The organism is Litchfieldella anticariensis FP35 = DSM 16096 (assembly GCF_000409775.1).
In the GTDB taxonomy this organism is placed as follows: Bacteria; Pseudomonadota; Gammaproteobacteria; order Pseudomonadales; family Halomonadaceae; genus Litchfieldella; species Litchfieldella anticariensis.
This window is the reverse complement of the sequence record NZ_KE332393.1, coordinates 239,185-347,288: the sequence shown is the minus strand read 5'-3', so window position 1 is coordinate 347,288 and position 108,104 is coordinate 239,185. Positions and strand designations below refer to the sequence as shown.

The 108,104-nt window shown below is 57.6% G+C and carries 78 protein-coding genes and 1 tRNA gene; 49 read left to right on the top strand and 30 right to left on the bottom strand.

The window, feature by feature from the left end:
• Both L861_RS19910 and L861_RS19905 read right to left on the bottom strand, forming a co-directional pair.
• Positions 1-4,492: two-partner secretion domain-containing protein (locus tag L861_RS19910; RefSeq protein WP_016418456.1), on the bottom strand; the 4,492-nt coding region annotated here is incomplete at its 3' end.
• A 63-nt stretch (positions 4,493-4,555) separates the two neighbouring features.
• Positions 4,556-6,205, bottom strand: coding sequence for a ShlB/FhaC/HecB family hemolysin secretion/activation protein (locus L861_RS19905; protein ID WP_016418455.1), 1,650 nt, complete (start codon positions 6,203-6,205; stop codon positions 4,556-4,558).
• Between the two features lie 468 nt (positions 6,206-6,673).
• On the opposite strand from L861_RS19905, the gene L861_RS19900 reads away from it, so the two are divergent.
• Both L861_RS19900 and L861_RS19895 read left to right on the top strand, forming a co-directional pair.
• Positions 6,674-8,323, top strand: a complete 1,650-nt coding sequence (locus tag L861_RS19900; protein WP_016418454.1) for an MFS transporter — start codon at positions 6,674-6,676, stop codon at positions 8,321-8,323.
• A 22-nt stretch (positions 8,324-8,345) separates the two neighbouring features.
• Positions 8,346-9,629 (top strand): MFS transporter, encoded by a 1,284-nt coding sequence (locus L861_RS19895; RefSeq protein ID WP_016418453.1) that lies wholly within the window; start codon positions 8,346-8,348, stop codon positions 9,627-9,629.
• An 81-nt stretch (positions 9,630-9,710) separates the two neighbouring features.
• On the opposite strand, the gene L861_RS19890 is transcribed toward L861_RS19895, so the two are convergent.
• From L861_RS19890 to hmpA, 6 genes are all read right to left on the bottom strand, one after another.
• Positions 9,711-10,031: a carboxymuconolactone decarboxylase family protein gene (locus L861_RS19890; protein ID WP_236617181.1), complete on the bottom strand. Its 321-nt coding sequence runs from the start codon at positions 10,029-10,031 to the stop codon at positions 9,711-9,713.
• A 36-nt stretch (positions 10,032-10,067) separates the two neighbouring features.
• On the bottom strand, positions 10,068-10,466 hold the full coding sequence (locus L861_RS19885) for a SirB2 family protein (RefSeq protein ID WP_016418451.1): 399 nt from the start codon (positions 10,464-10,466) through the stop codon (positions 10,068-10,070).
• 43 nt (positions 10,467-10,509) lie between these two features.
• Entirely contained in the window at positions 10,510-11,901 is a 1,392-nt protein-coding gene (locus L861_RS19880; RefSeq protein ID WP_016418450.1) for a PepSY-associated TM helix domain-containing protein, read from the bottom strand.
• 63 nt (positions 11,902-11,964) lie between these two features.
• On the bottom strand, positions 11,965-12,390 hold the full coding sequence (locus tag L861_RS19875; RefSeq protein WP_016418449.1) for a DUF2946 domain-containing protein: 426 nt from the start codon (positions 12,388-12,390) through the stop codon (positions 11,965-11,967).
• Positions 12,391-12,549: 159 nt separating this feature from the next.
• Positions 12,550-13,758: an NnrS family protein gene (locus tag L861_RS19870; protein ID WP_016418448.1), complete on the bottom strand. Its 1,209-nt coding sequence runs from the start codon at positions 13,756-13,758 to the stop codon at positions 12,550-12,552.
• A gap of 10 nt (positions 13,759-13,768) precedes the next feature.
• The gene (gene hmpA, locus L861_RS19865) at positions 13,769-14,950 is read right to left on the bottom strand and encodes an NO-inducible flavohemoprotein (protein ID WP_016418447.1); all 1,182 of its coding nucleotides are present in this window, start codon (positions 14,948-14,950) and stop codon (positions 13,769-13,771) included.
• A 169-nt stretch (positions 14,951-15,119) separates the two neighbouring features.
• On the opposite strand from hmpA, the gene L861_RS19860 reads away from it, so the two are divergent.
• A complete protein-coding gene (locus tag L861_RS19860) occupies positions 15,120-15,656 on the top strand; it encodes an HPP family protein (RefSeq protein WP_016418446.1) in 537 nt (178 codons plus the stop codon).
• 23 nt (positions 15,657-15,679) lie between these two features.
• Here L861_RS19860 and L861_RS19855 read toward each other — a convergent pair whose 3' ends face one another.
• The 3 genes from L861_RS19855 to L861_RS19845 form a co-directional block, all read right to left on the bottom strand.
• Entirely contained in the window at positions 15,680-16,102 is a 423-nt protein-coding gene (locus L861_RS19855; protein WP_016418445.1) for a globin, read from the bottom strand.
• A 172-nt stretch (positions 16,103-16,274) separates the two neighbouring features.
• On the bottom strand, positions 16,275-17,318 hold the full coding sequence (locus L861_RS19850; protein WP_016418444.1) for an LLM class flavin-dependent oxidoreductase: 1,044 nt from the start codon (positions 17,316-17,318) through the stop codon (positions 16,275-16,277).
• A 15-nt stretch (positions 17,319-17,333) separates the two neighbouring features.
• On the bottom strand, positions 17,334-18,917 hold the full coding sequence (locus L861_RS19845; RefSeq protein ID WP_016418443.1) for a BCCT family transporter: 1,584 nt from the start codon (positions 18,915-18,917) through the stop codon (positions 17,334-17,336).
• A 381-nt stretch (positions 18,918-19,298) separates the two neighbouring features.
• Here L861_RS19845 and L861_RS19840 point away from each other — a divergent pair, with 381 nt between their 5' ends.
• The 7 genes from L861_RS19840 to L861_RS19810 all read left to right on the top strand — a co-directional run bounded on the left by L861_RS19840 (position 19,299) and on the right by L861_RS19810 (position 24,634).
• Complete coding sequence (locus tag L861_RS19840) at positions 19,299-19,901, top strand: amino acid synthesis family protein (RefSeq protein WP_016418442.1); 603 nt, start codon at positions 19,299-19,301, stop codon at positions 19,899-19,901.
• A gap of 18 nt (positions 19,902-19,919) precedes the next feature.
• On the top strand, positions 19,920-20,750 hold the full coding sequence (locus L861_RS19835) for an alpha/beta fold hydrolase (protein WP_016418441.1): 831 nt from the start codon (positions 19,920-19,922) through the stop codon (positions 20,748-20,750).
• Positions 20,747-22,225, top strand: coding sequence for an aldehyde dehydrogenase (locus tag L861_RS19830; protein ID WP_016418440.1), 1,479 nt, complete (start codon positions 20,747-20,749; stop codon positions 22,223-22,225). Before L861_RS19835 ends, L861_RS19830 begins: the two co-directional genes overlap by 4 nt.
• 158 nt (positions 22,226-22,383) lie before the next feature.
• Entirely contained in the window at positions 22,384-22,890 is a 507-nt protein-coding gene (locus tag L861_RS19825) for a flavin reductase family protein (RefSeq protein ID WP_016418439.1), read from the top strand.
• Positions 22,891-22,914: 24 nt separating this feature from the next.
• The gene (gene pcaC, locus L861_RS19820) at positions 22,915-23,295 is read left to right on the top strand and encodes a 4-carboxymuconolactone decarboxylase (RefSeq protein ID WP_016418438.1); all 381 of its coding nucleotides are present in this window, start codon (positions 22,915-22,917) and stop codon (positions 23,293-23,295) included.
• 33 nt (positions 23,296-23,328) lie between these two features.
• Complete coding sequence (locus L861_RS19815; RefSeq protein WP_016418437.1) at positions 23,329-24,066, top strand: GntR family transcriptional regulator; 738 nt, start codon at positions 23,329-23,331, stop codon at positions 24,064-24,066.
• A 10-nt stretch (positions 24,067-24,076) separates the two neighbouring features.
• Complete coding sequence (locus L861_RS19810; RefSeq protein WP_016418436.1) at positions 24,077-24,634, top strand: NUDIX hydrolase; 558 nt, start codon at positions 24,077-24,079, stop codon at positions 24,632-24,634.
• 72 nt (positions 24,635-24,706) lie between these two features.
• Here the strand turns inward: L861_RS19810 and gcvA are convergent, their stop codons facing one another.
• Positions 24,707-25,621 (bottom strand): transcriptional regulator GcvA, encoded by a 915-nt coding sequence (gcvA, locus tag L861_RS19805; protein ID WP_016418435.1) that lies wholly within the window; start codon positions 25,619-25,621, stop codon positions 24,707-24,709.
• 191 nt (positions 25,622-25,812) lie between these two features.
• Here gcvA and L861_RS19800 point away from each other — a divergent pair, with 191 nt between their 5' ends.
• Complete coding sequence (locus L861_RS19800) at positions 25,813-26,586, top strand: SDR family NAD(P)-dependent oxidoreductase (protein WP_016418434.1); 774 nt, start codon at positions 25,813-25,815, stop codon at positions 26,584-26,586.
• Positions 26,587-26,796: 210 nt separating this feature from the next.
• Here the strand turns inward: L861_RS19800 and ribBA are convergent, their stop codons facing one another.
• Positions 26,797-27,894, bottom strand: coding sequence for a bifunctional 3,4-dihydroxy-2-butanone-4-phosphate synthase/GTP cyclohydrolase II (ribBA, locus tag L861_RS19795; RefSeq protein WP_016418433.1), 1,098 nt, complete (start codon positions 27,892-27,894; stop codon positions 26,797-26,799).
• 102 nt (positions 27,895-27,996) lie between these two features.
• Between ribBA and L861_RS19790 the strand changes: the two genes are divergently transcribed.
• Positions 27,997-28,287 (top strand): DUF1330 domain-containing protein, encoded by a 291-nt coding sequence (locus L861_RS19790; RefSeq protein WP_016418432.1) that lies wholly within the window; start codon positions 27,997-27,999, stop codon positions 28,285-28,287.
• A 71-nt stretch (positions 28,288-28,358) separates the two neighbouring features.
• Positions 28,359-29,114, top strand: coding sequence for a glutathione S-transferase family protein (locus tag L861_RS19785; RefSeq protein WP_016418431.1), 756 nt, complete (start codon positions 28,359-28,361; stop codon positions 29,112-29,114).
• 19 nt (positions 29,115-29,133) lie between these two features.
• Here the strand turns inward: L861_RS19785 and L861_RS19780 are convergent, their stop codons facing one another.
• The 3 genes from L861_RS19780 to L861_RS24605 form a co-directional block, all read right to left on the bottom strand.
• Entirely contained in the window at positions 29,134-29,877 is a 744-nt protein-coding gene (locus L861_RS19780; protein WP_016418430.1) for a hypothetical protein, read from the bottom strand.
• Positions 29,878-29,930: 53 nt separating this feature from the next.
• Positions 29,931-33,173, bottom strand: coding sequence for a ribonucleotide reductase barrel domain-containing protein (locus L861_RS19775; RefSeq protein ID WP_016418429.1), 3,243 nt, complete (start codon positions 33,171-33,173; stop codon positions 29,931-29,933).
• Positions 33,174-33,266: 93 nt separating this feature from the next.
• Entirely contained in the window at positions 33,267-33,458 is a 192-nt protein-coding gene (locus L861_RS24605; RefSeq protein ID WP_144063079.1) for a hypothetical protein, read from the bottom strand.
• Positions 33,459-33,670: 212 nt separating this feature from the next.
• On the opposite strand from L861_RS24605, the gene L861_RS19770 reads away from it, so the two are divergent.
• Positions 33,671-34,030, top strand: a complete 360-nt coding sequence (locus L861_RS19770) for a DUF488 domain-containing protein (RefSeq protein WP_016418427.1) — start codon at positions 33,671-33,673, stop codon at positions 34,028-34,030.
• Between the two features lie 76 nt (positions 34,031-34,106).
• Here the strand turns inward: L861_RS19770 and hemN are convergent, their stop codons facing one another.
• Complete coding sequence (gene hemN, locus L861_RS19765) at positions 34,107-35,492, bottom strand: oxygen-independent coproporphyrinogen III oxidase (protein ID WP_016418426.1); 1,386 nt, start codon at positions 35,490-35,492, stop codon at positions 34,107-34,109.
• Positions 35,493-35,963: 471 nt separating this feature from the next.
• On the opposite strand from hemN, the gene L861_RS19760 reads away from it, so the two are divergent.
• Positions 35,964-36,449 carry an Rrf2 family transcriptional regulator gene (locus L861_RS19760; protein ID WP_016418424.1) on the top strand — a complete coding sequence of 162 codons (486 nt, stop codon included), beginning with the start codon at positions 35,964-35,966 and terminating at the stop codon, positions 36,447-36,449.
• 40 nt (positions 36,450-36,489) lie between these two features.
• Here L861_RS19760 and L861_RS19755 read toward each other — a convergent pair whose 3' ends face one another.
• Both L861_RS19755 and L861_RS19750 read right to left on the bottom strand, forming a co-directional pair.
• Entirely contained in the window at positions 36,490-37,893 is a 1,404-nt protein-coding gene (locus tag L861_RS19755; protein WP_016418423.1) for an arylsulfotransferase family protein, read from the bottom strand.
• A 496-nt stretch (positions 37,894-38,389) separates the two neighbouring features.
• A complete protein-coding gene (locus tag L861_RS19750) occupies positions 38,390-39,064 on the bottom strand; it encodes an FMN-dependent NADH-azoreductase (protein WP_016418422.1) in 675 nt (224 codons plus the stop codon).
• A 309-nt stretch (positions 39,065-39,373) separates the two neighbouring features.
• On the opposite strand from L861_RS19750, the gene L861_RS19745 reads away from it, so the two are divergent.
• From L861_RS19745 to L861_RS23760, 11 genes are all read left to right on the top strand, one after another.
• Positions 39,374-40,240, top strand: a complete 867-nt coding sequence (locus L861_RS19745) for a LysR family transcriptional regulator (protein WP_016418421.1) — start codon at positions 39,374-39,376, stop codon at positions 40,238-40,240.
• 314 nt (positions 40,241-40,554) lie between these two features.
• Complete coding sequence (locus tag L861_RS19740) at positions 40,555-52,026, top strand: scabin-related ADP-ribosyltransferase (RefSeq protein ID WP_161629049.1); 11,472 nt, start codon at positions 40,555-40,557, stop codon at positions 52,024-52,026.
• A 329-nt stretch (positions 52,027-52,355) separates the two neighbouring features.
• Entirely contained in the window at positions 52,356-58,874 is a 6,519-nt protein-coding gene (locus L861_RS19735; protein ID WP_016418419.1) for an SH3 domain-containing protein, read from the top strand.
• Positions 58,875-59,168: 294 nt separating this feature from the next.
• Positions 59,169-68,006, top strand: coding sequence for a hypothetical protein (locus L861_RS19730; protein ID WP_016418418.1), 8,838 nt, complete (start codon positions 59,169-59,171; stop codon positions 68,004-68,006).
• A 385-nt stretch (positions 68,007-68,391) separates the two neighbouring features.
• Complete coding sequence (locus L861_RS19725; protein WP_016418417.1) at positions 68,392-68,583, top strand: hypothetical protein; 192 nt, start codon at positions 68,392-68,394, stop codon at positions 68,581-68,583.
• A gap of 239 nt (positions 68,584-68,822) precedes the next feature.
• Entirely contained in the window at positions 68,823-69,947 is a 1,125-nt protein-coding gene (locus tag L861_RS23770; protein ID WP_021029240.1) for a SctD/MshK family protein, read from the top strand.
• A 19-nt stretch (positions 69,948-69,966) separates the two neighbouring features.
• Positions 69,967-70,368, top strand: a complete 402-nt coding sequence (locus L861_RS23765; RefSeq protein WP_016418415.1) for a hypothetical protein — start codon at positions 69,967-69,969, stop codon at positions 70,366-70,368.
• A complete protein-coding gene (locus L861_RS19705) occupies positions 70,365-70,700 on the top strand; it encodes a tetratricopeptide repeat protein (protein ID WP_016418414.1) in 336 nt (111 codons plus the stop codon). The genes L861_RS23765 and L861_RS19705 overlap by 4 nt, the downstream gene beginning before the upstream one ends.
• Complete coding sequence (gene sctV / locus L861_RS19700; RefSeq protein WP_016418413.1) at positions 70,697-72,874, top strand: type III secretion system export apparatus subunit SctV; 2,178 nt, start codon at positions 70,697-70,699, stop codon at positions 72,872-72,874. Before L861_RS19705 ends, sctV begins: the two co-directional genes overlap by 4 nt.
• 107 nt (positions 72,875-72,981) lie before the next feature.
• Entirely contained in the window at positions 72,982-74,277 is a 1,296-nt protein-coding gene (locus L861_RS19695) for a type II and III secretion system protein family protein (protein WP_016418412.1), read from the top strand.
• A gap of 17 nt (positions 74,278-74,294) precedes the next feature.
• On the top strand, positions 74,295-74,720 hold the full coding sequence (locus L861_RS23760; RefSeq protein ID WP_016418411.1) for a hypothetical protein: 426 nt from the start codon (positions 74,295-74,297) through the stop codon (positions 74,718-74,720).
• Between the two features lie 8 nt (positions 74,721-74,728).
• On the opposite strand, the gene L861_RS19685 is transcribed toward L861_RS23760, so the two are convergent.
• Positions 74,729-75,505 (bottom strand): tetratricopeptide repeat protein, encoded by a 777-nt coding sequence (locus L861_RS19685; protein ID WP_016418410.1) that lies wholly within the window; start codon positions 75,503-75,505, stop codon positions 74,729-74,731.
• A 295-nt stretch (positions 75,506-75,800) separates the two neighbouring features.
• On the opposite strand from L861_RS19685, the gene L861_RS19680 reads away from it, so the two are divergent.
• The 13 genes from L861_RS19680 to L861_RS19620 are packed head-to-tail and all read left to right on the top strand — an operon-like array spanning position 75,801 to position 84,928.
• Complete coding sequence (locus L861_RS19680; protein WP_144063077.1) at positions 75,801-76,367, top strand: type III secretion protein; 567 nt, start codon at positions 75,801-75,803, stop codon at positions 76,365-76,367.
• 24 nt (positions 76,368-76,391) lie between these two features.
• On the top strand, positions 76,392-76,577 hold the full coding sequence (locus L861_RS19675; RefSeq protein WP_016418408.1) for a hypothetical protein: 186 nt from the start codon (positions 76,392-76,394) through the stop codon (positions 76,575-76,577).
• 59 nt (positions 76,578-76,636) lie between these two features.
• Complete coding sequence (locus tag L861_RS19670; protein WP_144063076.1) at positions 76,637-77,107, top strand: hypothetical protein; 471 nt, start codon at positions 76,637-76,639, stop codon at positions 77,105-77,107.
• 57 nt (positions 77,108-77,164) lie between these two features.
• Entirely contained in the window at positions 77,165-77,914 is a 750-nt protein-coding gene (sctJ, locus tag L861_RS19665) for a type III secretion system inner membrane ring lipoprotein SctJ (RefSeq protein ID WP_016418406.1), read from the top strand.
• Positions 77,911-78,576, top strand: coding sequence for a hypothetical protein (locus tag L861_RS23755; protein WP_016418405.1), 666 nt, complete (start codon positions 77,911-77,913; stop codon positions 78,574-78,576). The genes sctJ and L861_RS23755 overlap by 4 nt, the downstream gene beginning before the upstream one ends.
• Positions 78,573-79,166, top strand: a complete 594-nt coding sequence (sctL, locus tag L861_RS19655) for a type III secretion system stator protein SctL (RefSeq protein ID WP_016418404.1) — start codon at positions 78,573-78,575, stop codon at positions 79,164-79,166. Before L861_RS23755 ends, sctL begins: the two co-directional genes overlap by 4 nt.
• On the top strand, positions 79,163-80,512 hold the full coding sequence (locus tag L861_RS19650; protein ID WP_016418403.1) for a FliI/YscN family ATPase: 1,350 nt from the start codon (positions 79,163-79,165) through the stop codon (positions 80,510-80,512). The genes sctL and L861_RS19650 overlap by 4 nt, the downstream gene beginning before the upstream one ends.
• On the top strand, positions 80,509-80,985 hold the full coding sequence (locus tag L861_RS19645; protein WP_016418402.1) for a hypothetical protein: 477 nt from the start codon (positions 80,509-80,511) through the stop codon (positions 80,983-80,985). The genes L861_RS19650 and L861_RS19645 overlap by 4 nt, the downstream gene beginning before the upstream one ends.
• On the top strand, positions 80,985-82,082 hold the full coding sequence (sctQ, locus tag L861_RS23750) for a type III secretion system cytoplasmic ring protein SctQ (protein WP_016418401.1): 1,098 nt from the start codon (positions 80,985-80,987) through the stop codon (positions 82,080-82,082). The genes L861_RS19645 and sctQ overlap by 1 nt, the downstream gene beginning before the upstream one ends.
• Positions 82,075-82,731: a type III secretion system export apparatus subunit SctR gene (gene sctR / locus L861_RS19635; protein WP_016418400.1), complete on the top strand. Its 657-nt coding sequence runs from the start codon at positions 82,075-82,077 to the stop codon at positions 82,729-82,731. The genes sctQ and sctR overlap by 8 nt, the downstream gene beginning before the upstream one ends.
• Before the next feature lie 5 nt (positions 82,732-82,736).
• Complete coding sequence (sctS, locus tag L861_RS19630; protein ID WP_016418399.1) at positions 82,737-83,006, top strand: type III secretion system export apparatus subunit SctS; 270 nt, start codon at positions 82,737-82,739, stop codon at positions 83,004-83,006.
• A 12-nt stretch (positions 83,007-83,018) separates the two neighbouring features.
• The gene (gene sctT / locus L861_RS19625) at positions 83,019-83,834 is read left to right on the top strand and encodes a type III secretion system export apparatus subunit SctT (RefSeq protein ID WP_016418398.1); all 816 of its coding nucleotides are present in this window, start codon (positions 83,019-83,021) and stop codon (positions 83,832-83,834) included.
• 44 nt (positions 83,835-83,878) lie between these two features.
• The gene (locus tag L861_RS19620; protein ID WP_021029238.1) at positions 83,879-84,928 is read left to right on the top strand and encodes an EscU/YscU/HrcU family type III secretion system export apparatus switch protein; all 1,050 of its coding nucleotides are present in this window, start codon (positions 83,879-83,881) and stop codon (positions 84,926-84,928) included.
• A gap of 109 nt (positions 84,929-85,037) precedes the next feature.
• Here the strand turns inward: L861_RS19620 and L861_RS19615 are convergent, their stop codons facing one another.
• The 4 genes from L861_RS19615 to dsr1 form a co-directional block, all read right to left on the bottom strand.
• A complete protein-coding gene (locus tag L861_RS19615; RefSeq protein WP_201766442.1) occupies positions 85,038-85,640 on the bottom strand; it encodes a metal-independent carbonic anhydrase family protein in 603 nt (200 codons plus the stop codon).
• Positions 85,641-85,836: 196 nt separating this feature from the next.
• Complete coding sequence (locus L861_RS19610) at positions 85,837-86,172, bottom strand: hypothetical protein (RefSeq protein ID WP_016418395.1); 336 nt, start codon at positions 86,170-86,172, stop codon at positions 85,837-85,839.
• 243 nt (positions 86,173-86,415) lie between these two features.
• Positions 86,416-87,195: a TSUP family transporter gene (locus L861_RS19605; protein ID WP_016418394.1), complete on the bottom strand. Its 780-nt coding sequence runs from the start codon at positions 87,193-87,195 to the stop codon at positions 86,416-86,418.
• Between the two features lie 502 nt (positions 87,196-87,697).
• Entirely contained in the window at positions 87,698-91,522 is a 3,825-nt protein-coding gene (gene dsr1 / locus L861_RS19600; protein WP_016418393.1) for an anti-phage defense-associated sirtuin Dsr1, read from the bottom strand.
• A 566-nt stretch (positions 91,523-92,088) separates the two neighbouring features.
• Here dsr1 and L861_RS19595 point away from each other — a divergent pair.
• On the top strand, positions 92,089-93,201 hold the full coding sequence (locus L861_RS19595) for a PAAR domain-containing protein (protein WP_016418392.1): 1,113 nt from the start codon (positions 92,089-92,091) through the stop codon (positions 93,199-93,201).
• Positions 93,202-93,236: 35 nt separating this feature from the next.
• Positions 93,237-93,644: a DUF1240 domain-containing protein gene (locus L861_RS25375; protein ID WP_503487566.1), complete on the top strand. Its 408-nt coding sequence runs from the start codon at positions 93,237-93,239 to the stop codon at positions 93,642-93,644.
• A gap of 46 nt (positions 93,645-93,690) precedes the next feature.
• Here the strand turns inward: L861_RS25375 and L861_RS19585 are convergent.
• Positions 93,691-93,767: transfer RNA gene (locus L861_RS19585), tRNA-Arg, on the bottom strand.
• A 268-nt stretch (positions 93,768-94,035) separates the two neighbouring features.
• On the opposite strand from L861_RS19585, the gene L861_RS19580 reads away from it, so the two are divergent.
• Positions 94,036-94,812 carry a c-type cytochrome gene (locus tag L861_RS19580; RefSeq protein WP_016418390.1) on the top strand — a complete coding sequence of 259 codons (777 nt, stop codon included), beginning with the start codon at positions 94,036-94,038 and terminating at the stop codon, positions 94,810-94,812.
• 51 nt (positions 94,813-94,863) lie between these two features.
• On the opposite strand, the gene rep is transcribed toward L861_RS19580, so the two are convergent.
• From rep to pyrE, 3 genes are all read right to left on the bottom strand, one after another.
• Entirely contained in the window at positions 94,864-96,915 is a 2,052-nt protein-coding gene (gene rep / locus L861_RS19575) for a DNA helicase Rep (protein WP_016418389.1), read from the bottom strand.
• Between the two features lie 3 nt (positions 96,916-96,918).
• The gene (gene trmL, locus L861_RS19570; protein WP_016418388.1) at positions 96,919-97,410 is read right to left on the bottom strand and encodes a tRNA (uridine(34)/cytosine(34)/5-carboxymethylaminomethyluridine(34)-2'-O)-methyltransferase TrmL; all 492 of its coding nucleotides are present in this window, start codon (positions 97,408-97,410) and stop codon (positions 96,919-96,921) included.
• 77 nt (positions 97,411-97,487) lie between these two features.
• Entirely contained in the window at positions 97,488-98,144 is a 657-nt protein-coding gene (pyrE, locus tag L861_RS19565) for an orotate phosphoribosyltransferase (protein WP_016418387.1), read from the bottom strand.
• 119 nt (positions 98,145-98,263) lie between these two features.
• Between pyrE and L861_RS19560 the strand changes: the two genes are divergently transcribed.
• Entirely contained in the window at positions 98,264-99,031 is a 768-nt protein-coding gene (locus tag L861_RS19560; RefSeq protein ID WP_016418386.1) for an exodeoxyribonuclease III, read from the top strand.
• Between the two features lie 76 nt (positions 99,032-99,107).
• Here the strand turns inward: L861_RS19560 and rph are convergent, their stop codons facing one another.
• The gene (rph, locus tag L861_RS19555) at positions 99,108-99,830 is read right to left on the bottom strand and encodes a ribonuclease PH (RefSeq protein WP_016418385.1); all 723 of its coding nucleotides are present in this window, start codon (positions 99,828-99,830) and stop codon (positions 99,108-99,110) included.
• Positions 99,831-99,998: 168 nt separating this feature from the next.
• Between rph and L861_RS19550 the strand changes: the two genes are divergently transcribed.
• Positions 99,999-100,862 (top strand): YicC/YloC family endoribonuclease, encoded by an 864-nt coding sequence (locus tag L861_RS19550; RefSeq protein ID WP_016418384.1) that lies wholly within the window; start codon positions 99,999-100,001, stop codon positions 100,860-100,862.
• A 203-nt stretch (positions 100,863-101,065) separates the two neighbouring features.
• Here the strand turns inward: L861_RS19550 and L861_RS19545 are convergent, their stop codons facing one another.
• A complete protein-coding gene (locus L861_RS19545) occupies positions 101,066-102,268 on the bottom strand; it encodes an MFS transporter (protein WP_027947599.1) in 1,203 nt (400 codons plus the stop codon).
• A gap of 167 nt (positions 102,269-102,435) precedes the next feature.
• Between L861_RS19545 and L861_RS19540 the strand changes: the two genes are divergently transcribed.
• The 5 genes from L861_RS19540 (at position 102,436) to L861_RS19520 (ending at position 108,011) form a co-directional block, all read left to right on the top strand.
• Positions 102,436-103,329 (top strand): LysR family transcriptional regulator, encoded by an 894-nt coding sequence (locus L861_RS19540; RefSeq protein ID WP_016418382.1) that lies wholly within the window; start codon positions 102,436-102,438, stop codon positions 103,327-103,329.
• Between the two features lie 164 nt (positions 103,330-103,493).
• Positions 103,494-103,961, top strand: coding sequence for a (2Fe-2S)-binding protein (locus tag L861_RS19535; RefSeq protein ID WP_016418381.1), 468 nt, complete (start codon positions 103,494-103,496; stop codon positions 103,959-103,961).
• Complete coding sequence (locus tag L861_RS19530; protein ID WP_016418380.1) at positions 103,958-106,297, top strand: xanthine dehydrogenase family protein molybdopterin-binding subunit; 2,340 nt, start codon at positions 103,958-103,960, stop codon at positions 106,295-106,297. The genes L861_RS19535 and L861_RS19530 overlap by 4 nt, the downstream gene beginning before the upstream one ends.
• Before the next feature lie 224 nt (positions 106,298-106,521).
• On the top strand, positions 106,522-106,905 hold the full coding sequence (locus L861_RS19525) for a cyclophilin-like fold protein (protein WP_201766441.1): 384 nt from the start codon (positions 106,522-106,524) through the stop codon (positions 106,903-106,905).
• Positions 106,906-107,042: 137 nt separating this feature from the next.
• Positions 107,043-108,011 (top strand): alpha/beta hydrolase, encoded by a 969-nt coding sequence (locus L861_RS19520; protein ID WP_201766440.1) that lies wholly within the window; start codon positions 107,043-107,045, stop codon positions 108,009-108,011.
• Positions 108,012-108,104 lie beyond the last annotated feature (93 nt).

Sequence of the window (108,104 nt, the reverse complement as noted above, 5' to 3'; positions counted from 1 at the left end):
GGCCGGCGCCACTGTCGATCTCGCTGGCGGTCAGGCGTACGTCGCGCCCGGCGCTGAGGCGGGTGTCGTCGACGCTCGTCAGTTGGCTGCCGACCTGGGTGGTAGTCCGCTGATCGACGCGCGCTCTGAGTGGCATGTTCACCCCCCAGTCATGGGCGGTGTCCTCGCCGGCCTCGAGGCGAATGTCGCGGCCCGCCTCCACGGCCAATGCCGCTTCCGAGGCAATGTCGCTGGCCGTGACCACCACATCGCGACCGGCCTCCAGGGTGGCATCGCCCCCGGCGGTGAGACTGGCACCGAGTTGCGTGGTGCGTGTGCTGCCCTGCCTAATGCCATACTCACTGGCCTTGTGCCGGGCATCGGTCACGGCCTCGGTGACGATATCGCGCCCCGCCTGAAGATCGGCATCGCCCTGGCTGACGATCTCGGCGCGGTTGACGATATCGCGCCCGGCGCTCAGCGCCAGACCGTCGCGGGCGCTGATCAGTCCGCCCTCACCCAGGTAGGTCTCATAGGATTTGTCGTAGCCAGCAGTGATCGCGCTGCGGTCGTTGACGATGTCGCCCTCGGTGGCCGTCAGGCTGACCTGGCCGCCGCGAATCTCGCCGGCCAGGGCGTTGCGGATCGAATCCTGGGCACTCAAGTCCAGGCGCTCGCCGGCGTCGATCAGGCCACCCTGGAGGATCGAGCCGCCAGTGCTCGCGGTAAGATCGTTGTCGGCGCGGATGGTGCCGACGTTGACCAGGTCGCCACCGGCGATCAGGTCGATGTCGCGGCCCTGGATGAGGCTGGCACCGCGCACGTTGCGCTCGTCGACCTGGGCCAGATAGAGCACCGGGGCGAGTACCGTCTGGCCGTCGACCTGCTGTTCTTCCAGCCACACGATGTCGTGGGTGAGCGCGGCGGTCTGCGCCGGGGTCAGGCCGACGCCGACGCTGAGCCGCAGGGCGTCCTTGGCCGCCACGGCGTTGTCCATCAGTTGGCGGTACTGGGCGTAGTCGTCGTCCAGCGAGTCGTTGAGGAAACGCTGCCCGGTGTTGGCCAGCACCGCGTCGCGGATCAACCGCGATTCGTAGCGCCCGTCGCCGAGCAGTTGGTAGGCGCCGTCGGCGGTATAGTCCAGCTTGTCGAGCAGGTAGTCGGAGCCCATCAGCTGGTCGGCACTGGTGAACTCGGGGTTGGTCTCAATCAGGTAGCGGCTCTGCGGCGAGGTATTGCGCACGAACAGCCCATAGCGGCCTTGTGGCAGGCGGAACGAGGAGAGCTGGGTCGGCGAGACACGCTCAAAGGGCACGTCGTGATAGGCACCCGTTCCATCCGGCGGGGATGATGGGGTAGCGTCAGTGGAGCGACGGTTGAGGGTGATATCGAGTGAATTGACAGGGCCACCCGTGACGCTATTGCCTAGATTGCCATTGATCTGGGTACGGGTGTTGTTCCTGATCGCCCCGTTCTGAAGGCTATTACTGGCATTGATAGTCACTTGTTTTCCTGCCTGAATCATGGCATGCGATAACGTCCCGGTGGTTTCATATGCCTGCGTATCACTTTTCAACGCCATATCGGCGAAGAAACTGGGAAGTGGCGCACTGGATCCGCTCGGTTGGTTCCATGACTCGGTGTCTGTATATAACAGCCAGGGCACTGAATAGCCATTTCCTGAATCATACCGCTGGTCTGTTATCAAATATGATGAGCCGGGGCTCAATGGGCCCTCTTTCTCCATCTGCTCCAGCATTCTTCGAGCTGCCTCTTTAGGATTATTTTCATATATCCCATTTATAATATCTTCCAGCTTCGCAATATCCGCTGCATATCCACTCTTAAGGTCGGACACTTGATAAACCTGAACTCCATCTAGAAATTCTATGTCCCTTCCATACTGGCGCACACGAGTTGTTATCGTTGAACTACTTCCCCTATTATGGAAATGATCGGATTCGATCTCCACATTACCATTTGCGGCCATCAGGCTATTGCCATTTAGAAAATCAGCCGACTTAATCAGCAAGTTTTCCCCAGCAACTATCTGGCTCCCAGGAGAATCTACTACCACTTTATTTTTCAAGATGTCCGTGACGGAGAAATCTTGAAATACCATGCGGGACACAAGCACCCATACATCGGGGATGGATCCATTATTGTTATTTCTCCCAAGCCAATGGCGATACCGCTTTGCCACATAGTTTTCTGTCGCTATTTCCCTATCGGCAAGCTCGAATACCTCTTCATAGGCATCCTTGACATTGAGGAACTCCAGAGCCGACAAGGTGATGTTTCCCTCGGCCTCGATCGTCCCCGAGCGGTTCTCGAGGCGCTCCGCCATGGCATGGTCGTCGTTACGCGCGAAGTCGAGATTGCCGCGGCTGTAGATCTCGCCGTAGCGGTTGAACAGGTGCGTGCCGAACAGGGTCATGTCACCGCCGGCGAACAGCAGGCTGTCGGAGCGGTTGTCGATGCGGCCGCTGCTGTCGATGTTGAGGTTGCCCTGGCTGCCGAGAGTGCCGTGGTTGTCGAGGTGGGCGGTGGTGATGGTGATGTCACCGATGCCGGTGAGGAAGCCCTGGTTGTCGAGTTTGCCGTCGAGGTGGTAGGTGGAGGTGCCGCCGCTGGCCAGGCGCCCGTCGAGCTGGGTGAGGTGACGGGCGGTGACGTCGAGGTCGCCCCGGGTGGAGATCAGGCCGTGGTTGGTGATGTCGCCGCTGGCGTGAATGGCGAGAGCGTCGTTGGCGAGCAGTTCGCCACGGTTGTCGAGGCTGGCCATTTTTAGGTTCAGACTCGTGGCGCTGGTAATGGTGTCGCCGGCAACGAGGGTGAGGCCCTGGTCGAGGGTGAAGCCGAGCGCGTCGTTGAACTTCCACTCGCCGACATCGTCGAGCCGGTCCAGCGTCACCTCGCCGCTGCCGGTGCCGTGCACCTGGCCGCCGGTGTTGGTGACGCTATCGGCGTCGAGGCGTAGCAGCCCACTGCCGGTATGCGTGAGTTGCCCTTGGTCGTTGAGCAAGGTACCGGCGTCGAGCGTGGCGTTGTCGCTGGCGACTTCGAGCCGGCCGTTGTGGTTGTCGAGGGTGCCGGTGATGGTGAGGCGGCTGGTGTCACCGCCCAGGGCGCGCAGGTCGCCGTTGGTATTGGTCAGTTTATTGGCGTCGACCGTCAGGGTGTCGGTGGCTTCGATGGTGGCGCCGCTGTTGTCGACGCTGTCCGCGTCGATCTCGATGGTGCCGGCGGCGATCAGGCCGTCGGGGTGGTTGTCGAGGGTGGCGGTATCGACGGCGATTTCGCTGGCCAGCAGCCGGCCGTGGTTGTGGGTGGCGGCGGTGGTGGTCACCGTGAGCGTCTGGGTAGCAGCGAGGTGGCCATGGTTGTCGAGTTGCTCGGTGCGGACGGTGAGGTCGGCGCCGGGCTGGAAGGTGTCGTTCTCGATGCCGGCGATGACGGTGCCCTGGTGGTCGATCGTCTGTCCGGCGTTCAGTGTGATATTGCCGGCGCTGGTCAGGCGGCTGTCGACGTCGATGTCGAGGTCATCGCGGGTGCGCACGGTGACGGCCTGGCTGCCATGGACGTTGCCGCTGAGCGTGGCGTAGGTGGCTTTGGCCTGGATCGTCCCGCTGCTGGAGGCGTTGGCCAGACGCAGCTGGCCATTGGCATCGATCTGGATGTCGCCGTCGCTGGCGGCCATGTCGCCGGCCAGTTTGACGCCCACGCCGCTTTCGGTGCCGACCAGGCGGATGCTGCCGGCGTACATGCCGCCCAGGGCCGAGGAGTCGATGGCCAGTGCCGGGGCCTCGCCCGTGCCCTGGCGCGCGCTGGTCGCCAAGGTCTCGGCGTCGACGTCGTTGGCGCCGGTGATGACGTTGAGGTGCTTGGCGTGGATGGCGGCGTTGATCTCGGCGGCGCGGGTGATGATGTCGAACTGGTCGACCTGGGTGGCGTCGAGCCCCAGGCCTTCGATCGCCACCCGCCCCTGGTCGACGGCGAAGCGCTCCAGATCGCCGTCCTCGATGATGGGCTGGCCAGTGGAGAGCGTGACCCGCGGGCTGTTGATGAAGCCGCAGCCGTTGCAGGTGATGCCGTAAGGGTTGGCCACCACCACGTTGGCCGCGCTGCCGGCGACTTCGGTGTAGCCTTCGAGCTGACTGGGCCGGCCGCCGTTGACTTCGTTGATGATCAGCCGCGCCGCCTGGCCGCGCAGGTTGGGGTTGCCGACGATCAGCCCACCGAGTTCGGTGGATTGCAGCTTGCGGGTGGCGTTGTTGAGGATGACGCCGCGGCGGCCGACGTTGTAGTCGGTGAATGTGTTGTGCGATAGCCCGCGCCCGTTGGGGGTGGCGATATCAACCACCGGCACGCCGTTGCCGGCCCGGTCCAGGGAGGTATTGCCGCTGCCGGGGGCGACGACGATGCCGTCGGCGAGCACGATGACCGGGTGCCAGAACAGGGCACTGATGAGGAGGATGGCAACATACCGGCTCAAGGGGCTACGGATGTTCATGGTGGTGGCTTCCCTGCATCACTGTCTTCGTTTTGTTCGTGCGTGCATTGCCGATGTCGCCGCCTATAAGAAGGCGGTGACACTGAAATACACCGGCGTTTCCCGCTGTGGCAGCGCGTCGGGGCGTTCGAGCGAGTGGGCGACGCTGAGATTGGCGGCGAGGTGCTTACCGCGCAGGCCGAGGCCCAGGGCATAGCCACTGAGACGACCGTGGAGTTCGGGGTTGTACTGGCCGTGATGGATCACGCCCACGTCGTAGGCCAGCGAGGCTTCGACGGTATCGAACACCGGTCGGGCAACATCGAGCGGGCGTTGCCAGGTGAGCTGGTTTCGCCAGTACCCACCGCTGTCTCCACTCAGGGACTGCTCCTTGAAACCACGTACCGAACTCTGGCCGCCAAGGCTCAGACGTTGCGGGCTGTAGAGGACGTCATCGCTCCACTGGCCATGCAGCAAGCTCGAAACGCTCAGTGACTGCTGGAACAGGGAAAAGGGCTGGAGATAGCTCAGCGTCAGGGTGGTCTTTTCGAACTGCGCCCTCGGTGTGCCGGGGATATCGGTGCTGTCTCCCTGGGCGCCGAGAATGGTCAGGCCCCGGTGCCAGCCGAGGTCGGCATTGAGCAATGCTTTACCGAGACGGCGACCGTGGTTGAGGCCGAGGCTCAGTTCGCTCAGGCGCTGGCTGCTGACCTCGATACGCGCGCCATCGATGTAGTTGCGCGTCGACAGGCGACTGAGGCCGACACTGGCTGCCGTCTTGCTGACGCTGTCGCGCCACAACAGACGCTCGGCCTGTAGCCGGTGCCGTTCGCTCGTGCCGTCGAGGGTGAAGATGAAGCCGTTGGCTTCGGCAACGGTGAGGTAATCGCTATCGGTGTAGCTATAGGAGAACGTCCAATCGCCATATGGCAGGCTGTAACCGAGATAGCGACTGCTGGAACCGATATCGGATTGGCGTGTGACGTCATGGCCCCACTGGGCGACGAACTGGTCGGCGAGCCCCAGCGGGCTATCCCACTCGACACTCGCGCTCCACTGCTGTTCGCCGGTCCCGCTGCTGCCGTCATTGTTGCGCCCCAGTGAGACCCGTAGCGGCTGCCCGATCTCGCTGGTGACCTGGACACGGCTGCCGCCCACCGTCTCGCCCGGCACCAGTTCCATGGTGGACTGACGCGATGGCAGGCGATTCAACTGGTCGATCAGTTGTTCGAGATCGCGGAGGTTGAGGGGATCGCCCACCTCGGCCGGTGAGGCCATGGCCAGTTCGCGGGGCGTCGGCGTGTCACCCGCGCTTTCCAGCGCCTCGATATGGCCCTCGACGACGACCACCCGCAACTGCCGCCGGGACAGGTCCTGCTGTGGCAGGTAGGCGCGCGAGGTGACGAAACCGCGCTCGGTGTAGGCCTGGGTGATCTGTCGCAGCAGTTCGTTGAGGTCATCCACCGCCAGGCAGCGCCCGGCAAAGGGGTCACTCAATTCGTGTTGGCGGCGGTCGCTGAGCAGGGCGACACCGTCCAGCTCGATGGTATCGATCGCAAAGCATTGGGCTTGGGGTTGTTCAGGCGGCGCTGGAGGTGCTTCGCGCTTGCCCGGCAGGCGTTGCAATTGCTGCAACTTGCGCTGCTGCTCGTCCAACAGGCGCTGCTGGTCGTCACGAATGAAATTCTCGTTGGCCGTTCCGGCACTCACGTCAGGCGGTGAATCGACCGCCATGGCTGTGGTACTCCACAGACAGAGCGTGATCCATCCCCACCAGCCCGGTAATCGGCGTCTATTCACTACGCATTCCCTGCTATGAACTTACTCCTCAGGGCAATAACGGCAGCGGAGAGAGAAACTTTAAAGAAAGCTTATCCAGATTGCGCTACTGCAAACCATTTCTGGTCTACCAGGCCGACATATCCCCACCGATACTCTCGGGAATTTTTATGGATACCTCCAAAAAAATCCCGGAACCAACTTCTCGTCACCCCATTTTGACCTGCCCGACATACTTGTTACAAATCAACTGGTTAACGTCATACCTCTCATATCTCCAAAGTGGTATTCCCATTATTTTCAGCGATTTTAGCCACATTTATTCGCCCGCTTTCACGACATATCTTTGTCCTCATCAATGATATCCAGCGCCAGTGTAATTCATGGCTGGCGGTGAGGAATCACGCAAGCGAGGGGACGGATATGTCCAATACCAATGTCAACTTACAGGCCCTAGAAAAGCCTCGGCTCAATGGCGACCTGCATGTGTGGGACGTCGAGGACGAAAGCTTCTGGGAACGCCAGGGCAAGCGCATCGCCAACCGCAACTTGTGGATATCGATTCCCTGCCTGCTGGTGGCATTCGGCTACTGGCAGATGTGGGGCATGTTGACGGTGCAGATGAACAACCTCGGCTTCCCCTTTTCCGAGGCGCAGCTCTTCACTCTGGTCGGCATCGCCGGCCTTGCCGGCGCCACCCTGCGCATTCCGGCATCGTTCATGATCCGTATCGCCGGTGGGCGCAATACCATCTTCCTGACCACCGCGTTGATGATCATTCCCTGCCTGGGCGCCTATTTCGCCCTGCAGAGTCAACACACGCCACTGTGGGTCTTCCAGCTCCTGGCGCTGGTCTCCGGTGTCGGTGGCGGCAACTTCGCCTGTTCGATGAGCAACATCAGCACCTTCTTCCCCAAGAAGCAGCAAGGCTACGCGCTGGGCATGAACGCCGGCCTCGGTAACCTCGGCGTCACCGGTATGCAGATCCTGATTCCGCTGTCGATGACCGCCGCCGTGTTCGGGGTGTTCTCGGGCGAGCCCATGGAACTGGTACGCGCCAGCGGCACCCTGATCGGTCGCATTCCAGAGGGCACCCCCACCTGGCTGCACAATCCGGCCCTGCTCGGCGTGGTGGTGCTGGTGCCGCTGTGCATCGCAGCCTGGTTCGGCATGAACAACCTGCGCACCATTACCCCCAACCCCGGCTCGCCGCTGGCGGCCTTCGGCAAGATCCTCGGTCTCTACAATCTGGGCCTGGTCACCTCGGCCATCGGCATCTACCTGATGCTGCCCCCGCCGGTGGGCTTGGGGCTACTCAATATGTGGCTGGCCCTGCCGCTGACCATCGTGCTGACGCTGGGGCTGATGCGTCTGATTCCGGGCGAGATCAAGCCCAACATCCAGAAGCAGTTCACCATCTTCAGCGACAAGCACACCTGGTCGATGACGGTGCTCTACATCGCCACCTTCGGTTCGTTCATCGGCTTCTCGGCGGCCCTGCCACTCTCCATCGAGGTAATCTTCGGCTCGATGATGGAGCGGGCCGCCGACGGCAGCCTGGAACGGGTAGCCAACCCCAATGCTCCGAGCGCCATGACCTGGGCGTGGATGGGACCGTTCGTGGGCGCGGCGATCCGGCCGATCGGCGGCTGGATCGCCGACAAGATCGGCGGCTCGATCGTCACCCAGATCATCTCGGCGGTCATGGTCGCAGCCTCCCTCGGCGCCGGATACGTGATGATGCTGGCCTACAACTCCAGCGATCCCAACGTCTACTTCTGGGCATTCCTTGGCCTGTTCATCGTGTTGTTCGCCGCCAGCGGCATCGGTAACGGCTCCACCTTCCGCAGCATCGGCGTGATCTTCGATCAGCAGCGTAAAGGGCCGGTACTTGGCTGGACCTCGGCAGTGGCCGCCTATGGCGCCTTCATCGCCCCGCGGGTGATGGGTGAGCAGATCCAGGCCGGCACCCCGGAACTCGCCATGTACGGCTTCGCGGCGTTCTACGCGATCTGCCTGGTCGTCAACTGGTGGTTTTACCTGCGCAAGAGCGCCTACGTGAAGAATCCGTGATGACGGCAAGGAGCGACTGAACATGGCATCCTCTCGTTTCAAGCAATTCTCGGTGCTGACCGCCAACACCTTCGCCTTCACCATGTGTTTCATGGTGTGGACGATGTTCGGCGAGATCGGCGTACCCATCGCCGAGACGCTGGGCCTCAGCGATACCCAGTTTGGGGTTCTGGCGGCGCTGCCGATCCTCACCGGCTCGCTGGTGCGACTGCCGTTGGGTGCCCTGACCGACCGCTATGGCGGCCGCCCGGTGTTCATGCTGCTGATGCTGGCCACTGTCCCCGCCATCTGGGCCGTGCAGTTCGCCACCCAGTACTGGCAACTCCTGGTACTGGGCACCGTCGTCGGCCTGGCCGGCGGCGGGTTCTCGGTCGGGATCACCCATACCGCCAAGTGGTTCGAGCGCGATCGCCAGGGCCTGGCGATGGGTATCTTCGGCGCCGGTAACGCCGGGGCGGCGGTCACCAAGTATATTGCCCCCACGGTGATCATCGTGCTCGGCTGGCAGGCGGTACCCAACCTGTATGCCGCAATCATGCTGATCACGGCGCTGATATTCTGGTTCTTCACCTTCACCAACCCGGTGCACCGCCAGCAGGAGCGCCCGGCCCTGCGCGATCAGCTTCGGGTGCTCAACGACCCCAGGGTCTGGAAGTACTGCCAGTATTACTCGGTGGTGTTCGGTGGCTACGTAGGCGTGTCGCTGTGGCTGACCCGCTATTACATGCAGGAATACGGCATGGGCATCCAGCTGGCCGCGCTGGTCGCCACCATTTTCGTGCTGCCCTCGGGGGTGATCCGCGCCTTCGGTGGTTGGCTTTCCGATCGCTTCGGCGCCCACGCCGTGACCTGGAGTTGCATGTGGGCCAGCCTCGTGGCGTTGTTCGTGATGTCCTATCCGCATACCCACTACGCCATCCAGACGGTGGACGGTTCACGGATGGAGTTCAGCTTCGGGGTGCCGATCTGGCTGTTCACGTTGGCGCTGTTCGTGGTCGGCATCGCCTGGGGGATCGGCAAGGCCTCGGTGTTCAAGTACCTGTCCAACGAGTACGACCACAACCTGGGGCTGGTGTCAGGGATCGTCGGCCTGGCCGGCGGCATGGGCGGTTTCCTGCTGCCGATCATGTTCGGCGCCCTGGTGGATATCACCGGCATCGCGACCAGCGTGTGGATGCTGTGCTTCGGGGTGACCCTGGTATCGATCGTCTGGATGTGGTGGAGCGAACGTCGTGTCCCGTTGCTGACCCGGGACCGCTATCACCAACCTGCTGTCATCGACACGCCGGCACCGCAACAGGCATGACAAGTCTAGTGCTCGCCACATGGCACCGCAACAGGCTGTGGGTACGGGCGCGCTGTCTGAGGATGACAAGCCGGGCTTCACTCAGTCGCCGACAATGTCCTCGATCCAGGTCAGCGCGGCGACAGCGGTCGGGAAGCCGGCAGTCGGAATCGACAGCAGCGCCACCTGCTTAAGCTCCTCGGCACCAATGCCCTCCTCCACAGCACGCCGCACATGCGAGTGCACGGCACCTTCGGAACGCGAGCCCACGGCCAGCGCCAGCTTGACCAAGCGCCGGGTGCGTTCGTCCAGCGGGCCGGCCTGGGCACAGGCCTCTCCGAGTGCGGCATAGGCATTCCATACGTCGGGATAGCGTTCGGCGACCTTGCCGGCGCCGGAGGGCAGATCATGATTGGACATCATCGGACTCCTTCCTTTGTGGCTTTGCGTGTCATGGGCTCAGACTAGTCCAAGTGAGAGCCATGAGAGAGGGTGGTGTTGAACCGCCGCGCCGATGATATACACAAATACCAGCACGGCCGCGATGGCCGCCAACCCACGCTGCCTGGGCGTACGGCCGCGTTTGATGGCGACGGTCCCCACCACGATGTAAACCACCAGGCCGATCAGCTTGGCTGCCAGCCAAGGGTGCTGATGCGGCCAGAAACGCAGCATCACCATCAGCCACACACCAAGCAAAAGCAACGCGGTATCGATCAGGTGCGGCACTACCCGCACCCACATCCGCTGTAACCGCGGCGACTCGCGCACCGACCACCAGGCACGCAGCACGAACAGCGCCAGGCTCGCGCCGGCGGCGGTCATGTGTAGGTGCTTGATCAGGGAATAATGCTCCATGGGCCTCCCTGCCTACGTTTTGCTGGATACTGCCTACACTCGATCATAACGTCTGCGATGTCACCTTGGCGTGCCGCTGTGCCAAAACCCAGCGCAATACATCGATCACCACCAACAGCGCCAGGCTGCCGCCCATGACCGGTAGCGCCAGCCCCAATGCTACGGCAACTGCCAATATGACGAACCGGGGTAGCCACGACAGACGCACGAACAGCATCGTCAGCGTCTGGGCCTGACCATTGGCAACTGCATACGATCGACGCCGCCACCACATCGTATAGCCCCAGCAAACCAGTGTGGCGAGGCCGCTGGCGAAGGCGGCCAGTGCCAACTGGTTGGGCAGGCCGAACAAGGTACCCATATGCAGATCGATTCCCCAGCGCGTCAGCTTCGCGGCGAGGGGGAACGTGACAAAGTCGGCGCGGTCGGTCACGGCCATGCTATGCGGATCGAGAGCCACCTGATCCACCTGGGTGGGCCAGCTACGATCGATTTCGCGAATCTTCCAGGCACGCTGTGGGCCGGAGGGCGGTATCAATTCAATGGCATCGGCATCGATGCCTGCCTGGCGGGCTGCCGTATAGGCACGATCGAAATCCGTCAGCGTCAGTTGAAAGTCTTGTGCATGAGCCGTGCTGCCACCACTGCCGTGGTTGGCATGGGCGTCGGGTGAATCAGGGGCAGTAGCCGTCAGGTCGGTCGAGACACTAGGCGTTCCCCAGCCCCAGGCATGGCGCAGTTCGGCGATATTGCCACCCGCCCATTGCGACCAGGTCAACCCGGTGGCGGAGAAGAACAGCAGACCGATGAAGGCTATCGCTCCCAGGGTCGCGTGGCGGCGGCGTAGCGCTCCGGACCCAACCTGCGCCCGCAGGACAACCCGGCTCCGCGCCCACAGCACCAACCCGCCAAGGGCCACGAGCCACAGCCAGGAAGCGGCAAGCTCGCTGTACAATCGTCCCACATCACCCAGCAATAGGCTGCGATGGAACTGGTCGATCAAGGTACGCAGGGGTAACACGCCGCTGGTGCCGTAGACCGCCATGTCACCCTTGATAGCCAAAGTGACGGGGTCGACGAACAGCGCGCGATGCTCCGATGAGCCGTACTCTTCACCGCTGAACATGACGCGGGTCGTGCCACCTGGGGGTGCCGGACGCACGGCGGCTGGAGTATTGAGCTGCCCCGACGCTTGTTGCGCGACTTCGATCTGTCGCGAAAGCGGCTGTGATGTGCCATCGCTTTCCGCCGTCAGCGCATCATGGTAGAGCCAGCTTTCGAGCTGTGGCGTCAATGCGTAGGCAATGCCGGAAAGCGCGGCAATCAAGAGAAAGGGCCCGATGAACAGACCGATATAAAAGTGCAATCGGGTAATGAGGGCGAATAGCAACTTGCCCGTACGGCGATTGTCCGCCGACGTGGTTGAAGAGGGCATGAATGAATGCTCCGAGCCGGAAAATCGTGAACGCCGGTAGCGCGACGCTACCCGAATCCAGGCTCAGGCCGAACGCGCAAACGACAATGGTGAAAACGGCAGGCTCGACATACGTGGTGGTGCGCGACCGATGTAGAACGGGTAGTGCTGCTCCGGTGGCGGCGGCGAGGGCGATACGCTTTCGACCCGCCCCTCTTGCGACGGCCCGATGTCAGGCAATGCCAACGGCGGTGCGATGCCCGGCATGTGCAGGAACAGCGTGCAGTAATCGCAGGCCGTCACCTCCCCATAGTGGGAGGGCATGGCGTCGGCCGCTGCCGAGTAATGGGCCATCGCTTCGCCATGCGCGTGCGACGACATGGCAGCAGTCGTCGGCATCTCCAGCAATCGCTGGAACTGGCTGATCAGCGGCCCTGCGAACATCAATAGCAGGGCGCATAGACCAAGCCAGGTCAGAAGGCGATGCCAACGATGCACGAAGCGTGACATGAGGAATCCGCTCAAGATAACGACATTTGCCGATGAGAGTCGTTGACTCTAGGTGAAAACCGCTACGAGTCCAAGCTCACCCAGAGGACTGCGATGATTTGCCGCAATCGCAAATGCCATGCATAGGATGAGGCGACTTTTCAGACACACCGTGGCAGTTCAGCCATCCTGGCCATCGACCCGTGCTGTCAACAGCGACAAGGCATAACGCCCTATGAAAATGGAAAACGCCAGTAGCCAGCACAGGATGCTCAGGCTCAGTGTCCAGTGAGAGACCTGCGGCCATAGCGCCGGCACAAGTGCGCGCAACACAGCGGCCAAAACCATCAGCCCCAGCGCCAACCCCATGCCTGGCAGGGTTTCGATCGGCCGTCCGGTATGGCCTAGCGAGACACGTGCCATCATCGCCAGCATCATGGTGCCGATGCCGCCCACAGTGATGGTATGCAATGCCAGTGAGGTATTGACCAAGTCCAGCGCCGCCAGGCCCCACATGGCTAGCCCCAGGCAAACGAAGGCGTAGCTGGCATGCAAGCCCCACAGCAGCGGTTCGCGCAGGCAGTAGAGGCCTTCCCAGCGGCTCAGCCGCAGGGCATTGAGCACCGCCGCCAACAGCGCCACGCCGGCCCATACTCCGCTGGGTAGGTAGACACCGAGGCTCGCCAGTTGCATGACCACCAGCGCCATGACCGTACCCATGGAGGCCAGTTCCAACCACTTCAGCCGTACCGGCTGAGGCTGTCCCAGTCGCCGGGAAGTGAAGAACGGAATTACCCGCCCCCCGAGTACCACCATCAGCAGCGAAATCAGCAGGATGGCCAAGTGCGCGGCGATATGAATCGTCAAGCTATCGCCCTGGAGCCACCCCATATGCATCAGCACATTGGCCAGGAACAACAACCCAAGTACGGGTAAAAAAATCAGGTTACGCCACTGGCGTACGCGAATTACTGAGCGTGCCAACACCAGTGCCGCCAACGGCAGGAAGGCGAGATCCACCAACGCTGCCCAGATCTCCACTCCGGGAGGGAAAGCCAGTAGCACGCGCCCCGCGAGCCACAGCGCCACCAGCCCCACCAGCGGCAAGCCATGCAGACCACGCTGGCCGGTCCAGTTCTGCACCGCGGTGAGCAGAAAGCCCACCACGATAGCTGCGCCAAAGCCGAACAGCATCTCGTGCTGGTGCCACCACAGCATGCCGCCATATGGCCGGAGCAATACATCGCCGTGCCAGAAAGCCCCCCATACCAGCATCGCCACCAGGCTGAACAGCGCCCCCAGCAAGAAGAAGGGGCGGAAGGCCAGCCGCCATAGCGGCATGGCCCGGGCAAGGGTGGCGGATACAGAGAGGAGGGAATCTGTGGCCATGGTCGTTACCTCATGCGGTCTCTAGCGGACGCGATGGACCGAAGTGTTCGTAATGGCGGCGTTCATCGACCACACCCAACTCGGCCAGTGCACTGTCGACGGAAGTCATGAAGCCCTGCGGCCCCACGAAGTAGCAGCGCGGCTGGCCCTCGGGCAGATAGCGCGCCAATAGATCTCGGTCGATACGGCCGACGTGATCGGCGCTTGCGTCCTCGCTGGCCGACTCGTAGAGGGTCACGGTCTGCAGACGTTCGGGATGTTCGGCGGCCAGCGCCGCCACCTCATCACCAAAAGCATGATGTTCGTCGTTCTGTGTCGCGTGCAGGTAGACCACTTGCCGGCCCTGTGCCAGCGCTTGGCGTGCCAGTGGCAGCATGGGTGTCTGGCCGACACCGCCGCTGAGCAGCATCAGCGGCTCATCGCCATCGGCCAGGGTCAGATCTCCTGCGGGGGGCAGCAGCTCGATGGTGTCACCTACTCTCAGCTTGTCGTGCAAGTGACGGCTGGCGCGGCCGTCCGCTTCGCGCTTGACCGATATGCGGTAGCTGCGTCCATTGGGCAGGGCCGAGAGGCTGTAATGACGATAGACCGGCTCACCATCGATGCTGAGGCGTACGCCGATATATTGGCCGGGTGCGAAATCGGCCACGGGCCCGCCATCCTCGGGTTCCAGAATGAAAGAGCGGATTACGGCGCTTTCCTGGCGGGTATCGGCGATGCGGAATATCCGCGTGCCTTGCCATCCCCCTTCACGACTGGCGAACTCATGGTAGCGGTGCGCTTCGAGTTCGATCAGCAGCCCGGCCAGTTCCTCGTAGAGCGCGCCCCATGCCGCGGCGATCTCGGCGGTGACCGCATCGCCCAGCACCTCACCGATGGCTGCCATTAAGCACTCGCCGACAATGGGATACTGATCGGGCTGAATGTTCAACGACACATGCTTGCTGATCGCCGTGGCCAGCACTTCCCTGGCGCGCTGCGGGTCGCGGCGCAGTTGTACGTAAGCCAGTACCGCCCCGGCCAGGGCGCGCGGCTGACTACCACTGGCCTGGTGGGCATCGTTGAACAGCGGCTTGACCTCGGGGTAACGCTGGAACATCAGCGGATAAAAGCGCTGGGTGATGGCATCGAGGTGGTCGGCCACAACGGGGGCGGTAGCTTCGATCAGTCGTTCCTGGTCATTCGTCAGCATGGGAGATCCTTGGGTTGATAAGATGTATCTGAAAAGAATCTTATCACCACCCATCAAAATGCCCACCTTTCTCACCGCGGCGGAATGTCGCGGAAACACTCTAGAAAGCCATTTCTAATAGCAGGCGACTTTGGCAAGATAGGCCGCTTTTGATTCGATCAAGCGAACAATGGTCAGAACATATCTCAACAAGATGAAGGGGGCGCCCGCCGAGCGGACGCCGCCATGCTGGCGTGATGCCCTATGGTCCTGGTTCGGCGCCTTTCTGGGCATGACAGGAGTCGGCTGGCTGAGCGAACTCACCTTGCCGTCACAAGCTCTGCTGATGATCGGTTCCTTCGGCGCAACGTCAGTACTGCTGTATGCCGCACCAGAGAGCCCCCTGGCACAGCCGCGCAACGTGTTGGGCGGCAATGTGCTTTCGGCGCTGGTGGGCGTATTCAGTTGGCAGTGGCTGGGTGACACCTGGCTGGCAGCCGCAGTGGCCGTGTCGACGGCCATCCTCGTCATGCAGTTGACCCATACCCTGCATCCCCCCGGTGGAGCGACCGCCCTGATCGCGGTGATCGGCTCGAACGAGTTGCATTCACTGAGTTGGAGTTATGCCCTGATGCCGGTCGCTATCGCCTGCATCCTGATGCTGTCAGTGGCCATACTCGTCAACAACCTGGCTCGGCATCGCCGCTACCCCCAGCACTGGTGGTAACACTCCAGCACCACGGGGCGGAATCACGGCCCATGACGGTCGTAATGGAACTTCATGTAGACGATGCCCGGCGCCATCACCAGGCGCCAGGCGAGTTCGATCTGATCGTCGAAATGGTCGTCGTATCTTCGTGCCGTATCGATCAGGGTTTCGAGCCAGAGATCGTATAGCGCCGGACGGATGTCCAGATGCCCCCGGCTGTGGCTAACCGCCACTTGATCCAGGTAATAATCGGCATTGCTCGACCCATAGAACGCCAGCAAGTGATAGAACGACTTCTTGAGCATGGCCTGCTGGCGAGGCATGTCAGTGTGGCGGAACTTGTGCGCGACTTTCGGAGAACTAGCGGTGAAAGCGTCGTAGAAAGCGGCAAAGAACGCCTGGCCATCGATCTCGCGGTTCAGCACCCGCTCGAAGCTTGTATCGAAGAGCTGTTCGACATCCATGGCCTTGATCCGCTTGTGGCCACCTATTCTCTTCAGACTAGCCCTCCGGCAATACACCCTCCCGCCAATCTCTCCTGACCATGACCGAGATCAAGGAATTGACTGCGGCACTCGCCGAGTATCGCGTCATAAAGTGGGGCACCGACTGGCTCCCGGTGCCCCTACCTGGCAATCAGCGAAAGTGCGGCATGACGTCGCGAATGAAGAGCTCGAGCGAGCGCTTCTTGTCCTCGAAAGACAGAGTGTTATCGGTCCAGAAGCTGTATTCGGTGATGCCCATGGCTTCGTAGCCCTTGAGCCGTTCGACCAGTTCCAAAGGCGTTCCGATCATCATGTTGCGATGCAGGCTATCAAGCGAGAACTCGGGGTTGTCGGCCACCGACTCCTCCGTTACGGGTTCGAAGAAGCCGTTGACCGCCTGCTGGTCATTCTTGAACCAGGCCAGGAAGTAGCGATAGAAGCGGTTGATCGCCTCAGCCCCTCTTTGCCAGCCATCCGGATCGCCCTCCTCATGCACATAGGTATGGCGTAGCAGCATCAGCTCGGGGCGGGACACCTCGGGGTGGTTGGCACAAGCGGTATCGAACTTGTGCGCGAGATCGGCCACCTCCTCGTCGCCCTTCATCAATGCCGTGACCATCACGTTGCAGCCGTTCTTGACCGCGAAATCATGGGAGTTGGGATCTCGAGCGGCGATCCACATCGGCGGCAACGGTGACTGCACCGGCTTGGGAACGCTGGTGGTGGTTGGGAAACGATAGACCTCACCGTGATGTGCATAGTCGCCCTGCCACAGCCCCCGCATCGCCGGCACCATTTCACGCAATGACTGGCCGCCATCGGCCGCCGACATGCCATCAGCGAGACGGTCGAACTCGTATTGATAGGCACCGCGGGCAATACCGAACTCGAGGCGACCGCCACTGATCAGGTCGAGCATGGCGGCTTCTCCCGCCAGGCGAATCGGGTCCCAGAAAGGGGCGACGAAGGTACCGGCGCCCAGACGGATGCGCTCGGTCTTGGCCGCCAGGTATGCCAACTGTGCAAGCGGGCTCGGCGATGAGGTGAACTGCATGCCGTGATGCTCACCGATCCAGGCGGTACGAAAGCCTCCGGCCTCAGCGATCTTCACCAATTCGCAGAGTTCCTCGAACAACTGCCGATGACTTTCGTGCTCGTGATAGCGTTCCATATGAAGGAATAGCGAAAACTGCATCTCTCAACACTCCTTTCAAAGTGCGTTAGGGTCGGCCAGCCTGGCGGCAATCGTGGCATCGCGGCCTTCCTCACTCAGTGCCTTGATCATGCAATAGGCCATGATCAGCAGCGCCAAGGAGAACGGGAATGCCGCCGCGATGGCAGCCGTTTGCAGGGCTTCCAGGCCACCGGCCAACAGCAACACGGCCGAGGTGGCACCAAGACCCAGGCCCCAGATCACCCGATAGAGCTGTGGCGGATGGGGATTGCCTTTGGCCAGGATGGTGGAAATGACGAGGGTGCCCGAGTCGGCAGACGTCACGAACCAGGTAATGATCATCAGTGTCGCCATGGCGATCATGAAGGTGGTGGCCCAAGGCACATCCAGGGCGGCGATGGTCTGAAACAGCACCTTGGTCACGTCGTCGTTCGCCACTGTGGCCAAATCGACGCCACCGAACAGCTGCAGGTGCAAGGCGGTACCGCCGAAGATCACGATCCACACCATCGCTCCGAGAGTCGCGGCCAGCATACCGCCGAACAGCACTTCTCGAATGGTACGACCGCGAGAGATGCGTGCGATGAACATCCCCACGTAGGGGCCCCAGGACAGCCACCAGCCCCAGTAGAAGAGCGTCCACCAGCCCTGCCATTGGCTCTCGGGATCGGGGTTGGTCCAGAAGCCCATGCCGACGATATTGGTCAAATAATCGCCAACGCTGGTGGTAAAGAGGGTCAACAGGAAGATGGTGGGGCCGGCCAATATGAAGAACGCGAACAGGATCATGCTGAGATAGATGTTCCATTCGCTAAGCAACCGGATGCCCTTCCTCAATCCGGACACCGCCGAGAGAGTCGCCACCACGGTGACACCCAGTATTAGCAGGACCTGATTGGTACTGGTAATTTCCATGCCGAACAGGCTGTTGAGGCCGGCGTTCATCTGCGACACCCCAAGCCCCAGGGTGGTGGCGGTGCCGAACAAGGTGGCAAAGATCGCCAGCAGGTCGATGCCGTGGCCGATCGATCCATGAATGCGCTCGCCTAGCAAGGGATAGAACGCCGAGCGAATGGTCAGCGGCAAGCCGCGGCGATAGGCGAAGTAGGCCAGGATGGTGCCGACCAGGATGTAGATCGCCCAACCATGCAGCCCCCAATGGAAAATGGTGATACGCAAGGCCGTCTGCGCCGCTTCCATGGTATTGGGCTCCACTCCCGCCATGGCGATGAAAGGGTTGCCTTGCAGGTGACTCAGCGGCTCGGCAATGCTCCAGAACAGCAAGCCGGTACCCACTGCCGCACTGAAAAGCATGGCGAACCAGGTGAAGTTGGAAAACTCGGGACGTTCATTGTCGCGGCCCAGACGTAGCTTGCCATAGGGGCTGACGATGATGCCGATAACCACGATCAACACCACGTTGACCGTGAGTATGTAATACCAACCGAGTTCCTGTTCGATGAACTGCTTCACACCTTGGTAGATGCTGTTGGCCAGGGTCGGTTGCAGCACGGAGAAGAGCACGAAAGCGACCACCATCGTCAGCGAAGCGATCGCCATCGTCCTATCCACACCGGCAAACACACCGAGCCTTGAAGTGCCCTGTCGAGAGTCTTGCATGGGGAAGCTCTCCTTGGATGTCTCTTGTCGTTGTCGTGACGGCATCTATCACACCGCACGGATCCAAAGTTTTTATTGAGCCATTCGTTGCCGTCCTTCCCTGGCGTAGGAAGCGATGGCTCGTCTCGCAGTTTGGTATACCGTATTACGATATGCAAAGACTTTTTCCTTCGCGCCTTAGCGAACGCATTCAACAGTCAAGATAAAATTGTTCAAATACAATTGATTAAAAAATTTACCAACTGAGGTATCGGGACAACTCGGCGTCTCATGAGCAAGTGTTTCTTGCTGGTTTTTAGATTACGTATTACGGTATACCAAAAATCAGGACGGTCTACGGCCGCACGACTCCCTGCGTATGCCGAACCAATGGAGACGACGATGAGTTTTGAAATCCGCAAGATCGCGACTTACCGCGAAACGACCTACATCGAGGGTGGCAAGCGCGGCGAGCGCCCGGTGACCATGCTTGGCGTGGCAGCGGTGATCGCCAATCCCTGGCATGGCCGCGGCTTCGTCGAGGACCTGGCACCGGAAATCCGCGACGGCTGCTCCGCTCTCGGCAAGCAAATCGTCGAACTGGTGCTGAAGGAAATCGATGGAGAGGCCATCGAGGCATACGGCAAGGCAGCGGTGGTCGGCGCCGACGGGGAGATCGAGCACGCTTCGGCGATCATTCACACCCTGCGCTTCGGCAATCATTATCGTGAAGCCGTGGACGCCAAGAGTTACCTGAGCTTCACCAACAAACGCGGCGGGCCGGGCACCTCGATTCAGATCCCGATGATGCACAAGCACGACGAGGGATTTCGCTCGCACTACATCACGCTGGAGATGCGCATCGAGGACGCTCCCCGCCAGGACGAGATCGTCGTGGCCTTGGGTGCCGCCGATGGCGGGCGGGTGCATCCGCGTATCGGCAATCGCTATCAGGATCTGCAGGAACTGGCCGCCGAGGCCGCTCGAGACGGCAACGACGACTAGGGTTCTCAAGGAGGCAGCATGGAACTCACCAAAGCCCACAAGGCTCCCGACGGCACGCGCTACTGGCGCCAGGGGCAGGGCACGCCGGTGGTACTCATCCACGGTGTGGGCCTCGACGCCACCATGTGGCAAGCACAAGTCGGCGCCCTGTCGCAGCACCATGAGGTCATCGCCTACGACATGCTGGGACACGGCGACAGCACTCTGCCTCGGGAAAACGCCAGGCTGGATGACTATGCGGACCAGTTGGTGGCGCTGCTCGATCACTTGAGCTTCGACCGGGTCGCCGTGGTGGGCTTCTCGATGGGCGGCTTGGTGGCACGCGCCTTCGCCCTGCGCTATCCGCAGCGTCTGGCGGCGATGGTGGTGCTATCCAGTGTCTTCGAGCGCGATGCGAGCCAACGCGCCGGGGTGCAACAGCGTCTGGCCCAGACTCGCGAGCAAGGCCCCGCTGCCAATGTCGACGAAGCCTTGAAGCGCTGGTTCAGTCCGGCGTTCCGCGATGCTCACCCAGGGCGGATTGCCAAGATCCACGCCACCGTCAGCAACAATCATCCGCAAGGGTATTATCGCAGCTACGCCCTGTTTGGTACCCAGGACGACTTCGGTACCGAGCGGCTGCAGACGATTCGCGTGCCGGTGCTGGTCGCCACCGGCGAGCTGGACCCGGGCTCCACTCCGTGCATGGCGCGGGCCCTGGCCGAGCGTCTGCCCAACGCCGAAGTGCATATCCTGCCCGGCCAGCGGCATATGGCACCCATGGAAGCTCACGAAGCCGTCAATGCCATGTTGCTGCGATTTCTCGCCAAAGTCTTTGCCCACGACTCATTCAAGGAGGCACTCCGATGAGCCTGGATACGCTACGCATGTATATTGATGGGGAGTGGGTTGCCGCCCACTCTGGCGCCACCTTCGACAGTTACGATCCTGCCACCGGCGAAGCGTGGTGCCGCCTGCCGGATGCCGACGCCCAGGATGTCGATGCCGCCGTGCAAGCCGCCCAGCGCGCCTTCGAAGCTCCTGCCTGGGCCGGACTCACGGCCACCGCCCGGGGCAAGTTGCTGCACCGGCTCGGCGAGCTGATCGCCGAGCACGGTGAGGAACTCGCCCAGTTGGAGAGCCGCGACAACGGTAAACTGATTCGCGAGACGCGCGGCCAGGTCGGCTACCTCCCCGAATTCTTCCATTACAACGCCGGGCTGGCGGACAAGGTCGTCGGCGAAACCCTGCCACTGGACAAGGCGGACATGTTCGGCGCCACCGTGCGTGTTCCGCTCGGAGTGGTGGCGGCGATCATTCCGTGGAACAGCCCGCTGTACCTGACCGCCATCAAGCTCGCTCCCGCACTGGCTGCCGGCAATACCGTGGTCATCAAGCCCTCGGAACACGCCTCCGCCAGCCTGATCAGGCTAATGCGCCTGGTCGAACAAGCCGGTTTCCCTCCAGGAGTGGTCAACCTGGTCACCGGCTTCGGCCCGACCACCGGCGCGGCGCTTACCAGCCATCCGATGGTACGCAAGATCGCCTTCACCGGCGGCGCCTCGGCTGCTCGCCATGTGGTGCGCAACAGCGCCGAGAACTTCGCCAGGCTGTCACTGGAGTTGGGTGGCAAGTCGCCCAACATCTTGTTCGAGGACGCCGATCTGGACAGCGCCGTCAATGGCGTGGTGGCCGGGGTGTTCGCCGCCTCCGGGCAGAGTTGCGTGGCCGGTTCACGCCTGCTGGTCCAGCGCGGCATCTACGACGAGGTCGTCGAACGCCTCTGCGAGCGGGCACGCACCATCCGCATCGGCGACCCGGCCGATACCGAGACCGAAATGGGCCCCATGGCAACCCAAGCCCAGTTGGAAACCGTCGAGCGCATGGTCGCGCAGGCGCAAGCCGACGGCGCACGGCTGCTGTATGGCGGTGCGCGGCCGGCCATCGAGCGGGGCTGGTACTACACCCCGACGATCCTGGCCTGCGGGTCGCATGACATGCCGATCATGCAGGAAGAAGTCTTCGGCCCGGTGGTGGCGGTGATCCCCTTCGACGACGAGGCCGAGGCATTGCGGCTGGCCAACGACACCGAATATGGCCTTGCCGCCGGTATCTGGACGCGGGATCTCGGACGCGCCCATCGCCTCGGCCGTGACATCCGTGCCGGCATTCTGTGGGTCAATACCTACCGTGCGGTCTCGGCCATGGCACCGATTGGCGGCTTCGGCGCCAGCGGCTACGGCCGCGAGTGCGGCATCGACGCGGTGCGCGATTACACCGAGCTCAAGACCCTGTGGATCAACTTGTCCACGCAACCGATGCCCGACCCTTTCATCATGCGTTGAGAGGATGTTCACAAACTACTGCGCTCGGCCATGCTGTGTTGAAATCAGCCTCAAAATGCTCATTTACAAACCCGTAAACTCCGCTGTTTCGGCTGATTTCGCCTTGCCTTGCCGTCGCTCGTCACTTTTGTAAACACCCTCTGAGTGCGGAGCGAACCATGATCGATACCCAACGTTACAAGCAAGTTCTCGGTGCGTTCCCGACCGGCGTCACCGTCATTACGGCCCTCGAGGAAGACGACCGCCTCGTCGGCTTCACCGCCAGCGCTTTCTCGGCGGTGTCGATGGACCCGCCGCTGGTGCTGGTCTGTCCCAGCCTGAGCTCGGACTCCTATCCCGTCATCAAGCGCAGCGGCCGCTTCGCGGTGCATATCCTCGGCCACGACCAGCAGTCCATCGCCTACCGCTTCGCCAGCAAGGGCCGTGACAAGACTGAAGGGATCGCCTGGCATCGTTCCGCACTCGGCAACGCCATTCTCGACGGCGCCACGGCCTATCTGGAGTGCCAATTATGGGAAGATTACCCGGGGGGCGATCACGCCATCGTAGTGGGAGAAGTGCGGAGACTATGGGTCGGTGACGACAAGATCGACCCACTGCTTTACTGCCGGGGAAAGATGGACAAGCTACCCGAGGCCTTTCGTTTAACGGCGGCCACGGCCTGAACCAAACACCAGAGGGGTATCCCCATGTCACAACAACGTTTCGAGCGGGGCCTGGACAAGCGTCGCCGCGTACTCGGCGCCGAGTACGTCGATCAGTCGATCCGCAATGCCGACGACTTCACACGTCCACTTCAGCAGTTGGTCACCGAGTACTGCTGGGGAGAAGTGTGGCAGCGCGAGGGACTCAGTGACCGCGAGCGCAGCATGATAAACTTGGCGATGATCACCGCCCTGAATCGTCCTCACGAACTACGTCTGCATGTTCGTGGAGCAATCAACAATGGCCTCAGTGTCGAGGAGATACGTGAGATCTTGCTGCAAACGGCGGTCTACTGCGGGGTACCGGCGGCCATCGACGCGTTCCGTAATGCCCGCGAGGTGCTTACCGAAATGGGCGAGCTATAGGCCGGGCGACACCATGACCAGGAGAAAGTAACGATGCGAAGAGCGCTGCGGGATGACAGTCTCAAGGTCACGCGCAATCAACCCACCCTCCGCGAGATGGTGCTGGACAAGCTGCGTCAGGCGATCATGAGCTTCCAGTTGCTGCCCGGTGATCGTCTGGTGGAACGCGACCTGTGCGAGCGCCTGGGCGTCAGCCGTACCTCGGTGCGTGAGGCCTTGCGTCATCTCGAAGCCGAGGGTCTTGTCGAGCATGTTGGTACCCGTGGGCCACGAGTCGCCGTGATCACGCTGGAAGACGCTCGCGATATCTACGAGCTGCGCTGCATGCTGGAAAGCATGGTGGTGCAGCTCTTTACCCAGAAAGCGAATCGTCGTCAGATGGCGGAGCTGGACCGGGCATGGGAGATCCTCAAGGATACCCTCCGCGAAGGCGACACTCATGAGATCGTCGAAGCGGTCAGCGATTTCTATGGCGTGCTTTACGAGGGTGCCGGCAACCGTATCGCCGGACAGGTGCTCAGCCAGTTGCAGGCACGCGTCAACTACCTGCGTGCCACGTCGGTGTCCCAGCAAGAACGCTCCGTCGACAGTTTTCGCGAGATGGAACGCATCGTCGAGGCGATCAAGGCGCGAGACCCGGCCGCTGCCCATGAAGCTTGCGTAGCGCACATCCAGGCAGCGGCGAAGATCGCCTTGGCAGTCCTGGCCGCCAAGGACGACCAATCGCCCGAACCGATTACACCACCGCTGCGAGTCGAAACCACGCTGTAGCGAGGTGCCTATGCAACACTACTGCTGTCGTTGCGGCCACCATCCCCTCGCCCACGGCGTTCCCGAAGGCGATACGCATGAGCGCGACTACTGCAGTGCCTGCGGTTACGTCGACTACGACAATCCGCGCGTAATCGCCGGCGCCATCATCGAACGCGAGGGGAACTTGCTGCTATGTCAGCGCGGCATTCCGCCGCGCGTGGGCACCTGGACCCTGCCGGCGGGCTTCATGGAACGCGGGGAGAGCGTCGAGGAGGCCGCCCAGCGAGAAGTCCGCGAGGAGACCGGTATCCATGCCGAGATTCTCACGCCCTACTCGATCTTCAGCGTTCCGCCGACCAACGAACTCTACATCATCTACCGCGCCCGTCTGCTGGAGTGGAACGACCCACCGGGCCACGAGACACTGACCGTGAAGTGGTTTCGTGCCGAAGACATCCCCTGGGACACGATCTTCTACCCCGCCATTCGCCAGATTCTCGAGCGCTATATCGACGAGCACGCCGGTGGCACTTACGGCATCTATAGCGGCAGCATGGATAACGGCACCATACACTTCATGCGTTAGGGAAGCGCTTCCTCACTCGCCCAGCCCCCTGGAAGATGGTGTCCATCCCCTCTGGAGCGGCCGGCACGGAATCTAGCCCGCCGCCACCTCCGTGAACAGCCAATCGCGGAAAGCCTTCACTCTCGGCAGATTGCCGCACTCGGGTCGATAGACCACGTAATAGGCCAGCGCCGAAGCGCACTCGACCTCAGGAAACAGCCGCACCAGCCGACCAGCGGCCAGATCATCGCGCACCATGACGCTGCGTGCGAGCGCTACGCCGTGCCCATCGATCGCCGCCTGTAATACGGCTGCGGAATTGTTGATTTGCATGCCGCGCGGGGTTGCCGCGCCAGCCACACCGGCTTTCTTGAGCCATGCCATCCACGATGGAAACCCGGTATAGCCATCCATCGACAGATCGTGGATCAGGATCTCGCGCGCTAGATCGGTGGGCTTGCGCAGGCGCCCATGTTCACGCAGCAGGCCCGGCGAGCAGACCGGATAAACCTCTTCCTCCATCAACTTCTCCGCCTCCAGCCCCGGCCAGTTGCCCGGACCATAACGCACACCGACATCCACTCGTTGTACCGCAAAGTCCACCGGTTTGTGATTCGTATCCAGACGCACGTCCGTGTCAGGCCAGGCGGCCTGAAACCTGTCAATGCGGGGTAGCAACCACTTGGCGGCAAAGGCCGGGCTGACCGTCACGGTAAGCACGTTGCTGGCCGATCCCTCCTTGAGCCGTTCCAGACCCAGCGCGAGCCTGTCGAAACCCGCCCGGATGTCTGGCAGCGCGCGTTCGGCCGCCTCGGTGGGAACGAGCCGAACCCGCCCACTGCTAGCACGGTGGAACAGAGGCATGCCCAGCCATTCCTCCAGTGTGCGCACGAGCTGGCCGACCGCAGCGGGGGTGACATTCAGTTCGGCCGCCGCCGCGGAAAAGCTCTTATGACGGGCGCTGGCCTCAAAGGCGCGCAAGGCGTTGAGATGAACCGGTGACTTCATATCGACAAAGTTTTTCTTTTAACTCCAGACACTTTATCTCATTTGCCGACGGGAGGAAATCAGCGAAGAATCCCCTCTCATGTCGATGATCAGCGCTACACGATCCCCGCGGCTGGCATCGGAACTCGTCATGCGGTCCATCATGAATAGTTTTTCTTCCTATCCGTTATAGAGAGCAGAGAGGTTTCACAATGAGCAATCAATTCAATGGCAAGAAGTTACTGGTCGTCGGTGGCACCAGCGGAATGGGCTTGCAGACGGCCCGGATGGTCCTCGCCGAAGGTGGCAGTACGGTAATCGTGGGCCATCGCCCGGAAAAGACCGAAGAGGCGCGCAAGGAACTGGTCGCTCTGGGCCAGGTCGCGGCGCTGACGGCAGACTTGTCCAGCGAGGAAGGGCTGGCCGAGCTGCTCAGGACCATCGACGAACAGCATGCTGACATCGACCTGCTGGTCAACGCGGCCGGGGTGTTCTTCCCCAAGCCGTTCCTGGAGCATCAGGACGCGGACTACGACCAGTACATGAAGCTGAACAAGGCGTTCTTCTTCATCACCCAGAAGGTCGCCGCCACCCTGGTCGCCCAGAATCGCCCGGGTGCGATCGTCAACATCGGGTCGATGTGGGCCAAGCAGGCCATCGCCGCGACCCCATCGTCAGCGTACTCCATGGCCAAGGCCGGCCTGCATTCCCTGACCCAAAACCTGGCCATGGAGCTGGCTACGAAGCACATCCGCGTCAACGCGGTGTCGCCAGCGGTGGTGCAGACCCCGATCTACGAGGGCTTCATCCCAAAGGCCGAAGTGCACAGCGCGCTGCAGGGCTTCAACAGCTTCCACCCCATCGGTCGCGTCGGCACTCCGCAGGATGTCGCCGAAGTGGTCACCTTCCTGCTGTCGGACAAGGCCGGCTGGGTCACCGGCGCGATCTGGGACGTGGACGGCGGCGTGATGGCTGGCCGCAACTGAAAGTAAGTCGTACCGGGAGGGCCGGCTGCCGATGATTCGACCAGCCGGCCACCCCTCCCATGAATTTCTGGGGGCTCACCCATGCTCGTCAATGCCGATTTCTCGCGCCGCGCCATGCAAATAACCCAGCCCGGAATCCTGAGCTCGTGGAGCGCGCGGCGCACACGCCCGGCGCTGGGGAAGTGCTGAATGTGTTACAGCATCACCCCACTAGGGCGGCGAGACGACCTCCACTACCTCCAGCTCGAATCCGGCCAGTCCCTTGTAGTTCAAGGGTGCCCCCATGAGCCGCAGCTTGCCGACACCGAGATCGGCAAGTATCTGTGAGCCGGTTCCGGTATTGGTATAACGGCGCTGGGAATTGTCGCTCGACGGCTTGTTGAGACGTGTGGCTCGCGACAGCAGGCTCTGGGACGACTCATGGCTGGCGAGTATCACCACGACGCCATGCCTTTCCGCTGCTACCGCTTCCAGGGACGACCATAACGACCATGCCCTGGGGCCTTGATACTCGGCCCCCACCAGATCGCGCAGAGGATCCATGGCATGGACCCGCACCAGCGTTGGCCTGTCGAGGTCCATCTCCCCCATGGTCAGCGCCAGGTGCGCCTCGCCACTGATAGTGTCTTCGTACGTATGCAGCGTGAACTCACCATGCACGGTCTGGAGTGGCTCCTGGCCGGTATGCACTACCGTCTTCTCGGTGGCCAGACGGTACTGGATCAGGTCGGCGATAGTGCCGATACGCAGTCCATGACGACGAGCGAACGCCTCCAGTTCGGGGCGGCGCGCCATGCTGCCATCCTCGTTCATGATCTCGACGATCACCGCCGCCGGCTCGAGGCCGGCCAAGCGGGCCAGGTCGCAACCTGCCTCGGTATGGCCGGCACGGCTCAAGACACCACCGTCTCGCGCGCGTAACGGAAAGATATGCCCGGGCTGTACCAGGTCTCTCGGATGCGCGTCCGGTGCCACTGCGGCCTTTACCGTGGTCGCACGATCCGCTGCGGAAATGCCGGTGGTCACACCCTCACGGGCTTCGATGGATACGGTGAACGCCGTGGCAAAGCTGGCACCGTTGTTCTCGACCATCGGTGCCAGACCCAGCTGTTCGCAGCGTGCACCGCTCAGCGTCAAGCAGATCAGGCCGCGAGCATGGGTGGCCATGAAGTTGATCGCCTCGGGCGTGACGTGGTCGGCGGCCATGACGAGATCGCCTTCATTCTCGCGATCCTCATCGTCAAGCAGGATGACCATTCGCCCACGGCGTATATCGTCGATGATGTCTTCAATTCGATCGAATGCCATAACGCTTCCGGCCTCCCTCGGTATGTAACGCCCCATGCCATATGATGCGGCGTCATTTTGGCATACCATAATACAAACAGCCACCATCAGCCGGAGCCCACCATGCCCAAAGGCTACTGGATCGCCAATATCACCGTGACCGACCCGCACGCTTATGCCGACTATCAGGCCCTGGCTCCTGAGGCGTTTACTCGCTTCGGGGCCAGCATCCTGGCACGTGGCGGCGAGCGTATCGCCATGGAGGGCCGTGAAACGCCCCAGCGGAGCGTCATCATAGAATTTCCCAGTTACCAGCAGGCGCTCGATTGCTATCACTCGGAGGCGTATCAGGAAGCCAAGGCAGCACGGGACGGAGCGGCGGAGGTGGACATCGTCATCGTGGAGGGCTTATGAGCCACTGCGGGACTGAAGGGCCAATGCTATGCTGCCCTGACATTCCCAACGGTTAACCGTGAGCTTGCAGCATGCCCCTCTCAGGCGCAGAAGAAAGCCCGTCCTATCGGCTGTACTATTCCCCGGACAGTGCCAACCTGGTGATACGCATGGTGCTGGAGGAAATAGGCGTCGGCTACCGCGACGTACGCGTCGATCGTGCCAAAGGTGGCCTCGACGACCCCCAGTTTCGAGCATTGAATCCTCAAGGCCTGTTGCCGGTACTGGTGGACGAGACTCGGGGGGTGACCCTGTTCGAGACCGGGGCCATCCTGCTGCATCTGAGCGAACGACATGACAGCACCAGGGTTTCACAGCCGGCACAGAGAGGGCCCTTCCTCGCCTGGCTGTTCTTCCTTTCCAACACCCTGCACGCCGACCTGCGAGTGCGTTTCTACACTTGGCGCTATGCCGAAGGCGAAGCGGAGATCCGGCATCTCAGAGATAAGCTGACTCGCCGCATTCAGCAGCATCTGCAACTGCTCGAGGAACTGGCCGGGCATGGCCAGGGAGATGGATTGCTGCCTAGCGGTCCCAGCGTGCTCGACCCTTATCTGGCCTGCCTGATCCGCTGGATGCAGCTCTATCCCCTCGACAGCCCCCTACGCGATATCCCTTGGAATGAACTGCCCAATCTCGACCGTCTGATGACGCACTTGAAAGGCAAACCCGCCATCCGCCGCGCTGCATCGGCCGAGGGCATCGAGGGACGCCTGTTTCTCGCCCCCGACTACCCTCTCGGTGACCCACACCAGCTCGTGGGACACGCCCCGGACCGAGCCGACTGAGCCGCTTGGTCCTGGCTCTCTACCCGCACTTCGACCAGCCGCAGCCGGCGTAACAGGTCGGGCAGCCATCCATCATGATCAGGTCGCCACGACACTCCGGACACTGGCCAACCACGGTGGGGCCATCACCGTTTTCCTGTTCTGCGCGCTCCTGGCGGGCGACCTCTTCGGGTTCCGGCGGCTGCCAGGGGTGGCCATGGGCCAGGCGATGCGCGTAGCGACTAACCAACTCGTCGACCGGCACTTGGTTGCCGTCGATATCGACGAAACCGCGGCGGTAGAGGATCTGTTGGATCGACCAGGCGACCGCCGATACTTCGGAGTCATGGAACATCGGCTTGCCCCAACGGTTGGTACCGCAGCGTACCAGGCCCTTGTCCCAAACCACCTTGCGCAGGTCGGCCAGCGCCTGGGTCACGTAGCCGCCGCGCGCCGCCAGCGACAGGCTGCGCATGGTGGCGGTGATCCACTGGTGCTCGCTGGAGAGCTGGCCAGAGGGGAAGAAGAACTCCACCGGGCGCTCTATCACCACGCGCTTGCCGTTGAGCACGCCTTCGACCGGCATGAACGAGACCAGCACGTAGACCTTTTTGCGACCCTCGGCACCGACGTAAGAGATCTTTTCCGATACCGCTTCCAGGGTGCCTTCCGGACGCGAGGGAATGCGCACGGTGAGCGGATTTTCATCAGCGAGCGGTGGAGCTTCCTGCACCGCCTTCTTAATGCTCAGCGAGACGATCTTGGAGTTGATTTCAATGCTCATCAGCGACATTCTCCAGAGGGTTGGGGTCGACGTGAAACGGCCAGGCAAGCCAGTCACCACTTGCCATAAGTCCCCTCCTTGATCGCATCGTAAAGGTTGGCGGCGGTGTGCTCTTCACCCTCATAGATCACTTTCTCGTCACCCTTGAGTTCCAAGGTTTCGCCGTTCTCCAGTTCGAACACATAGGTGGTGTTCTTGAGATCGTCCTCGCGCACCAGCACACCCTGGAAGGCCTCGGGGTTGAAGCGGAAGGTGGTGCAGCCCTTGAGACGGCTATCGTAAGCCTTCTGGTAGAGATCCTTGAACTGCTCGAACGGGAAATCGGTGGGTACGTTGACCGTCTTGGAGATCGCTGAATCGATCCATGCCTGGGCCGCCGCCTGAACCGCCACATGCTGCTCAGGAGTCACCGCATCGGCGGTGACGAAGTAGTCCGGCAGATCGCTTTCCACCGCATCGGCCGCCACGAAGTGGCGGTAGGCCGCCAGTTCGAAGGACACTACCTCGACCTGCGCCTTGGTCTTCTTGCCCGACTGGATGACATTACGGAAGTAGCGGTGCGAGAACGACGGCTCGATGCCGTTGGAGGCATTGTTGCCCAGCGACAGGCTGATAGTACCGGTGGGGGCGATCGACGAATGGTGGGTGAAGCGCGCGCCGTGCTCGGCCAGCGCCGCCACCAACTCGGGCTCCACCTCGGCAATCTTCTGCATATAGCGGCTGTAGCGGGTATGCAGGATACGGCCTGGCACCTTGTCGCCGACTTCGTAACCATCCTTCGCCAGTTCCGGGCGCTCGCGCAGCATCTTGGGCGTGATTTCGAACTCTTCGGCAAGTACCGGTGCCATGCCCTTCTCGCGTGATAGTTCGAGCGCCTGCTTCCAGCCTTCGATGGCCAGCACCTTGCTCACTTCATCGGTAAAGTCCAGCGACTCCTGCGAGCCATAAGGAATCTTGAGCATGGCCAGGGTCGACCCCAAGCCAAGGAAACCCATGCCATGACGGCGCTTGGCTTCGAGCTCGCGGCGCTGCCCGGGCAACGGCAGGCCGCTGATCTCGACCACGTTGTCGAGCATGCGGGTGAAGATTGCCACCACCTTGCGATAGCGTTCCCAGTCGAAGCGCGGGTTGTCGCTGAAAGGCTCAATCACGAAGCGCGTCAGATTCACCGAACCCAGCAGACATGCGCCCTCTGGCGGAAGTGGTTGCTCACCACAATTGTGAGCATGAAAGCCATTTGCGTCGAATTCGTTGATGCCAGGCACTTGAACGTCGTACACCGCTTCGACACCGACTTCTTCAAGAGTCACCACTCTGGCAATGAAGCGTTCCCGATTCAGGCCGCGACGATAACTTCCTAACAACTGCTCCAGACGACCCTGCTTCTTACTATCACCAAAGCCGATACGCTCAACGAATCTCTCCAGGTTCTCTCCCGTGATGACCAGTTCATGCTGAGGTGAGAGTGCATATTCGCGGTGCCCACCACGACCATCAGGCAACAGCTGGCTTAGTCCATTACGACGGTCGCGGTAGATGGTGGAAACAATACCTAATCGAAGCAGCATTCGTTGTACTGCCTCAAGGCGCGGCATGTCCGACTGCGCCAACCTTACGCTGACACCCTTGGCCTGAGTCCCTTGGACCGAGCCATCAGCATCAAAAAAACCTCGCAAGAATCCGACATAGCCGCTCGAGGAAGCCTTTTCCAGTATGGGCGTAATAGCCTTGTTGCCAGGCTGCATTCCCATGTCCAAAGCCAGCTCGCGAAGTGCCGACGTGGACAGGCGAAATTCGTTACGGCCATTGATTTTCTGCCAACCTGAGAAATCCGCTCGGTGAGGTAGACTACGGGCAGCCTTTTCGGCTAATGCCATGACTGAGCGAACTCCAGTATCGGCGCCTGAGTCTGCGTCGTTGACCACGGCTGCATCAGCCCACACCGACAATATGGCCTTGTCCGTCTTGAGGGTGCCATCTCCGACCAACAGCCCAAGCAGGTACCCTTGATCTTCAGTCAAGTTCCCAGCCCACTCAGGGCCGGCCCGATGATCGTTGAGCAGCACCCGGTCACCCTGACGCAACTCTCCTGCTGGACACCATTCCGTCTCGGTGCGATAGCGCGTGAACGCTGACACGCGACACACACGGTGATCGCTCGTCAACTTGAGACTGTATCCTTCAGCCGTTCGCAGACGGACGACTGGCTTCTTTGCCGTGAGAAAAAATCCTTGTGGGCCGCTTCGATGCGATTCACCGTCAACGACAGCATCAAAGGAGAGCCCAACCAGATCAGCCACCTGCCTCGGTCCTTCTGAGGTTTGGACCCAAGTATCCGCCGTGACACAAGGGTTGGTCGCGCGAATTTCCTCGCAGAACCAGTTGTTGTTCAGGCGGTTGACCTGGTCGATCAATACGAAGCCCGGTTCGGCGTAATCGTAGGTGGACCCCATGATGGTGTCCCACAACTCGCGGGCCTTGATGGTCTTGACCACACGGCAAGCCACTCGGCCTTCGTCGTCGACGCTATAGCCCTCCTCGATCACCGGCCAGTCGCGATAGATGAGGTCCTCGGCGCGTACATCGTCTTTCTCACCGGAATGTAGCGGGAAGGCCAGCGGCCAATCGGCATCGTCACGCACCGCCTCCATGAACTCGTCGGTGATCAGCAAGCTGAGATTGAACTGGCGCAACCGGCCGGGCTCGCGCTTGGCCTCGATGAAGGCCTCGACATCCGGATGGCCGACATCGAAAGTGCCCATCTGCGCGCCGCGACGTCCGCCCGCCGAAGCCACCGTGAAGCACATCTTGTCGAAGATATCCATGAATGCCAGCGGGCCATTGGTGCCGGCACCCGCGCCGAATACGAAGGCCCCCTTGTGGCGCAAGGTGGAGAATTCGTAACCGATGCCACAACCGGCCTTGAGTGTCATGCCAGCATCCACCACCGAACTCAGGATGTCGTGCATGGAGTCGTGAATGCTGCGCGATACCGTACAGTTGATTAGGCTGACCGACGGCTTATAGTCGTCGGCCCCAGCGTTGGAGAGAATCCGCCCCGCCGGGATCGCGCCATTTTCCAGTGCCCAACGGAACTTCGGCAGCCAGGAGTCGGCCTGCTCACCCTCAACGGCAGCCAAGGCCTGCGCCACGCGCTCGAAGGTGGCGTGAAAATCCTTGTCCACCGGCCGTCCATGGCGGTCCTTTAGCCGGTACTTGGAATCCCAGATATCACGCGATGGCGCCTGCATCGGAACCTCGTTGGATGTCTTGGCCGCCTTGGCGGATGTGCTCATGTGTGAGTCTCCGAATGATCCATGAAATGTCAGGCCAGTGACAAACGATTGCTCTTGTATCGTTGGTCAATCACCTGGCGAAAAGTTCGGCAATCAGTAATCGCTGCGACGCGTCAATATTTCCAAGCGGCTCAGCCGACGCTTGAGCAGCCATGGCATATGGGAATCGATGACGCGTATCAATCGGCCGGGAGCGGGTAGCGGCAAGGGAAGAAATGACAACGACAATGGTGACATCACGACCTCTCCAGAGAGCAATATTCGAAGCGCCATCCTAGCGTTCATGAAAGAGCCCTTTCCTGACACGCGTCAAGCTATGTCCACTATGGCTCTCGACAGCCACAACTACCATATATAGACCATGTGAATTCAAAAGACACAAGATGTCGATTGTCAGCCCTCAACGCCAAGGCTATAGAGGTGACACTGCTTTGGTGAGCATGTTCTAGACTCGTGGCGAGAATGATCCGCTACCTGTCCGCGCCATGGAGGTACACATGTCCAGCCCACGAACGATCCAGTGCAAACGCGCCTATGACGAACCAGGAGATACCGACGGCTACCGGGTGCTGGTCGATGGCGTTTGGCCACGCGGCAGGCGCAAGGAAGCATTGAAGCTTGATGAGTGGCGCAAGGAACTCGCCCCCTCCAAGAAGCTCCGTCAGTGGTTCAAGCACGACCCTAAGCGCTGGGAGGAATTCCGTGATCGTTACCACCGCGAACTCGACAAACAGCAGCGAGCCATCGATGAGATGCTGAAAGAGTGCAACGGTCGCACGCTGACTCTGGTGTTCGGTGCCAAGGAGACCGAGTACAACAATGCCGAGGCCCTAAAGGAGTATCTTCAGCATCACTAGCATAGGTTTTGTCTGAAAAGTCGCCGAGCGATGGCCAAGGCTAGGCTCGCTCCCTACGAGCGCAGGCAGTTTTCAGTCACACCGTGCGCGAGAAACGCTGCTGACCGGGTGTCAGGTAAGCATCGAAGGTCATTGCCAGGTTACGCATCATCAGGCGGCCGGCCGGCAGTACCGTCAGGGTATTGTCGCGCAACTCGATTAGGCCGTCGGCACGTGGTTCGGTCAGCTCGTTCAATGCTTCGGCGAAATAGTCGCGGAAGACGATACCGTGACGCTTCTCGATGGTGGCGAAGTCGATATGCCCGTGGCACATCAGTTCATTGATCACATCGCGACGCAGGCGGTCATCGTCGTTGAGCCGATAACCCCGCATCACCGCTAGACGACCGCCTTCCAGGCGTGCCTGATACTGGGCCGTCTCCTTGACGTTCTGACTGTAAGTGTCGCCGACCTTGCCGATGGCGGTGATACCCAAACCGATCAGATCGCAATCCGCATGCGTGGAATAGCCCTGGAAGTTGCGATGCAGGGTACCGTTCTCGCGCGCCAGACTGAGCTCGTCGTCAGGTAATGCGAAGTGATCCATGCCGATATAGACATAACCGGCCTCGGAAAGCCGTTTGATGGTCAGTTCCAGCAGTTCCAGCTTGCGCTCCGGGGGCGGCATGTCTTTAGAGCGAATCAGGCGCTGGGCCTTGAACAGCTCCGGCAGGTGAGCGTAGCTGTAGGCAGCGATGCGATCCGGGCGCAGTGCGATGATCTTGTCCAGCGTGGCATCGAAACTGGCCACGGTCTGCAGCGGCAGGCCATAGATCAGATCGACACTGACCGAGTCGAAACCAGCCTCGCGGGCCGCCGCGACCAGCGCCACCACCTGTTCCTCACTCTGTACGCGATTGACCGCACGTTGCACGTCGGGGTCGAAGTCCTGCACCCCAAAGCTCAGGCGGTTAAAGCCCAGCCCTCGCAGTTCATGGATCTGTTGCGGCATCACGGTACGAGGGTCGATCTCCAGCGAGAACTCGCGTTCTTCCACCGGCGCAAAGTGGAAGGCGGTATCCAGCGCGGCCGTCAACTCCCCTAACTGGGCATTGCTCAGGTAGGTGGGCGTCCCTCCCCCCAAATGCAACTGGGTCATGCGCCGCGTGTCGTCGAACAACGCCCCCTGCACCCCGATCTCGCGCTTGAGCCATTCGAGATACTCGGCGGCGCGTTCGCTGTTGTGAGTGATGATCTTGTTGCAGGCGCAGTAGTAGCAAAGGCTCTTGCAGAACGGAATGTGCACGTAGACCGACAGCGGTTTTGGATTCGCTGCCCGGTTGCTGCGTTCGGCGGCAGCGCGATAGTCGTCTTCGGCAAAAGCCGAGTTGAACTGCGGCGCGGTGGGGTAGGACGTGTACCGGGGCCCTGGGCGGTCGTACTTCTCCACTAAAGGGCGATTGAATAGCAGATCGTGTGACATGACAGGTATCAACCTCTTGAACGGGAGCGGCCAGCCCAAGGGATGCCGCTGCATTGTCATCAGTATGCCACCCGCACGCGCATCGGTCGGTACCTGTTAAGAGGTAGTTGGCGGCGCTAAAGGGGTATCCATCATCACTTTATGATCCAGGTCAATTTTGGCTGCCAGAAGTGCCATCGTGCCTGCCCTGCTCAGGTTCAGCGACAAGGACCCGTTGTCGCCATGGAGCAGGAAGGCGAACAGGAGGGCGAGGTTTCCGCCTAGAACCGACCGTCCGCCCTCTGGTCTACTGCCAAAGGGCGGATTTCGTTGACGAGATCAGGAAAGCGATTGACAGCCAATGCAAAGATTCATATAGAGTGTATCTTATATGCGTATGCCACCTTGCAGCTAGGCGGCTTCGTGCTGAGCTGATGCGCCCCAATACCGACCTATGCAATCGCGTCTTAATCCGACAAGAGCCTGTTTTCCATGCATATCACACGCTATACCGACTACTCGCTGCGCGTGCTGATCTACGTCGCCCTCAAGGGCGAGCAGCGCTCGACCATTACCGAGATTGCCGAGCGCTTCCATATCTCCCGCAACCACCTGATGAAAGTGGTACACGAACTCAGCCAGAAAGGCTATCTGACCGCCATCCGAGGCAAGCACGGCGGTCTGCTGCTGAGCCGCCCGGCCGAAGAAATCTGCCTTGGCGCCCTGGTCCGCGACACCGAGCGCGACCTGGAACTGGTAGAATGTTTTGGTATAGGTAACCAGTGTGTGATCACCCCCGCCTGCCAGCTCAAATCGGTCCTCGGCGAAGCGCTGGGCGCCTTTTTCGGGGTACTCGACCGCTATACCCTCGCCGATATTTTGGGCCCTCGTTCCTTGGAACTGACTCAACTACTGCAGTTACCACGCGACATCACGATACCTGCCAGCGGCAACGATACGCCCAAATCGACATCTTGAACCATCAACGGCAACAGGTAATGAGAGTGGCTGAGCTGCCTCATTGAGAGGTTTCCGTCTCGGGTCCTGGCTTTGCAGCCGCTAGCGATGGCGGTAGGAATTCCGCATTGAACATCGACCGATCCAACCGCTGAGCCCAGGTCATGACCGGGATCATCTTGTCATCCGGTCCACCACGATCCGGATTGAGGAATTCCCAGACGATTTCACCTTCCGGTGTCACTTCCAGGAGCCGCCCACCATCCGATTCCGTGATCAGCGTATTGCCATTGGCAAGGCGTTGTTGGTCTCCGCGGATCTGGCTCGCGAACGGTTGCTCCGCGGTGCCGCGGTATTGCCAGACGATTTCCATCGTTTGCGGATCGAGCTCGAGGATGCGCGACTCCCCTTCCGCCTCATTCTGATTCCCGCGGTTGTCGAACAACAGAATATTGCCGTTCGGCAGGATATCGGGGTCATGCTGCGCATCCCACGGCCCCCGCGTGGCCCAGGTGAAGTCCTCGGTCTCGGGATCGAACACGGCGATCACATGCAGTGCGCGGAAGGAGACCAATACCTGGCCTTCTTCACCAAAAGCAAAGTTCCTGGCCTTCTGCCGGTCGATGTATTCGACGGTATTGTTATGCAAGGGGTCCCAAAGCGTACGCCCCGGCACCGACTCCAGCATACGGGCATATTTCGACTGGCCAAGAGTGGTGAGCAAGCGGGTCTTCTGCAATTCCTCACCATCAGGTGACAACACGACGAGGAAATCCTCTAGCCGCGGCTGTTTCCCCAGCACGTCGACCTCATCATCGACGACTTCGTGAGTGAGCACGTAGATCTTGCCATCCGGGGCAATATCGAGTTGGTGATGAGTACGCCCCGGGTAACTCCAGATCACGTTGGAGTCGCGATCGAGCTTGACGACTCCATAGCCATAAGGGGTGTCGCCATTGCCTTCGTAGAGCGCGATCAGGTCGCCATTGGGCAACGCACGCGCGTTGCGCATGTGCACGAACTCATCGGGGCGTGGCTTCTCGATACTGCCGACGCCCTCCTGCCAAATCTCGCTGAACGGACGCCGCCATTCATGGACGACGTCACCGTTCATGTCGATCAAATACGCTGCCGGGGCATTGCCCGAGGTATAGAGTGTCAAGCCATCCTGTGCGAGGCCGGGTTCATGAATGGTCACCCCTTTCTCGGACCGACGTTCGTCACGCCAGATATCGCCTGCATAGACGTCCTGGTACTGCGTGTATTGCCGGTAAAGCGCCATGCCCCCTTCATAGGCACGCTCGATCTGGGGGCCAGGGAACGTCTCGCTCACTGTCAGGAGAGCTCCGGCGATGAAGACGAGGAGCATCAATGCAGCCCAGGAGAGGGCGCGAAATATCTTGTCCAGAAAAGAGGTCTGCTCGGTTGTCGTCGAGCGGGTGTCGCGGGTCTTCGATGTATCCATATCTACCCTGTACAATTCGGCGGTATACGGGCCACCCACTCACCTGCCATTGTCAGGTTCGGACTGGTGGCGTCTCTTCCCGGTACCAGGGCAGTAGCCCCCAATCAGCGCCCTCTGCAAGCAGCCACTGCTCATACGACAGTCTTCATAACGATTGGCGATGATTCTTTATTGATATGGATCTATGACTACTTGCCATAACGCCAAGTTCCCAGCGGTCTTCCATGAACAGAACGCAACAGAATACGTTCCATCATGTATCTGCAATACAAGTAACATTAACGCTCAATAATTTACATTTCCTAATCGATTTTATCGGATTCTTATCCTACTCTGAAACCTTTCATATGGATGGCTCTTTGCTGAGCAGAATGGGTTTCCCAGCATAAATAATGCCGAATAGGCCCTATGAAGAATGTTTCATCGGCACAAGGTACTGAATGACGAAGGCGCCACCCTGGCGACATAGACGTACCAGGGGGCGTTAAGGAAGGTATCAGACCGTTGGGGAAGCCTGCTTCGAGCTGTGGGGTGGGGCTAATTGTGCAGCGAGTTGCTGCGCCTCACGACCAGCTCGTTTTCGTGCATCCGTGTCGATCTCGCTGCCAAAGAGGGTCTTTTCCACGACCACGGATGAGACATCCGTCACCCCAACGAATGTCAGCCAAGATTCGAAGTACGGTTTTTGAAAGTCGAACTCTTGCGCTGGCGTGAATGAGTCAGCCATGTAACTCAAACCTCTGGCATATACGACAACTGCCTTCTTGTTCTTCAGCAGTCCGCCGAATCCCTCTTCGGCATCGAACGAGAAGAGAATGTCTTTTTGCGAGACAAGATCGATGAAGTGCTTGAGTTTGTAGGGAATACCGAAATTCCAGAGAGGGATGGAGAAGACGAGGATATCGGCTTCGTGCAGGTGGGCAGCCAGGGAACGCAGCTCTTTCCACGCTCCCTGCTGTGCTTCGGTCAGGGGTGTGCCACTGAGTCCAGCGTATTTTGCCGCCATGGCATCCTCACCGAACTCGGGTAGATCCATTTGCCAGAGGTCCAAGCTTTCCACCTCCGTTGCTGGGGATTGTTGACGATAATGAGAGATGAATGTCTGAGCGACCTCCAGTGAAGCAGAGCGCTGTTTCCGGGGGGAAGACTCGATATGCAGTATCTTGGCCATGGCTATATATGCTCCAGTATTCAGCAAAATCATTGCAGCACATGGCCTGTAAAAAAATAAATGGCATTACATGATGTTTTTTATCATGAATCGAAATATATAAACTTGACAAGCCACCCTAAATAATCTCGACGAGAATGGCTTTGCATGTTTCAATAATTCAATGGTCATTGCTGATCCAATTAACAGCATGGCGCGCCAACTAGTTGTTTTATTTGAAAATAATTATAAATCAAAACCACCAAGACCCGCAGGGAGAATGAGCGATGCATTATAAACGACAATAGTACTCATCACGGAGCGATATGAATGCTTGATCTACTACTGCTCAGAAGCTTTGTCACGGTGATAGACGAAGGCAGTTTCACGCGCGCTGCCAGTCGTCTTCATTTGACCCAGCCGGCAATCAGTGGACATCTGCGTCGCCTGGAAGCGCAAGTTGGCAAGCCATTACTGCAGCGTACCACCCGCTCGGTCGAGGTGACCCCGGATGGGGAGTGCCTGATCGGTTATGCCCGAGCCATACTCGCGCTGAACCGGGATGCCATGACGCAACTCTCTCGCTCCACCTTCCAAGGCAACATACGTATCGGTGTCGCCGAAGATTTCTCGCATCCGCGCCTGCTGCGCACATTGCAGGACTTCATGCAGGACAATCCGAACATCGAGATCGGAGTGCGAGTCGGTATTCCCGGCGACATGATCACCGCGATGAAAAGAGGATATGTGGACCTCGTGCTGGGCGCTCAGTGCGGTGCCCGTGAGCCAGGGCGACTGCTATGGCGCGAGCCACTGGTATGGGCCTGGGCAAGCCAGGCAGCAATTCGCTTACCCTCACCGCTCCCCTTGGCGCTGTTCCCCGAGCCGTGCCCTTACCGTGAGGTCGCGCTTGCCAAACTGGCACAGTCAGGTATCGCCCAGCGTACTGCCATGCTGTGCATGAGCGGAGCCAGCTTGCGTGCAGCTGCGACGACCGGTTTCGCCATTGCCCCCATGCCTGTCAGCCAACTCACACCGGGGCTGATGGCCTTGACGCAAGAGCATGGCCTGCCCCAATTGCCGGATGCGGAGTTCATGCTCATTACCAGCCCCACCGGGGACCAGGCAGTGCTGACCGCATTAGCGGACAGCATTGTCGAGAGTTTGACTTCTCACCCAGTCGCCGAACCGGCTTGAGAACGGTTTTTGTATACAAGCGCCCAGGTTAATTCCTGTGCATGATAAATACTCGGGCGCTTCTCTCAATTGCAGAAGTCATCACACTCAATCATTTATCAAGAAACGTGACTTATTCTTGGGGCAGGCACATTTTAAACTGAAGCGATTGCTCGCTTCGCCGTGACAGCCCATTACTGGACAGCCAGTCAATAAACAACAGCGCCGTGTTGCATAGTTGAGGACAGGAGGCCTCTTCGATGAGACCCATACCACTCCGCCCTTTTCGTTTGCCGACTTCGTCACAGGATGACTTGCCTACTAACGCCTTCAGCATGGCACTCGAGCTGGCGCAGAGAATCACGACGGCCAGGCAATCACAAGCACCTGGAAATGGCACCTCCAGCGGAGCGACGATCCACAAGATCCAGTCCGGGAACACGACTGTCGACGTCGGTGGAGATTACGGCTACACGTTGCCAAATCTGGAGTTGATGGTTCCGGTACTGCATGACAATTCGGATGTCGAAGTAGAAGACGACACACTAAAGATCCGCGATGAAGCCCTGTTCCAGGCCGTGAAGACAGCCGTCGAGCCGTGGGACGATTATCTCGAGTCCGATGAAGGAGTACGGCAACTTCAAGCGGGGGCGGAGGGAGACGGCGCTGTCGAGGATATTGCCGAGAACATTGCCGATGATGTCGGCGAGGACATTGCTGAAGATGTCATCGAGGATGTCACCCAGGGCCAGAGTCTCGACGAGGTGGCCGAATCTCGTGGGATGTCCCGCGGCCAACTGATCGCCCAGTTGGAAGCGGCAGGATTTGATGTCACGACAATCAAACCCTCAAGCGATAACGGTGATGTCGAAGGAGTGGAGATCCGCCAGACGCCAGCCGACGAGGGTGCTGAGTCTGGCAAGTTGATCGTCGGCTCCTATGACGACCATCACCATGACGCGCGCACCATCCGCTATACCGACGCCGATGGCAATAAGATCCGCCGAGTCGAATATGCCGATGGCGAGATCAGCGAATCCGTTACCGATACTGAAGGAACCGAGACCACTACCGTCACGAAACCCGACGGCACAGTTGTGGAGACAGTCATCGAGCCCAACGGGCGTCAAACCAAGACAACCACGGAGCCGCCGGAGGACGGCAAGCTCATTACCCACGACGTCAAGCCGGGCGAGTCCCTGAGCGAGATAGCCGGCCAATACGAAGGCGTGGAGGGATGGCAGGATCTCGAGCCGGACAACCGCAACTTCTTCAGCGGCCGTGACCCGAACCTTATCCGTCCAGGTGAAGAAATCACCATTGGGGGCGGACGTAGCACGGTAGAAGTCACCAACAACGGCTATACGTTGACGACTAAGCCGGATGGCGAGATGACGCTAACCGACGATGCCGGTGACGTGGAATTGCAGATCGAGACAGGAACGCCTGGGGAAGGACTCGTTCAGACCCTTCTGGCACTCGATCTCGACGACAGCAACCCGCAACAGGAGCGCGAAGCCGAGGTTGTCAAGACAGCAATTGAAGCATACTTGGCTAGAGAGCATCAGGCCACCGCAGCGCAAACGGCTCAAGATAGTCAGGAAGCCAAGCGTGCTGCTATGGAGGAATACGGCCAAGGGCGGCCGGCGACACCGTCGATAGAAAAAGACGAACAGGGAAATGAAGTCGTCAATCTCTATGGCAACCCACCTCCCGGTAAAGCGCCGTCGGGTGGCAGCTGGGTGCTGATGAATGGTACCTGGATGGATCCCAAGGTGGCAGAGGCCACTATAGCGGAAAATATTGCACTCATTGAGCTGGCCGAAGCACAGACCAATGCCGAGCAGAACGAAGCGACATTAGACATCTATGCGCTGAATTCCGACTACGGACAGTCAATAGATAATGCCAAGAGAACACTTAATGAAGCGCTGCTGCCTTATGGCCTAAGTTGGGTAAAGCCCAACCCCCAGGAAACGCTTGCCGATACGAGAAACCGCCGAGACAATGCCAATACGCGCCTGGAATCACTTGGTGATATCAAGGACGAGTATGAGCAAGTTCAAGACCTGCTCGAAGACGCCGAGCAGTTGAAGCTTCCAGAGCAAAAGCTTCCTCGGCCTCCGCTAGCCGCTGGGCACCATCCCTTCAGCTTTACCAGAGATGACTTGGAAGGAGATCTGGAAGACGCACAAGACGGGGCGGCACATTCCGAGGTCATGGCGCTTTTTTCCAACATTACCGTGCATATGACCCGAGGCAATAAGAAATTCGCTGATTATCGACTTGATATTCTGAGACAGGAGAAGAGCAATACCGAGCCCGAATCCGACAGATATAAAAAGCTTGAAAAGGAAATAGCAGAGACTGAAACCTATCGGGATAGTGCTGCCGAAGGGTTAGAACTGGCAGAAGCACACTCCGAGTTTCTCACAGCAGGGGCCAAGGCCAGGAAGTACGATGCTCAGGCCATAGACCTAAAGCAGAGAATATTTGAGCAATATGTCAGTGAGAACCTGGATTTTATTAAGTTCGACGACCCAGAGTACGACGAGTACCGCCGAGGTGGGGGAGATCCCTTAGGTAAGCTTGTAAAAGTCGAAGTAGTCGAAAGAGAAGAGGAAGGCCATCAACTCTGGCTGGTGATGACCTTCGAACATGGGACGGATGAGCGACAACTTACCTTCGATCCTGATGTTGGGGGTGTCGATATCGATGTCGGTGAAGAGCGTATCAACGATCCTCTCAACCAGGCGTGGCAAGAACTCTTGGCCGGCGAGAAGAACTCGTGCAATAACCACGAACTAGGGGCAAGTGACAATAGTTGGATTGGGGCCAGTGAAAACGAGCTGAGCGCAGGAGAACGATTCCATCGTATCCTGGCTGAACAGGCGACGACTAAGGAAGACCTTATCACCGAGGTCGATAATCTGGAGGAAAAGTTAGCCGATCTACTGCAACCGGCTGATTCAAGTCAACCTAAGATGCTGGATAAGGCCTTCCCCGAGAACATAAAACCGGTTGAGATCACCATTGAGGGTCAAGATGTTCAAGTGGCTCCGGAAGTGGCAGCCAACTATGAACAGTATGGTATGGACGCGCTCATCAACAGTGATCTACCGGTCAGAATCCAGGTGGAGAATGATGACAAGGAGCCAGAATGGCGGTGGGTGGATCCAGAGGTCGTCTCTACTCAAGCTGCGCTGGATACCGCACGAGATCACTTCGATGAGCGGCTCGATAAGGCCGAAAATTTCCGAAACACTGTTGAGGCAGCCGCTGATAAGTTTGAGTTTTATCAGACACAACCACTTAAGCTCATGGAGGACTCTGAGTCGACACAGCATTCTGCAGACTTGGATAACACCTACCTTGATGAGCATCGCGATCAAGCTCTGGATGCCTACGAATTACAGTTTCAAGCGTTTTTCGATAAAGGCTACAATGGCAAGTTCCGCTCAGTGACGGAACATCAACTGGAAGCCGTTGTCACTCAGGAATTCGGCATCAATTCCTCCCCAAGGAGTGTGATACAAGAAGTACAACGCCTTGGTGGTGACACTCCTGATATCTCGGTGGTGAAATTTTTCTATCTCGACCCACACCTTGGCGAGCAGCAGCACTCACTGATCGCAGTCAAGGACAGTGCAGAAAAGACTTACTACGTCGATGCCATGGGCATGAAGTTCTCAAGCCTCGATGATTTCCAAGACAATAACAGGCAATTTAGCGAAAACGGCCGGCTGGTGGTCCCTCGAAATCTGGAGATGAAGCCGGACGAGAATGGTAGGATTCCTCTCGATGTCGTCAAGGCACGTAATGTCTCGATAACCGAAAAAGTCACCGATCGCGCCGTCATGGCTGCCACAACGGTAGCCACTGCCACTTCATTTTTCGTTCCCGGTGCCGCCCCGATCGCCGTCCTCGGTAGTGCCTACCTGATTGGCCGAAGCGGCTATCAGTTGGATAACTACATGGCACATGGTGGTGAGCGAGAAGATAGTGAGTCACAGGATCACATACTGGGGATGATTACCAATACTCTTCCCATGGTAAGCAATGCTGCACGCACAATAGGTATGTACCGGGCATATAGAGCCGCCGAAGTGCCCATGTCCATGGGAACAGCGTTACGTGCGAGTATGGGCGGCGTACGCACGAAGAGTGCCACGTTCAACCTTGGCTTTCGTCGTTTCGATTTCGAAGCATCCCCTCACGCAGGAAATATCAATACCTATTACACGTCGAGTTCATTGTCGAACCTTTTCGCACGTGAAACCGATAAGTGGGCAATTGGCGTTGGCACCCTGCTGATGGCCCGTGAGCTCGACAGATTAGTGGCGCATGGGTATCAAATGTCGAGCGTCGACTTATGGAATGCGTGGTCCGGCCTGGGAATAGGATTTGCGGGGACTTTCCTCGGAATTCGTGGTCATTGGATGACAAGGCCTAATCAGTTATCGAGCCAAAACGGCCCCCATTCGGGTCCACGAACTGACAATGAGACCCAAGGCAGCCCGAACGACCCAACCGGTAATGGCCCGAATGAGGGTCCTGATGCAGGTATGGTCGTTTATGAAGTGGGGGCCGATGGAGTGTATCGGCCCACCGACGAAAGGGCCTACCATGATCCAAGCAAGCCTGTCATTCGCCATGAAGACATCCCGGATAGCGATGTGTCGCAGGCGGCTCGCACCACACAGGACATAGCCGCGCAACCTGCACGCGATCACCAAGAACTTGAAATTTATCACCCCTCCCATCCTACTCGATCTCAATCGTCTTCACCTGAGATAAGCGAAAGTGCAGCAATCAGTCACAATGGATCATCCCCGCGGCACTCATATAGAACCATTCAAGTCGGTGGTGAACCAGTCGAAGTCAAGTTCCTGTCGGGACAGCCTCCCAAGGGTGATGAAAATGTGTATGTATTACAGGAAGGTGGTCCGCGAGTCAGTGCAGAAGAGTTGGTAGCAACAGGCAAGACTCATATCATCAAGTTTAATCCGAATACCCAAGCATGGGAAGGCGTGCCATTGGTGCTCGGGGCATCGGAGGATCATGTAGTCAATGAGTACAGTAAGAAAACACTTCAACAAGAAAACTCCAAAATAGCAATATCATCGCAAGGTGTTACCCGTCGTAGCGAGTCATCTCCACTGGGTTTTCAGCCGCTTCAACGTGTTACACGTGAGAAAGTTGAAATTGGAACACGAGACCAGTTACTTAGTTCGGGGCTGCCTGTCATCGAGGATCCAGCAGGAATTTTGTACCTTCCACAAACAGGCAAGCCTGTCCCAGGGCCTGACGTAGCTATAAAAAATCAATCAAAGACTGCAACCACTCATCCTTTCCGCGAGCCTATAGCAAGCTCTCCTGAGCAGAAGGGAGCATTCCACACTGCCTATCCCCTGAAAAAAAGTGACTATCCGTTAAAAGAGTGGATGGCCATCTATACACCAGAAAATGGCCTTTTCTATACGGAGGCGCGTCAGACTGATACCCAATGGGTTTACCGGCCTAACCATGAAAGACGGGCTGCAACAAATGCGGTCATGATCCGTCCTGATATTCACGTCATCAGTGCACTTGGAACCCGCGACACCTTGTTTGACTTACAAGGCAATGCCATCACGACCATTAGTGACCTGCGACGCCGCCCTCTTACCCCGCAGCGTCTGGCCAATCGGTTAAGCGAGAATTTCGGCCTAGATGAAAAAGCCTACACACCTGGTCAACCTGTTGCTCTTCTGGCTGAGTATACTGGTGCCGAAGGCAGGAAATCCTTCGCACAGCAGCTGGCTAATGAATTGCACGCCCCTGTCTATGGTTTACAAGGCAGCTTTGAGAAACGTCAGTGGCTGTTGTTCTTTCCAGACAGATTGTCGCAACCTGTGCTCCAACCTGACTTCGAAACTCCCCACATTTCTTCTCAAGGCGAGCAAGCCGTACGAATCAAGTGGAATCTACTCGAAAAGAGAAACTCAGCAGAGTTGGAGGTATTGTCGCATGACGATCCTGTGAAGATTGATACCTTTCTTGCCCCACAAGATAGCTTTGTCATTAACGCGCATGCGCAAGAATTGTTCCAAAGAGGGCCAGAAAATATTGCAACATTAGCTCGTGAGACTGGATACAACGGGGATAGTGTAGCTGTTCTTCTAACTCTTTCTCCAACTGAAGAAACACGTCAGTTCGCTCGAGATCTGGCTGAGAAACTATCAGGGCCCGTACTGGTCATGACCGATAAAGCCTGGAGACCGGGCGGCCATGCAATAGACAAGAATACTGTCAGCGTTTCTCGAGTCGAAGGGGCAGCCAATAGAAGAATAGAGCTTGACGCGAAGGGGCGGATTGGTTTTCTTGATACACAAGAAAACCAAAAGTCCATGCTATGGCTTAACTTCGGTCCTCTTGAACGGTCATACAAATACTTCGAAAGAAAACAGGGGCAAATGGATGACGTTCGCCTGAATATCTTTGAAGTCCCCAAGTCAACCTTAGAGGAAATCAGGAGAAATTCCGTTCGTCAGTCACAAGCCAATGAAGAGGGTAATACTGACAAGCCTGTTCTTGGGGATTGGCATGAATCGCCTGATCAGTTCGGACTGCGTTGGGAGCAGGCTAAACATCTAGAATCACTCATTATCCCCGAATCCGTAAAGATAGTAACATCTTCTCACGAGAATAGCGGGAAAGAATATTTAGCTTCGCGTCCTCACCCTAAACTGGATGAGTTTGGCCGCGAGATCATTATTAAATCTCCGACACATGCCAGCTCTCCAGAAACTTGGAACAGTTCTTCCCAAGTGGCAACATTCATCCCTGGAGGTGTCGATCCTGATTTGTTAAATGGTATCGCCATGGAGGCTTGGAAGGCTCCAACAACAATTGAGGGTTGGCGAAAAGTTCCTGGCCTCAATCCGAAATTACATGAGCCAGAAGCTCATCCAGGTATCAAGAAGGCTGGTGTCGTCATTGTCGAGCCCGATGGACGTATCTGGATCATTGAGTCGACCAACCACTTTGCTGGTTCACGCACGTTTCCGAAGGGAACGGTTGATGAAGGACTTTCCTTACAAGCGACTGCTATCAAGGAGGCATACGAAGAAACAGGGCTTCATGTTGAGTTGCTTCACCACTTAATAGATGACAAGCCAAAGGAAAGCAAAACTACGACAAGATACTATGTTGCACGGCGCCTTGCTGGCACCCCCTCAGAAATGGGTTGGGAATCCCAAGGTATTTATCTGGTGCCACATGAGCAAATGATGGGTACGCTAGGTACAAGACGAGATCGACGTATCTTCTCTGTACTATCGCGAAGCGGGCATGATTTGAGTTCTTATCCCCTAAAAAATGAAGGGTTAAATCAGGGGAAAGACGAAGGGCTGGATGTCCTAGACTTGGGAGCAAATCAGCCCGCCGCTTCTGAGTTCGATACTATTCGCCTGAGCGATGAGACGGGGAAGTTCATCGAGGCTAGAGTCCTTGGACATCCACCTGAGAGCGCGGAAAATATCTATATACGACCGGCAATCGGCCCCCATCCACGTGGTGATGAAAGTGGCGTGAAGCATAAGACTCATATTCTCCATCAAGGCCCGGATAATGAAGCTTTTGTCATGCCTTGGATACGTGGAGCATCCGAGCCTTCGCGACCAAAACGACCACAAAGTGACGATAGCCTCCCCTCTCCTACTGAAGCATTGAGAGGGCGAGATAGCGCTGATGGTTCCGTGGCTTCGAAGTTCATTTATCGTTTGGATTCAAGAAATCCCGAAACTGTTTTTCAAGAAGGATTCTTGCCAAGGTTTGGAGCTTGGACTAACAAATACAGTGATTTGAAAGAAGCTGTAACTGCGCACCTTTGGGCTGAAGACTCAGTTTTTGTCTCAACTTCTAGAGAGTTGCAGATTGCAAAAGGTGCGGGGGAGGAAAATGAATGGATTTATGTGATTGTTGACCCCGAGACAGGAATTGTCGTAGACAAGCTCTTGGGTTCTCACGACTGGGAGGGGGCATCAGAGGTCGTTTACGATGCCATTCCCAGTGAGTACATTGTTGGTGCTCGGCAGCTTGGTGAAAACAAGAAGCTTCGGCCAAGAAACAAGCAAGACGGTGTAATCTCCGAGCCAACTTGGGCAAATGTATTTACTGATGGGTTTGTCAGAAATCCGAATTTTGATCCTTCATTATGGCCCAACAGTCGGATTGATTCTGAACGCAGGACCACACTTCATGATCAGGGACCTACAGCTGATAGAGTTGTAAGGCATACAGATGATCTGGGAGCTATCAGCCCGTTTGGATCGGACGCAACATCCGGAAGGCCAGCTGTAAACAAATCGAGCCCTGACTATCGTCCCGAGGCCCTCAGAGCAAGGTTACCTAGGGCGATAGAAGAAGCCTTCTCTCCCACGCCTGATCATGATGAACCGACAGTGATCTTTCGTGGTGATACGCGTACACCTGAAGACATTTTCTCCAATGGTTTTAATGAGGAAGGACAACCTTTCCCTAGTGGAGTGATATCGACGTCATTGTCGGCAAGAGAAGCGAAGGGATTCGCAAAAGGAGAAGACGAGGAAGGAAACCTTGATGGTACTGGTGGATGGCTATACACCATCATCGAAGATGTATCTGATGGGGATATAGTGTATTCATTGCCTGTACAAGGAAGGTTTCCTTCTGACCGAGATCATTATGAGGTCCCGTTTCCGAGTGAAGTTCCTCCAGAAAACATTCTTGCTGCTCGGCAGGTGGATTTCGATGGTCGGTTGTTCGGCCCGGTCGTTTACAATCCCAATTTCAAGGACCCTTCCAGACTTCCTGACGAGGTTGGTCGGGATGGAGGGGATGGAAGCCCTCGCTCTCTATCGGCAGCTTATCACCCTGCCAGCGATTCCAATGCTCGCTCGAATGAACCAGCTGCTACTGCGTTCACGCGGCCATCACTACCTGAGCCAACGCCATCCTTTCAACTCCCTCATATCATTGCGGATGTCGCACCACCTCAGCCTGCTAGAGTCACCTTGTCAGCAGAATATACCCCCTTGCCGCCAATAAAGTATTTCATTGATGGCAATGAGATATCGCTTGATCACTCAGATTCAACAGTTCCATTGGTTCATGTTACTCAATACGTTGCGCCAGCGACCACGGCAAGGAAGGCAGCGGCCAGCGAGCAGCCGAACCAACCGGGTAGAGATACCCCTCCACCGACGACACAGGTCTCCCTGAAGAGCCCCACCACGACGGAAGATGTCGGGAGAAACTATGGTGGAATACGGAGACGTCTTCACGAGACTTGGAATCGTACTCGAAGAGGAGACGATCTAGAGAGAAGCTGGTCACCTGGACAATACGCCCGAGAGATGATGGATAAGTCGCCGACATTGCGCCGCCTCTATGAAGAGGCAGTTCACCAGCATGGCGTCAATATTAGATTAGGCCCAGAAGGGGACGGGACGTACTACACCCCCTATTATAGCGAGATTCTCATCGACCGGGCTTTGGCGACGCAGTCAGACGTCTTGTTAATCTCGCTGGCCCATGAGTTGTCGCATGCCGTTTCGCACCAGCGAGGCAGTGTTAGTTCTGCGCGACCAGGTACGCTCTTAACGGCAACTCCCGGTCGCTTGCTGCCGGTGCTACGTCTTCAGGACGGGAATGGGGTTGTACGCGGACGCGAAGATATGCACAGCGAGGCAGTCGAGACCACCGTTGCTGCTCATTTGCAAGATGAAGGAGCTGCAGTGCTCACCGCGCTACAGGTGCGTGACGAGTGGCTTCGTGCTGGTGAAACTCTCGCTGACGACGTAACCGATCCCACAGTGACATGGGATACGCACGTATCTCGGATTTATAAAGACTATCGCGATGGAAGATTGAGTTGGCAGGAGGCAACGGTAAATCTTGGTAAGATCATAGAGGATTTGCCCACCTCTGATAAGGAATCAGTCTCCTATGGCTACGATTATAGACAACAAGAGCATGATTATTATGATGCTAAAGAGGCGGAGAGGTGGCAAGCAGGAGTCTCTTCGAGCCCACAATCAGGAAGTCGGCCTGGTGGGCCTTCCACATTTATGGCGGCCCGATCCCCAGGAGCACAGCCGACCGGTCCAGAAAGAGGCTCGGCCTCCCCGACACCACAAGCCAAGGTAGTACACACGTCCGCGCCGCCGGAAGGACAACCACGCCTCTATCGCATAGATGATTTGGATGCGCTACGCCAGGCCGTGAGCAGCGGCGAAATACCTGTTGGAAATTACCTCCACGTCATACGTACCCAACGGACCACAGACACTTTCACCTTAAATGACGGCAAAGTTCCATATAGTGGGCGTATCCAGGACGATGGGCAGATCCGCTGGCCGGCCGGACGAACCGGACATGTCGATGACATCTCGGTTACCACGCCGAATACCGAGGGTCGACAAGTCGTCCAAGTCCGGAGCGAAGGCGCTGATGGACAACGCACGCACTATGTCAGGTCCAATGATGACGTCTATATCGTAGTGACCGAGCTGTCGGCTAAACAGGTAAGAGAGCGGTTACGCAGCGGGTCTGGACTATCCTTTGCCGAGTACAGCGGTATGGGCGCCTGGAATGTTCCAGGCGCGTTACCGGTAACTCAACAAGTGAGCGTGTTTACGCCGAAACCATTCAAACCGCTTGATAGCACGTTGCCGCAATCCCAGAAGAACGTCTTGGGGAATCCGAAAACCGGAAACGTGACCTCCCTGCCTCCGAAGCGTGACGGAAGCCAGAATGCTATTCGCGCTGTGTTGATGGGGGTGGGGGGCATTGGAGCTTATTTCTCGTTGGCGGCTCCGCCTCATATTTCCATGCCACTGAACGCACTGGCCACGGCTGTACGCGGTGCCAGCTTAGGGATAAGGTCTCTCGCACCCGATGAAACCGCTGTGGACACGGTCCGGGGGCGTGTCCATCGTGGAATTGAGTTCGTGACGTTGGCGATAAACAATCCCAATTCCGCAAGCCAGTTAACGGAGATGGGAAATATCGTAGATACTTCCTCCAGTGCACTTTTTGTGGGAGGAAACACACTTTATTTATATAAAACTTACAGGGAATCCGTCACAGGGCAGCCTTTCATGCCGTGGGCAGATGACTTCGCGCTTCCTATGTTTGGCATCGGTAGCGGCTTGTACACTGCGTCGAGCGGTGTCGACCTGTTGAACAATGGAGGGTTAATGGCGGCAGGTCATACAACTGCCGGTACCTTGTTTACGGCTGGATCGACTCTTCTGTGGTTCAGGGATTCCCATATTGGGAAGAAGGTTAGACCGTTCAAGAGCAGTGAACCAGCGCAATCGAGTGAGTCGTCTCCCAAGAAACGGGATATCATTACTTTCACCACTTTCGGACCTGGGCTGATTGGCGGTGGCCTGCTGGCAGCTTCGTCGTTGTTCGATGACGAGGAGGAAAAACCTTCCGACGACACCACTCCAACGCCACCAAATACAGATGAGCCGCTACCTGGTAAGCCCGATGACTCGAATCGGGACGAACCGACACCACCGGAAAATGAAGAGCCACAACCGGATTCCCCCGATGACGCTGTCGAAGATGGCGAAACCGACGATGACGGGCGCTTCAATCCCGGCCTGAAAGATTCAGCGGATTATGAGGAGATCATCGTGCAACCGGGACAGACAATGGGAGGCATCGTATTACGACATGGCCATGATATCGCCGAAGTCGTGGAGCTGAACATGGGCCATATCCCCAACCCCAGCGTCCTTTATCCTGGAGATCGGATCTATTTACCACGGTAACCCTGATGCCGCTACACAAAGGATAACGTTGACGATTCTTTTGTGAACGAAATTTTACTTTTTCTTTCATCCTTACGACTAAATTAGAAGGGTCGTCTTCGCGTCTCGTACGCCAAGAATCAGAACAAAAGCAAGCCGGCCAATATCACTTTCTGCGGTTGAGGAGAGGAAAGGAGGCCACCTTGATAGATTTGATACGTGCCGCCCGCGCCGCTCGGGCTGTCCGCCAACTCCTCCAGGCCGAGTCCGTGGATGCCTTTACGGCTGCCCTTAACAGAGCGCAGCAGCCCTCGCCGTCCAGTTTCCGGGCGCAAGGAAGCGGCGCATCGATGCCTACCTTTCAACAACCACTGGCCCCTCCTACCCCAGGCGGCGGCATGGGGTTCGGCGTTTATTCGCCCGACTATATCGAGACCATGCAATTCTCGAACTTCGGTCTTGAGGACGATCCGAATCTCACCCCATACGCTTACCACACGCCGACAGACGGTAGCGAATCGCTGCCGCAAGTCGAGCCGGTCGACAATGCCCAAGAGCCCGATGAGCTTTCTCCCGAAGAGACAGAAGAAATCGTCGATGGGGTCGCCGGCGGTCAGAGCATCGATGAGATTGCCGAGAAGCACGGACTGAGCAAGCAGGAAGTGCTCGATCTGCTCGAAGACGACGGCTGGGAGGTCGAGACCTCTGAGCTACCAAGTGGCGTGGTGATCGAGGAAGTCACCGATGACGACGGTGAGATCACGACGACGGTGGTCGACGAGGACGGCAATCGGACGGAGCTGGATCCTGATCAGGAGACCACCCGCGAAGGCATCGACGAGATCGCCGAGGCAGTCGCCAACGGCAAGAGTATCGATGAGGTTGCCGAGGACCAGGGACTGACTCGCGAGCAGGTGATCGCCCAGCTCAGGGCGGCGGGTTACGTAGTCGAGTCCGAGACTAATGAACTGGCCAATGGCGGAGAACAATACACCACCAAGATCGTTGGTGCAGAAGACAGCGAGGAGGTGATCGCCAGTTACAGCAACGGGCGAGGCGCCGGGAACTCTTCGCTCTATATCGATGCCGAGGGCAACGAGACACGCCGCACCGAGCATACCGATGGCAGTACCACGGAAACCGTGACCAAGGCGGATGGCCGCGAAACCAAAACGATCGTGGCTACCGATGGTGAAACGACCACGGAAGTCACCGATAACGGCTACACGCTGATCACTCCGCCGGATGGCGACTTGACGCTGCGCAACGATGAAGACGGCGAAGAGGTCAAGATCGCGCGGGGAACCGAGGAGCAGTCTCTGGCGGAAGAGTTGCTTGAGCTTGATCCCGACGACTCCCAAGAGGACAAGGTGCTCCAGGCTGTTATCGAAGAGATGTTGGTGGAGCGGGACGATGAGGGCAACATCAAGGAACTCGAGGATCTTGAAACCGACCTGGAGGAACAGGATCAGGCGGTAGAGGATGCCATTGATGAGATCGTCGGCGAAGATGGCGATAAGGGCGACGTCATCAAGTCTGGCGAAGAGACAAGAGAAGGCGACCCGCTGGGCAAGCCACCGAGTGCAGAGGCCCCCTCGGGCGGTGATTGGGTCGCGATGTTTTATCAGGGCGAATGGAAATGGGTGGACCCCGCCATTGCCGACGCGCTCGAAGCGCAAGAAACGGCTAGCCTGACGTTGAATCTGGCACGTGCGGAAGCCTGGCGTCGCCAGTCGCAGCTGTCGGTCTATGCGCTCGATGACAGCTTTGAGGAGGCCATGAACGGTGCCGGTGAGCGGCTCGACAAGTTGCTGGCACCGTATGGATTGCGCTGGGTACCGCCAGATCCCAAACAGCAAGGGCTGAACCTGGAAGACGCCGAGAAAAACCTGCGCAATGCCAATACCTGGATCGGCTTTCTTGAGACAGAGCAAGAGTATCAGGCGCTTCAGGAAGAAGCCGAGGGCCTCAAGGAGGATGCCCTTGAGATCTATCGCAATGACGAGGAGTACGCGGACTACTTCAAGGAAGAGGGTTTCGAGGAGCCTACCGAATCGGTTAGCCCTAGAACCCCTTCGGGAGACAAAGAGCATACAGGCGAATTACTGCACCAGTCCGTGGTGGAGAAGGATGGCCAACTCTATTTGCGCAATATCTATGCGGATCGCGAAGAGCCACTGGATGTTCCACTAACCCAGAGCCCGGAAAGCGATCCTCGCGGACTGTCGGAAGAACAGCAACGTCTCAACCGTGACTGGCATGACTTGAAGCTTGGTGAGGAGCCTGCCCAGTTACAGAATGATGCGCTGGAAGCCTTTCAAGACGCCAATCCCAAGTATTTCAATCCCGATGGTTACTCGGAAACGCGTAATGGTGCCATGGGGAGTGAACATAAATGGGAATCGGGTGAATTGGCGGATACGCGGGTCGTCGAACGCGATGGCCAGCTCTATGTCATCAATACCTACGGTGAAGGCTACGAGCGGACGACGAAGGAGTTCCAGCTCACCTATGGCCCCGATGAGGAAGCGCCAGAAGGGCGTACCCAGGCCGAACGCGACGCCGACCAAGCCTGGCAGGAGTTCAAGAATGACCGTGACGGAAACGATGGCCTAGAGGAGCGAGTCCTCGACGAATATCGTCAACGCCATCCGGAGCACTTCGACCCAGAAGGGTTCACATGGATCGAAAGAGAGGGTCAGGTACGTCATGGCTCCGGTTTCACCGAGGGAGAGAAGATCGAACACAGCTCGGGAGAGTTACTGAATCAGCAAGTCGTCGAACGCAACGGCCAGCTCTATCTGATCAATACCTACGAGAACCTGAATGAGCCGCTGGAAGTCCAACTCACCTTCGATCCAGACACTGACCATCCAGGGGGTACCAAGCTACAACAGCAAATCAACAAGGACTGGGCAAGCTGGAAGGAGTATCGCTATAGCTCGGATGACGGCCTGGTGGAGGTGGCGCAGGACCGGCACGAAGCCGAAAGCGCCATGAACGAGTGGCTCGCCGAGCAGCGCGGTGAAGCGGCAGAGGCATTGGATAAACCTATCTCGACACTGGAGCGACAGTATCAGGATGAGCTTGAGGAACACGGTGAAGGCACGGTCGTTCCCGGTGGCGAAGAGGCGAAATGCATCGAGATCGATGGCGAAATGCGCTGGGTGCATCCGGATGTCGCGTCGGAACACAGTGACTTGGCCGCGGCTCGCGAGGTATTGCAGGACGGTGAGAACATCCGTGACCGGGCGGAACGCCTGTACGGTGAACAACACCCCGATCACGTTGACTCTGAAGGCTTTACCGAGAAAGAGCGTCGTGGTGAGGGACGTGCCGCCTATACAGAATACATCCCGACAGGCGATATCATGGAGGCGGACTCCGGGATCATCGTGGGAGACGATGGTCAGCTCTACATACGCAACGTGTATGAGGACCGGGATGATCCGCTCGAATTTCAACTGACCTATGCACCAGGGGAGGCCCCGGAAGGCCGTTCCGAAGAACAATTGAGCGTTGATCGAGAATGGGCCGATTGGTGGCAAGCGCACGGTGATGGATCAGCGAATCCTTTGGCCGGTGCGACCGAGGCCTTTGAGCAGGCGAAAGGTGCCTATGACGATCAAGTCAAGGTATATGGCGATGGCACGACGAAGAAACTGACCGACTCGCTACCCGACGACGTGGATCCTGTCCTTGCGACGATCGATGACGAGCAGCGCAGCGTCCATCCCGATGTGGCGATGGCCCTGCGCTCCCTGGAAGTCGCCAGGCTACAACGTGAAAGCGATGCAACCACCTCCGAGGAGATGGCATTAGCCGCCGAGGAATCTGACTACCGTGCCAGTCGTCCCTCGACCTGGAAGCTGCTCGATGACGGCGCCTCTGCGGAACATGAGTCGGGTGTCCAGGCCGAATGGCAAATGGAAGCGGCATACCTCGAAGCGAACGGCGCGCAAGGCAGCCTGACACAGGCGCGATCCCGATTGATGGACAGCCAGGAGGCACTGCTAACGACCGAGGAGGGATTGACCCGGGCAGGATTCCAGGCATCGGACGATGCCATGCAGGTGGCAAGGACCAATGGGCTGAGTCCGGAGGATCAGGAAGATGGTCTGCAGGCAGATGAACTGAGCGACGCACTTGCTGAATTGACTGATAAGCGGGAAACATTGCAAGAGTCGGCTCAATGGAACGACTCCCTACAGCAAAAGTATTCCCTCGATGAGCGTCTCGATCCCGAGAAGCGCGGGGAAATAGAGAACGAGTACCACGAACATAACCCCAAGGTTGCCGAAGAGGCGATCGCAGATCGCCTCGACGAGCTGCCGGAGTCGATCACGCTGAGCGACGAGGATGCGCGGCAGAACCTGGAAAAGGCGCTGGGCAGTGATGACGTGGCACAACTTGACCCCGTAATCGATCAACTTCGTGAGATCGGTGGCGACGACGCCGAGGTCGGGATTATTCCCATCCTGTATCGGGATGGTCAGCAAGGGGCACGCGATTCGGCCCTGTTCACCGTGGAGGATGACGACGGCAAGACATGGCTAGTGGACGAGAGCGGCAGCAAGTACCGCAATCTCGAGGACTATCGACATCACAACTACCTGTCCGACAGTGGCCACGTCTATATACCGGAGAACCTCAATCAACTGACCGATGCTGCCAATGGAAAACCGGTATATGAGTGGCAGCAGGCCCGGGAATTGAGTGAGTTCGAGCAATGGGTGGATCCCGTGATTGGTATCGGTACCGGTATCGCCACGGTTGCCTCTTTCATTCCCCCGTTAGCCCCGATAGCGGCCCCCATCGCTTTTGCGGGGGGCGCTTATTTCGGGGCGCGCAGTGCCACCAACCTCCATGAAATGCATGAGCATGGTCGACCACTAGCCAGTACAGAAGGCATGGTGCAGGGGGCAATGCTAGCGACCTCCTTCCTGCCCATGGGGGCGAGTGCCTTCCGCGTCGCCGGCCTCATGCGAACAGGGACCTCCGCGGGGGTGGCCATGCGAACGAGCACCGGCGCCATCAATACCTGGGGGAAGGCCTGGAGTCAGAACTCCATGTATCAGGAAGCCGCCTATCAGCTCACCCAGCGCAACTTTGCGTTCAATGCGGCGCGTGGCCTCGATCGAGCCGCCATCGGCACCGGTATACCACTGATGGCCTATTCCGGCGTCAACATGATGGCGAACTGGAACGCGATGACCGGCTTGGAGAAAAGCGATGCCTTGATAGGGCTGGCGAGCGGTGTCTTCGGCACCGGCATGGGCTATGGAAACTCGCGTGCTCTACGGCCAGGTCGAGGTGATCGGAGCGCATCAGAACCCGGGACTGGCGAGAGCTCAAGATCCCTTCTCTGGGGGAAACGCTCGCCGCCAACGATCCGGCTAAACGATGAAACGGGCAGCCTCGTTGAAGCTAGAGTCCTTGGGCGTCGTCAGCCTGAGAATGTCGAAAATATCTATGTACAGCCGACAATAGGGCCACGGCCAAGTGGCAGAGAGCCGGGAATACAGGGCAAGACCCATATTTTCTATCGCAATCCGGAAACTGGAGAAGCGGTTGTCATACCCTGGAAGCATGGCAAGAACCAAAATACCATTCGTGCCGTATTGGTGGGTATGGGAAGTACAGGAGCCACCCTCTCGATAGCGGCACCGCCCCAGATCTCCGAACCTCTGAACGCGCTTGCTCTAGCGGTACGCGGCGCCAGTCTGGCGACAAGGTCTCTCGCACCGAATAAAACCGCTGTGGAGACAACCTTGGGCCGCATTCTGCGCGGGGCTGAATTTGTGACGCTAGCGATCAATAACCCTAACACCGCCACCCAGCTAATAGGGATGGAAAGTGTCGTAGATACTTCCTCCAGTGCACTTTTTGCAGGCGGCAACACACTTTATCTCTTTAAAACCTTTCAGGAATCCGTCACGGGCCAGCCATTCATGCCTTGGGCGGATGACGTTGCACTGCCCATGTTCATACTTGGCAGCGGTTTGTATGCGGGGTCGAGTGGGTCGGACCTGCTGGCAACGAAGGGGATGATGGAAGCCGGCCACACCGCTGCAGGTACGCTATTTGGGGCCGGGTCCACTCTCCTGTGGTTCAGGGATTCTCATATCGGGAGGAAAGTTAAACCGTTCAAGAGCAATGAACCACAACAGTCGGGTGAGTCGTCTTCCAAGAAACGGGATATCGTTACCACCACTACCTTTGGTCCTGGGTTGTTGGGCGCCGGCATGCTGGCGGCACAGGGGGCGTGGGGATCCGATTCAGAGTCGACCAATCCCGAGCATCCTGATCCTGAGTTACCCGGTTACGTACCATCTAATTTCGTACCCCCCGAACCACCGTCATTGACGCAAGAGACAAGGACACCTTCCGTCGCGCCGCTGGAAGAATTTCTATCCCCGATCGACTCCCAGCCACAGCTCGTCGTCTTGGCACCGGCGGGTCTCAACCTACATGCATCCCCCGCAGCAACTGCACCAATCGTCACCGATGTCCCGCATGGCACCTTCCTGACCGAAACAGGTCTGCGAGTCGCTGATGCCGAGGGCAATGAATGGGTCCCCGTTCGTGGCATGGGCTCTATTAACGGGCAACAAGGCTGGGTGATGGCACACCATGTCGAAGAACATGCCGAAGGGGCGATGGGTGATAACGGACGTATCAACCCGGAACTGGAAGCTCGGGACTACGAGCCGGTCGATGTCGAGCCAGGGCAGACTCTAGGGGGCATCGCAGTACACCGGGGACTCGAGGTCGAGGACGTGGTGATGCTGAACCTGGATCACATCATCGACCCCAGCATTCTGTTCCCTGGCGACCGGGTATATCTGCCAGAGGAAGAACCACGTTAGTGTGCCTTGGGCACCTCTGTGCATGATTCAATGGTGAAATACAGGGTATGACGATAGCACGATCATGATAAAGCGTCAGAATTCAAATTTTTCGCAAAACCTACGCTGCCTTTTTGAAAATTCTGTCATGGCCACTCTTAGTGGAGCATTATTCTTTTTTTACTCCTTGAATTTCACTTTATCGACTCTGTGACTACGTTAGTAAAGCTGACTCTCATTAATCACCAGCGTCGAGGTACTTGAAGCGCGAGAAATGGATCTCGCCAGTACTCTGTTCTAGGCAAGGAGGCCGTCGTGGCAAAGCTGCAAGGTGTCTTACATTCCTATTCGAAAACTTCTAGCAGCAGTGGAATGGCGTTCGCCAAAGCCATCGTCAAGGCACAGAAATCCCCCTCCCCTCAGCCTGTCTCACACCACTCTCCAACACAGTGGAGCCATGGAACGTCTCCCATTTACCAAGCTCAGACGGGAAACCTCCCCACCAGCAGCGGCCAAGGGTTTGGTGTCTACTCGCTCGAATATATGGAAGCGATGCATAGCTCGGCTCTTAATCAAGAGAACGACCTGAGTCTCACGCCGGATGACTACTATTTCACTCCAGCAGTCGATACCGAAGAGCCATACCCGGAGTTTGAACCAGTTGATAACGTTTCCGAAGCCGATCCCCCGGATGCCGATGAGCTGGTCGCCGACGTGTCCGAAGGCAAGAGCCTCGATCTGGTTGCCGAAGAGAATGAGCTGTCCGATAGGGACGAGACAATCGCTGAGCTCGAGGCTGGAGGTTATGACGTCTCGGTGACGGAAGAGGATGGGGTACGCATCACTGAAATCACTCATCCGGAAACCGATGAAACGATCACGGAAACAGTGCGACCCAATGGTGACGAGGGGGAGGTCGTCACTATCCAGACGACGGGGGGCGAGAATGATCATCCTACGGTCGTCATCGATGAGGAGGGCCATCGCACGGAATTGGATCCCAGTCAGGAAACGACTCGGGAGAGTGTCGACGAGATTGCGGAGAGCTTTGCCGAAGGTCAGGAGCTCGGAACGATAGCCGATGAACTAGGGATTACCGAGGAACAGTTGACAGCCCAGTTGTTGGCAGCAGGGTTCAAAGTCGCTGACTGGGAGCAGTATGACCAAGAGGGTAATTACGATGGTCGGTATCGGGCAATATACTCGTATGGGGATGATAGGGAGATAATCGCTTCCTATGATGATCGGAAAAGTACGATTTCTAACTATGATCCTCGTGGGCGTGAGAATGGCGGCAATGGCCATTATTCCTACTTTATTGATTCACAAGGTAGAGTGGTGGAAAGATACTCAACCCGTCCAGAGGGGCCGCTGGTAGATGGCGGGCTAGATATTGAAATCATTGTTGATGAGGAGGGGGTGACGACAAGGACGATCACGGATAACGGAGAAACAAGGCGGGAGGTATCACGGAATGATCGTACCGTGATCACCGATGATGATGGGAATGTCACGCTGCGTGATGACGAGAGTGGGGATGAAATAGCGATAGAAGATGGAGAGGTCAGTGGAGATGTCAATGATGATATAGATGAAGCCATGCTTGAGACAATACAAGCAACTGATTTGGATGGAGAACATGGAGAGATTTTTCAAATCCTCATAGATGCATGGCTTAATAGGGACTCCTGGTTGTTTGGAGGTGATGAAGATAGTCGAGCTGATGAGCTAAGGGAAGATTATAACTCTCATAAAAGAGAGATGGAGGATGCCGTTGAGGAGTATGGCGAGAACTCGGATGAAGCACAAGAAGCGCTCCGTGCGCGTGATATCGCCTATGCCGCATGGCAGGAGGCTGCCTATGCTTCTCTGGTGCGCAGAGCTGCCCTGGAGTTTTATGCAGTTGACCCCGACTCCGAAGAGGCCATGCGCAGCAGTATGGCCAGGATCAATGAAATATTGAATCCCCATGGGATGGAATGGAGTCAGCCAGATTCACAACTTAGTCCTGAGGAGGCCAGTGAGCGACTTGAGGAGGCAGAGAGGGGACTCGAGCTTGCCCGTGAAGCGAAAGAGGAACTTCAGGAGGCTGAGCGTCTGCTTGACGAGACCAACTCTGCACTAGAGGAGGGTCGTAGAGGTCTCTCCCCCGGAGAAATCGCTGGTGATAATAGTGCTGAACTTGCACAGGCCGCTGTGATGTTTTCCAATTTTGAGGTGCATCGTGCTAAAGGGGATGATCGCCTGTCTGACTTTGATATTTTACACCTAGAGAGGCTTTTAGAGGAGATTGAGAACAACCCAAGTGCATATGAAGGAATCGATGCCAAGGAAGTGGATGAGTATTTGGATCAGGCTAAAAGAAGAAAGGAAAATACTGAAGAACAATTGGCAAGAGCCGAGTCTCAGCATGATGTTGACATCGCCAGATTGGAGGCTGCAGAAATACGCGAGCAGATTGCGGATGAATATATAGAAGAATATGTCGATGAGAATGGCACTGTCTATAGATACGATGGAATATTTGGCCAGCACTCGGGAGAGTATAAAGGATATTCGTTCAACGATGCGCGGAGTGCAGCGGATGGTGGTGTTTGGATCGATATTCACTATGAAAATACGACCAAGACGGTGAATGTTGCACCCGCTGACGATGCACTGGACACCAGGTGGGAGAACAACCGCAATGCCGATCTTATTCGGCAGTGGCATGAGGCGATAGGCCGCTTGGATGAGACTAGCAGGGCGGCGGGTCGTGTCGGCGTGGAACATAGCGCAGCTCGGATAGAAGAACTGGGTGGCGATATCGGCGGATTGGAAGGAGATCTGGAAGAGCAGGAAAGAGCGGTTGGGCCACCCAGCGTCGCAGCACCAGAAGGTGCACCACCCGAGCACGAACTTGTCGAGATCGGTGGCACGGTTCAGGTTCCGAGACCAGTTGCCGAACGCTATGCGCAGATTGGAGTGGGGGCCCTGGAAGAATTCGACCTTCCGGCCCGAGTGTTGGTCGATGATAGTGACAACCCATTTAGCCATCCCGAATGGCGATGGGTTGAGCGCTCAGAACTTGCCAGTGTCTATCTCGAACTACAGGAAACTAAGGATCGTCTCACCGTCGCTGAGCAGTCTGCTCAGTGGGATGCCCAGCAAGCTGTGTGGCGCGCAAGGCTCCCGGGGGAATCGGAGGAGGAGTATAGCCAGCGTGCGATGTATGACTCGCTAGGCGGAGACTATCAGCAGCGTATTCTGGATGATTTCTATCAATCCCGCTTTGAAGAGTTTTTCGCCGATCCCACGTTCAACGCCGAATATGAACGGCGGGAGGAGGGAGAGCTGGGAGGCTGGACGAGGCAAGCCCTGGGGGTGTCAGGAGGACGGATCGGGAATCTCGACAAGGTGCTGGAGCAGATCCGCGATCATGGAGGCGACAATCCCGAGGTCAGGGCCGTACCGCTCTCCTATGTAGGTCTGGATGGGAATGAGGCGACGATCGCCCTAGTGGCGGTCAAGCGTGGTGATGGCGACGTGCGCTATGTCGATGCCACCGGCAGGGACTTCAGGGATCTAGAGGACTTCAGCAAGCACAACCGGCAGTTCAACGCAAATGGCAGGTTGGTGGCACCAACCGACCTTGAGATGACGCCTGATCGGGATGAAAACATCCCACTCGAGGTAGTGGATGTGCGGGCTCCTGACATGACGCTCGACAACGCGGTCAACTACACGACCATGGCGGCAACGGGGGCCTCCTTTATCCCCGGCGCTGCGCCGGTTGCGTTACCACTGGCGGTGGCTGGAGGAATCTATATCGGCGCCCGTTCTGCTTACAACCAATGGCACCATGTTGGGCACGGCGGCGACTGGTACGATACGGAATCGCTGATGAATTACGGGGCGATCGCCTCCGCAGCCTTGCCTATGGCGGCGGGCCCTTTCCGCTATGTAGGCATGGTCAATGCCGCACGCGGATTGGATGTTGCCTCCCTAGCCGTCGACATCCCCCAGACGCTTCACTTTTCTGGCCATGTGTATCGTAATCACCACCAAATGTCGGATCGCGAGTTTACAGACGCGATGATGAACCTTGCCATCGGGGTTTTCGGTACCGGCATGAGTATTAGAGGTTTGCAGTCATCCGGGCCTGGCGAGGGGGGAACCGAGGGAACCACTCAGGCGAGTGACGGCTCTTACGCTTCTCGACACGACGGGCTGAACGACACCCCTGTCGTGCTCCCCGTTAGCCGCCGGCCCCGGGCGGAACCTTACCCCGCTCCCTCCACGCTTGTTTCCTTCTCACCTTTCCAGCAGCAGCCATCTGAGCTGGCACTTTCCGCCGCTTATCATCCGGAGGGTACGCCGTATCCGGAACGACCTTCGACACTTCCCGAGGGCTTCCGCAGGCCTAACTCACAGCAGGAGCTGCTTCCCGATATCGCCAGTGACTCGCCGCTGAGCCTCACTGGTACGGCGCACCCCAAGCCATCAGTAGCACCGGTCGAGGTTTTCACCAAGCGAAAGGTGGATACGTCAATTCATGAATATCGTCCTGAGGTACTAAGAACTCGGATGCCGTGGGCAGCAGAAGAAGCTTATACACCGACACCAGACCATGAGGAACCGACTGTTATCTTTCGTGGTGACGGCCGACCGCCCGGCGTTATTTTCGCTAATGGTTTCCGTGAGGAGGGGCAACCCGATCCGTATGGCGCAATATCAACATCGGTGTCAGCTAGAGATGCTAAAAGTTTCGCAATAGTTGATCCAGATGAGGGGAACACAAAAAGTGGATGGCTGTACACTATCGTCGACAGTGTATCTGATGAAGCCATCGTCTCGTCCTTGCCTGTAGAGGACAAGTTTCTCATTGGGATGGATCATTACGAGATCCGATTCAATGGTCAAATTCCTTCGGAGAATATTCTCGCCGCTCGTCAAGTGGATGCCGATGGCCATTTATTTGGCGCTCCCATTTATAATCCCAACTTCAAAAATCCAAGTTGGATTTCATCTTCCTCTAGCACCGAAGGAAACACCATGACCAGAGTCATGGGCTTCCTAAAGAGACACTATAAAGAAAGCCGAAAAGCCATTGATCGGGGTGATGATAGAGGCGCTTTAGGACCATTCGGACGAGACGAATCATCGCGATCAGAAAGCAGCAACATCCTTAAACGCCAGCCGGGAGATTCAAGGCTCCCATCTCATATTAATTATACTTTCAATCCAAACGATTTGCGCATTAAAGCTCCTCTCGATTCAAATGGTGATATCGAAACGGTTCGAGTTTATAGTCTTCGCGCCAGAAGCTCGAAAGACTCGAGCATCGAATTCTACGCACATATTCACAACCTTTCTGGTGAGATCGGTAGTGGACCTGTAATTGCTGACTTGGATATTGGAACCTTCTACAGGGGGAGCCTGCCTAAGGGAAGCGGCTCCATCTTGTTGGCAGACCTGCTCAGAACATTTGAGATTCGACCAAGGCGACTGGTCGGCCAGGATGTCAGAAATGAAAACACACTCAATAGCTATTGGACCGGTGGTGATCCCGCTCAAACGGTTCTAGGTCGTTCGAGGACTCGTGCTCTGCAGGAGTTAGGCCTCGAACCAGCCTCCCACCGCTTCGAGCTCGTACAGGATGGTGGGGAGGAGGTGGTACAACTCATCACTGAGGTTGCCCTTCCCTTTGATACTGAAGGCCAAACACGGCAAAGCAATCAAGCCATACCCTTGGCTATTATTCTCAATGATATTGGACCTAGTGCATCTCAAGATGCAGCGCGTATTACGGTCGAGGTTATCGATTCGGAGCACTTACGGGCCTTCGACCAACAATTGACTCCTCATGAGCTCCTAATATCACCCGATTTACACAGGGCAAGGCGGCAGTGGCGAGATGCCAAAGGGCCTCTTGTGCTGGATATTCAGAATCCTAGTGATATTGCTCACTCACTGGCTCAAAAGATTGCAGATATCTATCGCTCGGAAATAGTCATACCGAATACCGATATACCATCGCAATGGCGAATCTTGCATCCGGGGCGCAAGGATGACACATATCGATCAGGATCTGTGAAGCTGGTAAATGGGGAGTTGATCCTAACCCAAGAGAGAGTAAGTCGGGTAATCCAGCCTGCAGGTGAGCACTTGGGTGAAATGCTAGGAGCCGGTCTCCATAAAACTGCATTTGCATTTTGCGATAAGGTACTTGTGATCTTTCGCAATGAAACAAGCCTGTATTCTGCTGACGCAGAGAAGACCGCTAATCAGACCGCCATTGATCAAGGATTCCCTTTCGTCGCTCCCATCCATGGGATCGTGAACGTATATGGCCACAATGCCCTTCTAATGGACCGCTATCCGGGTCATAGCGGTACTTTGCTGCCACCAGGAGCAAATCGTTCGCTACTCAGCCAGAACAGCATAAGAAGCCTGCAGGCGACTCGAGACTGGATTATTGCGCAAGGGAAAATACCAAGCGATCTGCAGTTCTTGATAGGTGAGGACGGCACCTTTTATCTACATGATTTTTCGGAAATTCGAACTTTCAATAAGCCTATCGAGCTCTGGGAAACCGAGCAGTTCATTGAACTTGCTAGAGAAGTCGTTCACGAACAAGGTATCGACCCAGGCTCACTCTCAGCCAGCTACCACCCTGAAGGCTCTTCTTTTTCCGAACGGCCCTCTCCCATTCCAGAGGCCTTCCGCAGACCGGAGCGGCAGCCATTGCTTCCAGATCTCACCAGTGACTCACCTTTGAGCCTAACCGGTACGGCACATTTCGGTAATTCAGACGTCATTCCGCATAAATTTCGCCTCGAAACGACGCCGCCGGAAGGCTTCGCACGCCTGTATCGGCTCGACGACCTAGAGACTCTGAATCGGGCCTCGAGCAATGGTGCGCTACCATCAGGGCATTATGTCCATGTCATACGTTCTGTTGATCCCGCACGGGATGGCACTACCTTTACCCTGAATCGCGGCACGGTGCCACGCAGTGGGCGTGTGGATGCAGATGGACACCTCCGCTGGCCTTCCAGCGGGAGAGGAGAACGGGTCTCGTTGTCGGTGGCGCAGGCAGAGAGTGATCGTCAAATCGTCCATTTTCGTGACCAGAACGGCAACGAGTTAGCACGTGACGTCAATGCTAACGGTGATGTTTATGTCATCGTCACAGACCTGAGTCAGACTAATCTGAGACACCGGCTGCGGGGAGATGAAGGCCTTCCCTATGCCGAGCACAGCGGTAATGGGTTGTGGGCCACATCACCTTTGACGATAAGCCAAAAGTCACAACCGGAAAATCAACCGGCAATAGCAAACGACGCCTCGCCAAACGCACCACAACCGACGCAAGAGTCTCGAAAGCCTGCGGCTCCCTCAGTGACTGAGGATACGACTCCAAGTATTGATCAGCTGTCCAGTCTATCGGAGACTCAACTGAACAGTATTTCTCCTTCAGAACTGGCACAGATCGCAACCCAGCAGTTCAGGCAACTACGATCTGATCAGCTGGCAGCATTTACGGAGTTGCAGTGGAATGCTCTCCGGAAACCCCAGCTCGATCAGATCGACACTTCATTGCTCCAGCAGCACGCGACACGGAAGGCTCTGAAAGAAGCAGACCGAAAAGGCACGATTACTAAACTCTCGGTGGGGGCTGAAGGCCCTATCTTCCAGCTCCACGGCGTGGATCGCAGGGGGTTCGACGAACTGCGGCGGCAGTCGTCTTGGGACTTACTTTTCTTTAGGACAAAGAGAACAACTGAAATTACTGAGAATCCAGATGGGGCAGCATCTACGGCGAAATTCCGAATCGATAGTGGTCGGTTGCGAGATCTAGGCTTTTTGGATCCGCAGGCCGAGTCACTCCTCCCTAAGCAGTCAGAAATAATAGAAATACAAGTTCACAGGAAGTCTCACCCTGCACCCGATGTATCTCGAAACTCCAAGGAGATGACGAAAACGGCACTCGCGATTGCGATTGCAAGTGCTAGCGGTAGTGCTCTCATGCTACCGGAGTTAATTCCGATAATCCCGCAAGCGATATCCCAGGTAGCGAATACCATGGCCTATGGCTTGCGGGGTGCCAGTTTCATCATAAGATCGAGATTTCCGGCGCAGACTGCGCCAGATACTAACCTTGGTCGAAACCTACGGCTGTTGGAAATTGCTACCACTGTTGTGCATTTTACTGGTACCGGTCAAAAAATATTGGAGGGTCAGAGTCCCGTAGCTAACGTAATGATTGAGATGGCATACGCTTTGTATTCTTCAATCACTTTCATGGAAGCTGTGACCGGAAAGGCTTTTACGGGAAAGAAGATACAAGATATATGGCGTGGGCTGACAGGGCGAGAATATAAAATGAAGCCAGATGATTTAGGGCTTCAGCTTTATTTTTGGGGTAGTGCTACCCCCTTGGTCGTAGACGGACTTGTCCTTTCAGGAACTGGAGGATGGCTGGCTGGGGCTGCGGCGACTTCTGGATTAGTTGGCGGAGTACTGTTTTCACTCGGGTCGCTGGTGCTGTACAGAAATACATATATGGCAAGTCTTGTTGCCCGCCACATTAGTAAGATAATGCCAGATAAGTTTGTGTTCTTGAATTCTGGTTCTGGTGTCAAAGAAATGACGAGGTCTGACTTTGTTAATGTAGTTAAGCCGCCATGGTGGCGCTTTCCCTCGACGGCAGATCGTGACTTCGCGTTATTCATTGGCGGTGGTCTGTTGAGCTTTTCCTTGTGGTCCGCAATGTCCTTGATCAGCGACTTCAGAGATCAGTCCAATTCCGGATCGGATGAGACGGAGGACGAGGAGTCAGAATCTCGCTCGGGAGGGCTTGAGCCGCAGCGTGCTGCATTGGCCCCAGACGGCCTCAACCTACACGTCAATTCATCGAACGAGGGTGTGGTGGTCCAGGATAGGCGCACCGACCCTGCTCTCGAATCCCAAGGGTACCTGTGGGTTGAAGTGCTCCCTGGCCAGTCACTGGGCAGTATCGCAGTGGCACATGGATATGATGTCGTGGATGTGGCGATGCTGAACATGGACCATCTTGGCGACCTGACGTCCCTCAAAGCCGGCGATCGGGTCTATCTGCCAGGAAGCGCTCAAACATCACCGTTACACGATGAACGAGTGACAGCATGAACGAATGGGAGATTCATGGCTCGTAGCAACCGCCAATAATCAGCACGCGTTATATAAAAGACATCACTTATAACCCAGCATTTAGCTATTTATAATGCTCTATAATCAGTATTGAGAAAGAGAGATGACAGGCATTCATTTTCTTGCCAAAAAGGATAGGAATTTATCTACTTTTCAAATGAAATCAACGCACTAACATTAATAATAACTTAGAATCATTTTGTTACTTTTTTGAAATTGCGCTGCCATATCTTTCTTCTAATATGAAACTGTCCAACAAAAAAGCTTTTCTGGATAGCAATGCAACTAGGGGATCAGAATTCTTTTCTGATGCATGAAAAGCCATTCTGCACCCCCAATCCTCAGCAATTGAAGGAGAAGTATCATGGGACTGTTCAGAATGCCGGTCAGAAAGCAAAATGATGGCCCCGAGGGGACCGAAGGAGGAAAATCCTACGATAGCGACACGATAAAGCAAGAGCTGGAAAAAGTGGCTCAGGAGTATTGGGAAAACAGCCTAGCAAAATCAAAAGGAATGGTGGGAATCGATGCCGCGAAGTCATCGCGGGGACAGTAAAGGATTTGTTGCACTCTTGGGTGGGCGTGGCGGTTTCGCCTACCCACCATGAATTCTATGCACTGAGAATTAGTGCATGCGGGCGATAGTCGCTGTCCCTTTTCCTGGCCGCCCGCCAGAAAGAAAGGTGGCGGGCGGTTCAGTTTTTCATGACAGGTGTCTTTATGGCCTCCGCATTCATGTCATCCTTAAGCTCGTTCGTTTTGCCAGTGACGGAAGTGTTTTCCACACTGGAGGTAATGAGTGGGTTTCATCGTGGTGTGGTCGTTCCGCTTGAGCAGCCTGTCTGCCGTATCGGCTCTTCCCCTCAGTCGGACGTGATGCTCAGCGATGACGACATCACTGCTGAGCATGTCACCTTGCGTTTTCATGCGCGTATGGTCGCCATTGAGGCTGTGGGGGGCGACGTTGAGGTCGGTGGTAAGTACCTGAAGCAAGGCACCGGCTGGCGGACCAACTTGCCCGTGACGATCGCCATTGGCAATGTGCAGCTGCAACTCTCCCAACCCGTGCTTTCGCTGCCCCCGGTCATCCAGCTTATCCGGGAGTCCGTCACTCCCATTGTTCAGTCTGCCCACCAATCGGCGCCCGCCCTTTTGCAATTCGTCCGCAAGTCGGTGTCTCCTGCCTTCCAGCGTTGCCGGCGACACTTGGCCCCTGCGCTGGGGTTTTGCTCGAAGCGCTTGGCTCCCATTTCTCTCTTCATCCATAAGCAGATAACCAAGCTCCCCATTCCAGAGGCCTGGAGAGAACGCTTCAAAAGCCTAAGCCGCCGACAGAGCAACGATACCCGAATACGCATGAAGCGAAGCGCCGTTGTGACGGCGTTATGCACCACGGTGGTTCTCATCGGCGCGTATCAATTCGTTGGGGCCAATAAGGCAGGCGCCAGTATCTCCGCCAGTGCGTTGCATTCCACGGCCCTCTTGCACCCAGAGGCTGCGGAGGCGGCACTGATACTTGCCATGTCAGAAGACCACACGCCGGCCGAGGCCTTGAAGCAGCAGTTGGCCCAGGCTGGGCTCGATAGCCTGCAAGTCGAGGATGCCGGCAATCATCTCGTCGTCTCCGGTGAATTCGCTCCCAACCGATACAATGACTGGCAAAGCGTGCAGCGCTGGTTCGATCAGCGCTACGGCAGCAGTCTGGTATTGATCAGTAACGCCAGACCGGGCCTCACACCCGAGAAGCCAGAATTCCAATTCCAGGCCGTATGGTTCGGCGAAAACCCTTATGTCATCGATGCTCGGGGAGAACGTCTCTATCCCGGGGCATCGTTACCGGAGGGCTGGGTGCTCTCCGACATTAAAGACAATCGTGTCACGCTGCGACGCGGCGATGACCAGTTTTCCCTGACGCTGTAGCCAACGCGGACGCTACCTGATGAAAGTCACGACCGACCGCGCCAACGACGACTATCGCCTCCGCGATTCCCCGGAGGCGGTAACCCGTACCGATGAAACCGGTACCAGCAAACCTGTCGACCCCGATCGACAGGCTGACTTCTCGCGGGCGGTGGAGAGTTCTCAGGCACGTCAAGGACGCTCCGGCTCGTTGCTCAAACACGTCGAGCGCTTGGGGTTACCCGATGCCAGTGATCCGTCACTCTACAGTAATGAGCGGAGTATCGAGCTGCTGCAACACGTGGTCGACAACCTATTGCCGCGGCTGGATGCCGCAAGCGATGTCACCGACCTGGCCTCTCAGTTACTCACAGAGGAAATCGACCAGCGCTTGGCTTGGGAAGCGCGCTACGCAGAGGACGCGAAGGAGAGCGAGACGTGACCGATGACATGGACCGTAATGCCGCTGATTTGCTGCACATGCTGGGCCACCTTTATATCAAGAGCGGTAGCCGCAAGCGTGGCTTGGTGCTGCTGTTGCTCGCTGCCCAGATTGCGCCGGCCCACCCAGGCATCCTGCATACACTGACCCAGGCTTTCATCGTGACCGGCGATACCCAGCGTGCGCTCGAAACAGTCGGACATCTCGAACATCTACAAGGTCCTTCACCGACATTTTCACTGCTACGGAGCCGGGCACTTTGGGTCGCCGGTCATCACGGCGATGCTCGACACTATTTCCGTGACTATGTGCAGCGCCGGAGTGAAGGATGAGCAGTTTGCTAACCAGGCTCAATGGCATCGCCCTACGCGCAGCGCAGCGTAGCGACGTGGTGATCGCTATCTTCGTCGTGCTGGCGGTCATCATGATGATCATTCCGCTTCCCACCACGGTGGTAGATGCGCTGATCGGCATCAATATCGGCTTCAGCCTACTGATCCTGATAGTGGCGTTCTACATCGCCCACCCGGTCGACTACTCCTCGCTACCGGCGATCATTCTGCTGGCCACGTTGTTTCGCCTGGCCCTATCGATTACCACCACGCGCCTGATCCTGCTTGAAGGCTATGCAGGCCAGATCGTTTCGGCATTTGGCAATTTCGTGATTGCCGGTGAGGTGGTGATCGGTCTGGTGGTATTCCTGATCATCACCGTGGCCCAGTTCCTGGTCATCACCAAGGGAGCCGAGCGTGTTGCCGAGGTGGCCGCCCGCTTCATCCTGGACGCCATGCCGGGCAAGCAGATGAGTATCGACAACGATCTGCGCAACGGCGATATCGACCCGCAAGAGGCGCGTGCTAGACGCAAGCGTCTGGAAAGCGAAAGCCAGCTTTACGGCTCCATGGACGGGGCCATGAAGTTCGTCAAGGGTGACGCCATTGCCGGCCTGGTCATTCTTAGCGTCAATCTGATCGGTGGCTTGTTGATCGGCATGCTCAAACGCGGCATGTCGTTCGGCGAGGCCGTGAACACCTACTCTTTGCTGACCGTCGGTGACGGACTCATTGCGCAGATTCCGGCACTGCTCATCGCCGTCGGGGCCGGTACCGTGGTGACACGAGTGAACTCCGACCAGGCTGGGGACCTTGGCAGCGAGATCGTTGCCCAGCTAGGTAGCAATTCCCGCGCGTTGGGACTGACCGCTGTCATCCTGTTCTTCGCCGCCTTCATCCCGGGGTTTGCCACCACGGTATTCCTGGCCCTTGCCGCTGGGCTCGGCCTTGCAGCCTGGATGATACGGCGTCGCGACCGGCGTCTGAGCGAGGATGAAACATCCAGCGAGCCCCAGTCGGGGCCCGACACCTCCTCTGATACTCCCCAGAAATCCTCGACGGAAACGACGAAGAGCGCGGGAACTTCGGAGGGCGCTCCTCAGGCAGAACATCACCGTGTGGTGCTATCGCTGAGTACCTCACTGGCGGATGCACTGGCGCTCGATGTCCTGCGCAGCGGCCTCGATGAAACACGGCGCCATGCTGGCAGCGATCTCGGCGTGGACATGCCCAGCATCGGCCTGAATGTCGATGCCCGCATGGAAGATCATCACTTCGGTATCCAACTCGACGAAGTCCCGGTGATGAAGGGTGAGATTCCCGTTGATCGAGTGTTGCTCGACGATGACCCCATGCACTTGGAACTGCTCGAGGTCGAGTTCATCAGCCACCCATCGCTGGTGGGCCGCCGTCCCGGGAACTGGGTCGCGACGCCGGATATCGAGCAGCTCGATGAGGCTGGCATCGGTTATCGAACCGTCGACCAGGTGTTATGCCATTGCCTGGAGCAGATCCTGATTCGCTATGCAGGCGAATTCATCGGTATTCAGGAAACCCGCACGTTGCTGTCGCGCATGGAACAGGACTACTCGGAACTGGTCGGCGAAGCGGTTCGAGTGGTGTCGTTGCAGAAAATGGCGGACATTCTGCGCCGCTTGGTGGACGAAGGTGTGCCACTGCGTGCCCTGCGAACCGTCCTCGAGGCGATGGTGACTTGGGGCCCGCAGGAGCAGAGTGTGCCCCGCTTGACCGAGCGCGTTCGGGCCGCACTCGCTCGTCAGATATGTCATCGCTATGCCCGCGCCGACCGGGTATTGCCAGCGTGGGTAGTCACCCGCCAACTCGAAGAAGCGATACGCGCCACACTGCGTGACGGCGAGGGTGGAACTCCAAAAAGCAGTGGGCTCCCGGTGCAGTTGTCACGGCCACTGAATACCTGGTTCCAGCAACGGCTGGATGAGCTGGATGCGGACATGTCACCCGTGGTCGTCACCTCCAGTGACGTACGTCCCGTACTTCAGCAATGGTCAAAGCGCCACAACCTGGACCTGCCGGTCATGGCCTGGCAGGAAGTGGCATCGGAGTTCAGCCTGCAGTCGCTGGCCCAGGTGAGATTGCCTAAACCGATCTCCCAGCACGGCACCAATCAACCGGCCAGCACCCCCAAGGAATGACGAGTCAATAACAATTCATCTCTCTGCATGGAGCAGACCCTGTGACGGCAGCAACCTTGACGATATCCCGAGCCTTGTGTCGCTATTCGATAGCGAGAAGCCCACTTATGCGCTGGATGACACACCTGCTGGCCCTGCCGCTGATCCTGCTGGCGGTGCCCGGCCACGCCCAAATGCAAGTCGATAGCAGCGGTGAACGCACACTCACCTTGGAAACGGGCCAGGGGCGGATCTTGCGCTTCGATCAGGGAACGGCCTCGGTGTTCGTCGCCAACCCCGAGGTTGCCGATGTGCAGGTCGTCTCACCCGGTGTCCTCTACCTGTTCGGCAAAAGCCACGGCGATACCAATCTGATCGCACTCAGCAACGACGAGCGGACTCAAGCATCGATACGTCTACAGGTGCGCGACGGTGATCAAGGCGCCAACCAGGCACTACAGGAGCTCGACGACAACAGCCCTATCCGCTTGCGCATGGCCGGCAACCAGTTGGTAGCGGAAGGAGAAAGCCGCGATGTCGAGGAAGCCATTGCCGCCCAGTCCACCCTCGAAAGCCACACGCCTAACGATCACCCGGCCTTGAACAACTCCACCTATGAAGGGGCCACCCAGATCAATATCCGCGTTCGTTTCGCCGAGGTGGCACGCGAGGAACTGCTGCAATATGGCGTCAGTTGGAGCGCCTTGATCAACAACGGCTCATTCTCGCTTGGTGTCTTTCCCGGCTCGATCGCCAATAACGCGTTCGGCACCATCGGCGGTGGCGTCGACAGTGTCGACGGCTTGCTCCAGGCCCTCCAGGAAAACGACCTGTTGCAGATTCTGGCCGAACCCAATATCACCGCCGTTACCGGCGAAACCGCCAGTTTTCTGGCAGGTGGCGAGATTCCCATCCCGGTACCGGTCAGCAACGATCTGGTCGGGATCGAGTACAAGCAGTTTGGTGTCTCGCTACTGTTCACACCGGTCTTGCTACCCAACGACCGCATATCGCTCGAGGTACGTCCAGAGGTGAGCAGCTTGACCACCAGCGGTGTCGAGATTGCGGGCACCAGCGTTCCTGGCTTGCAGGTGCGCCGTGCCGACACCCTGGTCGAGGTGGGCAGCGGTCAAACCTTCGCCATTGCCGGCCTGTTCCAGCGTAACGCTTCCAACAACGTCGAACGTGTTCCGGTATTGGGCGATCTCCCGGTCCTGGGCAACCTGTTTCGCTCGCGCCGCTTTCAGCGCAACGAAACCGAACTGGTCATCCTGATCACCCCGTACATCGTCGAGCCGACCTCATCACCGGTGCCAAGAACACCACTGGATCAGGGATATGTCCGTAACGGCGAGCTGCGAATCGACAACCGGCCCTCTCCCGCGTTAGTGCGGGATGATCCTTTCGGTTTCCATCTGCAATGAGTGCTGGAGTGAGAACAATGACTCATCGATCCACCAAGCAAGCGTGGCCGTTGATTCCCTTCTTGGCATTGCTGGCCGGTTGTTCATCGTCACTCGGGCCAATGTCATGGGAAACGGGCTATCGTGCGACCGGTGTTGCGCAGGCAGGCAACGACGCTTCGCTACGTCAATCGATCGCCCCCATCGCCTGCCGAACGCAAACCGGGGAGACCGGCATAGTGACGTTACCACCCGGCTGCGCCAACGACCTCAATCTGCAATTCATGGTCGAGCGCCCCCGCGACCTGGTACACGGAAGAGAGATGGGGCCGGCACGGGCGGAGCCAGTCGCTAATGCTGCCCAGGAGCGCCTGGCCAACCGTGAGCGAGCCAATTCTCGCCGCCAGAAACTCGAAGGGGAAGCCAGCAGCTCAACCAACTACGCCACTACAAGTGACATGTAGAAGCGAGATCAATTGGCCATGGCTAGCCCCATGGCCTGGGCACGATCACGAGGAGTGGGAAGGTCACGAATGTTCCGGGCCTGCTCGATCAACGACTGACGGAGTGATGAGGACATGTCGGGAATATCGATATTTGCTGCCTGGTCCGTGTCACCGGCCATTACCAACACCAGGATCAAATTGCGGAAGTGGCGTTCCTCGGCCAGTGGTGACGCGGTGACATCGTGCATCAGCGCTATCGCTTCGGCATTGTCACCGGCCAGCGACTGTGCCAGCGCCAGATTGGTGAGCGTATCGGGATCGTTCGGGGCTAACGACACGGCTTGGGAAAAGGCATCCTTCGCGGCCTGTCCTTGGCCCAACAAGGCATGGGCAACCCCCAACCGACTCCAGGCAGATAGGGTGTCGATTTCAGGTACGGCTTTTTGCAGATTGCGCACCGCGCTTTCGGTCTTGCCGAGTTGCAATTGGGCGGATCCCAGCCCCAACAAGGCCTCGGTATTGTCGATATCACTGGCCAACGCATCGCGAAATGCTGACACCGCTCCTTGTGGATCGCCACCAGCGAGCCGAGCATTGCCAAGCCGGACATTGATATCAAGGCTGCTCCCAGACACTTCTGCGGCACGTTCATACATGGAGGTAGCGGTGGCGTAATCTCCTCGCTGGGCAATGTCGTCCGCCAGGGATACCAAACGGGACTCATCGGTTTGTGGGGTCGTCGTTGCACAAGCCGTCAGAGCCATAAAAGGCAATAGGAGAAAAACACGTATGCAGTCGCGCATCACCAGAAGAGCTCCTTGTGTCGGACTTCATGAAGTCCATATTAAAGTGAATAACATTTTATTTCATTAGATAACGCAAGAAGTACAAAAAGGATTGTTAATTCATGAAAATTTCATTCACGAGTTTCTATCATTGAGTCATCGATCCAAGAAAACGTCAACGGCATATGGGGGCGAAATATGGCGGATGCGTCAGGCTCCGCATGATTCGCACCGGCTCCTGTTCAAGGCGACGATGCGACACCGATTCGCATCAGGGATCTTGCGCATTTGCCGTTTCACTGTCGTGACACTTATGACCAGCATGGGGATGTCGGTATGGGCTGCATCGGCGCTGGCCATTGGTGATCCCCGCTGGGAGGGAAATGAGTGGCTGACTAAAGAATACCACTATGTCATCGTCGAGCAGGATGTACGTGATGTCCTGACGGAATTTGGCCGCAATCTGTCATTGCCGGTGGAGATATCCCCTCAAGTTCGGGGGCGTGTACGGGGGAATATCCGCACCGGTACGGCTGAGGAGTTTCTCGATCAGGTCAGTTCAGCCAATGGTCTGGCGTGGTTCTTCGATGGCGGCGTACTGCACGTTGCCACACGCCAGGAAATGATCCAGCGCACGTTCGAGCTACAAGGCATCGATGCAGATCGCTTAATGGAAGCGATCGACCAATCACGTGTCGGAGACCCTCTGAGAGCCAGATTGATCGATGGGAATGCGGCACTCCAGGCTTGGGGGCCACCAGCCTGGATTGAGAGCGTGGCACGGCGCGTTGATCGTTTGCGCCAGCCAACGCCTACGAGAAGCAGAGAAGTCAGAGTATTTCGTGGCAGCGTGTCGACAAAGACCCAAGTTGCCGAGTGACAGGAATATCAAAGGAGATGTGTCATGGCTATCCAACCCACGGAAGCACCTCATAACCCTGAAGCCCAAAAGCCTGACCATACCACCCAACAATCTGGCGATGAGCAAGCCTTCGAGGAGGCCGTTAATGCCGCTTATGAGTCCATGTTCGGGTTGTACATGATGGGCTATGGCAGGGATATGCTCCAGGATATTCTCAAGGAAGGTTGATTGACTATCCGGCCAACCATATTGCTCATTGCAGTATATCGAATCGCTATAGGTGACCTATGACTTCTCCGGTACCAACAAGCATGGATCCTATGCCGGTGCCAGCTAATCATTCCACTCAGGAATCGTTGGCATCGCAAAATCTTTTCGAACATATGGCACAAAACGCCAGTAGTACACTACAGGCCGTTACTCCTGGAGAATTCACGTCCAATGCCTTGGAAGGGGCAAAAGGTATCTTCGATCTGATGCAAAATTTTTCCATCCAAGAGCATGAATTGAACACTAATTCGGCACAGATGGCAGGTAATTTCAAAGATGCACAGACCACAGCCACTAAGGTCGATAATGATACAGCAGAGGATTTTAGTGACGCACAATATGACCGCATGATCGAAGGACTTGACACAGGAACAATAATAAACTCAACAACAATACTAAAAGAACTTGGTAAGCTTGGCGCGGTGACGTTTGTGTCCAGCGTTGCCCCTAAACCTGCAGAGGCCGTCAAGATGCTGATGCGAGGCTAACCTTTGTTGACAACTTATCAAAAGAAATCGCCCTGTTTAGTCATCGGTAAACTGCTGATGACGATGGTCATGGCCTTGCTGCTGCAAGCGTGTGACACGGAGCTTTATACCGACCTGAATGAACGTGAAGCCAATATCATGGTGGCCACGCTGGCGCGGCATGGCATTCCCGCCAAACGGGTAGCCCAGGAAGAAGGCCTGATGACCGTCACCGTCGACGAAAGCCGTTTCTCCGAAGCGGTGAGTATTCTCGACCGTCTCGGGCTACCGGAAGAAGAGTTCTCCAATCTCGGCAAGGTGTTCGAGAACAATAGCCTGGTATCGTCTCCGGTTCAGGAACGCGCGCAGATGATCTATGCGCTCAGTGAAGAGCTCTCCCATACCGTGTCACAGATCGATGGTGTGCTCTCGTCACGCGTTCACGTGGTGCTGCCCGATAACGACCTCATGGCACAAGACAGCACGCCGTCATCGGCCTCGGTCTTCATGCGTTATTCCCCGACGATCGACATTGATCCACTAATTCCACGCGTCAAGACTCTGGTCGCCAACGGCATTTCAGGTCTTACCTATGACAATGTGTCGGTGGTGCCAGTCGCGGCAGTGACGCTGGACGTGCAGGAAGGCACAGCCCCACCAATGCTGAGTTCCTTCCTCGGCATCACCATGCCGGCTTCCAGCGTGGCACGTGCGGGGTGGATATTCGGCCTCCTGATCGTACTGGTGCTGGCATTGGCTGGCGCGGTGGGTTGGATGATTTGGCGACAGCGCCGACGTGGTACCTACGAACTGGAGACGCCGCCATGAATGCCGGTGCCTCACTCGAGAAATCCGCCAGCGACGATAAGTGGCAGGCCTTTGTCGCTGCACCGACTCGCTGCATTGCGCTGCGCTGGTTGTGCGACTGCCTGGGCGACATGGCGGATGAAGCCACCCAGCAGTCGCTGGCAGGTCATCCACGCTTTCAGCAACGGTTGGCGCAGCGGCTGATCCAGCAACATGGTTTGACGCCGCCCGACATGCTTCCCGTGCCCGACGAGGATGATCTGGCGTTATTTCTCCTCTCCCCCGATGTCGGAGATAGCCTGGTGCAATATTGCGGCATGATCTGTCATGCCATGGCCTTCGTACGTGAGATTCGTGCCCCCCGCGTCATCGAACTCAAGGAGCGCTTCGGTGAATCGGCATTCGTCACCGCATTGGCCAATCGCGATCTGGCGATTCATGAAGGTCCCTATACCGACGACGATGCCCTGGAACACACCGTACTGCGTGACGGTGTCGCCTGTTTGGCGATTTGGCTGGCGCAGCAGCCGGCTGAGTTGTCGGCCTGGCTACGCTTGGGGTTGGCTCGCGATCCACGTCTGGCCGATGCCGACATCACCCCGGAAGTCCGCGAACACGGTGCAACCATCGTCCGCCGTGCGGCAGCGGCCATTCTCGAGGATACCGCCGAGGAGTCGGTATGAACGATCTCCCGACGCGACCGGGCAAGACCGTATTGCGTGCCAAAGAGGCTGAAGCATGGCTCGACGGTTACGCCTTTCTCGAGCGTGTACGGCAGCATGCTGGCGAGATCGAAGCCGACGCTCGCCGCACGGCCGCCAAGGCGTATGCCGAGGGCTTCGAAGAAGGCCGCCGCGAGGGCGAGGCCCAGGCTGCCGAGCTACTGGCCCAGACGACCCGACGGGTGGAGCGTTACCTGAGCGGGCTGGATCAGTCGATGGCTGAGCTGTGCCTGCAAATGGTACGCCGCATCCTGGGGGAATTTGACGATGCCGAACTGATCAGTCGCTGCGTACGCCAGGCGTTGCGCGAGTACCGTCACGATATGGCCGTCACCGTGCGCGTATCTCCTGAGCGGATGACGGAAGTCGAGACGTTACTGGCTACTGGTGAAGACACTGGACAGCCTCCCTGCCGCGTCGAAAGCGACACCCAGCTCAAAGCCGGCCAATGCCTGCTGGTCAGCCCGGTTGCGGTGGTCGATGTCGGGCTCGATGCACAATTGAACGCACTACGCCGGGCGCTCGCCGTCAAGTCGGAGACATCGCCATGAACCCAAGCGACGTCATGCCCGATATCGAACTCGAGGCGCTGCTGCCACGCCTGGAAGAACGTGTCGCCCAGGCTGAGTTACGCCCGGTGCATGGCCGTGTACGACGCATTCGCGGCCTCCTGGTGCACGCCAGCGTTGGCGGTACGGGTATCGGTGAGCTGTGCTTCCTGCGCGACCCTCTCAGCGGTCGTCGTGTGGCTGCTGAAGTGATCGGCTTCGAAGACGAAGACGCCATTCTCTCCCCTATCGGCGACCTGCAAGGCATGTCGACCCGCGCCGAGGTGATCGCTACCGGTGCGCCTCAGGGAGTTCCCGTGGGTGAAGCATTGCTCGGTCGCGTCATCAGTCCGCTTGGCACCTTCGTGGACGGGGCGCCCGACCCCGATGACGATTCGTTGAGCGAGTATCCCGTGCATGCCGAGCCTCCCGAACCGCTGTCTCGCCAGTTGATCCAACACCCCTTATCACTGGGTATTCGTGCCATCGATGGCCTGCTCACCGTGGCTCGCGGGCAGCGTTTGGGGATTTTCGGCGAACCCGGCGTCGGCAAATCGTCGCTGCTCTCGGCCATCGTGCACGGCAGCGAAGCGGATGTCATCGTACTGGGGCTGATCGGCGAACGCGGACGCGAGGTGCGCGAGCTGCTGGATGTGCAATTGGGCGCCGAGGCGCGTCGCCGTACGGTCTGTGTGGTAGCCACCTCCGATCGCCCGGCCATCGAGCGCGCTCGGGCGGCGATGGTTGCCACCAGCGTGGCCGAATACTTTCGCGACCAGGGACGTGACGTGTTGCTATTGGTCGATAGCATCACCCGTTTTGCCCGTGCACAACGCGAAATCGGTCTGGCCGCGGGGGAGCCACCAACCCGGCGTGGCTTTCCACCCTCGTTCTTCGCCGCCCTGCCACGACTGTTGGAGCGCGCCGGACCGGGGCCCAGCGGTAGCATCACGGCTCTCTATACCGTGCTCACCGAAGGCGATGGCACCCTCGACCCCGTGGCGGAAGAGGCCCGTGCAATCCTCGACGGCCACATCATGCTCAGTGCCGACCTGGCTCGTCGTGATCACTTCCCCGCTATCGACGTACTCGCCAGCCGCAGCCGACTGATGGAGGCAGTGGCATCGAAAGAACATCGTCAACACGCCGGCCAGATGCGTGATCTCTTGGCACGCTACCAAGATATCGAACTGCTGATCCAGGTCGGGGAGTATCGCGAAGGCAGTGACGCACGCACCGACGAAGCCGTTCGTAAGCATGCCACCATCGAAGCCTTCCTGCGCCAGCCCAGCCATGAGGCCAGCCGCCTGGAAGAGACCCAACGACGCATGAGCGAGATCGTGTCATGAACAAACGTCAACAACTCGAACGGCTGATGACGCTGCGCGAACGGCGCCAGCAGCGAGCGGAATTCGCCTTGATCGAACAGCAGCGATCTTGCCAAGCCGAGGCCGAGCGTATTTCGACACTGGATGACCAACTTTCCGAGCAACGACACGCCTTCGACCAGCAGGAACAAGAGCTGTTCGATGCCATGCAGGGGGCGTCGTGGTCGGCACAGAAGCTGGAACAGGTCAGGCAAGCCATCGACGATCACTACCAGCACCAGGCCGAGTTGAACGAAACCCGTCAAGTCGCCGATCGCGAATATCTCCACCAACTCACTGAGCGTGATCAACGTGCCAGTGAATGGGCACATCAGGTACGTGCCAGAAAGGCCTTGGAAATGCTGCTCGAACGTCGCCGCCGTACCGACAGACTCGCCGAAGAGGGGCGTGCCGAGTTGGACCTGGAAGACGAGACCCCTAGAGGGGGGCACTGATGGCGGGAATCGAACTATCCGTGGGCAACGAAAACCATGCGACCCAAGTCAAGACTGCCGGCCTTACCTCCCCGCAACTGACACGTATCGCCCCGGAAATCGTCACTACGCTGAATGCCCTGAATCGCCCACGGGCGCCGCTAGTGCTTTCACTCGGCGATCACACATTTTCATGCCATCGTCATTACGACGTCTCACCAATTTCGCAACCTTTGACGTTCGGACTCACCATCGGTGAAGAACCCGCAACGCTGGAAATCAGCCAAGACGCCCTGGCAGTGCTAACAGAGCACTTGGCACTTCGTCGGCCGCTGGAGATGTGCCCCCCTGAGCTGCGGGCCTTGTGGCTGGAGTACGCGCTGCTGGAATGGATCGAGCCGCTGGAAGCCCAACTCAGCCGTTCACTTCGTTTACACGGCGACAGCACAACCGCGACGGACTCGCTCCCTATTCGCTTGCCGCTACGACTGGAAACCGGGGGTAAGAGCTACGCCTTGTCGCTTTCGCTGACCGATACCACCGCCCAGGCGTTATTGCCCCTGCTGGATACACACTGCCCGCCAACGCCGAAATATTGCCCCGCCGTGTCGTGGCCATTGCAGTGGATCGCTGGCCATCAAGATCTATCACTTGCCGAGCTACGCCACCTGGCTCCCGGCGACGTGGTAATGCTCGACAAGCCTGCACAAGGCATGGCGGTGGTGATCGGCGGCTGGTTACTCGCCGACGTCGACTTCCACCACGACGGAGTGCGCCTGCTATCTCCGCCATACGTTCACACCCGTGGAGACTTCAACATGGCCCAGTCATCTTCGGATGCCAACGCTAATCGCAATACCTCGAAGACCGCTCGCTCGAGCATGGACGATGCTCAACTGGACCGATTACCCGTGCGATTGGTATGTGAATTCGGTCGGCTCGAGCTCTCACTCGGAGAACTGCGCGAGCTGGACCAAGGCAGCGTACTGCCTTTGTCGCGACCGATGGAGGAAGCCGTGGACATCGTGGTCAATGGCCGACGCATGGGACGTGGCCGGCTGGTAGAGATCGGCGACGGCCTGGGTGTGCAGATCGTGAGGCTTGCCACCGATGAATGAAGTTGGTCCCAACCTGATTGGGATGGTGCTCGTCGGCGCCACGATCGGGCTATTGCCGTTGGCGGTGGTAAGCATGACCTCGTTTCTCAAGATCGCCGTGGTGTTGTTTTTGATCCGCAACGCCCTGGGTGTGCAGCAAACGCCTCCCAACCTGGTGCTCTACGGCATTGCGTTGATCTTGACGGTATATATCACCACACCCTTGGTGGGCGAAATATATTACCAATTCGAGAACAGCCCTAGGGGGTTGGAAAGTGTGGAGGACATCAAGGAGATCGGCATGACACTACGCGAGCCGCTCAAGGAATACTTATCCATGTACGCTAATGAGCGTGAGCGGGCGTTCTTCCTTGATGCGACTCAGAATATCTGGTCGGAGCAAGCACGTGAAAATGTCGAAAGCGATGATTTGGTAGTGCTGATTCCTGCCTTCGTGACGTCCGAACTCACCCGTGCCTTCATGATCGGTTTCCTGATCTATGTGCCGTTCCTGGTCATCGACCTGATCGTCTCGAACGTATTGATGGCCATGGGTATGGTGATGATGGCACCGCCGCTGATCTCGACCCCTTTGAAGATATTTCTGTTCGTTGCCGTCGATGGCTGGTCACGTCTGATGCACGGGTTGATTCTTAGCTATGGAGGGTAGCGCCGATGACGGATGATATCTTCCTCTCGCTGATGCAGAACGCCCTATGGACGGTATTGCTGCTCTCGGCACCAGCACTACTGACTGCCATTGTGATCGGCTTCGGTATCGGTTTGCTGCAGGCATTGACGCAAATCCAGGATCAGTCCTTACCCCAATCGATCAAAGTCATCGTCGTGTTTCTGGTGCTGATTTTGGCGGGACCGCTGCTGGCGGGACAACTCGTCAACTTGACGGATCAGGTGTTGGATAATTTTGCCGTCTGGTCACGTTAGGCTCTGGTCGAGATGATTAGCGAAATCTTTGGAATACTGACCGAGCTGGCCTATCCGCTGATCATGGCGGCAGCCATCGGTATGGCACGAGCCTTGGGTGTGATTCTGATTACGCCGGCGTTCAACCGCCTGGGCCTGACAGGCTTGATACGTTCCGCTGTTGCCGTGACCATCGCGCTTCCCATGGTGCCCCCCATCTTCGAGACACTATCAACGATGGGGACTACATCGAACTTCACGCTCATTGCCCTTCTGATCAAGGAAGTGATAATCGGTGTAGTCATCGGGTTGGTATTCGGTATCCCGTTCTGGGCAGCAGAGGTCGCTGGAGAGCTGGTCGATCTGCAGCGCGCCTCGACCATGGGACAGTTGCTCGACCCGATGGGCAGTACCGAATCCGGCGTTACCAGTACCTTGCTGGTCATCACGCTAGTGGCACTGTTTTTCATTACCGGCGGCTTCATGGCACTGCTCGATGGATTCTATCGCAGTTACTCACTATGGCCGGTAGACGCCTTCATACCGGTGCTGGAGACACAAGCCGCGCTGGCCTTGCTCAGCCTGCTCGACCAAGTGATGCGTATCGGCGTGCTGATGGTCGCGCCGCTGGTTATTGCCATGCTGGTTGCCGATCTCATGATGGCTTACTTGGCACGCATGGCTCCCAATCTTCACGTATTCATTCTCTCGCTGCCGATCAAGAATCTATTGTTCACCTTCTTGATGCTGGTTTACCTCGTGTTTCTGGTACCACAGATGTATAGCGAGTTGGATGCGCTGGATGAGCACTATCGGCAGTTCGAGACGTTGATCCGTTCGATGCTGTAATACCTTCACCCGGCGATAATTCCAATGGAAGTGGGGTATCCATCATGAGTGACCAACCCAGTGAAGAAAAATCGCTACCGCCCTCGGAGAAAAAGCTTCGTGACGCACGCAAAAAGGGGCAGGTAGACAAGAGTTCCGATATGGTCACCGCCATCGTCATGCTCGGATGTACGCTCTATCTCGTTGTTCAAGCAGGTACTATCGAAACCCGTATCCGAGGGCTGATTAGCCTTACAACACGCCTTTATCAGGAACCCTTCGATACGGTATGGCCGCGCCTGATGGCAGCGAGTGTCGAGGTCATCATGTTCTCGATACTTCCCATTATCCTCATTACCATTGTTGCCGTGATATTGACCAATATCATCATCATGCGCGGCATGGTGTTCTCCGTCGATCCTATAAAACCGAAGTTCGAGCGTATCAATCCCGCCGAAGGGTTCAAGCGCATCTTCTCTGCCCGAGGAATCACCGAATTCCTCAAGTCGCTGATCAAGATAGTATCCCTCACCGTCGCGTTCGTGGTGGTTTGTCGGCTGGCTCTGCAAATGTTGATGGAATCCTCTCGCTGTGGCTTTGGCTGCCTTGAGGGTGTTTTTCTGACGCTTCTCGAACCCTTGGTCATCACTGCCTTGGTCGCATTCCTGGTCGTTGGACTGCTCGACGTGAAGATGCAACGCTGGCTATTCCAGCGCGACCAGCGCATGACCAAGACCGAGCACAAGCGTGAGCGCAAGGATATGTACGGTGATCCAGAAATCAGGCGTGAACGCCGGAGACAGCGACGTGACATGCATTCCCGCAGTTCGCAGGTGGGCCTGCAACATGCCTTGGTCATGATCGGTGCCGCCGATGACTGGGTGGTGGGCATCCGTTACGTGCGAGGGGAGACACCGGTGCCGGTTATGGTGTGCAAGGCAGGCCCCGAACGTTCGGCCGAGCTTCTACAAGAAGCCAATGAGCTCCATATCCCCGTGGTCTCCGATCGAGAGCTGGCCAACCGTATTGGCAAGCGTACGGGCAATGGTGACCCGGTGCCCAACGATACCTTTCAGTCGATGGCCGATATATTGGTTGCTGCCAAGCTTATCTAATCACAACCGGGATTCCGTATAGCCGGCTCCGATCAATCCATGAGTGAATCAAGCAAGCCCCGCCAATGCGGGGCAAGCACTTCAGATATTTCCCGTATATTCAGCGTCCTCATCCCGCTTGGTTGGGATTGAACGGGAAGGATGAATGATGAAGGTCGATGCGGAGATTTCCATCCTCATCCTTATAATACCCAAAGGTATATTCCGCTTCCGTTTCTTCTCCCGTGTTGGCGTCGGTGAAATAGTAATGTCCCATCGCAAGAGCGGAATCTTCGTCAATGATGATCCCGGCATTCTCAAAGCGCACGTCACTCCACGGCTGAATGGCGAAGCCATGATCCTCGGGAACGATGCCCGTCACGAAGTAGGAAACGGCCTCGTCCTCCGACAACCGGAAGGGCTCCTCCGACGCCTTGGTGGGCTTGAATAATACGATTCCTTCATCATAACCGTAGAGATCATCGACCGTCTTCTCTGCCAATTCCTCGTAATCCCTATGATCGGTATAGGCATCACCAATGGCGACGATGGCATCTCCCCAGGCTTCCTGGGCCTTGATGACTTCCTCTTTGGTAATCTGTCCGCCTTCTTCGGCATTCGCCACGCCGGCGCCGGAGACGAGAAGTGCGGTCATTGCCACAGCAGGAAGCAGATTTTTTACCTTCATCTTTTTCTTACCTCGTCTTGGTAAAGACATCAGGGTATTTATCATCGAGAGTTCGCATCACGGCAACGTCCCGATAACCTTGCGATGTCTAAGATGAGACTTGGTTCATTAGAATTTAGTGCTATGCGTCATTCTGCCGCATGCTTCGCATAAAAATGCCCCGAACCAATAGGAAAAGGGCCTGAGATTTCTCGCAGGCCCTCGATATCTGGTGCAGACATGGTGTGGCGAAGAATCCTACCTAGCCGGTGGACACTGCCCGGAAGTGCTCCCGCGCATGGTGATACAGAATCCCGGCATAGCCGTTGCGCTGCATGATCTTGAGGATCTTCGCGGGGTTGCCGTCATCAAGCGCCTTGTGCAGTTTCGCCTGCTGCTCGGCATCGAGGGCTTCATACCAGTAGTACGGCTCGCCCTGGGCGTTGCTATCCTCAGCTTTGCGTACCAGATCCATTTCTATGCGACCGCCATGTCGATACAGGATGTCGTAACCCTCCTGCAAGTGTGCCGACGGCACATCGTACGGCTTTTCGAGGCCTTCCAGCACATTGTAGTAGTAATAGCTTAGCGGTTGCATATGGCTCCTCCAGCGGTAGGCCGTTGTCCATCCTTCTCTACGCTTGCTCCGTTTCCCCATGTTGCCTGAGGCATGGCGGCTAGCTCAATTGAAAAGATGTAAGCCATCCAAGCCCGCACCATGAACCGAAGCCCCACCGATTCATATCATCTCGTGCTCACCCCCGATATCCTGGAACTCGCTCTTCGGAACTGAAACAGCGGTTGCTATTGCTGCAAGGCACTGTAATAGCGCACAAGCCCATCAAGCAGGGGGGCGAAGCAGTCCCACCACACTGACCAGAATCAACACCGCGCCGAGCACACGGAAGAACAAATGGGCGTCACCGGCCAGCATATAGCGATGCACTCGCTCTCCCAGCAGGTGGCCCACCAAGGCACAGGGCAATAGCCACAGGTGGTGAATCAGTTGCAGGTCCACCCCAGCGATGACAAACGACACCATCTTGATCACCACCAGGATGAACCACAGCACGAATAGCGTATCGCGCAGTTGATGCTTGGCGACGTGGGAAGCGAACACCGCCACGATCAACGGCGCCCCGATCAGGGAGGTGCCACTGACATAGCCGCCCAAAGCCAGCAGGACATAGTCCACGTATTTATTTTTGCTGCGAAACGGCCTGTTCAAAACGTAGCCAATGGCGTAGACCAGCACGATCACGAAGATGATGGTGGTCATCGTACGCGAAGGCAGCGTGAGCAACCCCACCACACCGACCAGCTTGGGGATGATCATGATCTTCAGCGCTTTGAGCAGGTAGGCCCAATCGATGTTGCTCTCGCCATGGGTACTACCCGATTGCAGCGCCAGTGCCCGGTGACCGCGCCAGGCGATCCAGCTCGAGAAGATCAGCAACTGGACGGCGATGATCGGCAGGAACACCAGGGGTTCGTTGAGCACCAGCAACAGGAATGGCAGGGACAGCACCGCGCCGCCGAAGCCGAGACTCGTTCTGACGAAGCCGCTCCAGGCGAAGATCAATCCGATGAATACGTATTGGTACCAGTCGAGGTTGGCCATGGGCTCGCAAGGTGTCCGAAAGGGTTTGCAAACGCCAGAGCCGAGAGAAATCCCATCAACCTCGCGTTGCTGAGACAACGCATTCTTGCATCCTAATATTCAATAAGGAAGCGTGAGATGGCGTCGCGACTCCTCGTTCCATGAGCAGCCATGAGGGAAACCGGCCGACAAGGCACATGTGAAAAAGGGCCTGCGGTGTCTCGCAGGCCCTCGATATCCGAGTGTGGCGCGCCCAGCAGGATTCGAATATTAAATGTATTTTATTGTTTTTACGCTAATTTTCGAATCTACGGAAAACACAATATACCTTCTTCTATGCCATGACCGTTAATTTAGGGAACTTGAACGAAACGTGGGCGGAGATCGACCTTCTTGCAAGCTACATACGTAACCCCGTGAACAATAGAGTGAAACTCTTCCTCTTCTAACACCTATACGCCTCAACTGTCGCCAGAAACGGTACAGTGGAGCCATATCTGTGCGCGGCGCCAATGTGCCAACGTCATACCCCGCGCCGCCGCGAGTATTCGGTCAACCTCTGGTATCGGTGGTCTTCCCACAGGTTCGGCATCGCCTGCGCAATGGCGTCCAAGCATCGGTCCAGTTCTCGTGGTACCCAAGGTTGATCGTTCAGGACGGCATCGAGCAAACGTAACCCATCCTCCGGAAACTGGGAGCACAAACCGGATTCGTGCAGACGACGTACAACGTAGTTGGGACGCTCAATCGGACTCAGCCAGTCCACAACCGCTGCCAGGGCCGAGGGAAACTCGGCACCTGCCGCGATACTTAGTCGAGCCAGCGATTCGGCAATTCTATTCGATGCAAGATCACGGGACTTGGGCCAGACTCGGTGCCAGAACGGTTGAATTCGATTCTTCCAGTAGTCCTCCCGCTGTTCTCCGGCACCTTCAAGAGCTTGCGAAAGTGCCTGTGCCACTTCCTGCAATCCCTCTTGCGGTAAAACGGCAATCGCTGCCTGGAAGTCCTCAGATGTGTAGCCGTCAATGGGGGCCAAAGCAGCGTAGGTGAGGAATCTGGCGAACTGGCGACTGTGCTCCCCAAGGTTCGTGTAATGCCGCGCCGTGGAGAGAAACTGCAACTTGAAGGCGACCAGGAGAGGACGGTACAGCCTTGGGGACCAGAGGAACCCTTCCCAGGCTGCCTTAGCCTCGACCGAACTGAGATCCCAATCGAACAAAGGCAGTAGATGCGTTTCCGTCCAGGTGCGATCCACCCGGAACAACGCGATCAAGCGCGATGCCAACAACACCCGTCCGTGGCGAAATTTCTCGATTTCGACATCGCACATCTGTGTGAAGAAGGGCTCGATATCCGTTGGCAGTGTATCGTTGTCCCCTGGCTCACGTTTGAACCAAAGATTTAGCAGCACCTGCGTGACATGCCCAACCGAGTGGTTGATAGCCTCTGTCACTGGTTGGTTGATCGGGTCTCCATTCTGACGAATGCCGCTGTTCGGCTCAATAGGCAACACCAGCACGCGTCTGCAAAGGTCCAGCAGGTTCACTTCATTGCTGTCAATCGACTTAGAAACCGACTCCATCCACCGGGTGACGTTGTGTGTGATTTCTTGCATGACAGCATCGGGCATGTTCTGCACCAAGTGTGCCGCATAACGCCACGAGCGCAGTACAATATCCTCCTCACTCCATGCTTGCAGGGCTTCTCCCCAGCGTTCGGTCGGCCAGAATCCCTCTTGGGCCAAGTCATACAAGGCTAAAAAGCTGTGGAAGAACCGGGTCCGGCAAGTCTCGCGCCAAGTGTCCTCATAGAAAGGCCGTTGCTCTGGCGGTGACTGCTTGAGCCATTGAACCAGTTCCGCCCGCTTGCGCGGCGCGATATCGACATCGCGGGTGGCCTCGTAGTCTGGGTCGCCGGTGCCACTCATCCAGCTTGGGAACTCTTCGCGTTCGTGCGGCTTGAAACACAAGTCGGGATAGCGTGATGACAGGGTGTTTAACCGCTGGCAAGCCAGCTCCCCCAAGAAAAGTCCAGAGTCTTCGAGTTTGGCTAGCCGCAGCCAAACCGAGTGGTCCACGATGTACTGCCAGCGCTCGGCCTCAAGATCATCTCGATACATTTGGCGCGGAGGCCCTTGCAGGATGCCGGTTTCCAGACGCTCTTGAGCGGCCGGAGTCAGGTGCCCGCCTTGCAAGACCAAGAGGCGCATCACCTCTCTATCCAGATCAACTGACCACAACCACCATGCTTCATCAGCCAATAGCCAATCAGTCCACTGAGCGGGATCGATGACTTCATCCTGACTAGCGGCAAACAGAGCCAGACGTTTGAAAGTCGGATACGGTAGATCGGACCAACTGAAAGCGACCCGGCGAGCCCGCTCGGGATTGACTTCTCGCGACGCCTGCCACGCGTCTCGCAGTAGCTCGATCAACACCACCCAGTCGTGGAACCCGCGATTCTGCCAATGTGGACTGATCGATGGTAAATACAAGTACGAACGGTCGCTGCGGTCGTCGGCTTCGCCTAGCTCGCACAGTAAATCCAGAGCGTCACGCAGCAGTTGCTGGATATCATCCAGCAGTGCCGGCAACGCTGTGTACCAGGGTTCATCTGCAAGGTCGTGTAAAGCGGAATGCACATGGTCAGCGGTCAGCGCCAACTCCCAATCCACCAACTGCTTGATGTGAGTAGCCTCTTTCGGATTTGCCTCCTCTTCACTCCAGCGAAATGGTTTTTTCAAGATTACCCTGGGCGATAGCAGCTTGCGCAGTTCCAACCGCAGTGTGGTCGTCAATCCATCACGTTTGAGACGATCCCTCCATTGGAAGAGATCTGGCTCGTGCCACGTCGACTTCACGCACCCGGTGAGCAGCAACCGCCACAGCGTTTGCATCATTGGCCCCGGAATGGCGTTGGGTGCCTGGTTGAGAATATCATCCAATTCGGTGGTATTTCCTTCCTGTTCCAAGCGTGCAAAGCGATCTAACTCGCCTTCAATCAGCCACAACCACCGGTCGTGCAATTGCCCCCCTCGCTGTGCTAGCCAGATGATCAAGGCCGGATCATTCAGGTGCCGCACCAGCCAACGAGCCAGATGTGCCATCACGTTATCCCATTGGCTGCAAGCGTCGCCACCGGATACCAGCGACATCCATGGCGCGTGCTTATACGGTGCTGGACGATGAGTTAGACTGAAATGTAACTCGTCATCCTCATCTGCGCTTGGTGAAACCCCGAAGCGGCTCAGATCACCGTGCTGGTAGCGATCCTTTGAAAAAGCCTCCAGCCAACTGAGCGGCGGTGCGGGATTGAAGTCCGCGAAGCGCTTAGCTGGTAAGCCAGATTCGTCGGACAGCGCCCAGTGCATCCGCCCCACAAAGTCATCCTGCCGAGAGCTGGCGGAAGGATGCGCCAAGGCGTATTCCACCACGATTCGTTCTTTACCGAGGACGCCATCACGATAGGTTTCGGCCCAGGTCTGCAAGGTTCTGTGCAATGCAGAGTGGTCGATACTGCCAACGGGTACCTCATAGAGAATGGGAGTGACACCCTTTGATTCCCATTCGATGGTTTTATTGCATTCTTGTCCGGGCTCGCAGTCACCCAAGGCGTATGCCTGAGGCGTGACCTCTCCGAGCATTCGGTCTGCAGCCAGTGCATCCATCATGTATCGCAGAACGGGGTCATTGATGCTGTATCCGACGAAACACACCACATAGTTGCGGAACAACTCGCCGACGAAGCGCGCTGCCCAGCGTTCGGTTAGATAGGCGAGGCCAAAGTCGCCACTGGTGAGCACCAGCCGGTGCAGCGCACTTTCATCCTTCTTCTCAGGCAACTGGCCGTGTAGATAGACCAGCCCATTCCAGCGACTATTTTTTGGAATGGGTAGCATCGGTGCCGCATAAGCGTGGAAGGGCTGCTTGGTGCGCCTAGCCGCACGTTCGAACACGCGGTCAAAATTGGTGGTCACGAGGCGAAGGGAACCCTCGCGACAACGGGCCAGTTGTAGCAACGCAGCATGGGTGTCGATTGCCCCCTTGCGGCGCCACTTGGGCTGCAAGGCTTGTGCCAATGCTGTTCGGACAGCGATTCGTTGACCAGGTATTCGCCGCTCAAGCAAATCCAGCGTGGCATCAAACTGTTTACGTCCGTTGGCATCCTGTTCGATTGGTGTACGGGGCGTGCCCACTTCCTGATAAATCTTGTCTACCAGCCCCTTGAAGTCGGGCAGACCCGCAGGGTAGGAAATGCCAGCACCGCAAAAAAACACTACCTGGCCATCTTCGTGCGCCTGCAAGAGAGGGTCTGGAATATCGGGGCCGTTAGCGATGAATTGCATGATTAGGATATGTTGATTATTGGTGCATTCGATCTAGCGCATTACAGCTGTATGAGTCTGACAGTATGTTTTGTGTCAAGTACTGTCAGGCTCTCATAAGCTCGCTCAGAATTACCTTTTGTAGCACTTTTACACAAATGATGGTCCATGCCTATTAAGCGGTCCCATCCTTTCTTCCTACCCCGTGTAAAAATGAAGAAATCCGCATGATTTTTTTGCAGCCCTCAAACCCCGCGCGGCCCCAGCAGTGGCGCGGCTTGGCGACCGGTGCAGGGGTGCATAAAAACCGACATATTTAGAGCGCGGGCGGGGCGGGGTGTCGATAGCGCGCCGTGGGTGCGCAGCGGTGAGGATGGGGACGGATGGCAACCGACCTTGCCCATGGACAATGCGCGAGGAGCAGACCGCTCCTTCGTGGGCCATGACAAGACGTGTCCGTCCCCTAGCGAGAAATAACGGCTAAGAGGATCGAGCCGCGAGGTTAATTTAACAATCATGCATATTTGACGGCCTGCCCCCGGGATGTAAGAGTTTTGTCAGTCTCATCGCAAAGGAAGGAGGCCAGGATGGCCGTAGTCGAAGGAAAGCAGGTGATCATCGTTGGGGACCGGGTTATATGCAACTGTCCCGGTAGGCCACACACCATTGTCTCCGGAAGCCCAACCAATTTCTTTCACGGTATCTCGATGTGCCGGGTTGGTGACAAAAGCTCATGTGGAGCGACCATTATCACCGGCTCGGAGCGCTTTACGATGGTCGGTGCCGGGAGGCTAGCAGCGCTGGATGGCAGCCTTACCTCGTGCGGAGGCTATGTACAGGCAGATATGGCTCTGAGAAGCCGTGCTCAGGCTGGTGGTGACTCATCGTTTAGAGCTGCTCGCATGCAAACGTCACGGACAACCGAGGCATCTCCTCATGCAACGCAATCATCGCTGGCCTCGACTTCGCCAACAATCAACCAACGCCCTCCTTACGAAATTCCGGCTAACAGTGGTTACTGGCCACCATACAACCCCCTCACACGCGAGGAGTTGAACGTCGTTTACGTTCGCCCAGCCATCGAAATCGCTGTGCTCACCAAGACAGAAGCCGAGGAGTTCCTGGCCAACCTCTATGAGGAGCACAGCGTCAAAGGGCAACTAGATACCACTAGGCAAGTATGGGGTAGCGCAGAGCATGCTCGGGATGCATACCACATAGCCAAGGGGTTAGGTGGCCTGGGAGTCATGGCCTACGAGAAGCGCATCAATGGGCGGGACTATGTGATTATCCGAGGCTACAAACGCCATCAGCAGACGTTGATGCGTGGCAATCGTTGGCGATCGAATAACCCTCGCGTCGTCCAACTAGGGCTAGGTAGCCACGGGGCACGAGCAGTGCTGAGGGTGAGTGTAGTTCTCGACATCGCCTGGGCTACAGCCACCAATGCCGTGGATGCCATTATCCGTGATGACAGGACGATGGAGGACTTTGTGGGTCGCTCGGGGATGGATATTGCCAAAGGCGTGGTCACAACTGGGCTTGGGCTTGCTGCAGCAGCTGGCGTGTCATCCGTCCTAACTGGTGGTTTGATATTTGCGGGAGTTGTCCTTCTGGTGGGAATTAGCCTTGATCAACTCGACAACCACTTCGGTATTTCCGATCAGTTGGTTGAGAGAATGAAAGGTGAAGCTCAGTGACAGGGAAGCAATGGGCACTCACTGTCTTCGGGCTGATGCTTCCCGTTGTCCTAGTCGGTGTGCAGGTCTGGTTGGGAGGAATCGGGATCATCACACAGCCCTTCAGGCCTCTCGAGCCAAAGGTGCTCTTGCTCTTTTATCCGGGCTACATGGCCATGGTGACCGGGTTTCCGCTGTGTGTCTGGCTGTTCTGGATGAACTTGAGACGGGTGCTGACGCGACAGTGGATAGCACCTCGAAAGCAATCCCGCAGGGACACCATGACGACCATCGTCCTGATAGCAGTGGCCATCATCAGCATCCTGCCTCGCTACTACCTTGGGATACGAATCGATACGGCCGGCTATGTTCATTGCCAGGAAGAGGCACGAACATCTCTCAAAAGCAGTTGGAGGGTTTATGCCGAGTCGGAAACACTATGTGAGAATGCTAGGCGCCGATAGAAAACGAAGGGCCTGCGATGTCTCGCAAGCCCTTGATATTCGAATGTGGCGCGCCCAGCAGGATTCGAACCTGCGACCTACGCCTTCGGAGGGCGTCACTCTATCCAGCTGAGCTATGGGCGCGTGGTGCCTGATGCCAGTGCGATCAGGCGCCCGTAATCCTACCCGCCTGACTTTCGGCTGTCCAGCATCCACCAAGGGTTACCATCCTCTCGGTGTAGGCCATCTACGCCGAATGGCCGACGGATGACATTTTCCTGGCAATTGGGTTGTCGGTATACTGTCCCCCTTTGCGCTGGTGCATCCAAGGGAATACTGATAAATGCCTGCGTAGGACAATCGCTACGTTGCGTGATGCTCCGAATTACAGGACCGTGAAGAGGTGGTGAGAGTGAAATTCAAACTGATCATGGGGTGTCTGGCCACCCTAAGCCTGGCAGTGGCAGGCACGGCTCACGCCCAGGAAGATGCCGAACGCGAAGCGATCGCGGAGCGTTTGAAGCCGGTCGGGGAACTCTGCCTGGAGGGGGAAGATTGCGGTACAGCGGCGGCCCCGGCCAGCGCCAGTGCCGATAGCGGCGGAGCCGTCGACGGTGCCGGCATCTATAACAACGTTTGCATGGCTTGCCATGAAAGCGGCGCCGCCGGCGCTCCGGTGCGTGGCCAAGCAGACGCTTGGGCATCACGCCTCGATAAAGGCATCGAAACGCTCTACGACCACGCAATCAATGGCTTCCAGGCCATGCCCGCCAAGGGCGGCAACCCGAACCTGTCCGATGATGAGGTGAAGGCCGCAGTCAATCATCTGGTCGAGCCGGTATACGACGGCGAACTGCCGCAAGTCGGTGGCGGCGGCGCCAGCGAACAAGCGGCCGCGAGTGGTGGCGAAGGAGAAGGCGGCGAAGGCGAAGCAGCCGCTGCCAGCGATATCGACGGGGAAGCCGTCTATGGCCGCGTGTGCATGGCATGCCACGACACCGGTGCCGCCGGCGCCCCTATGCTCGGTGATGCCGAAGCCTGGGCACCACGCCTGGAAAAGGGCACCGAAACCCTCTACGACCATGCCATCAATGGCGTTGGCGCCATGCCACCCAAAGGCGGCAATCCGAACCTGTCGGATGCCGAGACCAAGGCGGCCGTCGATCACATGATCGAAGCCGCTGAATGAGCCGGTTCCTTGCCTAGCCAGGCAAGGAACTCTCAGTTGAGGCAACCTCTCTCAGCCGAGTAACGAGCGCAGGCCCGCGATGGCATCTTGCCCGCGGGCCTGTTTCTTGTCCGGGTCTTCCTTGTCGGCGCGCCCTTCCCATTCCAGGTCGTCTACGGGCAACTCGTCGAGGAAACGGCTTGGGGTACAGTCCATCAGCTCACCGTAAGCCTTGCGCTGACGCGCCAGGGTCAAGGTCAGGGTCTGGCGCGCTCGAGTGATGCCTACGTAGGCCAGACGGCGCTCTTCCTCTACCGTGCCAGCTTCGATGGCGTTGCGGTGCGGTAGCAGTTCCTCTTCCAGCCCCATCAGATAGACATGCGGGAATTCCAGGCCCTTGGAGGCATGCATGGTCAGCAGTTGCACGCGGTCGGAGTCGTCCTCTTCCGCCTGTTGCTCGAGGATATCGCGCAGCACCAGCCGCGAGATGGCCGCCTCTACGCCTTCGGTTTCGGTGTCCTCGCTGTCGGTGATCTCTTCCGGATCGCGGTGCATCGACTTTTCGAGCTGATCGATCAACGTCCACACGTTGGCCATGCGCCGCTCGGCGATGGTCGGGGCGCTGGCGTTCTGGTACAGCCAGGCCTCGTAATCCATCTCACGCAGCATGTCACGAATGGCGGCCAGGGCATCGCCTTGGTCCATACGCCGACGCACGCCGTCGATGAAGTGGGTGAAACGTCCCAGGCGCTCCACGGCTCGTGTCGACAACACCTGTTCCAGGCCCATCTCATGACAGGCGGCAAACAGTGAGACACCGCGCTCAGTGGCATAGTTGGCGAGCTGCTCCAGGGTACCGGGGCCGATCTCGCGGCGTGGCACATTGACGATACGCAGGAAGGCATTGTCATCGGCTGGATTGATCAGTAGCCGCAGGTACGCCATGGCATCCTTGATCTCGCCTCGCGAGAAGAAGGAGGTACCGCCAGAGAGCTTGTAGGGGATTTGGTAGTGCTGAAGCTTGAGCTCCAGCAGCCGGGCCTGGAAGTTGCCACGGTATAGCACCGCGAAGTCGCGCCATTCGGCGCGTTCCTTGATGCGCCGGGTCAGGATCTCGCTGGCCACACGCTCGGCCTCGGCTTCTTCGTGGCGATTGACCACCACGCGGATTGGCACGCCCTGCCCCATCTCCGACCACAGCGTCTTGTCGTAGACGTGAGGGTTGTTGGCGATCAGGGTATTGGCGGCACGCAAAATGGTGCCCGTGGAGCGATAGTTCTGCTCCAGCTTGATGACGCGCAGACGCGGGAAATCCTCACCCAGCGTGACCAGGTTCTCAGGCCGTGCCCCTCGCCAGGCGTAGATCGACTGGTCGTCGTCGCCTACCACGGTGAAGGTCGCGCGCTCGCCCATCAGCAACTTGACCAGCAAGTACTGACTGACATTGGTGTCCTGGTATTCGTCGACCAGCATGTAGTGGATCTTGCGCCGCCAACGCGCCAGCGCTTCCGGATCACGTTGCAGCAATACCACCGGCAGCAGGATCAGGTCGTCGAAGTCGACCGCGTTGTAGGCCTTGAGATGTCGCCCATAGGCTTCGTAGACACGCGCGGCATATTGCTCGTCGTCATCGGCAGCATGCGACAGCGCCTCGCCCGGCAACACCAGGTCGTTCTTCCACTGCGAGATTGCATGCTGCACGGTATTGATCTGTTCGGCGTCGACCTGGGCGTCCTTGTTCATCAGATCGCGCAGCAGCGCCTTGGCGTCCTCCGGGTCGAATAGCGAGAAGCCCGGCTTGTAGCCCAACGCCTTGAGCTCTCCGCGGATGATGTTGAGCCCCAGCGTGTGGAAGGTCGACACCGTCAGGCCGTGTCCCTCCTTGCCCTTGAGCATCTGGCCCACGCGCTCCTTCATCTCGCGAGCCGCCTTGTTGGTGAAGGTCACTGCGGCAATTCGCCGCGCGTTCAGGCCGCATTCCTGCACCAGGTAGGCGATCTTGGTGGTGATCACGCTGGTCTTGCCCGAGCCCGCGCCAGCCAATACCAGACAGGGGCCATCGATATAGCGCACCGCTTCTTGCTGGCGGGGGTTCAGCTTGGCCAGGCGTTGCTGGATCGACATCGATCACTCCTTCGGGGTGGCAATATCGATGCCTGCGGCGCCATGAAAGCCAAGCTGTCGCCAGGCCTCATAGACGATCACCGCACAGGCGTTGGAAAGGTTCAGGCTGCGGCTGTCCGGCAGCATAGGGATACGCAGACGCTGGGCAGGCGGTAGCGCATCGAGCATCGCCTGGGGCAAGCCGCGAGTCTCAGGACCGAACACCAGCGCATCGCCAGGCGCGTAACATGGCTCATGGTAACCGGTACGGCCGCGCGTCGAGATGGCGAAGACCCGCTTCGGTGCCACGCTGTCGAGAAAGGCGGGCCAATGGCGATGTACGCGCACCGCCGCCCATTCGTGATAGTCCAGCCCGGCACGCCGCAAACGCCTGTCGTCAAGCACGAAACCCATAGGTTCGATCAGGTGCAGACGAAAGCCGGTATTGGCACATAACCGGATCAGATTACCGGTGTTGGGTGGAATTTCGGGCTCAAACAGCACCACATCAAGCATAACCACTTCCTGATAAAGGGTAGCCACCAACGCACTCGGGCCCCTTGCGGGGCCCGAGATTGGCCAAGCGGCGACATTCAGCCATGCTGTACACCGTAGCGTGCACGATAGGCGCGAATGGCGTCGGCATGGCGCTGCATGTCGGCACCCGCGTGTTCTTCCAGGTAGGTCAACACCATGTCGAGGGTGACAATGCTGACCACCGGCATGCCGTAAGTGTGTTCGACCTCCTGGATGGCGCTCAGCTCGCCGTTGCCGCGTTCCTGGCGGTCCAGGGCGATTACCACTCCGGCGGCCTCGGCACCGGCCGCCTCGATCAGTTGCATGACCTCACGAATGGCGGTACCGGCGGTGATCACGTCGTCGATGATCAGGATGCGTCCCTTGAGATCGGCACCCACGATATTACCGCCTTCACCGTGATCCTTGGCTTCCTTGCGGTTGAAGGCGAAGGGCATGTCGTGGTGATGGTGCTCGGCAAGCGCCACGGCCGTGCTCGCCGCCAAAGATATGCCCTTGTAGGCGGGGCCGAACAGCACATCGGCCTGGAGTTCGCTATTCTCGATGGCCTGGGCATAGCAACGCCCGAGCCTGGCCAGGGCGGCACCGCTCTTGAACAGTCCGGCATTGAAGAAGTAGGGGCTGATACGACCGGACTTGAGGGTGAATTCACCGAAGCGCAACACCCCCTGGTCAATGGCGAACTCGATGAACTCGCGCTGATATGGCTGCATGTTGTCCCCCCTGCGACTATCCACCTCACGCCCCCTTAGCATGTTCATCGGTCAAAGCCATTTACCAAAACGTCGAAACGTCGGGTATCATACACGCGCGACGGAAAAGGGACCATGCAATGAAAATCGCCAGCATCAATGTCAATGGCATCCGCGAAGCGGTCGATCGGGGTTTCCTCGATTGGTTGGACAACCAGGACGCCGATGTCGTCTGCGTGCAGAACCTCAAGGCCAAAAGCTTCGAACTGGATGACAGCATCCTCTACCCGGAAGGTTACGAGGGTTATTTTCTCGACGCCGAGCAGGACAATTTTTCCGGCGTGGGGCTGTATTGCCGCAAGATTCCCAAGGCCATCATGTACGGCCTGGGTTTCGAGCAGTGCGACCACGAAGGGCGTTTCCTGCAGGCCGACTACGAACGCTTCAGTATTGCCAGCTTCCTGATGCCCGATGGCAGCGATCCCGCCGCCAAGGCCTCCTTCATGGCCCAATACCAGGAATACCTGTCGAAGATGGCCAGGAAGCGTCGTGAGTACATCATCTGCGGTACCTGGCATATCGCCCACAAGACCCTCGACCTGGCTAACTGGGCGGATAACCAGACCACCCCGGGCTTCAAGCCCGAGGAACGTGCCTGGATGGATCAGGTGTTCGGCCCCACCGGCTTTATCGATACGTTCCGCGAGATCAATCGCGACGCCGGGGAATACACCTGGTGGCCGGCACTGGATCAGGATCAGCCGCGCTCCCGCCAGGAAGGCTGGCGCATCGACTACCAAGTGGTCGGCCCCAACTTCCGGCGCCACGTGACCGATGCCTGGATCGACTACGACGCCACCTTCTCGCAGTTTGCGCCATTGATCGTCGAGTACGATCTCACCCTCTAAGCGTCCTCGCCGTTTCCCGTCGCCATGACGCCGGCCATCGTGCCGGCGTCATTCATCGAACATGCGTCAAATGGTCTCAGCCACGCATGCCCAGGGCCTCGCGTTGGTGTTCGAAGAGCTGACGCCCGGCTCCTTCAGCCAGGTCGAGCATGGCATTGAGCTCGGCTCGGGTGAATTCTCCCGCCTCGGCGGTGCCTTGGACCTCGATCAGGCCGCCGCCCTCGGTCATCACCACGTTCATGTCGGTATCGGCGCCGCTATCCTCTGGGTAATCGAGGTCGACCACCGGCGTTCCCCGGAAGATACCCACCGACACGGAACTGACCAACTGCTTGAAGGGATCCTGCTGGATCAGCTTCTTGCGCTGCAGATAACGGATGGCGTCGATCAGCGCCACGCAACCGCCGGTGATCGAAGCGGTGCGGGTGCCCCCATCGGCCTGGATCACGTCACAGTCGACGGTAATGGTGAACTCGCCCAGCCGCTTCAGATTGACTGCTGCCCGCAGCGAGCGGCCGATCAGTCGCTGGATCTCCAAGGTGCGGCCACCTTGCTTGCCACGTGCCGCCTCGCGACCGCCACGGGTATGGGTGGCACGTGGCAACATGCCATATTCGGCGGTTACCCATCCCTGGTTCTTGCCTCTCAACCAGCGCGGTACCCCGGCCTCGACGCTGGCATTGCACAACACTCGGGTATCGCCGAACTCGACCAGCACCGAACCTTCGGCATGGCGGGTGTATTCACGGGTCAAAGTGATTTCGCGGGGTTGGTCGGGCTGTCGTCCACTGGGGCGCATAGGCGTTCTCAAAGACTCTCTCGTATCGATTGACTTAGAAGGAATGCCGCTGTCGCCGAGATCGGCGATTCGACATGTGGCGCCATTCTACACGCTTGTGCCCTAGTATCGGTTACACTATTGGGTTCTCGATAACCGGCCGCGTACCGCGTAGTACCAGGAGTCAGCATGGTTCACAGCATGACCGCTTTTGCCCGCCAGAGCCGGGAAGCCGATTGGGGCAGCCTGCAACTCGAACTGCGCTCAGTGAATCAGCGCTATCTCGATCTGCATTTCCGCCTGCCCGAGACATTACGCGACCTGGAACCCGCTTACCGCGACACACTGCGAGCCAAGCTGGCGCGCGGCAAGGTGGAATGTACCCTGCGCTTCGAGCCCTCCGCCGTCGGCGAGAACCTGACGATCAACCGCGAGCGACTTGCCGAGCTGACCCGCGCCCTACTTGAAGTGCGCAGCGAGCTGCCCGGTGTGGCAATGCCCGACGCCTTGGCGTTGCTCGACCACCCAGGCATCGTCGATACCCAAGGGCTCGATATGGACGTGGTCAAGACCGCGGCCCTGGAGTTGTTCGACGCCGCTCTGAACGACCTAACTGCCGGGCGTGCCCGTGAGGGCGAACAACTTGCTGCCTTGATCGAGCATCGTCTGAAAGGGGTGCGCGAACAAGTCAATACCGTGCGCGCGTTGCTGCCGAGCATCCTCGAACGCCAGCGCACCCAACTCCTCGAACGTCTCGAGGCCGTACGTGCAGAGCTCGATCCGCAACGCCTGGAAGCCGAACTCACACTATTGGCGCAAAAAGCCGATGTCGACGAAGAACTCGACCGCCTCGAAACCCACGTCACCGAGGTAGAGCGTCAGCTCAAGCAAAAGGGCCCTGTCGGCCGGCGTCTCGACTTCCTGATGCAGGAACTCAACCGCGAAGCCAACACCCTGTCGTCCAAGGCCGTGGTCGCCGAATCCACGCGCTGCGCGGTGGAGCTCAAGGTACTGATCGAGCAGATGCGCGAGCAGATCCAGAATATTGAGTGATGTTCTGCGGTGTCCGAGGTAGTTGTCTGGTCCGTATGATGAATGACTTGCTTGTGAAATAACTCTGGCTGCATCCTCTGCCACTGCCTCATGACATCAAGCGGTGTCTGATGATGCAGCGCCTGCTGAGCAATGTGGTGATGGACAAGCAATAGTGTTTCAGCGTTTGTCCAGGTCCTCTCCTGACGCATACAGCCGTGTTGTCAGCACTTTCTGAACGAGGTGTCCTTGAGAAGCCGGTTGCCAGATCCAACCAGCAAGACCGCTATGCCGGATAATACCGCACTTCCCATAAAGGTCGCGTCGACTCCGATATGATCAAGCAGTGCACCACCGAGCGCTGCGCCGAGCAGAATGGAAGACTGTATGGCAGCAACAATCAGACTGCCTGCCGCTTCGGGCTCGTCATCCACATTCTGGGAAAGCCAGGCCATCCACCCGATCGACATCGCGGTATTCATGATGCCCCAAATGGCCAGCAGCGCTGCTGTCGTAACTACAAATTGTCCGAACCCAATGAGGCCGAGCGTCACCACCGCCATTGTCAGCGGCACCACTTGTAGCAACCGAATGACGTGGTCATCGGCATACCTGCCGCCGGCCCATGTGCCGATAAAGCCGCTACAGCCGAGTACGAGAAAGAGCTGGGACAGTGTCACCACATCTACACCGGTGACCGTTTCAAGAAAGGGGCGCAGGTAGGCGAACATCGAGAAGGCACCGGAGAAGGTTAAAATCACAGCGGTGATTCCCTGGGCAAAATAGGGGCGCTTTAATACCTCAAGAAGTGAGCGAAACGATTGCCGATCATTCGCCGGCAATGATGGCAGGACCAGCAATTGCCACACGAGGTTCAGTGCCACGATCGGGACCAGAATCCAGAAGACACCTCGCCAGCCGATTATCCCGCCGAGGTAACTTCCAATCGGAGCGGCAAACGCTGCTGCCACGGCCTGCCCCGTATACATGACGGCGAGGGCTCTGGATACGCTCTCTTTGGGCACCAGCCTCATAATAACCGCCGTCCCGAGAGCCCAGAATCCCCCTATACAGATTCCCAGCAGCGCGCGAGCCAGCATCAGCACGATGAAGGTGGGGGCTGCTGCAATGAGACCCAGCGAGAGCAGCATCAACCCCGTCATGGCGATCAGTACCCATTTGCGATCAATGCGTCCCGCCAGAGTTGTCATAAGGAGGCTCGCGGTCACCGCAAAAAAACCACTGATGGAAATTGCCTGGCCTGTCTGGCCTTCGGTAGCGCCAAGGCTGTCGGCGATGGGCGTCAACAAGCTTACCGGCATGAATTCGGAGGCAATCAACATGGCAACACACAGGGACATGGAAAACACCGCTCCCCAGGCGCCAGCTTGCTGCGGGATATCCATTGTCGAATTCTTGCTGGTCATAGTCCCCTCTCTGGGCGGTTGGCACGAGGACGGCAAGCTTAAGTCCAGGCGCGCGCCTGCAACAATCATGTTCGACTCATAGAAACAATGAACTCTGCGCATAGATAAAGTGCTAAATCCCCTTCTCGGGCGGGGTAAACTGAAAGAACATGCTACAGAGGTCATGAATGATGCGGGAGGAACTAGGCGATCTAGTGGTGTTTATGGCGGTCGCGGAGGAACGCAGTTTTACACGGGCATCCGTACGTTTGGGGTTATCCCAATCCGCTGTCAGTCACACGGTTCGGCGACTGGAGGAATCCATAGGGCTCAAGTTGTTGAACCGAACATCAAGGCGAGTATCCACCACCGATGCTGGTGAGAAGCTGCTGGATGCGTTACGCCCCAGCTTTGGGCAGATCAATGCCCGCATCGAGGAAATTCGCATGCTGGGTGATGCACCCCGGGGCCTGGTGCGGCTGACGGCGAGCAAGGCTGCCGCCCGTGCGGTTTTGTGGCCAAAAATCTCCCAGATCGTGCGTGACTATCCGGAAGTTCAGATCGAATTGAATCTGGAAAGTCGTCTGACAGATTTGGCCGAGGATCGATTTGATGCGGGCGTGCGGCTCCGTGAATTCGTCAGTCCCGATATGATCGCAGTGAAAATTGGTCCACTGATTCGGATGGTTGCCGTAGCTGCGCCAGAGTATTTCCGAAAGCACGGCGTTCCAAAACACCCTTCCGACCTGGATGACCATGCCTGTCTTTCACTGCGCTTTAGCTCGCATGCGCCAGCGTATGACTGGGAGTTTGAGAAAGAGGGAGAGGCCATCGTCAAGAAGGTTTCCGGGCCGCTGATCTTCAGCGAGAGCGATTTGTGCATTGATGCCGCCAAAGAAGGGCATGGAATTGCTTTTGTGACTGAACCCGAGGTCATCGACGATATCGAGGATGGCAAGCTGCGCCGGGTGCTTGCCGACTGGTGCCCGCCCTTCGACGGGTACCATTTGTGTTATTCGGGCCGCCGCCAGATCAGTTCTGCCTTCCGCTTGGTCATTGATCGGTTGCGTTACCGGGACTGACGGAGTGTGCCTTCGGTTCGTTCGCCGATCAATGAATTCGGTGCATAGGTCCATGCAGTTCCAGGGTATGGATTTGCTTGATGCGCAAACTAGACTCTGACGGGATTTGAACGTGTTTTGCCGAGCAAGACCTGGCGCGAGGCGACTATAACGGGAGAGAGCCAATGGTGACCCTTACCATCAACAGAGAGGAACACAAGCTGGACGTGCCAAACGACATGCCCCTGTTGTGGGCATTGAGGGACGTTGTGAAGCTTACCGGTACCAAGTTTGGCTGTGGCATGTCCCTGTGTGGCGCTTGTACCGTTCATGTTGATGGTCAGGCTACACGCTCCTGCGTGACACCTGTTTCGAGCGTCGAAGGCAAGTCTGTGACAACCATTGAAGCGATTGAAATGGATCCGATAGGCCGACGAGTGCAAGAAGCCTGGCTGGATTTGGGCGTTGCGCAGTGCGGTTACTGTCAGGGTGGACAGATCATGAACGCTACCGGCCTTCTCAAGCAGAATGCCAATCCTAGTGATCAACAGATTGACGATGCCATGAGCGGCAACCTTTGTCGTTGCGGCACTTACACCCGGATTCGCCAGGCTATCCATCGCGCAGCGGAAGCAGGGGAGAAACGGGCATGAACCGGTCTTCCGACAGTCTGATTCTGGAGAATGTCAGCCGCCGCAGCTTCCTGAAGGGATTGGCCGCCGGCAGTGCCCTGGTCCTCGCGGCCAAATGGGATCTGGCGTTGGCGCAACAGGAAAAACCATACGGCGCCGAAGCCATGCCCGGTGGCTGGGTGGACGATCCGAACGTGTTCATCCGAATCGACGAGGATGGCACGGTCACCATCGTCAACCATCGAGCCGAGATGGGGCAGGGCATTCGTACCAGCCTCGTGATGGTGGCGGCCGATGAGCTGGGTGCGGATTGGCAACGGGTTCGTGTTGAGCAGGCCCCGGGCAATCACGACAAATACGGCAACCAGAATACCGACGGTTCACGCAGCATGCGTCACTGGTTCGATCCCATGCGACGCGCAGCAGCGGCAGCGCGGACCATGCTGGAACAGGCCGCGGCCCAGCGCTGGGGTGTGCCCGTGGATGAATGCCAGGCCGGGGTGCACGTCGTGGTGCATGAGCCCACTGGTCGGAAACTTGCGTTTGGCGAGCTCGCGCGGACTGCCCGCGAGCTGCCTGTGCCTGAGCGCTCAACGCTCACGCTTAAGCCGAGGGAGGCCTGGCGTTATCTGGGCAAGGAAACCGGACCTCAACAGAATGTAACTGGCGACAAGGTGCAACGCCCGTTGGCGATCGATGGTCAGGAGATCGTGACCGGCCAGGCAGTGTATGGCGCGGACGTTGGGTTTGACGACATGTTGTACGCCGTCGTCGCCCGACCACCCATATACGGTGCTGAAGTCGCGAGCGTAGACCAGACCGAGGCCAGGAAAGTGCCCGGTGTTGTCGATATACGACAAATCGATGGCACTCGCCAACCCGGTGGATTCGAGCCGCTGGGAGGCGTTGCAGTACTGGCAGAAAATACCTGGGCAGCCATTCAGGGACGCAACGCGCTCAAGATCGAGTGGGACAATGGCCCCGCCGGCGACAATGCCAGCTACGACACCAGGGTCTTCACCGAAGAGCTGATGCAGCGTGCCGAATCGGCCGGGCAAGTCATTCGCTCCGAGGGGGATATCGAATCGGCACTCGGCAATGCCGAAACCAGGGTTCAGGCAAGCTATTACATGCCGCATATGGCACAGGCCCCAATGGAACCGCCCGTTGCCATCGCCCGGATGTCCGATGGGCATGCGGAAGTCTGGGCGCCGCTGCAGAATCCGCAGGCGGCTCACGACGGCGTTGCTCAACGTCTGGGACTGGAACCCAATGCGGTGACGGTGAACGTCACCCTGCTTGGTGGCGGTTTCGGCCGCAAATCCAAACCGGATTTCGTGTTTGAGGCGGCGGAACTGGCAAAAGCATATAAGGGCCGCGCGGTTCGTGTGCAATGGACCCGCGAGGATGACCTGCACCACGCCTATTTCCATGCCCTCTCCGTTGACCGCCTGGAGGCGGGCCTCGACGCCGGCGGCAAGGCCCTGGGCTGGCGACACAGAACCCTGTCGCCAAGTATCAGCTCACTGTTTGCCGAAGACCCCATGCATAAAGGCAATTTCGAGCTGGGCATGGGGTTCAATACCCTTCCGTTCAATATTCCGGCAATTCAGCTTGAGAATCCGCCCGCATCCGCCCATGTGCGCATTGGCTGGTTCCGGGCCGTCTACAATCTGTCGCACGCCTTTGCCATTCAAAGCTTCGTAGCAGAGATGGCGGAAGCAGCGGGACGAGATCACAGGGATTACCTGCTGGAACTGTTGGGGCCGGCACGCGAGATCAATCCCCAAGCCGTTGGCGACGACTGGAATTACGGTGAAAGTCCCGATCTCTACCCGATCGATGTCGGCCGCCTGCGCGGTGTTGTCGAGAAAGCAACGGCTGAAGCCGGCTGGGGCAAGCAACGGCCGGCAGGACGAGGCATGGGCCTGGCTGTCCACCATAGTTTCGCCTCGTACGCGGCCGTGGTGTTTGACGTTGAGGTACAGGATGACAGCAGCCTGATCATCCATAGCACGGATATCGCCTTCGACTGCGGACCGCAGGTTAACCCTGAGCGTATACGCTCCCAAATGGAGGGGGCCTGCGTGATGGGGATTGGTATTGCGCTACAGAGTGAAATCACCTTGGAGGAAGGCCGCGTCCAGCAGGATAACTTCCACCAGTATGAGTTTGCCCGCATGCGTCATGCGCCCCGAGCGATACGGGTACACCTGATCAACGACAATCCGGATATCGCACCCGGCGGGGTGGGGGAGCCTGGGCTTCCGCCAGTCGCTCCGGCACTTTGCAACGCCATCCACGCCGCAACAGGAAAACGCATCCGGCGTCTCCCTGTGGGTAACCAGTTGAGTTGAGGCCTGTACAAAGTCGATCCATGAATTCTGTGCATGGCTCCTTGTACCTAAACCCCCTATATCAAAGCCAGCCCGCTTCCTAGAATGACAACCATCATTTCACAACAATGCTGGTTCTCCACACGATGAATCTAATCCATAGACCAATCTGGATGCTAGGCAGCGGGCTTTTTATCGTCTCCTACCTGGGATTTGCAGGTATTGCTTGGGCAGGGAGTGAATCAGTGCAAGCACAGAACGAGAGCACACAAGGCAACATTGAGATTGTCCTGAATGTTGAGGGCCAGGACATAGTGGTGGCACTGGAAGATTCTGCCACCACACGAGACTTCCTGTCTCAACTTCCCCTTACATTGACCTTCGAAGATCACAACGGGACAGAAAAAATCAGTTATCTACCGCGCAGGTTGTCTACGGAAGGGGCGCCCGACGGATACGACCCTCAGGTCGGAACCTTTGCCTACTATGCGCCATGGGGGAATCTGGCGCTTTACTACAAGGACTTCGTTTACTCTAGGTCGTTGATAAACCTCGGATCCATTACGTCGGGGCTGGAAGTACTCAGCCAATCCCCAACATTCACAGTAACCATCACCCTAGCTGATTAGAGCCATTCAAACCGTATTCGACGGTCTTTCCTTGCCCCTTCCTCAATCTATCAATCGAACCAGGTAATCCATTTATGAGAAAGCTTTTCGTTTTATTCAGTCTGATTTTCAGTTCATTCAATGCAATGGGAGCCGATATGTCTCATGGTGCCGATAATTTTTATGAGAGTGATCAAGTGACGGTAGAAAAGGTCACCTTCAAGAATCAGTACCAGATGGAAGTGGTAGGTAACCTTTTCATTCCCAGAGACTTCGATAGGGCAGAGAAGCATCCTGCCATCGTTGTTGGACATCCCATGGGAGCGGTAAAAGAACAAAGCGCGAACCTGTACGCCACCAAGATGGCTGAAAGGGGATTCGTGACCCTGTCCCTGGATCTCTCTTTCTGGGGTGAGAGCGAAGGCCAGCCGCGAAACGCGGTCTCACCGGACATCTACGCCGAAGATTTCAGCGCGGCAGTGGATTTCCTCGGAACCCGGGCATTTGTTGACCGTGAGCGTATTGGTGCACTCGGCATCTGCGGCAGCGGCAGCTTTGTGATCAGCGCCGCGAAAATAGACCCGCGCATGAAGGCGATCGCCACGGTAAGCATGTACGACATGGGAGCCGCAAACCGGCACGCACTGAACGAATCACAGACCCTTGAGCAAAGAAAACAGATCATTGCCGAGGCTGCAGAGCAGCGTTACGTGGAGTTCACCGGTGGTGAGACCCAGTACACCAGCGGCACCGTGCATGAACTGGACGAGAACACCCATCCCATCCAGCGCGAGTTCTACGATTTCTACCGTACTTCACGGGGCGAATACACACCGGAAAGTTCATCGCCGCAGTTGACCACCCATCCGACACTGACCAGCAACGTCAAATTCATGAATTTCTATCCTTTCGAGGACATCGAGACGATCTCGCCACGCCCGATGCTGTTCATCGCGGGTGAGAATGCACATTCCATCGAATTCAGCGAAGACGCCTACCGACTAGCTGCTGAGCCCAAGGAACTGGTGATCATCCCGGACGCAGGCCACGTGGATCTGTATGACCGTGTCGACCTGATCCCATTTGATAAACTGGAAGCGTTTTTCCAAAGTCATTTGAAGCTGTAACAGCTGGCCGAGGTGGCGCTCGTTGATATCCCGACTTTCTGCCTCCCCCGTGAGAAGTTCTTCAATCCCTCATTTTGGATTCATCCCAAAATG

Coding starts and splice junctions, on each gene's coding strand:
- L861_RS19905 (WP_016418455.1), bottom strand. CDS start 6,205: ATGGCGGTCGATTCACCGCCTGACGTGAGTGCCGGAACGGCCAACGAG.
- L861_RS19900 (WP_016418454.1), top strand. CDS start 6,674: ATGTCCAATACCAATGTCAACTTACAGGCCCTAGAAAAGCCTCGGCTC.
- L861_RS19895 (WP_016418453.1), top strand. CDS start 8,346: ATGGCATCCTCTCGTTTCAAGCAATTCTCGGTGCTGACCGCCAACACC.
- L861_RS19890 (WP_236617181.1), bottom strand. CDS start 10,031: ATGATGTCCAATCATGATCTGCCCTCCGGCGCCGGCAAGGTCGCCGAA.
- L861_RS19885 (WP_016418451.1), bottom strand. CDS start 10,466: ATGGAGCATTATTCCCTGATCAAGCACCTACACATGACCGCCGCCGGC.
- L861_RS19880 (WP_016418450.1), bottom strand. CDS start 11,901: ATGCCCTCTTCAACCACGTCGGCGGACAATCGCCGTACGGGCAAGTTG.
- L861_RS19875 (WP_016418449.1), bottom strand. CDS start 12,390: ATGTCACGCTTCGTGCATCGTTGGCATCGCCTTCTGACCTGGCTTGGT.
- L861_RS19870 (WP_016418448.1), bottom strand. CDS start 13,758: ATGGCCACAGATTCCCTCCTCTCTGTATCCGCCACCCTTGCCCGGGCC.
- hmpA (WP_016418447.1), bottom strand. CDS start 14,950: ATGCTGACGAATGACCAGGAACGACTGATCGAAGCTACCGCCCCCGTT.
- L861_RS19860 (WP_016418446.1), top strand. CDS start 15,120: ATGGTCAGAACATATCTCAACAAGATGAAGGGGGCGCCCGCCGAGCGG.
- L861_RS19855 (WP_016418445.1), bottom strand. CDS start 16,102: ATGGATGTCGAACAGCTCTTCGATACAAGCTTCGAGCGGGTGCTGAAC.
- L861_RS19850 (WP_016418444.1), bottom strand. CDS start 17,318: ATGCAGTTTTCGCTATTCCTTCATATGGAACGCTATCACGAGCACGAA.
- L861_RS19845 (WP_016418443.1), bottom strand. CDS start 18,917: ATGCAAGACTCTCGACAGGGCACTTCAAGGCTCGGTGTGTTTGCCGGT.
- L861_RS19840 (WP_016418442.1), top strand. CDS start 19,299: ATGAGTTTTGAAATCCGCAAGATCGCGACTTACCGCGAAACGACCTAC.
- L861_RS19835 (WP_016418441.1), top strand. CDS start 19,920: ATGGAACTCACCAAAGCCCACAAGGCTCCCGACGGCACGCGCTACTGG.
- L861_RS19830 (WP_016418440.1), top strand. CDS start 20,747: ATGAGCCTGGATACGCTACGCATGTATATTGATGGGGAGTGGGTTGCC.
- L861_RS19825 (WP_016418439.1), top strand. CDS start 22,384: ATGATCGATACCCAACGTTACAAGCAAGTTCTCGGTGCGTTCCCGACC.
- pcaC (WP_016418438.1), top strand. CDS start 22,915: ATGTCACAACAACGTTTCGAGCGGGGCCTGGACAAGCGTCGCCGCGTA.
- L861_RS19815 (WP_016418437.1), top strand. CDS start 23,329: ATGCGAAGAGCGCTGCGGGATGACAGTCTCAAGGTCACGCGCAATCAA.
- L861_RS19810 (WP_016418436.1), top strand. CDS start 24,077: ATGCAACACTACTGCTGTCGTTGCGGCCACCATCCCCTCGCCCACGGC.
- gcvA (WP_016418435.1), bottom strand. CDS start 25,621: ATGAAGTCACCGGTTCATCTCAACGCCTTGCGCGCCTTTGAGGCCAGC.
- L861_RS19800 (WP_016418434.1), top strand. CDS start 25,813: ATGAGCAATCAATTCAATGGCAAGAAGTTACTGGTCGTCGGTGGCACC.
- ribBA (WP_016418433.1), bottom strand. CDS start 27,894: ATGGCATTCGATCGAATTGAAGACATCATCGACGATATACGCCGTGGG.
- L861_RS19790 (WP_016418432.1), top strand. CDS start 27,997: ATGCCCAAAGGCTACTGGATCGCCAATATCACCGTGACCGACCCGCAC.
- L861_RS19785 (WP_016418431.1), top strand. CDS start 28,359: ATGCCCCTCTCAGGCGCAGAAGAAAGCCCGTCCTATCGGCTGTACTAT.
- L861_RS19780 (WP_016418430.1), bottom strand. CDS start 29,877: ATGAGCATTGAAATCAACTCCAAGATCGTCTCGCTGAGCATTAAGAAG.
- L861_RS19775 (WP_016418429.1), bottom strand. CDS start 33,173: ATGAGCACATCCGCCAAGGCGGCCAAGACATCCAACGAGGTTCCGATG.
- L861_RS24605 (WP_144063079.1), bottom strand. CDS start 33,458: ATGAACGCTAGGATGGCGCTTCGAATATTGCTCTCTGGAGAGGTCGTG.
- L861_RS19770 (WP_016418427.1), top strand. CDS start 33,671: ATGTCCAGCCCACGAACGATCCAGTGCAAACGCGCCTATGACGAACCA.
- hemN (WP_016418426.1), bottom strand. CDS start 35,492: ATGTCACACGATCTGCTATTCAATCGCCCTTTAGTGGAGAAGTACGAC.
- L861_RS19760 (WP_016418424.1), top strand. CDS start 35,964: ATGCATATCACACGCTATACCGACTACTCGCTGCGCGTGCTGATCTAC.
- L861_RS19755 (WP_016418423.1), bottom strand. CDS start 37,893: ATGGATACATCGAAGACCCGCGACACCCGCTCGACGACAACCGAGCAG.
- L861_RS19750 (WP_016418422.1), bottom strand. CDS start 39,064: ATGGCCAAGATACTGCATATCGAGTCTTCCCCCCGGAAACAGCGCTCT.
- L861_RS19745 (WP_016418421.1), top strand. CDS start 39,374: ATGCTTGATCTACTACTGCTCAGAAGCTTTGTCACGGTGATAGACGAA.
- L861_RS19740 (WP_161629049.1), top strand. CDS start 40,555: ATGGCACTCGAGCTGGCGCAGAGAATCACGACGGCCAGGCAATCACAA.
- L861_RS19735 (WP_016418419.1), top strand. CDS start 52,356: ATGCCTACCTTTCAACAACCACTGGCCCCTCCTACCCCAGGCGGCGGC.
- L861_RS19725 (WP_016418417.1), top strand. CDS start 68,392: ATGGGACTGTTCAGAATGCCGGTCAGAAAGCAAAATGATGGCCCCGAG.
- L861_RS23770 (WP_021029240.1), top strand. CDS start 68,823: ATGAGTGGGTTTCATCGTGGTGTGGTCGTTCCGCTTGAGCAGCCTGTC.
- L861_RS23765 (WP_016418415.1), top strand. CDS start 69,967: ATGAAAGTCACGACCGACCGCGCCAACGACGACTATCGCCTCCGCGAT.
- sctV (WP_016418413.1), top strand. CDS start 70,697: ATGAGCAGTTTGCTAACCAGGCTCAATGGCATCGCCCTACGCGCAGCG.
- L861_RS19695 (WP_016418412.1), top strand. CDS start 72,982: ATGCGCTGGATGACACACCTGCTGGCCCTGCCGCTGATCCTGCTGGCG.
- L861_RS23760 (WP_016418411.1), top strand. CDS start 74,295: ATGACTCATCGATCCACCAAGCAAGCGTGGCCGTTGATTCCCTTCTTG.
- L861_RS19685 (WP_016418410.1), bottom strand. CDS start 75,505: ATGCGCGACTGCATACGTGTTTTTCTCCTATTGCCTTTTATGGCTCTG.
- L861_RS19680 (WP_144063077.1), top strand. CDS start 75,801: ATGACCAGCATGGGGATGTCGGTATGGGCTGCATCGGCGCTGGCCATT.
- L861_RS19675 (WP_016418408.1), top strand. CDS start 76,392: ATGGCTATCCAACCCACGGAAGCACCTCATAACCCTGAAGCCCAAAAG.
- L861_RS19670 (WP_144063076.1), top strand. CDS start 76,637: ATGACTTCTCCGGTACCAACAAGCATGGATCCTATGCCGGTGCCAGCT.
- sctJ (WP_016418406.1), top strand. CDS start 77,165: ATGACGATGGTCATGGCCTTGCTGCTGCAAGCGTGTGACACGGAGCTT.
- L861_RS23755 (WP_016418405.1), top strand. CDS start 77,911: ATGAATGCCGGTGCCTCACTCGAGAAATCCGCCAGCGACGATAAGTGG.
- sctL (WP_016418404.1), top strand. CDS start 78,573: ATGAACGATCTCCCGACGCGACCGGGCAAGACCGTATTGCGTGCCAAA.
- L861_RS19650 (WP_016418403.1), top strand. CDS start 79,163: ATGAACCCAAGCGACGTCATGCCCGATATCGAACTCGAGGCGCTGCTG.
- L861_RS19645 (WP_016418402.1), top strand. CDS start 80,509: ATGAACAAACGTCAACAACTCGAACGGCTGATGACGCTGCGCGAACGG.
- sctQ (WP_016418401.1), top strand. CDS start 80,985: ATGGCGGGAATCGAACTATCCGTGGGCAACGAAAACCATGCGACCCAA.
- sctR (WP_016418400.1), top strand. CDS start 82,075: ATGAATGAAGTTGGTCCCAACCTGATTGGGATGGTGCTCGTCGGCGCC.
- sctS (WP_016418399.1), top strand. CDS start 82,737: ATGACGGATGATATCTTCCTCTCGCTGATGCAGAACGCCCTATGGACG.
- sctT (WP_016418398.1), top strand. CDS start 83,019: ATGATTAGCGAAATCTTTGGAATACTGACCGAGCTGGCCTATCCGCTG.
- L861_RS19620 (WP_021029238.1), top strand. CDS start 83,879: ATGAGTGACCAACCCAGTGAAGAAAAATCGCTACCGCCCTCGGAGAAA.
- L861_RS19615 (WP_201766442.1), bottom strand. CDS start 85,640: ATGATAAATACCCTGATGTCTTTACCAAGACGAGGTAAGAAAAAGATG.
- L861_RS19610 (WP_016418395.1), bottom strand. CDS start 86,172: ATGCAACCGCTAAGCTATTACTACTACAATGTGCTGGAAGGCCTCGAA.
- L861_RS19605 (WP_016418394.1), bottom strand. CDS start 87,195: ATGGCCAACCTCGACTGGTACCAATACGTATTCATCGGATTGATCTTC.
- dsr1 (WP_016418393.1), bottom strand. CDS start 91,522: ATGCAATTCATCGCTAACGGCCCCGATATTCCAGACCCTCTCTTGCAG.
- L861_RS19595 (WP_016418392.1), top strand. CDS start 92,089: ATGGCCGTAGTCGAAGGAAAGCAGGTGATCATCGTTGGGGACCGGGTT.
- L861_RS25375 (WP_503487566.1), top strand. CDS start 93,237: ATGCTTCCCGTTGTCCTAGTCGGTGTGCAGGTCTGGTTGGGAGGAATC.
- rep (WP_016418389.1), bottom strand. CDS start 96,915: ATGTCGATCCAGCAACGCCTGGCCAAGCTGAACCCCCGCCAGCAAGAA.
- trmL (WP_016418388.1), bottom strand. CDS start 97,410: ATGCTTGATGTGGTGCTGTTTGAGCCCGAAATTCCACCCAACACCGGT.
- pyrE (WP_016418387.1), bottom strand. CDS start 98,144: ATGCAGCCATATCAGCGCGAGTTCATCGAGTTCGCCATTGACCAGGGG.
- L861_RS19560 (WP_016418386.1), top strand. CDS start 98,264: ATGAAAATCGCCAGCATCAATGTCAATGGCATCCGCGAAGCGGTCGAT.
- rph (WP_016418385.1), bottom strand. CDS start 99,830: ATGCGCCCCAGTGGACGACAGCCCGACCAACCCCGCGAAATCACTTTG.
- L861_RS19550 (WP_016418384.1), top strand. CDS start 99,999: ATGGTTCACAGCATGACCGCTTTTGCCCGCCAGAGCCGGGAAGCCGAT.
- L861_RS19545 (WP_027947599.1), bottom strand. CDS start 102,268: ATGACCAGCAAGAATTCGACAATGGATATCCCGCAGCAAGCTGGCGCC.
- L861_RS19540 (WP_016418382.1), top strand. CDS start 102,436: ATGATGCGGGAGGAACTAGGCGATCTAGTGGTGTTTATGGCGGTCGCG.
- L861_RS19535 (WP_016418381.1), top strand. CDS start 103,494: ATGGTGACCCTTACCATCAACAGAGAGGAACACAAGCTGGACGTGCCA.
- L861_RS19530 (WP_016418380.1), top strand. CDS start 103,958: ATGAACCGGTCTTCCGACAGTCTGATTCTGGAGAATGTCAGCCGCCGC.
- L861_RS19520 (WP_201766440.1), top strand. CDS start 107,043: ATGTCTCATGGTGCCGATAATTTTTATGAGAGTGATCAAGTGACGGTA.